The sequence below is a fragment of the Stenotrophomonas sp. YJH_SMC_120 genome (genome assembly GCF_059368675.1).
Genome location: NZ_JCAFRY010000011.1, coordinates 1 through 113693 on the forward strand (window position 1 = coordinate 1; position 113693 = coordinate 113693).

The 113693-nt window shown below is 66.5% G+C and carries 103 protein-coding genes, 1 tRNA gene and 1 riboswitch (1 of these 105 running past the window's edge); of the genes, 61 read left to right on the forward strand and 43 right to left on the reverse strand.

Annotated elements, in window-relative coordinates:
* On the forward strand, window positions 1–130 hold a 130-nt coding region (locus AC5P60_RS13630; RefSeq protein ID WP_197631242.1), incomplete at its 5' end, for an integrase core domain-containing protein.
* Between the two features lie 53 nt (window positions 131–183).
* Here the strand turns inward: AC5P60_RS13630 and AC5P60_RS13635 are convergent.
* Both AC5P60_RS13635 and AC5P60_RS13640 read right to left on the reverse strand, forming a co-directional pair.
* A complete protein-coding gene (locus tag AC5P60_RS13635; RefSeq protein ID WP_483693732.1) occupies window positions 184–1101 on the reverse strand; it encodes a LysR family transcriptional regulator in 918 nt (305 codons plus the stop codon).
* Between the two features lie 333 nt (window positions 1102–1434).
* Entirely contained in the window at window positions 1435–2403 is a 969-nt protein-coding gene (locus tag AC5P60_RS13640; protein ID WP_005407651.1) for a LysR family transcriptional regulator, read from the reverse strand.
* A 110-nt stretch (window positions 2404–2513) separates the two neighbouring features.
* Here AC5P60_RS13640 and aceB point away from each other — a divergent pair, with 110 nt between their 5' ends.
* The 4 genes from aceB to AC5P60_RS13660 all read left to right on the forward strand — a co-directional run bounded on the left by aceB (window position 2514) and on the right by AC5P60_RS13660 (window position 9482).
* Window positions 2514–4136: a malate synthase A gene (gene aceB, locus AC5P60_RS13645; RefSeq protein WP_033833256.1), complete on the forward strand. Its 1623-nt coding sequence runs from the start codon at window positions 2514–2516 to the stop codon at window positions 4134–4136.
* A gap of 64 nt (window positions 4137–4200) precedes the next feature.
* Window positions 4201–5502 carry an isocitrate lyase gene (gene aceA, locus AC5P60_RS13650; RefSeq protein ID WP_005407653.1) on the forward strand — a complete coding sequence of 434 codons (1302 nt, stop codon included), beginning with the start codon at window positions 4201–4203 and terminating at the stop codon, window positions 5500–5502.
* Window positions 5503–5919: 417 nt separating this feature from the next.
* Complete coding sequence (locus AC5P60_RS13655) at window positions 5920–6960, forward strand: GGDEF domain-containing protein (protein ID WP_024956231.1); 1041 nt, start codon at window positions 5920–5922, stop codon at window positions 6958–6960.
* A 17-nt stretch (window positions 6961–6977) separates the two neighbouring features.
* On the forward strand, window positions 6978–9482 hold the full coding sequence (locus AC5P60_RS13660) for a putative peptide modification system cyclase (protein WP_483693730.1): 2505 nt from the start codon (window positions 6978–6980) through the stop codon (window positions 9480–9482).
* 7 nt (window positions 9483–9489) lie between these two features.
* Here the strand turns inward: AC5P60_RS13660 and AC5P60_RS13665 are convergent, their stop codons facing one another.
* Window positions 9490–9801, reverse strand: coding sequence for an NHLP-related RiPP peptide (locus AC5P60_RS13665; protein ID WP_049452942.1), 312 nt, complete (start codon window positions 9799–9801; stop codon window positions 9490–9492).
* Between the two features lie 133 nt (window positions 9802–9934).
* On the opposite strand from AC5P60_RS13665, the gene AC5P60_RS13670 reads away from it, so the two are divergent.
* Window positions 9935–11110 (forward strand): putative peptide maturation dehydrogenase, encoded by a 1176-nt coding sequence (locus AC5P60_RS13670; protein WP_483693729.1) that lies wholly within the window; start codon window positions 9935–9937, stop codon window positions 11108–11110.
* 21 nt (window positions 11111–11131) lie between these two features.
* Here the strand turns inward: AC5P60_RS13670 and AC5P60_RS13675 are convergent, their stop codons facing one another.
* The 3 genes from AC5P60_RS13675 to AC5P60_RS13685 are packed head-to-tail and all read right to left on the reverse strand — an operon-like array spanning window position 11132 to window position 15940.
* Window positions 11132–13147 carry an acetyl-CoA carboxylase biotin carboxylase subunit gene (locus tag AC5P60_RS13675; protein WP_370487256.1) on the reverse strand — a complete coding sequence of 672 codons (2016 nt, stop codon included), beginning with the start codon at window positions 13145–13147 and terminating at the stop codon, window positions 11132–11134.
* An 8-nt stretch (window positions 13148–13155) separates the two neighbouring features.
* Window positions 13156–14766, reverse strand: a complete 1611-nt coding sequence (locus AC5P60_RS13680) for a carboxyl transferase domain-containing protein (protein ID WP_483693728.1) — start codon at window positions 14764–14766, stop codon at window positions 13156–13158.
* A gap of 10 nt (window positions 14767–14776) precedes the next feature.
* Window positions 14777–15940, reverse strand: a complete 1164-nt coding sequence (locus tag AC5P60_RS13685; protein WP_005407660.1) for an isovaleryl-CoA dehydrogenase — start codon at window positions 15938–15940, stop codon at window positions 14777–14779.
* Between the two features lie 161 nt (window positions 15941–16101).
* On the opposite strand from AC5P60_RS13685, the gene AC5P60_RS13690 reads away from it, so the two are divergent.
* From AC5P60_RS13690 to AC5P60_RS13700, 3 genes are all read left to right on the forward strand, one after another.
* Window positions 16102–16710 (forward strand): TetR/AcrR family transcriptional regulator, encoded by a 609-nt coding sequence (locus AC5P60_RS13690; protein ID WP_005407661.1) that lies wholly within the window; start codon window positions 16102–16104, stop codon window positions 16708–16710.
* 205 nt (window positions 16711–16915) lie between these two features.
* Window positions 16916–17434 (forward strand): c-type cytochrome, encoded by a 519-nt coding sequence (locus AC5P60_RS13695; protein WP_005407662.1) that lies wholly within the window; start codon window positions 16916–16918, stop codon window positions 17432–17434.
* A 319-nt stretch (window positions 17435–17753) separates the two neighbouring features.
* Complete coding sequence (locus tag AC5P60_RS13700) at window positions 17754–19199, forward strand: ExeM/NucH family extracellular endonuclease (protein WP_483693727.1); 1446 nt, start codon at window positions 17754–17756, stop codon at window positions 19197–19199.
* A 301-nt stretch (window positions 19200–19500) separates the two neighbouring features.
* Here AC5P60_RS13700 and AC5P60_RS13705 read toward each other — a convergent pair whose 3' ends face one another.
* Complete coding sequence (locus AC5P60_RS13705) at window positions 19501–20358, reverse strand: EamA family transporter (protein ID WP_049403806.1); 858 nt, start codon at window positions 20356–20358, stop codon at window positions 19501–19503.
* 43 nt (window positions 20359–20401) lie between these two features.
* Here AC5P60_RS13705 and AC5P60_RS13710 point away from each other — a divergent pair, with 43 nt between their 5' ends.
* The 5 genes from AC5P60_RS13710 (at window position 20402) to AC5P60_RS13730 (ending at window position 26996) form a co-directional block, all read left to right on the forward strand.
* On the forward strand, window positions 20402–21073 hold the full coding sequence (locus AC5P60_RS13710; RefSeq protein WP_483693726.1) for an alpha/beta hydrolase: 672 nt from the start codon (window positions 20402–20404) through the stop codon (window positions 21071–21073).
* The gene (zapE, locus tag AC5P60_RS13715; protein WP_044569373.1) at window positions 21070–22170 is read left to right on the forward strand and encodes a cell division protein ZapE; all 1101 of its coding nucleotides are present in this window, start codon (window positions 21070–21072) and stop codon (window positions 22168–22170) included. Before AC5P60_RS13710 ends, zapE begins: the two co-directional genes overlap by 4 nt.
* Window positions 22171–22806: 636 nt before the next feature.
* Entirely contained in the window at window positions 22807–25209 is a 2403-nt protein-coding gene (locus AC5P60_RS13720) for a ribonucleoside-diphosphate reductase subunit alpha (RefSeq protein ID WP_483693725.1), read from the forward strand.
* Between the two features lie 144 nt (window positions 25210–25353).
* On the forward strand, window positions 25354–26373 hold the full coding sequence (locus tag AC5P60_RS13725) for a ribonucleotide-diphosphate reductase subunit beta (RefSeq protein WP_005407669.1): 1020 nt from the start codon (window positions 25354–25356) through the stop codon (window positions 26371–26373).
* A gap of 365 nt (window positions 26374–26738) precedes the next feature.
* Complete coding sequence (locus tag AC5P60_RS13730) at window positions 26739–26996, forward strand: hypothetical protein (protein WP_005411932.1); 258 nt, start codon at window positions 26739–26741, stop codon at window positions 26994–26996.
* Window positions 26997–27035: 39 nt separating this feature from the next.
* On the opposite strand, the gene AC5P60_RS13735 is transcribed toward AC5P60_RS13730, so the two are convergent.
* Window positions 27036–27671, reverse strand: coding sequence for a LysE family translocator (locus tag AC5P60_RS13735; RefSeq protein ID WP_483693724.1), 636 nt, complete (start codon window positions 27669–27671; stop codon window positions 27036–27038).
* Window positions 27672–27823: 152 nt separating this feature from the next.
* Here AC5P60_RS13735 and AC5P60_RS13740 point away from each other — a divergent pair, with 152 nt between their 5' ends.
* From AC5P60_RS13740 to AC5P60_RS13750, 3 genes are all read left to right on the forward strand, one after another.
* Window positions 27824–28225 (forward strand): acyl-CoA thioesterase, encoded by a 402-nt coding sequence (locus AC5P60_RS13740; protein WP_005407672.1) that lies wholly within the window; start codon window positions 27824–27826, stop codon window positions 28223–28225.
* Between the two features lie 55 nt (window positions 28226–28280).
* A complete protein-coding gene (locus AC5P60_RS13745) occupies window positions 28281–29087 on the forward strand; it encodes an NAD-dependent protein deacetylase (RefSeq protein ID WP_483693723.1) in 807 nt (268 codons plus the stop codon).
* Between the two features lie 159 nt (window positions 29088–29246).
* On the forward strand, window positions 29247–30347 hold the full coding sequence (locus tag AC5P60_RS13750; RefSeq protein WP_483693722.1) for an NADH:flavin oxidoreductase/NADH oxidase: 1101 nt from the start codon (window positions 29247–29249) through the stop codon (window positions 30345–30347).
* Between the two features lie 3 nt (window positions 30348–30350).
* Here the strand turns inward: AC5P60_RS13750 and AC5P60_RS13755 are convergent, their stop codons facing one another.
* The gene (locus AC5P60_RS13755) at window positions 30351–31262 is read right to left on the reverse strand and encodes a LysR family transcriptional regulator (RefSeq protein ID WP_005407675.1); all 912 of its coding nucleotides are present in this window, start codon (window positions 31260–31262) and stop codon (window positions 30351–30353) included.
* Between the two features lie 114 nt (window positions 31263–31376).
* On the opposite strand from AC5P60_RS13755, the gene purU reads away from it, so the two are divergent.
* Window positions 31377–32228: a formyltetrahydrofolate deformylase gene (gene purU, locus AC5P60_RS13760; RefSeq protein ID WP_483693736.1), complete on the forward strand. Its 852-nt coding sequence runs from the start codon at window positions 31377–31379 to the stop codon at window positions 32226–32228.
* A gap of 286 nt (window positions 32229–32514) precedes the next feature.
* On the opposite strand, the gene pncA is transcribed toward purU, so the two are convergent.
* The 4 genes from pncA to AC5P60_RS13780 form a co-directional block, all read right to left on the reverse strand.
* Entirely contained in the window at window positions 32515–33141 is a 627-nt protein-coding gene (pncA, locus tag AC5P60_RS13765) for a bifunctional nicotinamidase/pyrazinamidase (protein ID WP_033833251.1), read from the reverse strand.
* Window positions 33142–33196: 55 nt separating this feature from the next.
* Complete coding sequence (locus tag AC5P60_RS13770; RefSeq protein WP_005407678.1) at window positions 33197–33883, reverse strand: epoxyqueuosine reductase QueH; 687 nt, start codon at window positions 33881–33883, stop codon at window positions 33197–33199.
* A gap of 161 nt (window positions 33884–34044) precedes the next feature.
* Window positions 34045–34274: riboswitch (cobalamin riboswitch) on the reverse strand.
* Between the two features lie 83 nt (window positions 34275–34357).
* Entirely contained in the window at window positions 34358–35767 is a 1410-nt protein-coding gene (locus AC5P60_RS13775) for a nicotinate phosphoribosyltransferase (protein WP_049403798.1), read from the reverse strand.
* A gap of 64 nt (window positions 35768–35831) precedes the next feature.
* Window positions 35832–36881 carry a bifunctional nicotinamide-nucleotide adenylyltransferase/Nudix hydroxylase gene (locus AC5P60_RS13780; RefSeq protein WP_049403797.1) on the reverse strand — a complete coding sequence of 350 codons (1050 nt, stop codon included), beginning with the start codon at window positions 36879–36881 and terminating at the stop codon, window positions 35832–35834.
* Window positions 36882–37074: 193 nt separating this feature from the next.
* Between AC5P60_RS13780 and AC5P60_RS13785 the strand changes: the two genes are divergently transcribed.
* The gene (locus tag AC5P60_RS13785; protein WP_483693721.1) at window positions 37075–38967 is read left to right on the forward strand and encodes a patatin-like phospholipase family protein; all 1893 of its coding nucleotides are present in this window, start codon (window positions 37075–37077) and stop codon (window positions 38965–38967) included.
* 323 nt (window positions 38968–39290) lie between these two features.
* Here AC5P60_RS13785 and AC5P60_RS13790 read toward each other — a convergent pair whose 3' ends face one another.
* A complete protein-coding gene (locus tag AC5P60_RS13790; RefSeq protein WP_483693720.1) occupies window positions 39291–40658 on the reverse strand; it encodes a helix-turn-helix domain-containing protein in 1368 nt (455 codons plus the stop codon).
* 115 nt (window positions 40659–40773) lie between these two features.
* Between AC5P60_RS13790 and AC5P60_RS13795 the strand changes: the two genes are divergently transcribed.
* From AC5P60_RS13795 to mmsB, 5 genes are read left to right on the forward strand one after another with little or no spacing between them, the layout of a single operon-like run.
* Complete coding sequence (locus tag AC5P60_RS13795) at window positions 40774–42279, forward strand: CoA-acylating methylmalonate-semialdehyde dehydrogenase (protein ID WP_012478809.1); 1506 nt, start codon at window positions 40774–40776, stop codon at window positions 42277–42279.
* A gap of 14 nt (window positions 42280–42293) precedes the next feature.
* Window positions 42294–43460 (forward strand): acyl-CoA dehydrogenase family protein, encoded by a 1167-nt coding sequence (locus AC5P60_RS13800; RefSeq protein ID WP_033833499.1) that lies wholly within the window; start codon window positions 42294–42296, stop codon window positions 43458–43460.
* Complete coding sequence (locus tag AC5P60_RS13805; protein ID WP_005411946.1) at window positions 43457–44254, forward strand: enoyl-CoA hydratase; 798 nt, start codon at window positions 43457–43459, stop codon at window positions 44252–44254. Before AC5P60_RS13800 ends, AC5P60_RS13805 begins: the two co-directional genes overlap by 4 nt.
* The gene (locus AC5P60_RS13810) at window positions 44251–45426 is read left to right on the forward strand and encodes an enoyl-CoA hydratase/isomerase family protein (RefSeq protein ID WP_483693719.1); all 1176 of its coding nucleotides are present in this window, start codon (window positions 44251–44253) and stop codon (window positions 45424–45426) included. Before AC5P60_RS13805 ends, AC5P60_RS13810 begins: the two co-directional genes overlap by 4 nt.
* Window positions 45423–46313, forward strand: a complete 891-nt coding sequence (gene mmsB / locus AC5P60_RS13815) for a 3-hydroxyisobutyrate dehydrogenase (RefSeq protein ID WP_005407687.1) — start codon at window positions 45423–45425, stop codon at window positions 46311–46313. Before AC5P60_RS13810 ends, mmsB begins: the two co-directional genes overlap by 4 nt.
* 146 nt (window positions 46314–46459) lie before the next feature.
* On the opposite strand, the gene AC5P60_RS13820 is transcribed toward mmsB, so the two are convergent.
* Both AC5P60_RS13820 and AC5P60_RS13825 read right to left on the reverse strand, forming a co-directional pair.
* Entirely contained in the window at window positions 46460–46885 is a 426-nt protein-coding gene (locus AC5P60_RS13820; protein WP_004153735.1) for an organic hydroperoxide resistance protein, read from the reverse strand.
* Between the two features lie 111 nt (window positions 46886–46996).
* Window positions 46997–47977, reverse strand: a complete 981-nt coding sequence (locus AC5P60_RS13825) for a cation diffusion facilitator family transporter (RefSeq protein ID WP_005407688.1) — start codon at window positions 47975–47977, stop codon at window positions 46997–46999.
* Between the two features lie 104 nt (window positions 47978–48081).
* Between AC5P60_RS13825 and AC5P60_RS13830 the strand changes: the two genes are divergently transcribed.
* Window positions 48082–48261, forward strand: a complete 180-nt coding sequence (locus AC5P60_RS13830; RefSeq protein WP_483693718.1) for a sulfate transporter — start codon at window positions 48082–48084, stop codon at window positions 48259–48261.
* 293 nt (window positions 48262–48554) lie between these two features.
* Here the strand turns inward: AC5P60_RS13830 and AC5P60_RS13835 are convergent, their stop codons facing one another.
* Both AC5P60_RS13835 and AC5P60_RS13840 read right to left on the reverse strand, forming a co-directional pair.
* Window positions 48555–50336, reverse strand: coding sequence for a peptidoglycan-binding domain-containing protein (locus AC5P60_RS13835; RefSeq protein ID WP_049452547.1), 1782 nt, complete (start codon window positions 50334–50336; stop codon window positions 48555–48557).
* 42 nt (window positions 50337–50378) lie between these two features.
* On the reverse strand, window positions 50379–50798 hold the full coding sequence (locus tag AC5P60_RS13840) for a lysozyme inhibitor LprI family protein (RefSeq protein WP_217279065.1): 420 nt from the start codon (window positions 50796–50798) through the stop codon (window positions 50379–50381).
* Window positions 50799–51018: 220 nt separating this feature from the next.
* Between AC5P60_RS13840 and dusA the strand changes: the two genes are divergently transcribed.
* The 4 genes from dusA (at window position 51019) to AC5P60_RS13860 (ending at window position 54845) form a co-directional block, all read left to right on the forward strand.
* Window positions 51019–52050, forward strand: a complete 1032-nt coding sequence (dusA, locus tag AC5P60_RS13845; protein ID WP_483693717.1) for a tRNA dihydrouridine(20/20a) synthase DusA — start codon at window positions 51019–51021, stop codon at window positions 52048–52050.
* 213 nt (window positions 52051–52263) lie between these two features.
* Window positions 52264–52638 carry a hypothetical protein gene (locus tag AC5P60_RS13850; RefSeq protein WP_005407693.1) on the forward strand — a complete coding sequence of 125 codons (375 nt, stop codon included), beginning with the start codon at window positions 52264–52266 and terminating at the stop codon, window positions 52636–52638.
* Between the two features lie 73 nt (window positions 52639–52711).
* Window positions 52712–53395 carry a response regulator transcription factor gene (locus AC5P60_RS13855; protein WP_004136763.1) on the forward strand — a complete coding sequence of 228 codons (684 nt, stop codon included), beginning with the start codon at window positions 52712–52714 and terminating at the stop codon, window positions 53393–53395.
* Between the two features lie 25 nt (window positions 53396–53420).
* Entirely contained in the window at window positions 53421–54845 is a 1425-nt protein-coding gene (locus AC5P60_RS13860; RefSeq protein ID WP_032953760.1) for an ATP-binding protein, read from the forward strand.
* Between the two features lie 598 nt (window positions 54846–55443).
* On the opposite strand, the gene AC5P60_RS13865 is transcribed toward AC5P60_RS13860, so the two are convergent.
* Window positions 55444–56235, reverse strand: a complete 792-nt coding sequence (locus AC5P60_RS13865; protein ID WP_483693716.1) for a M90 family metallopeptidase — start codon at window positions 56233–56235, stop codon at window positions 55444–55446.
* On the reverse strand, window positions 56202–56480 hold the full coding sequence (locus tag AC5P60_RS13870; RefSeq protein ID WP_005407696.1) for a hypothetical protein: 279 nt from the start codon (window positions 56478–56480) through the stop codon (window positions 56202–56204). The genes AC5P60_RS13865 and AC5P60_RS13870 overlap by 34 nt, the downstream gene beginning before the upstream one ends.
* 144 nt (window positions 56481–56624) lie before the next feature.
* On the opposite strand from AC5P60_RS13870, the gene birA reads away from it, so the two are divergent.
* The 12 genes from birA (at window position 56625) to AC5P60_RS13930 (ending at window position 69035) form a co-directional block, all read left to right on the forward strand.
* Entirely contained in the window at window positions 56625–57593 is a 969-nt protein-coding gene (birA, locus tag AC5P60_RS13875) for a bifunctional biotin--[acetyl-CoA-carboxylase] ligase/biotin operon repressor BirA (protein ID WP_483693715.1), read from the forward strand.
* On the forward strand, window positions 57590–58321 hold the full coding sequence (locus tag AC5P60_RS13880) for a type III pantothenate kinase (RefSeq protein WP_005407698.1): 732 nt from the start codon (window positions 57590–57592) through the stop codon (window positions 58319–58321). Before birA ends, AC5P60_RS13880 begins: the two co-directional genes overlap by 4 nt.
* Before the next feature lie 9 nt (window positions 58322–58330).
* Entirely contained in the window at window positions 58331–59164 is an 834-nt protein-coding gene (locus AC5P60_RS13885) for an SPOR domain-containing protein (RefSeq protein ID WP_483693714.1), read from the forward strand.
* Between the two features lie 41 nt (window positions 59165–59205).
* Window positions 59206–59281: transfer RNA gene (locus AC5P60_RS13890), tRNA-Thr, on the forward strand.
* Between the two features lie 192 nt (window positions 59282–59473).
* Complete coding sequence (locus AC5P60_RS13895; RefSeq protein ID WP_483693735.1) at window positions 59474–59917, forward strand: Arm DNA-binding domain-containing protein; 444 nt, start codon at window positions 59474–59476, stop codon at window positions 59915–59917.
* Complete coding sequence (locus tag AC5P60_RS13900) at window positions 59914–60159, forward strand: hypothetical protein (protein WP_483693713.1); 246 nt, start codon at window positions 59914–59916, stop codon at window positions 60157–60159. The genes AC5P60_RS13895 and AC5P60_RS13900 overlap by 4 nt, the downstream gene beginning before the upstream one ends.
* A 276-nt stretch (window positions 60160–60435) precedes the next feature.
* Window positions 60436–61041: a restriction endonuclease subunit S gene (locus AC5P60_RS13905; protein ID WP_164225313.1), complete on the forward strand. Its 606-nt coding sequence runs from the start codon at window positions 60436–60438 to the stop codon at window positions 61039–61041.
* 22 nt (window positions 61042–61063) lie between these two features.
* Window positions 61064–62590, forward strand: coding sequence for a type I restriction-modification system subunit M (locus AC5P60_RS13910; protein WP_164225314.1), 1527 nt, complete (start codon window positions 61064–61066; stop codon window positions 62588–62590).
* The gene (locus tag AC5P60_RS13915; RefSeq protein ID WP_239502334.1) at window positions 62583–63734 is read left to right on the forward strand and encodes a virulence RhuM family protein; all 1152 of its coding nucleotides are present in this window, start codon (window positions 62583–62585) and stop codon (window positions 63732–63734) included. The genes AC5P60_RS13910 and AC5P60_RS13915 overlap by 8 nt, the downstream gene beginning before the upstream one ends.
* Entirely contained in the window at window positions 63731–64975 is a 1245-nt protein-coding gene (locus tag AC5P60_RS13920; protein WP_483693712.1) for a restriction endonuclease subunit S, read from the forward strand. Before AC5P60_RS13915 ends, AC5P60_RS13920 begins: the two co-directional genes overlap by 4 nt.
* Entirely contained in the window at window positions 64972–68283 is a 3312-nt protein-coding gene (locus tag AC5P60_RS13925; protein ID WP_495201760.1) for a type I restriction endonuclease subunit R, read from the forward strand. Before AC5P60_RS13920 ends, AC5P60_RS13925 begins: the two co-directional genes overlap by 4 nt.
* Window positions 68284–68285: 2 nt before the next feature.
* The gene (locus AC5P60_RS13930) at window positions 68286–69035 is read left to right on the forward strand and encodes a M48 family metallopeptidase (RefSeq protein ID WP_164225316.1); all 750 of its coding nucleotides are present in this window, start codon (window positions 68286–68288) and stop codon (window positions 69033–69035) included.
* 951 nt (window positions 69036–69986) lie between these two features.
* Here AC5P60_RS13930 and AC5P60_RS13935 read toward each other — a convergent pair.
* On the reverse strand, window positions 69987–70394 hold the full coding sequence (locus AC5P60_RS13935; RefSeq protein ID WP_483693709.1) for a hypothetical protein: 408 nt from the start codon (window positions 70392–70394) through the stop codon (window positions 69987–69989).
* Window positions 70395–70990: 596 nt separating this feature from the next.
* Here AC5P60_RS13935 and AC5P60_RS13940 point away from each other — a divergent pair.
* Entirely contained in the window at window positions 70991–71761 is a 771-nt protein-coding gene (locus AC5P60_RS13940) for a DUF3011 domain-containing protein (RefSeq protein WP_483693707.1), read from the forward strand.
* A 24-nt stretch (window positions 71762–71785) separates the two neighbouring features.
* Here the strand turns inward: AC5P60_RS13940 and AC5P60_RS13945 are convergent, their stop codons facing one another.
* Window positions 71786–72145, reverse strand: a complete 360-nt coding sequence (locus AC5P60_RS13945; protein ID WP_231522698.1) for a hypothetical protein — start codon at window positions 72143–72145, stop codon at window positions 71786–71788.
* A gap of 117 nt (window positions 72146–72262) precedes the next feature.
* On the opposite strand from AC5P60_RS13945, the gene rocF reads away from it, so the two are divergent.
* The 3 genes from rocF to AC5P60_RS13960 all read left to right on the forward strand — a co-directional run bounded on the left by rocF (window position 72263) and on the right by AC5P60_RS13960 (window position 73909).
* Window positions 72263–73183 carry an arginase gene (gene rocF, locus AC5P60_RS13950; RefSeq protein ID WP_483693705.1) on the forward strand — a complete coding sequence of 307 codons (921 nt, stop codon included), beginning with the start codon at window positions 72263–72265 and terminating at the stop codon, window positions 73181–73183.
* A 160-nt stretch (window positions 73184–73343) separates the two neighbouring features.
* A complete protein-coding gene (locus AC5P60_RS13955; RefSeq protein WP_005407710.1) occupies window positions 73344–73481 on the forward strand; it encodes an entericidin A/B family lipoprotein in 138 nt (45 codons plus the stop codon).
* A gap of 206 nt (window positions 73482–73687) precedes the next feature.
* On the forward strand, window positions 73688–73909 hold the full coding sequence (locus AC5P60_RS13960; RefSeq protein WP_004153772.1) for a CsbD family protein: 222 nt from the start codon (window positions 73688–73690) through the stop codon (window positions 73907–73909).
* Window positions 73910–73976: 67 nt separating this feature from the next.
* Here the strand turns inward: AC5P60_RS13960 and AC5P60_RS13965 are convergent, their stop codons facing one another.
* Window positions 73977–74786, reverse strand: coding sequence for a hypothetical protein (locus AC5P60_RS13965; protein ID WP_111108760.1), 810 nt, complete (start codon window positions 74784–74786; stop codon window positions 73977–73979).
* Between the two features lie 108 nt (window positions 74787–74894).
* On the opposite strand from AC5P60_RS13965, the gene AC5P60_RS13970 reads away from it, so the two are divergent.
* The 4 genes from AC5P60_RS13970 (at window position 74895) to AC5P60_RS13985 (ending at window position 79590) form a co-directional block, all read left to right on the forward strand.
* Window positions 74895–76187 carry a tryptophan--tRNA ligase gene (locus tag AC5P60_RS13970; protein ID WP_483693703.1) on the forward strand — a complete coding sequence of 431 codons (1293 nt, stop codon included), beginning with the start codon at window positions 74895–74897 and terminating at the stop codon, window positions 76185–76187.
* Window positions 76188–76353: 166 nt separating this feature from the next.
* A complete protein-coding gene (locus AC5P60_RS13975; protein WP_024956159.1) occupies window positions 76354–76650 on the forward strand; it encodes a hypothetical protein in 297 nt (98 codons plus the stop codon).
* A 249-nt stretch (window positions 76651–76899) separates the two neighbouring features.
* Window positions 76900–77832 carry an MBL fold metallo-hydrolase gene (locus AC5P60_RS13980; RefSeq protein WP_483693702.1) on the forward strand — a complete coding sequence of 311 codons (933 nt, stop codon included), beginning with the start codon at window positions 76900–76902 and terminating at the stop codon, window positions 77830–77832.
* A gap of 105 nt (window positions 77833–77937) precedes the next feature.
* Window positions 77938–79590, forward strand: coding sequence for a M28 family metallopeptidase (locus AC5P60_RS13985; protein WP_483693734.1), 1653 nt, complete (start codon window positions 77938–77940; stop codon window positions 79588–79590).
* Between the two features lie 169 nt (window positions 79591–79759).
* On the opposite strand, the gene AC5P60_RS13990 is transcribed toward AC5P60_RS13985, so the two are convergent.
* Together AC5P60_RS13990 and AC5P60_RS13995 are read right to left on the reverse strand one after the other, a co-directional pair.
* Window positions 79760–80059: a hypothetical protein gene (locus AC5P60_RS13990; protein WP_483693733.1), complete on the reverse strand. Its 300-nt coding sequence runs from the start codon at window positions 80057–80059 to the stop codon at window positions 79760–79762.
* 67 nt (window positions 80060–80126) lie between these two features.
* Window positions 80127–81461 carry an MFS transporter gene (locus AC5P60_RS13995; protein ID WP_033833624.1) on the reverse strand — a complete coding sequence of 445 codons (1335 nt, stop codon included), beginning with the start codon at window positions 81459–81461 and terminating at the stop codon, window positions 80127–80129.
* Window positions 81462–81684: 223 nt separating this feature from the next.
* On the opposite strand from AC5P60_RS13995, the gene yedA reads away from it, so the two are divergent.
* Window positions 81685–82590, forward strand: a complete 906-nt coding sequence (yedA, locus tag AC5P60_RS14000; RefSeq protein ID WP_414497865.1) for a drug/metabolite exporter YedA — start codon at window positions 81685–81687, stop codon at window positions 82588–82590.
* The gene (rarD, locus tag AC5P60_RS14005) at window positions 82587–83483 is read left to right on the forward strand and encodes an EamA family transporter RarD (protein WP_483693701.1); all 897 of its coding nucleotides are present in this window, start codon (window positions 82587–82589) and stop codon (window positions 83481–83483) included. The genes yedA and rarD overlap by 4 nt, the downstream gene beginning before the upstream one ends.
* A gap of 207 nt (window positions 83484–83690) precedes the next feature.
* Here the strand turns inward: rarD and AC5P60_RS14010 are convergent, their stop codons facing one another.
* From AC5P60_RS14010 to AC5P60_RS14030, 5 genes are all read right to left on the reverse strand, one after another.
* Window positions 83691–86549, reverse strand: a complete 2859-nt coding sequence (locus AC5P60_RS14010) for a TonB-dependent receptor plug domain-containing protein (RefSeq protein WP_495201761.1) — start codon at window positions 86547–86549, stop codon at window positions 83691–83693.
* A 391-nt stretch (window positions 86550–86940) separates the two neighbouring features.
* Entirely contained in the window at window positions 86941–88263 is a 1323-nt protein-coding gene (locus AC5P60_RS14015; RefSeq protein WP_005407726.1) for an ABC transporter permease, read from the reverse strand.
* A 13-nt stretch (window positions 88264–88276) separates the two neighbouring features.
* Window positions 88277–89434 carry an ABC transporter permease gene (locus AC5P60_RS14020; RefSeq protein WP_495201762.1) on the reverse strand — a complete coding sequence of 386 codons (1158 nt, stop codon included), beginning with the start codon at window positions 89432–89434 and terminating at the stop codon, window positions 88277–88279.
* Between the two features lie 14 nt (window positions 89435–89448).
* The gene (locus AC5P60_RS14025) at window positions 89449–90138 is read right to left on the reverse strand and encodes an ABC transporter ATP-binding protein (protein ID WP_004137569.1); all 690 of its coding nucleotides are present in this window, start codon (window positions 90136–90138) and stop codon (window positions 89449–89451) included.
* 102 nt (window positions 90139–90240) lie between these two features.
* Window positions 90241–91494: an efflux RND transporter periplasmic adaptor subunit gene (locus tag AC5P60_RS14030; protein WP_483693698.1), complete on the reverse strand. Its 1254-nt coding sequence runs from the start codon at window positions 91492–91494 to the stop codon at window positions 90241–90243.
* A gap of 202 nt (window positions 91495–91696) precedes the next feature.
* Here AC5P60_RS14030 and AC5P60_RS14035 point away from each other — a divergent pair, with 202 nt between their 5' ends.
* The 4 genes from AC5P60_RS14035 to AC5P60_RS14050 are packed head-to-tail and all read left to right on the forward strand — an operon-like array spanning window position 91697 to window position 95192.
* Window positions 91697–92593, forward strand: a complete 897-nt coding sequence (locus tag AC5P60_RS14035; RefSeq protein WP_049403473.1) for an ABC transporter ATP-binding protein — start codon at window positions 91697–91699, stop codon at window positions 92591–92593.
* Complete coding sequence (locus AC5P60_RS14040) at window positions 92590–93372, forward strand: ABC transporter permease (RefSeq protein ID WP_483693697.1); 783 nt, start codon at window positions 92590–92592, stop codon at window positions 93370–93372. Before AC5P60_RS14035 ends, AC5P60_RS14040 begins: the two co-directional genes overlap by 4 nt.
* A 6-nt stretch (window positions 93373–93378) precedes the next feature.
* Window positions 93379–94593: a sensor histidine kinase gene (locus AC5P60_RS14045; protein WP_033833589.1), complete on the forward strand. Its 1215-nt coding sequence runs from the start codon at window positions 93379–93381 to the stop codon at window positions 94591–94593.
* Window positions 94590–95192, forward strand: coding sequence for a response regulator transcription factor (locus tag AC5P60_RS14050; RefSeq protein WP_005407733.1), 603 nt, complete (start codon window positions 94590–94592; stop codon window positions 95190–95192). The genes AC5P60_RS14045 and AC5P60_RS14050 overlap by 4 nt, the downstream gene beginning before the upstream one ends.
* A gap of 625 nt (window positions 95193–95817) precedes the next feature.
* Here the strand turns inward: AC5P60_RS14050 and AC5P60_RS14055 are convergent.
* From AC5P60_RS14055 to AC5P60_RS14095, 9 genes are all read right to left on the reverse strand, one after another.
* Complete coding sequence (locus AC5P60_RS14055) at window positions 95818–96354, reverse strand: cytochrome b (RefSeq protein ID WP_483693696.1); 537 nt, start codon at window positions 96352–96354, stop codon at window positions 95818–95820.
* On the reverse strand, window positions 96351–97454 hold the full coding sequence (locus AC5P60_RS14060; RefSeq protein WP_483693695.1) for a catalase family peroxidase: 1104 nt from the start codon (window positions 97452–97454) through the stop codon (window positions 96351–96353). Before AC5P60_RS14060 ends, AC5P60_RS14055 begins: the two co-directional genes overlap by 4 nt.
* A gap of 136 nt (window positions 97455–97590) precedes the next feature.
* Window positions 97591–98958 (reverse strand): leucyl aminopeptidase family protein, encoded by a 1368-nt coding sequence (locus tag AC5P60_RS14065; RefSeq protein ID WP_483693694.1) that lies wholly within the window; start codon window positions 98956–98958, stop codon window positions 97591–97593.
* Window positions 98959–98961: 3 nt separating this feature from the next.
* Window positions 98962–99681, reverse strand: coding sequence for an HAD family hydrolase (locus AC5P60_RS14070; protein WP_483693693.1), 720 nt, complete (start codon window positions 99679–99681; stop codon window positions 98962–98964).
* Window positions 99682–99712: 31 nt separating this feature from the next.
* On the reverse strand, window positions 99713–100822 hold the full coding sequence (locus AC5P60_RS14075; protein WP_483693692.1) for an AI-2E family transporter: 1110 nt from the start codon (window positions 100820–100822) through the stop codon (window positions 99713–99715).
* A 67-nt stretch (window positions 100823–100889) separates the two neighbouring features.
* A complete protein-coding gene (locus AC5P60_RS14080; protein ID WP_005411983.1) occupies window positions 100890–101351 on the reverse strand; it encodes a hypothetical protein in 462 nt (153 codons plus the stop codon).
* Window positions 101348–101818: a phage holin family protein gene (locus AC5P60_RS14085; RefSeq protein WP_033833594.1), complete on the reverse strand. Its 471-nt coding sequence runs from the start codon at window positions 101816–101818 to the stop codon at window positions 101348–101350. The genes AC5P60_RS14080 and AC5P60_RS14085 overlap by 4 nt, the downstream gene beginning before the upstream one ends.
* Window positions 101819–101826: 8 nt before the next feature.
* On the reverse strand, window positions 101827–102192 hold the full coding sequence (locus AC5P60_RS14090; protein WP_004153835.1) for a hypothetical protein: 366 nt from the start codon (window positions 102190–102192) through the stop codon (window positions 101827–101829).
* 101 nt (window positions 102193–102293) lie between these two features.
* Window positions 102294–103727, reverse strand: a complete 1434-nt coding sequence (locus AC5P60_RS14095; protein ID WP_012478904.1) for a Do family serine endopeptidase — start codon at window positions 103725–103727, stop codon at window positions 102294–102296.
* Window positions 103728–104218: 491 nt separating this feature from the next.
* Here AC5P60_RS14095 and AC5P60_RS14100 point away from each other — a divergent pair, with 491 nt between their 5' ends.
* On the forward strand, window positions 104219–105079 hold the full coding sequence (locus tag AC5P60_RS14100) for a histone (protein ID WP_111108764.1): 861 nt from the start codon (window positions 104219–104221) through the stop codon (window positions 105077–105079).
* 107 nt (window positions 105080–105186) lie between these two features.
* Entirely contained in the window at window positions 105187–105870 is a 684-nt protein-coding gene (locus tag AC5P60_RS14105) for a hypothetical protein (RefSeq protein ID WP_483693691.1), read from the forward strand.
* A gap of 15 nt (window positions 105871–105885) precedes the next feature.
* On the opposite strand, the gene AC5P60_RS14110 is transcribed toward AC5P60_RS14105, so the two are convergent.
* Together AC5P60_RS14110 and AC5P60_RS14115 are read right to left on the reverse strand one after the other, a co-directional pair.
* Window positions 105886–106245 (reverse strand): DUF1428 domain-containing protein, encoded by a 360-nt coding sequence (locus AC5P60_RS14110; protein ID WP_005407745.1) that lies wholly within the window; start codon window positions 106243–106245, stop codon window positions 105886–105888.
* A 91-nt stretch (window positions 106246–106336) separates the two neighbouring features.
* Window positions 106337–108739: a S9 family peptidase gene (locus AC5P60_RS14115; protein WP_483693690.1), complete on the reverse strand. Its 2403-nt coding sequence runs from the start codon at window positions 108737–108739 to the stop codon at window positions 106337–106339.
* Window positions 108740–108949: 210 nt separating this feature from the next.
* Here AC5P60_RS14115 and AC5P60_RS14120 point away from each other — a divergent pair, with 210 nt between their 5' ends.
* Window positions 108950–109522: an OmpO family porin gene (locus tag AC5P60_RS14120; RefSeq protein WP_005407747.1), complete on the forward strand. Its 573-nt coding sequence runs from the start codon at window positions 108950–108952 to the stop codon at window positions 109520–109522.
* Window positions 109523–109716: 194 nt separating this feature from the next.
* The gene (locus AC5P60_RS14125; RefSeq protein ID WP_483693689.1) at window positions 109717–110388 is read left to right on the forward strand and encodes a response regulator; all 672 of its coding nucleotides are present in this window, start codon (window positions 109717–109719) and stop codon (window positions 110386–110388) included.
* Between the two features lie 7 nt (window positions 110389–110395).
* On the opposite strand, the gene AC5P60_RS14130 is transcribed toward AC5P60_RS14125, so the two are convergent.
* Window positions 110396–110833 (reverse strand): DUF6165 family protein, encoded by a 438-nt coding sequence (locus tag AC5P60_RS14130; protein ID WP_043035177.1) that lies wholly within the window; start codon window positions 110831–110833, stop codon window positions 110396–110398.
* Window positions 110834–110962: 129 nt separating this feature from the next.
* Between AC5P60_RS14130 and AC5P60_RS14135 the strand changes: the two genes are divergently transcribed.
* Complete coding sequence (locus AC5P60_RS14135) at window positions 110963–111661, forward strand: TorF family putative porin (protein ID WP_329769041.1); 699 nt, start codon at window positions 110963–110965, stop codon at window positions 111659–111661.
* Here the strand turns inward: AC5P60_RS14135 and AC5P60_RS14140 are convergent.
* Window positions 111658–112806, reverse strand: coding sequence for an MFS transporter (locus AC5P60_RS14140; protein WP_329772748.1), 1149 nt, complete (start codon window positions 112804–112806; stop codon window positions 111658–111660). The genes AC5P60_RS14135 and AC5P60_RS14140 overlap by 4 nt on opposite strands.
* A gap of 143 nt (window positions 112807–112949) precedes the next feature.
* Here AC5P60_RS14140 and AC5P60_RS14145 point away from each other — a divergent pair, with 143 nt between their 5' ends.
* Window positions 112950–113693: the 5' portion of a LysR family transcriptional regulator gene (locus tag AC5P60_RS14145; RefSeq protein ID WP_495201763.1), read on the forward strand. The gene runs 144 nt beyond the window's last position; the window shows 744 of its 888 coding nt (coding positions 1–744); the start codon lies at window positions 112950–112952; the stop codon falls past the right edge of the window.

Below are 113693 nucleotides of genomic sequence, written 5' to 3' on the forward strand. Positions count from 1 at the left end.
AGAGCAACGTGATGCCGTGCTGCCTGAATGGCTGCATTACTACAACTGGCACCGACCCCACATGGGGATCGGCAGCCAACCGCCTATTTCCAGAATCCCGCTGAACAACGTGGTGGGTTTACACAGTTAGTCGACTGCTCTTCCATCAGATCGCGAAAACCCCGCGCTGCGCGCGATAGTCGACTAACAGTCGACTCTACCGGCGAATGCCCCGCGCAGCAGCGTGGCGAAATTGCGGATCAACGGGGTTACCCGTTCGCGATGCCACGCCAGCTGCACTTCCGAATGGGCACCGGTATCGGCCAGCGCCACGAAGCGCGATCCTTCCACCCGGATGTGATCGCACGAAGACGGCAGGATCGCGGCGCCCAGGCCTGCGGCGGCCAGGCTGATCAGCGTCGAGGCTTCACCCGCCTCCTGCACGATGCGCGGCGTGAATCCGGCAGCCGCGCACAACGCGATCATGTGGTCGTGGATGCCCGCGCCCGCGCTGCGCCGGAATGCCACGAACGGTTCCTGCGCGAAGTCGCGCAGCGACAGCGTGCCCTGCTTCGAAAGCCGGTGCAGGGCCGGGTGCCCGGCATGCACGATCAACGCCAGTGGATCGACGAACAGGCTGTGCGCCACCAGTTCCGGTGGCAACGCGCGCTTGCGGATGATGCCCACATCCAGTGACCCGTCGAGCAGCGCGTCGATCTGCTGCAGGGTGTTCATCTCGCTCAGCTGCAGCCGCACCTGCGGATACTGCTGGCGGTAATGCAGGATCGAACGCGGAATCTGCGGCGACAGCGGCGTGGCGCGGGTCAGGCCGATATGCAGTTCACCCTGCTCACCGCGCTGCGCGCGCTGTACCTCGTCCACCGCCGTCTCCACCTGCTGCACGATGGCGCGTGCACGTTCCTGCAGCAGCTCGCCCGCAGGCGTCAGCTGCACACGACGATGGCTGCGCACGAACAGGCGCGCACCGATCAGGTCCTCCAGCTGGCGGATCTGCTGGCTGAGCGGCGGCTGCGACATGCCCAGCCGCTCCGCCGCCTGGCCGAAGTGCAGCGTATCGGCAACAGCGAGGAAGTAACGCAGGTGGCGGAGTTCGATGGACATGCGGCCAGTCTATGCATCGCCAGCCACAAATGGAGCCAGATCATTCGTACGTCATCCACGCATGGCGTGGATCTACCGTGTCGACCAAGGTCGACACCCACCAACAGCAGTCCATGGCGTTCCGACAGACCACGGAGATCTGTCGAAGGCGGGGTGGGTCCGGTGGCGGGGGTGTCCGCGGCATGGATGCCGCGGCCAAGCCCCCAAGGACGGGTTTACGGCGTCCCCCGCCACCGGACCCACCCCGCCATCACACGGATAGCTCGCTGTCGCTGTTGCTTCGGCTGTTGCTCTGGCCTCTGCAGGTGCAGGGCGCAGCCCTGCCGAACACCCTCACCGCTCCGAATGCCCGCTCTGGTCGTAATCGCGTGGGCTGAACAACTCCGGCTGGATCAGCTCGATGAACGCCCGCGCCTGCGCCGACAGCGCCTTGCCCCGGCGCACGATCACCCCGTAACTGCGTTCCGGGAACCAGCGCTTCATCGACCGCGCCGCCAACCGCTCGCGGTCGGCCTCGTTCAGGCACAGCGCCGGCACGATCGAAATGCCCATGCCCATCGCCACGTACTGCTTGATCACCTCCCAGCCGCCGACCTCCAGTGCCACGGTGTAGGCGATGCGGTGGCGCTGGAACACCTGGTCCACCAGGCGATAGGTGATCTGCCGCTTCGGCGGCAGTACCAGCGGATAGCGCGCGATGTCGGCCAGCTCCAGCTCGCCGCCACTGGCCAGCGGATGATCGTGCGGTGCGATCAGCACCTGCTCGAAGCGATAGGCCGGGGCGTAGCTCAGGTCGGCCGGCACATCGGTCATCGAACCGATCGCCAGGTCGGCGGCATCCTCGCGCAGCAGGTCGGTGCCGTCGGCGCTGATCGCGTTGTGCAGGGTCAGGCGCACGTCCGGGTGATGCAGGCGGAAGCGTTCGACGATCTTCGGCAGCAGGTAGAGGATGGTGGAACTGTTGGCGGCGATGTTCAGTTCGCCCGCATCCAGTCCGCGCACCTTGTCGCGGAAGCGCGCCTCCAGCCCGTCCAGGTTTTCCACCAGTGGCTGCGCCATTTCATACAGCAGCTGGCCCTCGCGGCTGGGCACCAGGCGCCGCCCGCTGCGCTCGAACAGCGGCACCCCCAGCTCCCGTTCCAGCGCCTGCAACTGAAGGCTGATCGCCGGCTGGCTGACGAAAAGTGCCTCAGCCGCCCGTGAGACCGAACCCAGGCGCACGGTCTGGCAGAACGCGCGCAGCGGCTTCAGCCGGTCGGATTTGTAGGAAAAACGCGGACTTGGCGGGGTGCGTGTGCTCATCGTGTCACGAGTATTAGCATAACTTATGTAGAACATTGCAAAAACTGTTTTGCCAAATACTCGGGCCCAGCGGCACCGTGGAGTCGTTCCCCCACCGCTGGAGTCGCCCCATGTCCGCCGTCGCTTCCGCTGTTCCCACCCCTGCCAGCAAGGCCACCCCCGGTATCGCCCTGGCGACCCGCGTGGCCGGCCAGGACACCCTGCTGCCGGCGCCGTTGCTGGCCCTGCTGGTGTCGCTGCACCGCGCGGTGGAACCGGGCCGGCAGGCACGGCTGCAGGCCCGCCGCGAGCGCCAGGCGTTCTTCGACCAGGGCGGCCTGCCGGACTTCCGGGAAGACACCACCGCGATCCGCAACGGCGACTGGCGCGTTGCCCCGCTGCCGGCCGCGCTGCAGGACCGCCGCGTCGAGATCACCGGCCCGACCGACCCGAAGATGGTCATCAACGCGCTGAACTCCGGCGCCAAGGTGTTCATGGCCGACTTCGAGGATTCGACCTCGCCGACCTGGCGCAACCTGCTGGCCGGCCAGCAGTCGCTGGCGGCGGCGGTGCGCGGTGACCTGCAATTCACCGCTGCAAATGGCAAGCACTACAGCCTGCGCCCGTACGACGAGCAGGCGGTGCTGATCGTGCGCCCGCGCGGCTGGCACCTGGACGAAAAGCACGTGGCCATCGACGGCCAGCCGCTGGCCGGTGGCCTGTTCGACGCGGCGGTGTTCGCCTTCCACAACGCCCGCACCCTGCAGGCGAAGGACCGCGGCCCGTACTTCTACCTGCCCAAGCTGCAGAGCATGGAAGAGGCGGCGCTGTGGGAGACCGCGCTGTCGCACATCGAAGGCATGCTCGGCCTGCCGCATGGCCAGATCAAGGTGACGGTGCTGATCGAAACGCTGCCGGCGGTGTTCGAGATGGACGAGATCCTGCACGCGCTGCGTGACCGCATCGTCGGCCTGAACTGCGGGCGCTGGGACTACATCTTCTCGTACCTGAAGACCTTCCGCCGCCACGCCGACCGCGTGCTGCCCGAACGCGGCCAGGTGACCATGACCCAGCCGTTCCTGAAAGCGTATTCGGAGCTGCTGATCCAGACCTGCCACCGCCGCGGTGCGCATGCGATGGGCGGCATGGCCGCGCAGATTCCGATCAACAACGATGCCGCCGCCAACGAACAGGCGATGGCCCGTGTGCGCGCCGACAAGCTGCGCGAAGTCACCGCCGGCCATGACGGCACCTGGGTTGCACACCCGGCGCTGATTCCGGTGGCGATGGCGATCTTCGACGAACACATGCCCGGTGCGAACCAGCACAGCGTGCTGCGCCAAGACGTGCGCGTCGGCCGCGACGAACTGATCGCACGGCCGCCGGGCACCATCACCCGCGCCGGTTTCGAAGGCAACGTGGAAGTCTGCGTGCGCTACCTGGCCGCTTGGCTGGATGGCAACGGCTGCGTGCCGATCCACCACCTGATGGAGGATGCGGCCACCGCCGAGATCAGTCGCAGCCAGCTGTGGCAGTGGCTGCACACGCCGGGCCAGCAGCTGGACGACGGCACCGCGATCGACCTCGCGCTGCTGGATTCCACCCTCTCGCAGCTGCCGGCACGGCTGGGCGATACCGCCGCGCTGCCCGGTGGCGCACGCATCGGCGAGGCCATCGCCCTGCTCGGCGAACTGAGCCGCAGCGACGAACTGACCGATTTCCTGACCCTGCCGGCCTACGCGCGCATCGACTGACTGACTGCCCGCAAACCCGGCGTTTCCCTCCCCGTTGCACGCACGAACCGAACTGGAGAAAGACATGAGCAAGCTGCCCACTGCCGAACAGATCCAGCACGACTGGGATACCAACCCGCGTTGGGAAGGCATCCAGCGTAACTACAGCGCCGCCGACGTGGTCCGCCTGCGCGGCACCGTCCACATCGAGCATTCGCTGGCCCGCCTGGGTGCGGAGAAGCTGTGGGCATCGCTGCATGAGCGCGAGTTCGTCAACGCGTTGGGTGCACTGACCGGCAACCAGGCCATGCAGCAGGTCAAGGCCGGGCTGAAGGCGATCTACCTGTCCGGCTGGCAGGTGGCGGCCGACGCCAACCTGGCCGGCCAGATGTATCCGGACCAGTCGCTGTACCCGGCCGATTCGGTGCCGGCGGTGGTCAAGCGCATCAACAACACGCTGCTGCGTGCCGATCAGCTGCACCACGCCGAAGGCAAGGATGACATCGACTTCCTGCAGCCCATCGTGGCCGACGCAGAAGCCGGTTTCGGCGGCGTACTCAACGCCTTCGAACTGATGAAGGCGATGATCGAGGCCGGCGCCGCCGGCGTGCATTTCGAAGACCAGCTGGCGTCGGTGAAGAAGTGCGGCCACATGGGCGGCAAGGTGCTGGTGCCGACCCGCGAGGCCATCGAGAAGCTCAACGCCGCACGCCTGGCCGCCGACGTGCTGGGCGTGCCGACCCTGCTGGTCGCGCGCACCGATGCCGAGGCCGCGGATCTGCTGACCAGTGACATCGACGGCAACGACCGCCCGTTCACCACTGGCGAGCGCACCGTCGAGGGCTTCTACAAGACCCGCAATGGCCTGGACCAGGCGATCAGCCGTGGCCTGGCCTACGCGCCCTACGCCGACCTGGTGTGGTGCGAGACCGGCAAGCCGGACCTGGAATTCGCACGCAGGTTCGCCGAGGCGATCCATGCGAAGTTCCCGGGCAAGCTGCTGGCCTACAACTGCTCGCCCAGCTTCAACTGGAAGAAGAACCTGGACGACGCCACCATCGCCAAGTTCCAGCGTGAGCTGGGCAGCTATGGCTACAAGTTCCAGTTCATCACCCTGGCCGGCTTCCACGCGCTGAACTACGGCATGTTCAATCTGGCCCACGGCTACGCACGCCGCCAGATGAGCGCGTTCGTGGAACTGCAGGAAGCCGAGTTCGAAGCCGCCGAGCGTGGCTTCACCGCGGTCAAGCACCAGCGCGAGGTTGGCACCGGCTACTTCGATGCCGTGACCCAGGCGATCCAGCAGGGCCAGTCGTCGACCACCGCGTTGACCGGCTCGACCGAAGAAGAACAGTTCCACGGCGGGCGCAGCGAACGCGCTGCGTGATGCGGTAGTGCCGGCCGCTGGCCGGCACCCACGTGCTCCTTCGGGCACTACGGAGAAGCCGGCCAGCGGCCGGCTCTACCGGGGTCGCGAATCCGATCAGGGTGGCCAGGGAAGGGCCAGGCAACGCCGGCCGGTCGGGGGACTTGCCGGCGTTGTTGTATCGATGGAAACGCGATGAACGCATGCAGCGTCAATCCAGCGCACCCCACAGTCCGGCAACTTGGCCGAAACCCTGTGAAGGTGGCCATCAGATTGATCCGGAACGACTTTTCCCTGGACCGTGGCGGGCAGAACGGCCACCGTGCGCCTTCACATCGGGAAAGCGGACCACACGGCTCAAAATGAGATAGGGCGCACATTTAAAAGCGGTGCTATGCTCCGCGGCTCACCAGGGGACGCTGGCGGCGGGTGCAGGGAATGACCGGCAGGGGTGCGGCCGAGAACAGTGATGTGACGTCAGGTATCGCCCGGGTGGCGATGGCCGAGATCGTGCATGCGCTGCTGTCCGATGCCGAGGTCGCATTGTTCGCCAGATTTGCCCGTCCACGCAAGCTTCATGCCGGGCAGTGGCTGTTCCAGCGTGGCCACCGTGGCGAGCGCATGTACGTGATCCTGGAAGGCCAGATCGAACTGGACTTCGGCGAGGACCTGGTGATCAAGACCCTCGGGCAGCAGGAGTTCTTCGGTGAGCTGGGCCTGCTGGTGGGTGATCACCCGCGCAGCGCCAGTGCGCGCGCTCTGGTGGACTGCGAGGTGCTTGAGCTGGGGCCCGCCGACTTCCATCGTCTGGTGGAATCCGATCCGGGCCTGGTCGCCTACTTCCTGCGCCGCACGATCATGCGCGTGCTGACCAACGAACAGGCGCTGATCAGCCAGCTGCGCCGGCGCAACCATGATCTGGAAACCGCGCTGGACAATCTGTACATCACTACCCACCAGCTGACCCACACCCGTGAACTGGTGCGTACCGATGAACTGACCGGGCTGCACAACCGCCGTGGCCTCACCCTGTACCTGCAGGAATGCCGCGCCGATGGCAGTGGGCTGCCGCAGGCGCTGCTGCTCATCGACTGCGACCGCTTCAAGCAGATCAATGACCGCCATGGCCACCAGGCCGGCGATCGCGTGCTGCAGAGCATGGGCAACATCCTGCGCTCGATGGCCGGTGAGCAGGACCTGGCCTGCCGGCTCGGCGGTGACGAGTTCTGCCTGATCCTGCGTCGTGGCAACCACGAGATCGTGCAGCACGCGGCAGAGTTCATCCTCAGCGCGGTACACGGCCTGCTCGAGCGCAGCCACGGCACGCCGCACGTCAGCCTGGTCAGCATCGGCGCCAGCCTGCTGGACCCGGATGCGGGCTGGAGCGAGTGGTACGCCAGCGCGGATCGTGCGCTGTACCAGGCCAAGCGTGATGGTGGCAACTGCCTGCGTTGGGCAGACGCAGTGGACTCACCCTAGATCGGGAGACAGAGGCGATGAATGGCGACAACGGAACGTCGGCGCCGCACAACCAGCAACTGCGCGCCCTGCTGTTCACCGACCTGTGTGACTCGCTGCTGCTGGTCGAACGCATCGGCGATGTCGCTGCCGCCGAACTGTTCCAGGAACACGACCGGCTGGTGCTGGCGCTGCAGCAGCGCTGGAACGGCCAGCTGATCGATCGCTCCGACGGGCTGTTCATGCTGTTCGAGCGCCCGATCGACGCGCTTGGCTTCGCATTGGATTACCAGCGTGGGCTGCAACCGCTGGGGCAGAGACACGAGATCCATCTTCAGGCGCGGGCTGGTCTGCATGTGGGCGATGTGCTGACCTGGGAGAACAGCGCCGAGGCAGTGCGGGCTGGCGCCAAGGCGATTGAAGTCGAAGGCCTGGCCAAGCCGACGGCGGCGCGCCTGATGCAGTTGGCACGTCCGGGCCAGATCCTGCTTTCGGCGGTGGCCGAATCCATCGTGCGTCGCTCCAGTGGGTCGCTGGGCGCGATGGCTGAAGGCCTGCAATGGCGATCGTTCGGGCGATGGCGCTTCAAGGGCGTGAGCCAGCCAGCCGAAGTCTACGGCGTGCAGGCGGCGGGCATGCCCACCCCGGGGCGGCTGCGGCACACGGCCAAGGCCCGGCGTGATCTTCCGTTGTGGCGCCGTCCGCTGGCGATGGCGGCGCAGGCCGCCGTACTGCTGGCCGCAGTGCTTGGTGTCTGGTTGCTGACCCGGCCACAGCCGGCCATCGCGTTCGCCGAACGCGACTGGGTGGTGCTCGGCGGGCTGCATAACCTCACCGGCAATCGACTGCTCGATGACGCCCTGGACCAGGCGTTCCGGATCAGTCTCGAGCAGTCCCGCTACGTCAACGTCGTCAGTGACGACCGCGTCGGCCGCACCCTTGAGATGATGCGGAAACCGCCGGATCGCGGTGTCCGTGAACGTGGCGATGCCGCCGCTGTGGCGGTGCGCACGGGCGCCCGCCTGGTGTTCGTGCCATCGGCGACCGATGTCGGCGGCCGAACCCGCTTCAGCGTGGAGGTGGTCGAGCCGTCGACGCTGCGCACCCTGGCCGTGGTATCCGCCGATGCGAAGGCCGGTGCAGTACTGGCGGCGGTGGACGATGTTTCGCGCCAGCTGCGTGATCGCCTGGGCGAAGAGCCCGCATTGATCCAGCGCGACAGCCAATCCCTGCCGGAGGTGACCACGGGCAGCATGGATGCGTTGCGTGCGTTTGCCTTGGGCCAGAAGCGCTACGTGCGCGGTGACTACAAGGGAGCATTGGCGTTTTACCAGCAGGCCACGGAAATCGATCCAGAATTCGCACTGGCATGGCTGGGACAGACTCGCAGCCATTTCGCGGATGCGGATTTCTCCCGTGCCGCCAGCGTGTTGAAGAAGGCACAGCGATGGTCCCGACATCTGACCACACGTGAAGCGCTCTACGTGCGCAACTGGACCCTTCATCTGGGCGACCCCGACCGCGCAACCGATGGATGGATGCAGATGGCCGAGTTGTATCCGGACTATCTGCCGGCTGCGAACAATGCTGCGATCAGCCTCTATTGCGAGAACCGTTTCAGCGAAGCACTGCCGCTGGCGCAACGCGTTGCGATGAGCCAGGTCGATCTATTGGGCGTTGGCCAGGATCAGTACGGCCGCATCCTGCTGGCAATGGGGCGGTTCGATGAAGCAGACCGCGCGCTTTCCGTTGCAGCGGCCAGCGGCTGGCAGGGAGCACTGATGCGACAGGCGACCGTTGCAGCGGCGCGAGGCGACCTGGCACGGTCCCTGGGCTTGTTGCAGAAGATCGACGCCAGCGACTATCACGCCGACAACATCCGCATTTCCGTCCAGCTGGACAAGGGTGACATCCAGGCCGCGCTGTGGAATGCCGAGCGCGGCATGCAGCGGAGCTACGCCATGCCCGGTGTTGACCGCTTCAACTTCTATGTTCCCCTGGCCGTCGCGCGATTGCAGGCGGGCCAGCATTCAAGCGTCGGACCGCTGCTGGATGAGGCGATCCACCGGACATTCGAAGGCATCGAATCAGTTCCCGTGGTCGATGCCGTTGATCGTATCGTCACCGCCCAGGCCGCGGCACTTGTAGGGTTGCGCATGGGGGACGCCCGCTACGCCAGGCAGGTCGAGCGTCGCTGGGCTTCGTTGCAGAGAAAGCCGGAAAGCGCCGTCATCCGCGAATTCGATGCTGTGCTGGGCGCGGAGAGGCTGCGCGCATCAGGTAAACCGCTGCAGGCACTCCAGCTGCTCGAACCCTATCTGGGTGCTCGCTCGCGGGTGCAATCGCGGGTCGCGGCGATGAAGGCGGCCCGCGATGCGGGCTTGGATGCCCAGATGCTCGACCAGAAGCGTTGGCTGGCCACCAACCCCGGCCTTGCGTACGCAGAGATCGAATGCAGTTACTGCCTGCAGGCGATGAACGTGCTGGATGTGCGCGAGGCTGCCCGGCCTTTGCCCGCAGCGGAGACCAGGCCCGAAGGGTGAGCGGTTCTCAGCGGAGCGTACGCGGGGAATTACCTGTGTTGCCGTTCTCGAGCATTGGCACGGTGTAGGCCGTTCCACTGGACAGCATCGCGACGATCTGCGCGTGTGCCTGCTCGATGACGGCTTTGTCCGCCAGCTCGATGGAGGCACAGCACATGGCGACGAACTGGCTCAGCTCGGCCGGATCTGCAGGAACGTGGCCGGCTTCCAGCAACGCCGCCTCCGGCGACTGGGTGAAACGGCCGCGGAATGCGTCATCGGTGGCGAGCAGGTTCACAAGATTCTGCGCGACGGCAGGTTCCAGCTGCAGGGTGGGCATGGTGGGGTCCGGAAACGTCGATATGGAACCTTGATGTCGGCGCAGGGGAGCGCTTCTTGAGTGACCGCCGCGCTGCCATCAAGGAATCGCGGTATCGCTCGATAACGTGGCAGGAATATCCAAAGGAAAGAACATGCAGGTCAGGCGCTGTTCGGTACTGATGATGGAGCTGCGGGAAACGGTAACGTTCGACCTGCAGGGCCTGATGCAGGGCGGTGATGGGCTTCGTCGCAGGCAGGCCTGGCTTGCGCTCGCGCCGCACTTGCCCGAACCGGTCGAACTGGATGCCAGGCAGCAGGCCTGGCTGGGTCGGCTCAGCCCCAGCGCATGGCAGGAGGTCGCGGTGGAAAGCGAGGAGGCGGGCATGGTGTCGCCCCTGCAGCAGGCAGGGCTGGTGTTTGTCCAGGGCAGCGCGACGGATGCAGCGTCGATTGCCGACGAGGCATTGCGCTCGACCTACTGGCACCCGCTTGCTGCCGTGCTGCACGCATTCTCGCGCTGGGATGGGGTGGATGCCGTCGGCAACATGCGCGCGTCCAGGACCGAGACGGCCGTGCAGATGCGTGAAACACTGGGAGCGCCGCCTGCGACCACGGTGTCACGTTGCAGCGAAGGCGCCATTGCGCTGCCCAGGGCCGAGCCGGCAGCCTTCGACACGCTGCTGGCCCGTCGCGCAACCTGTCGCAACTTCGACTGGCAGCGACCGCTGCCGCTGCCGATGCTGGCGCGGATGTTGCAGCGGACCTTCGGCAGTACCGGAGAACACCGTGTCGGCGAGGACCTGGTGTTCATGAAGAAGAACGTGCCCTCCGGTGGCGGGCTGCATCCCATCGAGGCCTATCTGGTGGTGCAGCACGTCGAAGGGCTGCCGGCGGGCCTGTACCACTATCGCGGCGATACCCATGTGCTGGAGCCGGTGGCCTCGGACAGCGAGGTGGACCGTGACTTCGTGATGGATGTTGTGGGCCAGCAGCACTGGTTTGCCGATGCGCACGTGCTGGTGATCCTGGCGCCGCGCTTCGACCGTACATTCTGGAAGTATCGCCAGCACGCGAAAAGCTACCGCGTCATCGCCCTTGAGGCGGGCCATCTGTCCCAGACACTGTATCTGGCCGCGACCGACGATGGCCTGGGTGCGTTCATCACTGCGGCAATCAACGAGAAAGCAATCGAGCGTGCCCTTTCCTTGGATCCCGTCACCGATGGCGTGCTCGCTGTGTGCGGCTTCGGCTGGCGCGCCGCGACCATGACCACGACCGAGCTGGACCCTGCAGGCACGATCTGGAACCTTGAAGACCGCGCGGGCTGACCCCGCGCGGCCTCTGCTGCATCACGCCGCTTCGAAGTCCACCAGTACCGCGCCATCACCCACCTGGTCGCCGGCCTTGGCGCGATAGCCCTTCACCGTCCCATCCGCCGGTGCCTGCAGGGTGTGCTCCATCTTCATCGCTTCCAGCACCACCAGCGGCGTGCCGCGCTTGACCTCGGTACCGGCGGCGACCAGCGTGGCGACGATCCTGCCCGGCATCGGCGCCAGCAGGCTGCCGGCATCCGCCACGGCGTGGTCCGATTCGCCCACCGGATCGTGCAGGGTGAAGCGGTGCTGGCCGTCGGCGCCGAACAGGTACAGCTGGTCACCGTCGCGCAGCAGCTGCAGCGACCAGCGGCGTTCGCCCAGCTGCACGGTAAGATGCTGCGCATCGGCTGTGCCGATCACCTGAACCGGCGCGGCGTCATCGCGCTGCACGCGCCAGCCATCGGCCTGTGCCCACACTTTGAGCGTGTGCTTGCGTTCGCCCTGCTGCAGCGGCAGCACGCGCGGTGCCGATGCGCCGAGGCGCCAGCCATCCTGGGCCTGCCATGGCGAATGCGGGTCGCGCGCGTCGGTGCTGGCACCGGCAGTGCCAGCAACCGCGGCCACGGCGGCCAGCTGCCACAGGGCATCATCCGTTTCGCCCACTGCACTCAATGCCGCCTGTTCGCGTTCGATCAGCGCGGTATCCAGCCTGGCGTGCGCGAACGAATCGGTATTCACCAGCCGGCGCAGGAAGCCGGCATTGGTGGTCACGCCTACCACCTGGCAGTCGGCCAGCGCCTGGCTCATGCGGCGCAGCGCGGCATCGCGGTCCACGTCCCAGACGATCAGCTTGGCAATCATCGGGTCGTAGTACGGAGTGATGCTGTCGCCTTCCTCCACGCCGGTATCCACGCGCACATGGGCCGACGGGATTGGCAGGCGCAGGCGGCGCAGGGTGCCGGTGGAGGGCAGGAAGCCACGGTCGGCATCTTCGGCATACAGGCGCGCTTCGATCGCGTGGCCGTGGATGGCCAGCTGCTCCTGGCGCAGCGGCAGCGGCTGGCCCGAGGCCACGCGCAGCTGCCATTCCACCAGGTCGGTACCGGTGATGTACTCGGTGACCGGGTGCTCGACCTGCAGGCGGGTGTTCATTTCCATGAAGTAGAAATCGCCGTCCGGGCCGGCGATGAACTCCACCGTGCCCGCACCTTCATAGCCCACCGCGCGCGCGGCATCGACCGCCGCCTTGCCCATCGCCGCACGACGTTCCGCGCTCATGCCCGGGGCCGGCGCTTCTTCCAGCACCTTCTGGTGGCGGCGCTGCACCGAGCAGTCGCGCTCGAACAGGTACACCGCGTCACCGTGGCTGTCGCCGAATACCTGGATCTCGATATGACGCGGGCGCTCGACATACTTCTCGACCAGAACGTGGTCGTTGCCGAACGCCGAGGCCGCCTCGCGCTGGCAGCTGGCCAGCGCATCGACGAAGTCCTCGCTGCGCTCGACCTTGCGCATGCCCTTGCCACCGCCACCGGCGCTGGCCTTGATCAGTACCGGGTAGCCGATGGCGTCGGCCTGCGTGCGCAGGAAGTCCGGTGCCTGCTGATCGCCGTGGTAGCCCGGGGTCAGCGGTACGCCGGCCTTGGCCATCAGCGCCTTGGCCGCGCTCTTGTCGCCCATCGCGCGGATGGCGCTGGCCGGCGGCCCGATGAAGGTGATGCCGGCGGCGGTGCAGGCATCGGCGAAGTCGGCATTCTCGGACAGGAAGCCGTAGCCGGGGTGGATGGCCTGCGCGCCGGTCGCGCGTGCCGCGTCGAGCAGCGCATCGCCGCGCAGATAGCTCTCACGCGCGGCGGCCGGACCAATGCGGATGGCTTCGTCGGCCAGGCGCACGTGGCGCGCGTTGCGGTCGGCATCGGAATACACCGCCACGGTGGCGATGCCGAGGCGGCGGCAGGTGGCGATGACGCGACAGGCGATTTCGCCACGGTTGGCGATCAGGACTTTGGTGAACATGGCAACGGGCTTCATGGGAGCGTGCTCGGTCATGGCATGGATTACATGCGGAACACGCCGAAGCGCGTCTGCTGCGGGGCGGCGTTGAGGCTGGCCGATAGCGCCAGGGCCAGCACCCGGCGGGTGTCGGCCGGATCGATCACGCCGTCGTCCCACAGGCGCGCGCTGGCGTAGTACGGGTGGCCCTGCTGCTCGAACTGGTCGCGGATCGGCGCCTTGAACGCGTCTTCCTCCGCAGCCGGCCACTGGCCGCCCTTGGCCTCGATGCCATCGCGCTTGACCGTGGCCAGCACGCTGGCGGCCTGCTCGCCGCCCATCACGCCGATGCGTGCGTTCGGCCACATCCACAGGAAGTTCGGCGAGTACGCGCGGCCGCACATGCCGTAGTTGCCGGCGCCGAACGAACCGCCGATCACCACGGTGAACTTGGGAACCCTGGCGCAGGTCACCGCCATCACCAGCTTGGCGCCGTCCTTGGCGATGCCGCCCTGTTCGTACTTGCGGCCGACCATGAAGCCGGTGATGTTCTGCAGGAACACCAGCGGAATGTTGCGCTGGGTGCACAGCTCGATGAAGTGCGCGCCCTTCAGCGCCGACTCGGAGAACAGGATGCCGTTGTTGGCGATGATGCCGATCGGGTAGCCGTTCAGATGGGCGAAGCCGGTCACCAGCGTCGCGCCATAGCGCGGCTTGAATTCGTCGAAGCGCGAGCCATCGACCAGCCGCGCGATCACCTCGCGTACGTCGTAGGGCTTGCGCGTATCGGCCGGGATCACACCGTACAGTTCGTGTGCCGGCAGCAGCGGTTCTTCGCTGGCCTGCACCGCCATCGCCGGTTCCGGCTTGCGCCAGTTCAGCTGCGCGATGATCGCACGCACCCGTGCCAGTGCCTGCAGATCGTTGTCAGCCATGTGGTCGGCCACGCCGGATATGCGCGTGTGCACGTCGGCGCCGCCCAGTTCCTCGGCGGTCACTACTTCACCGGTGGCCGCCTTCACCAGCGGCGGGCCGCCGAGGAAGATCGTGCCCTGCTCGCGCACGATCACCGTCTCGTCGCTCATCGCCGGCACGTAGGCGCCACCAGCGGTGCAGCTGCCCATCACGCAGGCGATCTGCGGAATGCCCTGCGCCGACAGGTTGGCCTGGTTGTAGAAGATGCGGCCGAAATGGTCACGGTCGGGGAAGACTTCGTCCTGCAGCGGCAGGAACGCGCCGCCGGAATCGACCAGGTAGATGCACGGCAGGTGGTTCTGTTCGGCAATCTCCTGCGCGCGCAGGTGCTTCTTCACCGTCATCGGGTAGTAGGTGCCGCCCTTGACCGTGGCATCGTTGGCCACGATCACGCATTCCACGCCGCTCACCCGGCCGATGCCGGCCACCACGCCGGCGGCCGGCACGGCGTCTTCGTACATGCCATGCGCGGCCAGCGGCGCGATTTCGAGGAAGGCGCTGCCGGGGTCGAGCAGGGCGTCGATGCGGTCGCGCACCAGCAGCTTGCCGCGTGCGGTGTGCTTGGCGCGTGCGGCTTCGCTGCCACCCAGCGCGGTGCGCGCCAGGGTGGCGTGCAGATCGTCGACCACGGCCTGCATGGCCGCGCGGTTGCTTTCAAACGTTTCGCTGCCCGGTTGCAGCTGGCTGTTCAGGACGGTCATCGCGGTGGCCTTACAGGGTGCGCTGGAACAGTTCGCGGCCGATCAGCATGCGGCGGATCTCCGAGGTGCCGGCGCCGATTTCATACAGCTTGGCGTCGCGCCACAAGCGGCCGGTCGGGTATTCGTTGATGTAGCCATTGCCGCCCAGGATCTGGATCGCCTGGCCGGTCAGCCAGGTCGCCTTCTCGGCGGCGTACAGGATGGCACCGGCGGCGTCCTGGCGGGTGGTGCGGCCCTGGTCGCAGGCGCGCGCCACGGCATAGACATAGGCGCGGCAGGCGCCCAGGCCGACGTACATGTCGGCGATCTTGGCCTGGATCAGCTGGAAGCTGCCGATCGCCTCACCGAACTGGTGGCGCTCGTGCACGTACGGCATCACCACGTCCATCGCCGCGGCCATCAGGCCCAGCGGGCCGCCGGACAGCACCACGCGCTCGTAGTCCAGGCCGGACATCAGCACGCGCACGCCACCGCCAACCTGGCCCAGCACGTTTTCTTCCGGCACTTCGCAGTCCTGGAACACCAGCTCGCAGGTGGGCGAGGAACGCATGCCCAGCTTGTCCAGCTTCTGCGCGGTGGAGAAGCCCTTCATGCCCTTCTCGACCAGGAACGCGGTGATGCCCTTGGCGCCGGCGTCCATGTCGGTCTTGGCATAGACCACCAGCACGTCCGCATCCGGGCCGTTGGTGATCCACATCTTGTTGCCGTTGAGCACGTAGCGGTCGCCGCGCTTGTCGGCGCGCAGCTTCATCGACACCACGTCCGAACCGGCACCCGGCTCGCTCATTGCCAGCGCGCCGACCAGGCTGCCGTCGCACAGGCCGGGCAGGAAGCGTTGCTTCTGTTCTTCGTTGCCGTTCTTGCGCAGCTGGTTCACGCACAGGTTGGAGTGCGCGCCATAGGACAGGCCGATGCCGCCGGAGGCACGCGAGATTTCTTCCATCGCCACCACGTGGGCCAGGTAGCCCATGCCGGTGCCGCCGTATGCTTCTTCCACGGTGAGGCCGAGCAGGCCCTGTTCGCCCAGCTTCGGCCACAGGGCCAGCGGGAACTGGTTGCTGGCATCGGCCTCGGCGGCCAGCGGTGCGACCTCGGCGGCGGCAAAATGGGCCACGCTCTGGCGCAGCAGGTCGATGTCTTCGCCAAGGTCGAAGTTCAGGGATGGCACGTGCATTGTGGTGGCTCCACGACGGGATGGCAGGAAATGGACGCACCCGGCGGGAAAGCGGGCGGCGGTCTGCAGGACCGCTGCCCGCACGGGCGATTGGACCCCAGCGTAGCGGGGTTCGGATAAGAAGTGAATACAAATTCAAAAATTGAAACCAGAATCAAAACATGGCCTACAAACGCTCTGCACTGATGGAAGAACGCCTGGCCGGGGCCCGTGAACGGATCCTGCTGGCCACCCGTGAGCTGGTCGCCACCGGCGGCTGGCGCAACGCCCCGGTGACCGCCGTGGCGACCCAGGCGGGGGTATCCACCGGCCTGATCTATCGCCATTTCCCGTCCAAGGCCGAGCTGTTCGTGGAGGTGCTCAACGCCGCGGTGGCCCACGAGGTCGCGATCATGGAGCGCATCGCCAGTGGTCCGGAGGTGGCCAGCGAGCGCCTGCGGCTGGCGATCACCGCCTTCGTTCGCCGCGCCCTGGCCGGGCCGGGGCTGGCGCATGCCTTCATCGTCGAACCGGTCGATCCGGACGTGGAGGCTGAGCGCATGCGTGGTCGTCGCGCCTTCGGCGACGTGTTCCTGCGGCTGGTGGAGGAGGGCGTGGCCGCCGGTGAGCTGCCGGCGCAGGACGCGCATGTGGCCGCCGCCTGCCTGGTCGGCGCCTTCACCGAGGCGATGGTCGGCCCGACCGCACCCAGCCGCGAAGCGCACCGCGACGAAGACGCGCTGGTGGATGCGATCTGCAGCTTCTGCCTGCGCGCAATCGGCGCCCGGTAACGTGGTAGAGCCGGCCGCTGGCCGGCTTCTGCACGATCCATCCGGCGGGATGGCGATGCCGGCCAGCGGCCGGCACTACCGGGCCGGCATGTTGCGCCGCACCAGCAGTGACGCCTGTTGTCGCACGCAAAGCGCGTTCTATACTCGGTCCATCACGCAGTCGCTCAGCCGTGGTCCAACGACTATCAGCCAGGGGTAACGAAGAGTGCGGAATTACGATCTGGAGTTCCTGAAACGCTTCTCCATGGTGATCGCGCTGCTGGCGACCATCACCCTCGGCCTCATCCTCCTTGCCGCCTACATCCACACCCGGATTCCGCCCGAGGTGTCGCCGACGGCGGCCAAGCGCACCGAACAGCGCATTTCGCCCACCGGCGCGGTCTATGCCGGCAGCACCGGCGCCGCCGCGCAGGCAGCGGCCAAGGCCGCCGCGCTGGCCAAGGCCGCCTCGCAGGTGGCCTACGGTGGCACCAAGGACGGCAAGGTCATCTTCGACAACCTGTGCACGGCCTGCCACACCACCGGCGTGGGCATGGCGCCGACGCTGGACCATTCGCACTGGGACAAGCGCATCGCGCAGGGCAAGGACACCCTCTACAAGCACGCCATCGAGGGCTACACCGGCCCGGATGGCGGCATCATGCCGCCCAAGGGTGGCAACCCGGCGCTGACCGAGGAACAGATCCACGCCACCGTGGACTGGATGCTGGGCAACCTGAAGTAGGCGCCGGGACGGCCAAACCGCGAAACGGCGGAAACGTCGGAAACGTCGGAACATGGAACCGCCGAACGGGATGGCGGAACCGCGGAACGGGGGTAGAGTCGACTGTTGGTCGACTGCTCTTCCCAACGCCACCGAAAAAGCCCGCGCTGCGCGCGATAGTCGATTAACAGTCGACTCTACCCGCCGGTCGCCCCAATCGCCGCGGTCGTTCTCCGTCTGCCACCGGCGGCTTTGCCGGCCAAGGCCAAAACCGCGCGCGTCGCTGGGGTTTCGCATTTCAAGGTTAGTCTGTGCGCCTCTTCCATGGAGTCGCCCGCCGATGCGCCGCCGTTCCCTCGCCCTTGCCCTGTCCCTGCTGCTGCCGGCCGGCGCCTTTGCCCAGGCCCAGCCGCAGGCCGCACCGGCCGCGGCGCCCTCCGCTGCGCGCAGCAGCGCCACCGTGGTGCTGACCGCCGCGCCGGCCGACTGGCGTGCACTGGATGGCCAGCGCGTGCGCATCGCCGCACCGCTGACCCTGGCCGGTACCGACGGCCTGGAGCGCTTCGGCCAGCTCACCGTGGCCTTCGATGGCCGCCTCTGGCAGCCGACCGAAGTGGCCACGCCGGGCACTGCCGGCTATGAGCAGGTGATGGCCGACAACCAGCGCCGCCGCCTGGTGCTGGAAGATGGCAGCGATGCCCGCGACCCGGCCAGCGTGGCTTACCTGCCGGGCAACCCGGTGCTGCGCACCGGCATGCAGCTGCGCGATGTGCAGGGCATCGTGCGCATGGATGCGCATGGCCATCCGCGCCTGCAGGTCGAAGGCGCGCTGAAGCTGCCGGAGCTGAAGCGCCCGGCGGTGCCGACCGTGCCGGGCAACCTGCATGTGGCGGCCTTCAACCTGGAGAACTTCTTCAACGGCGACGGCCAGGGCGGTGGCTTCCCGACCCTGCGCGGCGCACGCACGCTGCAGGAACACAAGGCGCAGATGGCCAAGCTGGTCACCACGGTCAACGCGCTGGGCGCCGATGTCGCCGCGCTGATGGAGCTGGAGAACGACGGCTACGGCCCGCAGTCGGCCATCGCCGAACTGGTCGATGCGCTCAACCGCGACCGTGGCGCGCAGGGCGACTGGCGCTTTGTCGACGCGGGCAACGGCCCCGGTGACAACCCGATCCGGGTCGGCATCATCTACCGCAGCGCGCGCCTGCAGCCGGTGGGCAAGCCGGCCACGCTGACCGGTGGCCCCTTCGTCGAGCACAGCCGCGTGCCGCTGGCGCAGGCCTTCCAGGGCAAGCAGGGCGCGCCGTTCGTGGTGGTGGCCAACCACTTCAAGTCAAAGGGCTGCCGCGACGCCGCCGGTGCCGACGCCGACCAAAACGACAACCAGGGCTGCTGGAACGCCACCCGCGTGACCTCGGCGCAGCAGCTGCACGCCTGGCTGCAGACCGACCCGACCGGTACCGGTGCAAAGGACGCGGTGCTGCTCGGCGATTTCAATGCCTACGCGATGGAAGACCCGATCCGCACCCTGCATGACCTGGGCTGGCAGGACGCGTTCAAGGTCGCCAAGATCGAGCATCCCTACAGCTACGTCTACAACGGCTATACCGGCCGCCTCGACCACGCGCTGCTGAGCCCGGGCATGGCCAAGCGCCTGCGCGGTGCCGCCGAGTGGCACAGCAACGCCGACGAGCAGGATGCCAGCGGCTACCAGGGCCGCAACGTGCAGGGCCCGTGGCGCAGCTCCGACCACGACCCGCTGTTGTTGGGTTTCGACAGATAAGGTTCGGCGGGGACCTGCTCTGGGCGGGACCTTGATCGGCACGGATCCTGCCGTTGCTTTTGATCTTCCACTCCGTCTTCAAGCGAGCCGAGCATCGCAGGTGAATCAGGGGCGAAGAGGCGCCGATGTTTGAGCGCAGCGAGTTCGGCGCCGTCCCCTGATTCACCGAGAAGCGCAGGGAACCGGTGCACAGCACCGGCTCGCGGCTGGCGGCGCGTTTCTTTTGGTTACTTTTCTTTTCGCGCGAAAAGAAAAGTGACATCCCACCGCGGGCGCGGAAATGGCCCGCCGCAACCAACGCTCACCCCCAGGCGATCAACCCGATCGCCAGCACCGCCAGCGCCAGGCCGGCGCGGTTCCACCGGGTGGTCGCCTCGCCGAAGGCGAACACGCCCACCAGCGCGCCCAGCACCACCACGCCGATGTTCATGCCGGCGAACACGGTGGCCGGGCTGTCCGGCATCGACTGGTGCGCGTGCACATAGAAGAGAATGTTGCCGCCATTGAGCAGGCCCAGCAGCGCGCCCGCGCCCAGGTTGCGCCAGGCCAGCCGGCTGCGGCCACGCGCATGCCGCCACAGCTGCAGCGCCAGCATCAGCACGAAGGCCACGCTGAAGCTGGCCAGCACCGCCGCCATCGACGGCGTGCCGGACAGCGCCACCTGCTTGAGCAGCACGTCCACCACCGCAAACCCAGCCCATACCCCCAGCAGCCAGCCCCAGCCGCCGGGCGAGGACGCGACCACCGGCCCGCGTGGGCGCAGGCTGATCGCCACCATCGCCAGCAGGCCCAGGCCGAGCCCGGCCAGCTTCCACGGCGTGGCAGTCTGGCCGAAGAACAGGAAGGCGGCGGCCAATGACAGCAGCAGCGACAGCCGCTGCGCCACGTCGCTGCGGACGATGCCGGCCACCGCCACCGCGCGGCCCAGCACCAGGAAAATCGAGGGCAGCACCACCGCCAGCGCCAGCAATGACAGCCACGGCGCGTGCGGCGCGCGCAGCGAATCCAGCGGCGGCTGCAGCACCACGGCGGTGAGCGTTGCCGCCACCAGATAGTTCCAGGTGACCATCTGCGAAACATCCAGCTGGCGGCGTCCGGCCACCTTCAACAACACCGAAACCAGCACGCTGCAGATCACGGCCAAAGACAGGTAGAGCATGGGGCGGGCACAGGGCAGGGGCGGGGGACGGTATCATGGTGCCATGCACAAGCCCTTGTTCCCCGTTGCCCCCGGCGAAACCGCCTGCCTTGAACTGGACGGCCCGGCCGGCCCGCTGGAAGTGGTCGTCGACCTGCCCAAGGCCGATGCGCCGGTGCAGCCGATCGTGGCCATCATTTGCCACCCGTTGTCCACCGAAGGGGGCACCCTGCACAACAAAGTGGTCACCATGACCGCCACCACCCTGCGCGAGCTGGGCATCGCCACGGTGCGCTTCAACTTCCGCAGCGTGGGTGGTTCGGCCGGTGAGTTCGACCATGGCGTGGGCGAGCAGGACGACCTGAAGGCCGTCGCCGCCTGGGTGCGCAGCCAGCGTCCGGACGACCGCCTGTGGCTGGCCGGTTTCAGCTTCGGCGCGTTCGTTTCACTGAAGGCCGCGGCCGACTTGCAGCCGGAAGCGCTGATCTCGATCGCGCCGCCGGCCGGCCGCTGGGACTTCGACGGCATCGCACCGCCGGCCCGTTGGCTGGTGATCCAGGGCGAGCAGGACGAGATCGTCGACCCGCAGGCCGTCTACCAGTGGCTGGACTCGCTGGATTTCCCGCATGAGCTGGTGCGCATGCCCGAGACCAGCCATTTCTTCCACCGCAAGCTGATCGACCTGCGCGGCGCGCTGACCCACGGCGTCAAGCACTGGCTGGGCGCGGCGGCATGAGCGACGTGGAACTGACCCCGTCGCAGCGGTACGCGGAAGGGGTTGCCCGTGGCGACTGGCAGAACGACCCGGCCCAGCATGCGGCGCTGGCCGAGCTGGACCGCATCCACCTGGGCCTGCTGGACAGCGCCGAGGACGGCTGGCTGGACCGCCTGTCCTCGTTCTGGAAGAAGCCCGAGCCGGTGAAGGGCCTGTACTTCTGGGGCGGCGTCGGCCGCGGCAAGACCTTCCTGGTCGACCTGTTCTATGACGGACTGCCGATCAAGCAGAAGTACCGCACTCACTTCCATCGCTTCATGCGCAGCGTCCACGAGCGCCTGCGCGAGCACCAGGGCCAGAGCGACCCGCTGGCGAAGATCGCCCAGGAATGGCGCAGCAACCTGCGCGTGCTGGTGCTGGACGAGTTCTTCGTCACCGACATCGGCGATGCGATGCTGCTGGCGCGGCTGCTGGAGCGCCTGTTCGCCGAGGGCGTGACCCTGGTCACCACCTCCAACACCGCAGTGGAGAACCTGTACCTCAACGGCCTGCAGCGCGAGAGCTTCCTGCCGGCCATTGGCCTGCTGCAGCGCTTCTGCGTCGAGCTGTACGCCGAAGGTACCGAGGATTACCGCATGCGCGCGCTGACCCGCTCGCCGGTATACCGCGCACCGCTGGCGGCCGACAGCGATGAGTGGCTGGCCACGCGCTGGAACGAGCTGAGCGGCGGCCAGCCGGCCAAGCCCGGCAACATCGAGATCGAGGGCCGCAAGATTCCGGTGCGCGGCCGTGGCAAGAGCATCGCCTGGTTCGATTTCGCCGCGCTGTGCGAAGGCCCGCGCGGGCCCTCGGATTACATTGAGATCGCGCACGAGTTCAACACGGTGCTGCTGGGCGGCATTCCCGCCTTCGACCGCCTGAACGAAGATGCCGCGCGCCGCTTCGTCAACCTGATCGACGAGCTGTACGACCGCCACGTCAACCTGGTCTGCACCGCCAGCACCTCGCCGGTCGAGCTGTACACCGGCCAGCGCCTGCAAGGTGCCTTCGAACGCACCGCCTCGCGCCTGATCGAAATGCAGAGCGCCGAGTACCTGGGTACCCCACACCGGGCGTGAGGGGGCCTGAGGGCGTGCGTTGCCGGCCAGCGGCCGGCACGACCACCCTGGGATTCCGGTAGTCCCGGCCGCTGGCCGGCAATGATCGGGGGGAAGGGTGCAATGGCGTTTCCCTGCGGCCGCTCCTCCGGCCTGGCCGGCACATGCAGCCTCGCGTCGCTGCCCGGCGGGCGGTCCCGGCGTCCACCGGATTCCCACCGGCTGCCCACCACCTATCCACAGGGTTGTCCCTAGCCAGTTTCATCACTGTCATGTGAAGCTGTCATTGTTCCGTTTTCGCGGTGCGTTGTACCACCGCAATGACGCCTTTCGGGCTTGACTGCGCAGCCCGTTCCGGCAGGTCTGAAGCGTCTGATCCGGACGCCGGTGGCACGATCCTTGCGGCGCAAGGGATTGCCGAATTTCACTACATTTGGCGTTGACGGACCCCATTACCCCCACTATCTTGTGGCCGTCGGTCGCAGCAACCCCAAGTCTGGGGGTTGGCAGCAGCACCCATCCGCGATCGTCAACGGCAGTGGCAGGCGCAGGGTCTCATTCCCTGCGACGCCGTCCTGCCATCCTGGGCCGTCATGTCCCGGGCTGCGTCACCCCGATGCATCGAGCACCCCCAATCACGCCAAGAGGACATACGCCGTGAGCACCGAATCCAGCGCCACCATCGAGAAGGAAAGCGAGTTCCTGTTGACGTCGCCGCCGACGGCCAACGCGATGAGTGTGACCAAGCGCAACGGGACCACCGAACTGGTGGACCTGAACAAGATCGTGCGCGCGGTGCAGCGTTCCTCCGAAGGCCTGCACGCCGTCGATCCGATGCGCGTGGCCACCCGCACCATTTCCGGCCTGTACAACGGCGCCACCACCCGCGAGCTGGACGAACTGTCCATCCGCACCGCCGCCCTGCTGATCGGTGAAGAGCCCGAGTACGGCCGCCTTGCTGCGCGCCTGCTGGCTAACTACATTGCCAAGGAAGTCTCGGGCCAGGAAATCTACGCCTTCTCGCAGTCGGTCAGCCGTGGCCATGAAGTCGGCCTGATCAACGACCGCCTGCTGAACTTCGTGCAGACCAACGCGCGCAAGCTCAACGATGCCATCGACATCTCGCTGGACCTGAACTTCGATTACTTCGGCCTGCGTACCCTGTACGACCGTTACCTGCTGCGCCACCCGCACACCCGCAAGGTGATCGAGACCCCGCAGCAGTTCTTCCTGCGCATCGCCAGCGCGCTGAGCGAGGACGTGTCCGAGACCCTGGCGCTGTACAAGCGCATGGGCAACCTGGACTACCTGCCGTCCAGCCCGACCCTGTTCAATTCCGGCACCACCCACGAGCAGCTGTCCTCGTGCTTCCTGCTGGACTCGCCGCAGGACTCGCTGGAATCGATCTACTCCAAGTACGGCGACATCGCCCAGCTGTCGAAGTTCTCCGGCGGCATCGGCGTCAGCTACACCCGCGTGCGTTCGCGTGGTTCGCTCATCAAGTCGACCAACGGCCACTCCAACGGCATCGTGCCGTGGCTGAAGACCATGGATTCGTCCGTGGCCGCGGTGAACCAGGGTGGCAAGCGCAAGGGCGCGGCCTGCGTGTACCTGGAAACCTGGCACGCCGACATCGAGGACTTCCTCGAGCTGCGTGACAACACCGGTGACGAAGCCCGCCGCGCGCACAACCTGAACCTGGCCAACTGGGTGCCGGACCTGTTCATGAAGCGCGTCGAAGCCGACCAGGAATGGTCGCTGTTCGATCCGCGCGTCGTGCCGGAGTTCACCGACCTGTTCGGCGAAGCCTTCGAGGCCGCCTACCTGCAGGCCGAAGCCCAGGGCAAGGCCAACCGCACCATCTCTGCCCGCAAGCTGTACGCCCGCATGATGCGTACGCTGGCCGAGACCGGCAACGGCTGGATGACCTTCAAGGACAAGTGCAACCGCGCCAGCAACCAGACCTTGCGTCCGGGCAACGTGATCCACCTGTCCAACCTGTGCACGGAAATCCTGGAAGTCACCTCCAACGATGAAACCGCGGTGTGCAACCTGGGTTCGATCAACCTGGGCAACCACTTCGACGAGCACAACGAGTTCGATTTCGAGAAGCTGGCCGAGACCGTGCGCCTGGCCGTGCGCCAGCTCGACCGCGTCATCGACCTGAACTTCTACCCGATCGAAACCGCCCGCCGCGCCAACCTGCGCTGGCGTCCGGTCGGCCTGGGCTGCATGGGCCTGCAGGACGTGTTCTTCCGCAAGCGCCTGCCGTTCGACAGCGCCGAAGCCCGCGCCCTGTCGAAGAAGATTGCCGAAGCGATCTACTTCCACGCGCTGGAAACCTCCTGCGAGCTGGCCCAGGAACGTGGCAAGCACCCGTCGTTCAACGACACCCGCGCCGCCAGTGGCGAACTGCAGTTCGACGCCTGGAACGTGGTGCCGGAAGACACCGCACGCTGGGACGCCCTGCGCGCCCGCATCAAGGAACACGGCCTGCGCAATTCGCTGATGATCGCGATTGCGCCGACCGCGACCATCGCCTCGATCGCCGGCTGCTACGAGTGCGTCGAGCCGCAGGTGTCCAACCTGTTCAAGCGCGAAACCCTGTCCGGTGACTTCCTGCAGGTCAACCGTTACCTGGTGAACGAGCTGAAGAAGCTGGGCCTGTGGACGCCGGAAATGCGCGATGCCATCAAGCTGGCCGAAGGTTCCATCGCCGGCGTGGCGCAGATTCCGGAAACGCTGCGCGAGGTCTACCGCACCGCGTGGGAACTGCCGATGCGTTCGCTGATCGACATGGCCGCCGAGCGTGGCGCCTTCATCGACCAGTCGGCCTCGCTCAACCTGTTCATGGAAAGCCCGAACATCGGCGCGATGTCCTCCATGTACATGTACGCCTGGAAGCAGGGCATCAAGACCACCTACTACCTGCGTTCGCGCCCGGCCACCAAGATCGCCAAGACCACGGTGAGCGCTGCGGCCCCGGCCAAGGTATTCAGCCCGGACGAAGCCATCGCCTGCTCGCTGGAAAACCCGGAAGCCTGCGAGGCCTGCCAGTAACACACCGCGCGGTGGGTGCCGACCGTTGGTCGGCACTCGAACACCTCGCACCTGTAGAGCCGAGCCATGCTCGGCTGCGGAAAAACACCCACGGTAGCGCCGGGCCACGCCCGGCGGCTCACCCAGGAATTCAAGGAAACACCCATGGCCGACAAGCCCAAGCAGATGCTGCTCGATCCCGGTTTTGAACTGACCCTGCGCCCGATGCGCTACCCGCAGTTCTATGACATGTACCGGAACGCGATCAAGAACACCTGGACGGTGGAAGAGATCAACTTCCAGATCGACATCACCGACCTGCACAGCAAGATGTCGCCGGGCGAGCGCCACCTGATCCACCGCCTGGTCGCGTTCTTCGCCACCGGCGACTCGATCGTCTCCAACAACCTGGTGCTGAACCTGTACCAGCATCTCAATGCGCCGGAAGCGCGCATGTACCTGTCGCGCCAGCTGTATGAAGAAGCGCTGCACGTGCAGTTCTACCTGACCCTGCTCGACAACTACCTGCCGGATCCGGAAGAGCGCGCCAAGGCGTTCTCGGCGGTGGAGAACATCGACTCGATCAAGAAGAAGGCCGATTTCTGCTTCAAGTGGATCGACTCGATCCAGAGCCTGACCCGCATCGAGACCCGCGAACAGCGCCGCCAGTTCCTGCTCAACCAGATCTGCTTCGCCGCCTGCATCGAAGGCCTGTTCTTCTTCGCGGCCTTTGCCTACGTGTACTACTTCCGTTCGCGCGGCCTGCTGCCGGGCCTGGCCTCGGGCACCAACTGGGTGTTCCGCGACGAGAGCGCACATATGGAGTTCGCGTTCGAGTCGGTGCGCGTGGTGCGTGAGGAAGAACCGGACCTGTTCGACGAAGAGATGAAGCAGCAGGTCTACGACATGCTGGCCGAGGCCATCGAATGCGAAGTGCAGTTCGCCGAGGACGTGCTGTCCGGCGGCGTGGCCGGCATCTCCACCCGCGACATGCGCCAGTACCTGCAGCACTGTGCCGACCAGCACTTCGCCAAGCTGGGCATGGAAAAGAAGTACAACGTGCGCAACCCGCTGCCGTTCATGGAACTGCAGGACGTGCAGGAACTGACCAACTTCTTCGAACGCCGCGTCTCGGCCTACCAGGTCGGCGTGCAGGGCGAAGTCGCCTTCGACATGAACTTCTGATCGAACCGGCCCGGCCTGTCGCAACGAAGAACCCCGGCCAATGCCGGGGTTTTTCGTTGCGCATCAGAAGGATGAGCTATTCTCGCTGGACGCCAGTGGTGGCGGTGCTTCGCATCCATGCCGGGCCTGGGGAGGAAGAGGGGATGCCACTGCAGGAATGACGCGTGGACAATCCCAGCGCCGGGTTCCCGTGCGCGTGGTCCTGCCATGGTGGCGCAACTGAATGGACCCCGGAGGTCGCAATGGAGACTGCAGTGCCTGGAACAGCAACCCGCAGGACCGTGTTTCGTGGGTGGACGGGAGGACTGTTCGCCGTCCTGGTCGCCTGTCCGTCCCTCGCCCATGGCACGAACTGCGATTCCAAGGTGACCAACGTTTCCATCGACGCCAGCGGCAAGGTGTTCGTGGCGACCACCGTCTCGCCCATCCACGCGGTCTGCAACATCGTCAGCAAAGGCGACTTCAGCATGCCGCCGGAGGTCTGCAAGGCGACCTACGCGATGCTGATGAGTGCGAAGGTCTCTGCCATTCCTATCCGCCTGTACTACACCAGCGTGCCGCAATGTGGCGATATCAAGGCCTGGTCGGCACAACCGAGCTTCTACCACGCTGAACTGTTCTGATTACGGGGCCGGGCGTATCGCCTGGAGGGCACGCCGCGATCAGCGCCGCCCTTCCACCGCCATGCGCACCGCCAGTCCGGCCAGCACCGTGCCCATCAGCCAGCGCTGCACCATCTGCCAGGTCGGGCGTGCGGCCAGGAAGCCGGCGATGCTGCCGGCGGTCAGCGCGATCATGCCGTTCACGCTGACGCTGACCAGGATCTGGGTGGAGCCCAGCACGATCGACTGCATCAGCACGCTGCCTTCGCTGTCCGGGTGCAGGAACTGCGGCAGCAGCGACAGGTACATCACCGCCACTTTCGGGTTCAGCAGATTGGTCAGGAATCCCATCGTGAACAGCTTGCGCGGGCTGTCCTGCGGCAGTTCGCGCACCGCGAACGGCGAACGGCCACCGGGCTTGAGCGCCTGCCAGGCCAGGTACATCAGGTACAGCGCGCCACCGATGCGCAGCGCGTCGTAGGCGAACGGCACGGTCATCAGCAGGGCGGTGATGCCCAGTGCCGCGCACAGCATGTAGAACACGAAGCCCAGCGCCACCCCGCCCAGCGAGATCAGTCCCGCCATCGGCCCCTGGCAGATCGAGCGCGAGATGACGTAGATCATGTTCGGCCCGGGCGTGAGCACCATGGCCAGCGAAACCAGCGCAAAGGCCAGCAGGTCGGAAGTGGCGGGCATGGGGGATCCTGGCAGTGGGCGTGGCGCAGTGTAACGCCTGCTGCAGGCGCGGCCTGCGCAGGCACCGCTGCCGGGTGACCGTTGCACGTGCATTCCGATGGCCGTCACGCCGGTCGCTTAGAATCCGCAGCACCCCACACCGAAGCTCCCCCATGACCCCGATCCCCGAGACCGTGCCGCCCATCGAAGTGCGCATGGCCGAAATCGTCTTCCCCAACCACACCAACCACCTCGGCACCCTGTTCGGTGGCCAGGCACTGGCGTGGATGGACAAGGCCGCGTTCCTGGCCGCCGCCCGCTACTCGCGCCGTACCGTGGTGACCGCGCGCAGCGACCAGGTCGACTTCAAACTGCCGATCCGCATCGGCCAGATGGTGGAAACCATCGGCCGCATCGTCGAAGTCGGCCGCAGCTCGATGAAGGTGGAGGTGGAACTGGTCGCCGAAGACCTGCACAGCGGCGAGCGCAAGCTGTGCACCCGCGGCCACTTCGTGATGATCGCGCTGGACGAGGAAGGCCACCCGATCGCGGTGCCGCCGCTGCCGGCGGCCTGACCCGGACAACCGACCGGCGCTTGCGGGGGCGCTGCGGCGCCCCCATCTGGCAGCCATGACCCCGCCACTGACCGACTTCATCGACCGCGCCCAGCGCCTGTTCGTGCTGACCGGCGCCGGTTGCAGCACCGCCTCGGGCATCCCCGATTACCGCGATAGCGACGGCCAGTGGAAGCGCACGCCGCCGGTGACCTATCAGGCGTTCATGGGCGAAGCGGGTACCCGCCAGCGTTACTGGGCGCGCAGCCTGCTGGGCTGGCCGCGCTTCGGCCTGGCCCGGCCCAACGGCAGCCACCAGGCCCTGGCCGCCCTGGAAAACAACGGCAAGCTGCAGGTGCTGCTGACCCAGAACGTGGACGGCCTGCACCAGCGCGCCGGCAGCCACAAGGTGATCGACCTGCATGGCCGCCTGGACCGGGTGCGCTGCATGGGCTGTGAGCGCCGCAGTGGCCGCGAGGATTTCCAGCAGCGGCTGCTGGACGCCAATCCGGGCTGGGATGCGCTGGAGGCCGGTATCGCGCCCGATGGCGATGCCGATCTGGAGACCGATTTCTCCACGTTCGTGGTGCCCGATTGCCCTTACTGCGGCGGCCTGCTGAAGCCGGATGTGGTGTTCTTCGGCGAGAACGTGCCGCGTGAACGGGTGGCGGCGGTGCACGATCACCTGCAGCAGGCCGACGCCGTGCTGGTGGTGGGCTCGTCGCTGATGGTCTATTCCGGCTTCCGCTTCGTGCAGGCGGCCGCGAAGGCGGGGTTGCCGGTAGCGGCGCTGAACCGAGGCCGCACCCGAGCCGACGACCTGCTGTTGTTCAAGGATGAGCGGGACTGCGCTGAAGCGCTGGCCACGTGGGCTGCGCGCTGAGCCAAGCACGGGCTCGGCTCTACAAGGGGCGAGAGCTTCTGTAGAACCGGGCGCACGCTCGGCTGCTGCACGTCACACGAAACAGCGATCCATCCAGATGGTTGATCCGCGAGCCGTGCGGCGGTGCAATACGCATCCCCTACGTCGTCCATCACTGTCTTGAGCCAGCTGTTTTCGCCGATCTCGTTCGGCCCCCTGACCCTGTCCAACCGCATCGTCGTCGCGCCGATGTGCCAGTACTCCGCCGAAGACGGCCGCGCCAGCGACTGGCATGCCATGCACCTGGGCAACCTCGCGCAATCCGGCGCCGGCCTGCTGATCCTGGAAGCCACCGCGGTCGAGCCGCGCGGCCGCATCAGCTGGGCCGACCTGGGCCTTTGGGATGACGGCACCGAGGCCGCGTTGGCACAGGTACTGGCCAGCGTCCGCCGCTGGTCGCCGATGCCGCTGGGCATCCAGCTCGGCCATGCCGGTCGCAAGGCCTCGGTGAACCGCCCTTGGGACGGCGGTGGCCAACTGGCGGCCGATGATGCACGTGGCTGGGCCACCGTGGCGCCGTCGCCGCTGCCGTTCCACGCCGCCGACCCGGCGCCGCAGGAACTGGACGAGGCCGGCATCGCCGAGGTCGTCGCCGCCTTCGCCGCCAGTGCGGTGCGTGCCGAGCGCCTGGGCTTCGAGCTGATCGAGCTGCATGCCGCCCACGGCTACCTGCTGCACCAGTTCCTGTCGCCGCTGAGCAACCGCCGTACCGATGGCTACGGTGGCTCATTGCCGAACCGCCTGCGCCTGCTGGTGGAAGTGTTCGACGCCGTGCGTGCGGCGGTATCGGACAAGGTCGCCGTGGGCGTGCGCATCTCCGCCAGCGACTGGGTCGATGGCGGCTGGGATCTGGTGCAGAGCGAAGCGCTGGCCCAGGTGCTGGACGCGCGCGGCTGCAATTTCCTGCATGTCTCCAGCGGTGGCCTGGACGAACGCCAGAAGATCACCGTCGGTCCGGGCTACCAGGTGCCGTTCGCGGCAGCGATCAAGGCCAAGGTGCGCATGCCGGTCATCGCCGTGGGCATGATCACCGAGCCCGAGCAGGCCGAATCGATCCTGCGCCACCGCCACGCCGATGCCGTGGCCCTGGCGCGCGGCATCCTCTACGACCCGCGCTGGCCGTGGCATGCCGCTGCCGCATTGCGCGACAGCGTGGAACCGGCGCCACAGTACCTGCGCTGCGAGCCGCGCGATGCGCGCGGCGTGTTCAAGACGCGCTGAGGCTCACACCCGCCAGGCCGGCGCGATGCCGGCCTGAAGGTGTTCGAACAGCGCGCGGATCTTGGCGGTGAAATCGCGGCGGTCGCTGACGCAGAAGTAGACCTCCATCGGTTCCGGGCGCCACGCGGTGTCGGCGTCGAACACCGCCTGCAGGCGACCCTCGCGCAGGTACGGCTCGGCCACGAATGCGGCCAGCCGGGTGATGCCGGCACCGGCCGCCGCCAGCGTCGCCAGCGCATCGATGTCATCGCAGACCATGCTCGGTGGCAGCGCGGCGTCCACGCGCTGGCCGTCCTTCAGCAGGCCCCAGCGCAATGGCCGGCCATCGGTGGGGAAGCGGTGCAGCAACCCGCGATGACCGCCCAGATCGGAAGGCTGCTGCGGGGTGCCGTGCGCCTTCAGGTAGGCCGGCGAGGCGCAGAAGACGAACGGTACGCGTGCCAGTTGCCGCGCGACCACGCCATCTTCCAGCTGCGCCCCGATGCGGATGCTGGCATCCACCGCTTCCGGGCCATGTTGCACGGCGCGGTCGGTCAGGCGCAGCTCCAGCTGCAGTTGCGGGTAGCGCTGCTGCAGTGAAGGCAGCAACGGTGCCAGCACGTGGCGACCGAACGCGCTGCTGCTGGCGATGCGCAGTGGCCCGGCCGGTTCGATGTCGCCGGCGGTGACCATGGCCTGCGCACGCGCCAGGTCGGCTTCGATGTGGCGCACCTGCGCCAGGTACAGCGCGCCGGCCTCGCTGAGGGCCAGCTGCCGCGTACTCCGGTTCAGCAACCGTACGCCCAGATGGGCCTCCAGCCGGTTGATGTTCTGGCCGACCGCGGTGGCGCTGATGCCAAGGATGCGGGCCGCGGCGGCAATGCTGCCGGTCTCTGCGGTGCGGGTGAAGCTGCGGATCAGTTGCAACAGGTTCATGACCGACCAGCTTGCCACGGGAAGGTCCAAGTATCGCTTGGTACTGAACCAAGCAGGTCGGTTGCACCCGTGATCATCCGGCCGCTGGGCAGGGCGCTGCCCTACACTGTGGCGATGCGCCCCGATTCCATTCTTACCCTGTCCTGCCCCGACCGCACCGGCATCGTCTACCGCGTGTCCGGCCTGCTGTTCGACCACGGCTGCAACATCCTCGACGCCCAGCAGTTCGGTGATGAGGAGAGTGGCCGCTTCTTCCTGCGCGTGCACTTCGACCGCGATGCCGGCCTGCCGCTGGAGACCGTGCACGCCGCCATGGCCACGCTTGCCGAAGGCTTCGGCATGGACTGGCAGCTGCACGATGGCCGACGCCGCGCGCGGCTGCTGGTGCTGGTCAGCAAACAGGGGCATTGCCTCAACGACCTGCTGTTCCGCGCCCACAGCGGCCAGCTGAAGGTGGACATCGCAGCAGTGGCGTCCAACCACGCCGACTTTGCGCCGCTGGCGGCGTCCTACCAGGTGCCGTTCCACCACCTGCCGGTGACCGCCGTTACACGCGCGGTGCAGGAGCAGCAGATCATCGACCTGGTCGAGCGCGAGCGCATCGACCTGGTGGTGCTGGCGCGCTACATGCAGATCCTGTCACCCACGCTGTGCCGCGCGCTGGCCGGCCGTGCGATCAACATCCACCACAGCTTCCTGCCCAGCTTCAAGGGCGCGCAGCCGTACCACCAGGCACACGCGCGTGGGGTCAAGATCATCGGCGCCACCGCGCACTACGTCACCGAGGACCTGGACGAAGGCCCGATCATCGAACAGGACGTGGCCCGCGTGGACCACGCGATGGCACCGCGTGAACTGGTGCGGCTGGGCAGCGATACCGAATCGCTGGTGCTGGCGCGCGCGGTTCGCCGCCATGTGGAGCACCGCATCCTGCTCAACGGGCATCGCACGGTGGTATTCCGGTAATCGCCCATCCCGCGTCCGCCGGGCATGGCCCGGCGCTACCACGGGTGCTATCCGGTAGTGCCGGGCTTTGGCGGGCCACTGCAGAGGTCCCGGGGCTGCCGGCCAGCGGCCGGCACTACCGAATCCTGATTTCATCCAATGAAAAGCCCCCGGTTCGGCCGTCCCGCGATCTATAGGGGGGCGTAGTTAGGGGGCTGGATGAATCGATTGTGTTGTTGTGGGCAGGAGCGCGCAAGCGGCATAGCGACGTGCGCGGTAGCGCCGGGCCATGCCCGGCGGTCACGCCTCAGACGATCGCGATCCCCGCCTTGCCCAGCGCCTCGCGCACCATCACGTCGTTGGCTTCGGTCACCGGCTTGGTCAGCTCCCACAGGAACTTCACCCGGAAGCCGGACTTCACCGCGTCCTGCGCGCTCCACAGCACGCAGTAGTCACGGGCCAGGCCGCATACGTGCACTTCGCGGATGCGGCGTTCATGCAGCCAGCCGGCCAGGCCGGTGGCCGGGCGCTCGCCCTCGGGGCCGTGGTTCTCGCGGAAGGCGCTGTACGAATCCACCTGTTGGCGCGTGCCCTTGCGCAGGATCAGGTCGGCCACGGTCCAGTCCACGCCCGGGTGCAGGGCGGCACCGGCGCTGCCCTGCACGCAGTGGTCCGGCCACAGGGTCTGCGGCTGCGCGTGCAGCAGGATGGTCTCGAACGGGCGTTGGCCGGGGTGCTGGCTGGCGAACGAGGCATGGTCGGCCGGGTGCCAGTCCTGTGTTGCCACCACGGTGCGGTAGCGGCGCTGCACCAGCAGATCGGCAATGGGTGCCACCAGCGCATCGCCCTGGTCGCAGGCCAGGGCGCCACCGGGCATGAAGTCCGGCTGCAGGTCGATCACCAGCAGGGCGACATCGGCGGGCAGGGCGGTCATGGCAGTTCCGGTACAACAGAAGGGGCGACCAGCGTGGCCGCCCCATGCCTGCACGTCAATCGTCCTGCGGCGTCCCAGCGTCCTGCCCGTAGTACAACAGGCCGATCTTGATCCGCTCGCGGCCATTCTCGCGGCGATGGCGGTTGGCATCGCGCAGCGAGTACACGCAGCCGCAGTATTCCTGCTGGTAGAACTGCTCGCGCTTGCTGATCTCGATCATGCGGCTGGCACCGCCGCCCTTGCGCCAGTTGTAGTCCCAGTACTGCAGGCCTTCATAGCGCGAGGCGGCGCGGATGCCGCAGTCGTTGATCTGCGCCATGTTCTTCCAGCGCGAGATGCCCAGCGAAGAACTGATGGTGTCGTAGCCGTGCTCGTGCGCGTACAGCGCAGTGCGCTCGAAGCGCATGTCGAAGCACATCGTGCAGCGGATGCCGCGTTCAGGCTCGTTTTCCATGCCGCGTGCACGGCTGAACCAGTTGTCGGTGTCGTAGTCGCAGTCGATGAAAGGAATGCCGTGCTGCTCGGCGAAGCGGATGTTCTCCTGCTTGCGCAGCTCGTACTCCTTCACCGGGTGGATGTTGGGGTTGTAGAAGAAGATCGCGTAGTCGATCCCGGAGGCGGTGATCGCCTCCATCACTTCGCCGGAACAGGGCGCGCAGCACGAATGCAGCAGCAGGCGCTTGCCGTCGGCGGGCAGGGTCAGGGTGGGGCGTTGGAGCTCGGTCATCGTCAGGTACCGCATGGACCGCCGGCAACGGCGGTAGCCCATGCATCAGCGCGTGGGTGAACGGGTCTGGCCGGATACCGTGAACAGGACGCGCGCGGCCACACCGCCTGCACGCGCAGGACGACGACGGCCCCGGCAACCTCCCCGCGGAGATTCCAGGTCGAGTCAGGGGACGGTCGTGTCCCCCGGCCGGGGCCGGTATTCGGGCTGATGGACTCGGGCCGCAGCCCACCTACTACCTGCCGCTTCCCAGGCGCGAGCCCAGTGCTGTTGGCAGGATTCGTTTCCATTCACCGCTGCGGGGCAGCTCCGGAATGGACGCGCGAGGCGCCTTCACCGGATTCCCGTTTAAATCCCTCCCCGCGCCGCAGCGATGGGAGGGATACCTTCGGCGTGTGCAAGGTGGACCTGTTGGTGGCGCCGGTCAAGAGCGCAGGGGGCAGAGCCCGCTGCGCTGCAACGGGATCCAACCCCGGTCGGGATGCACCTTCAATGCCCCACGGCCGCCCGCGTGCGGATGTCGTCCAGCCGCTGGTCGTGCAGCAGGCGGCCGTTCTCCCACACGGTCACCATTGCGTCCTCGAAGCCGTCCGGCAGGGTGTCGTCGCCATTGGCCGGCAGTGGCACCGTATGCAGGCTGCCATCGTCCAGGCGGCGCAGCAGGCGCATGCGGCCACGCTTGCTGGCCTTGCCGGCGTCGGTGACCGGATCCTTGTAGACGTCGATCCACTCACCCTCGACCCGTGCGGCCGAGCACTTCAGCGCGAACTTCTGCGTATCGCGGTCCAGCCGCTGCAGCAGTGCACCGCCCATGCCGAAGGCCACGTTGTCGACGGCGTAGCCGTCGTCGGTGATGCGCTGCAGGATCGCGCGGATGGTGTCCGGATTGATGCCATCGCCCTGGATCACCCGCACGTGGTTGAGCACGCGATAGCCCTTGCCGTTGAGGCTGTGGCCGAAGGCTTCATCCAGCCGGCGCAGGCTTTCGGCCACCACCTCCACCGGGTCACCCGAGTCGGGACGGATGACCAGGGTGGCGCCCGACGCGATCACGTCATCGCGCAGGGTGGTGCCCCAGTGTTCGCTGATCGCGCGGTAGATGTCATAGCTGTCCGACACCACCGCCACGATCGAACCGGGCTTGCCGAACTGGCGCAGCATGTTGCGATAGGCGTCCACCTCGCGTTCGCGGCCCCAACTGGTGATGGTGCTGTGCTCGGCGGCCGGAATCGAATAGCCGGCCATCGGCGCGTGGTAGTGCGCGCGTGCCAGGCACAGCGCCGACACGGTATCGGTGCCGAGGAAGTTGACCAGGTGCGCGGCACCGCCCAACGCGGCCGATTCCAGGCTCGATACACCGCGCGCGCCGAAGTCGTGCAGCTTGAACGGCAGCTGCCCTTGCGGGTCGTCGCTGGTCTGCTGCAGGAACGCGGCGATGGTCTGCCGTGCGTGCCAGCTGATGGTGGCCACGGTGACCGGATACCACACGCGCAGCAGCAGCGTTTCCAGATACGACGGCACCCAGAACGCAGCCGGATCGGTCGACTCGATGGTCATCAGTGCCTGGTGGGTGGGCACCACGCTGCCCTCGGGAACGGCGCGGATGCGCACCGGCAGGTGGCCGCCAAGCCGGTCGACGATATCGCGCCAGCCGGCCTCGTTGAACGGTTCGCCATGGGCGGCGAATACCGCAGCAGCGTCGTCGATGTCGGCGTGGGTGACCGGTCGTGCCAGCGCGTCCTTGAGGATCGCCTGCAGGCCGAAGAACACCGTGCGATCGTGCAGGCCGCCACGTGATTCGACGTAGAAGAACGTGGCATCGGTACCCGGCGGGTACTGCAGCCAATGGCTGGCCTTGTAGCTGTCGGTGTTGAGGAGAAGATTATCGAGGTAGTGCATGACGGAAGCTCCTTCGCGTCGAGTGACACCAGCGGTCTGTCCGCCAGTGGGGGGGCCGGGCCTGTCAGCCGCGGCCGAGGAAATACTCCAGGATGTGCAGGTGGTCTTCGAACAGCTGCGGGCCCATGTCCAGGGCTTCACTCACCGGTATCCAGCGCGCCTTGTCTGCGTCGTCGCCGCCGCGCACCGGCGGCAGTTCACCGGCCGGGAATTCGAAGTGGAAACCGTGGGTGATGGTGCGGCCGCGCTGGCTGCGGTCGGGGTGGTCGAAGACCTGCTGGCCCTTCAGCGAACCCTTCAGCACCGGCAGCGGAATCTTCAGCCGGGTTTCCTCGCGCAGTTCGCGCAGGCAGCTGTCGAGCAGGCTCTGTTCCTGGCCGACGAAGCCGCCGGGCAGCGCCCACAGCCCCTTGCCGGGTTCCGAGCGGCGACGCACCAGCAGCACGTGGCCTGAATGCACCACCACCGCATCGGTGGTGACGAAGGTGGGCGCGTAGGGCGCATCCTTCCAGGCGGCCTTGTACTGTTCGATGAAGCGGTACTCGGCGACCAGCTGGCCATAGGCAGGCGCGCTTTTGCGGAACGCTTCAAGCATGTCGTACACCGGCGCCGGCACATTGCCACGCAGCATCAGCAGCGCGCCGTGGAAGTCGACGTCGCCGGCTTCGAACAGGTAGCGCCGCAGCTCGGTGGCCGACAGGGTGGCGGTATGCTGCACGTCCACCAGCGGCCACTGCGGGAACTCGCGCAGGTAGTAGCTGGACGCGTCCTTGTCCATGCCGATCAGGCCCACCTTCGCATCGGCGGCGGCGCCGTCGTTGCGCAGGGCTTCAGCCACCTGGCGCTGCACGTTGGCGATCCACTGCGCTTCGTTGTACAGGTGGTCACGCAGCGGGCGGATCAGCAGACGGTCGGTGTGGCCATCGAGGGCGGCCTGGATCATCACGGCGCGTTCGGCCACGGTCCAGGGATTGCGCAGGCTGCGGGGGGTATCGGCAGAGCCGACCAGGAAGATCAGCTTGCGGGCCCGGCTCAGGGCCAGGCGGGCAACGGCGGCGTGGCCGTTGTGGAAGGGCTCGAATCGCCCGATGAAGACGAGATAGTCGAATTCCATGAGAATCCCTCATGTCGTTGTGGCAGCCGCGGGTCTGTCCCTTGGCTTGCTGCAGATGCTACGCCGATGGCGGGGCGGGTCAAGCCTGCAGCCGTGCTTTCTGCTGAACGGCGCATTGCGTGCGCGGACTGCGCCGTTGTTCTCAGGCCCTGAGAAGCCCCTGCGCCATACTGGCACCCACGCGGCGGACGGCATGCTCGGGGGCAAGACAGTGGCGGACAAGTACTGCGATCTGGTCATGAAAGGCGGCATCACCAGCGGCATCGTGTACCCCAATGCGGTACTGGCGCTGGCGCGCGAGTATCGCTTCAAGAGCATCGGCGGCACTTCGGCCGGCGCCATCGCCGCCGCCGTGGCGGCTGCGGCGGCCTGCGGTGATCGTCGCCAGCAGGCCGGCGAGCACCTGCCCGGCGATGCAGGCTATGGCGGGTTGTCGGCGGTGTCGGCGCAGCTGTCGCGGCGCGGCTTCATCTACAGCCTGTTCCAGCCCGCACGCGGCGCACGCGCGGCCTATCGCCTGCTGGTGGTGCTGACCGGCAATGCCAGCCTGCCGCACAAGCTGCTGTGCCTGGCCGTTGCCGTGTTCGAGATCGCGCCGCTGGAAGTGCTGGTGTCGCTGGCGCTGCTGCTCGGCCTGGGCTGGTGGGGCGGTGGTTGGAGCGGGGTGGCGGCCACGCTGCTGCCGTCGCTGCTGTGCGCGTACGGTGCGGGTGTGGCCGGTGCCGCGCTTCGTGTGGCACGCGTGGCGCGACGCAATCTGCTGGGCCTGTGCAGCGGCCTCGGCCGCGATGCACGCACGCCGGCACTGACCGAGTGGCTGCACGAATGCCTGCAGCAGTTGTCCGGCAAGCCGCTGGATGCACCGCTCACCTTCGCCGACCTGCACGATGCGCCGCGCTATGCCGGCGAGCCGGACAGCCCGCATGCGATCAGCCTGCAGATGATCACCACCTGCGTGTCGCACAACGAGCCGCGCACGCTGCCGCTGGGCGGCGCGCAGTTCTGGTTCCTGCGCGAGGAATTCGAGCAGCTGTTCCCGGCCAGCGTGGTGCAGTGGCTGGTGACGCAGGCCGGCCCGCCGCTGGAGGTGGAAGGGCGGCAGTACTACCACCTGCCGCCGGGCCCGAAGCTGCCGGTGCTGGTGGCCACGCGCATGAGCCTGAGCTTCCCGCTGCTGATCAGCGCGGTGCCGCTGCATGAACCCTCACGCCGCGAACGACGCTGCGAGCCGACCGCGCCGGCGGCCGACCCCGAGCACAACGTGGCCGACAGCATGGAAGGGCTGACCAGCGCCGGGCAGGCTTGCGGCCCGGTGATCACCGCCTTCCGCATCTGCTGGTTCTCCGATGGTGGCATCAGCAGCAATTTCCCGATCCATCTGTTCGATGCCGCGTTGCCGCGCTGGCCGACCTTCGCCATCAATCTGGTCTACCCGCAGCACGCCGAAGAGGTGAACCACGGCAGCAGTGGCCGTCAGTCGCTGGAGCACGCGGTGTTCCTGCCCACCGAGAACCGACACGGCTGGCAGCGCACCTACCAGTCGATCGCCACACCGCTGGCGGCCGCCGAGCTGGGCCGCTTCCTGTTCGCGGTGGTGGCGACCATGCAGAACTGGCGCGATCTGCTGCAGGCGCGCGCGCCGGGCTACCGCGACCGCATCGTGCACGTCAGCCTGCAGGGCGACGAAGGCGGCATGAACCTGGACATGCCGCAGGAGGTGCTGACCCGCATCGCCGACAAGGGCAGCCTGGCCGGTGCGCGCTTCTGTTCGTTCTCGTTCGAGAACCACTACTGGATCCGCTGGCGCAACCTGGCCTCGGCCTACCAGCGCTACACGGTGGAAGTGGCACGCACCGATGATCCGGCGCAGCAGGTACTGGCCTACCGCGCGGCGTACGCGATGCTTGCCCGCGGGGAACCGGCACCGCCGTCGTACAAGCTGGGCTCGGAAGACAAGCGGCTGGCCTCGCAGCAGCTGTGGGGGTTGATGGTCGAGCAGGGACGTACCTGGGAAGACCTCGGCCCGGACCTTACCGACGGCGCACCGCGTCCGCTGCCGCAGATGAAGGTGACGCCGATCTACTGAGCCGGTAGTAGATCCACGCCATGCGTGGATGCATTTCGCGCAGGGCCAGAGCGTGCCGACCAACGGTCGGCACCCACCATCAGCATCAGCATCACCATCAGCATCAGGTTCCAGCACCAGGAGGAAACTGTCGAAGGCGGGCTGGTGTCGGATTGCGGGGTGTCCGCGGCATGGATGCCGGGGGGCACTTCAGGGACGGGTTCACGGCGTCCCCGCAATCCGACACCGCCCCGCCATCCCACGGAAAGCCCGCTGTTGCTTTTGAGGTTGCCGGCCAGCGGCCGGCACTACCGCAGGTGCAGGGCGCAGCCCTGCAGAACCCCCTACCGCCCCGGCAACTGCGCGAACGCGCGCTGCATGCAGTCCTCGCGCGGGCACACCCGGCAACCCGGCCCGATCGACACCGAGTTCCCCGGGCTCTGTACATCCAGCCCCAGCGAATACACCAGGCGTTCGGCATGCTGCAGGTCGCAGCCCAACGCCACCGCGAACGTCTTGCGTGGCTGGCCATGGCCCACCGGCCCGCTGCTGACCTGCCGCGCCAGCCAGAAGTGGCGCCGCCCATCGGGCATGCGCGCGGTCTGGGTGAGGATGCGGCCGGGCTGGTTGAACGCCTCGTAGACGATCCACAGCGGGCACGACCCTCCCACCTGCGAGAAGTGGAAATCGGTGGCCGAATGGCGTTTGGACACGTTGCCGGCACGGTCCACGCGGATGAAGAAGAACGGCAGCCCGGGCGCACTGCGCCGTGCCAGCGTGCTCAGCCGATGACAGACCGCTTCAAAGCCGACGCCGAACTGGTGCGCCAGCAGCTCGATGTCGTAACTGCTGGCCTCGGCCGCACGCAGGAAACGCATGTACGGCATCACCAACGCACCGGCGAAGTAATTCGACAAGCCAATCCGCGCCTGCGCGATGCGTGCCTCATCGGTAAAGCCAGCGCGCGCCACTACCGCATCGATCTGCGGCAGGTAGCCGTGAAGGGCCAGCTCGGCCGCCATCTGGAACGCCTGCTGGCCGGGCTCCAGGTAATCGGGCAGCCACAGCCGCCGCGCATCGGCATCGTATTGCCGTTTCTCGCGCCCGGCCTGCAGTGCGGCCACTTCCACCAGCACGCCATGGCGGTCGGCCAGCAGCTGGCGCAGCCGCGGTGCCACATGCCCGGGCGACAGCCCCCATTCGGCGAACAGCTGCTCGGCCAGCTCGTCCAGTTCGGGGATGTGGTTGTGCATGCGGTTGAAGAACTCGCGCACCTGGTCACCGGCGGGCAGGGTGCTGCCGGCACCGGGCTCGCCCAGCTGGAACTCCAGCGCGGCGGCATGCTCGCGCAGCGCCAGGTGGCGGCGGTGCAGGTCCAGCAGTGCGCGGCTGACCTGCGGCAGGTTGCCGGCCAGGGCGCGCAGCTCGGTCGCGCTCACTTCGGCCAAGCCGAGGTCGCGCAGGGTCTCGCCCAGGGCTTCCTGCAGGGCAGCGGGCTCATCTTCGTCGAACAGTGAGGAAACATCGCCCAATACCTCGCCCAGCTTCTTCTGCACGGCCGGGGTGAGTGGGCGTTTGTTGCGCTCGATCTGGTTCAGGTAACTGGCCGACAGGCCCAAGGCGCGGGCCAGGTCCACTTGGCTGTAGCCGCGTTGCTCGCGCAGCCGTAGCAAGCGCAGGCCAAGCTGCCGCTGGGTGGCTGAATAATTCACAGAATTAACATGAATCGTCTGGCGTGTTGGCCAGATTAAGCGGATTCAGCCCGGAAATCGAGACGGGTGATGTGAATAATGCCAAGCATCTTTCGCACCCCGTGGGATTGTCGTCATGACTGTTGCAGCGCCCCGTATCCGCATGCTGATCGATGGCCAGTTCGTTGAATCGGCCACCTCCCACTGGCAGGACGTGATCAATCCGGCCACCCAGGACGTGCTGGCCAAAGTGCCGTTCGCCACCACCGGCGAAGTGGACGCCGCCGTCGCCGCCGCCAAGGAAGCCTTCAAGACCTGGCGCAAGACCCCGATCGGCACCCGCGCGCGCATCTTCCTGAAGTACCAGCAGCTGATCCGCGAGAACATGAGCGAGCTGGCCCACATCCTCACCGCCGAACAGGGCAAGACCCTGCCAGACGCCGAAGGCGATGTGTTCCGTGGCCTGGAAGTGGTCGAGCACGCCGCCGCCATCGGCAACCTGCAGCTGGGCGAGCTGGCCAACAACGTGGCCAATGGCGTGGACACCTACACGATCATGCAGCCACTGGGCGTGTGCGCTGGCATCACCCCGTTCAACTTCCCGGCGATGATCCCGCTGTGGATGTTCCCGATGGCGATTGCAACGGGCAACACCTTCATCCTCAAGCCGTCCGAGCAGGACCCGATGGTCACCATGCGCCTGGTCGAGCTTGCCCTGGAAGCCGGCATTCCGAAGGGCGTGCTGAACGTCGTCCACGGCGGCGAGGAAGTGGTCAACGCGATCTGCGACCACCCGGACATCAAGGCCGTGTCGTTCGTCGGCTCCACCCGCGTCGGTACCCACGTCTACAACCGCGCCTCGCTGGCCGGCAAGCGCGTGCAGTGCATGATGGGCGCCAAGAACCACGCCGTGGTGCTGCCGGACGCCAACAAGGAACAGACCCTCAACGCGATGGTCGGTGCCGCCTTCGGTGCCGCGGGCCAGCGCTGCATGGCCGCCTCCACCCTGGTGCTGGTCGGTGAGGCGCGCAACTGGGTGCAGGACCTGGTCGAAAAGGCCAAGACGTTGAAGGTCAGCGCCGGCACCGTGTCCGGCACCGACGTCGGCCCGGTCATTTCCTGCAGCGCCCGTGAGCGCGTGGAAGGCCTGATCGCCTCGGGCGTGGAGCAGGGCGCCAAGCTGGTACTCGACGGCCGCAAGCCGCAGGTCGATGGTTTCGAGAAGGGCAACTTCGTCGGCCCGACCATCTTTGCCGGTGTCACCACCGACATGCGCATCTACCAGGAAGAAATCTTCGGGCCGGTGCTGGTCATCCTCGAAGCGGAAACGCTGGAAGACGCCATCGCGATGGTCAACAGCAACCCGAATGGCAACGGCACCGCACTGTTCACCCAGTCCGGCGCGGCCGCGCGCAAGTTCCAGGAAGACATCGACGTCGGCCAGGTCGGCATCAACGTGCCGATCCCGGTGCCGGTGCCGCTGTTCTCGTTCACCGGTTCGCGCGCCTCCAAGCTGGGTGACCTGGGCCCGTATGGCAAGCAGGTGGTGCTGTTCTACACCCAGACCAAGACGGTCACCGCGCGCTGGTTCGATGACGAGACGCTGAGCCACGGCGTCAACACCACGATCAGCCTGAAGTAACGGCAGGAGCAGCCATGAGCCACTCGATGACGACGGAACTGGAAGAAGCGCAGCAGGCGTACCGCGAGGCGGCGCGCGACTTCGCACAGGCCGAACTGGCGCCGCACGCCGCGCGATGGGATGCGGAGGGCATCTTTCCGCGCGAGGCGATCGCCAAGGCCGGTGAACTGGGCTTCTGCGGCCTGTACATGGACCCGGAAGTGGGCGGCAGCGGCCTGAGCCGACTGGACGCCGCCGTCGTCATCGAGGAGCTCGCCAACGTCGATCCGTCGACCGCGGCGTACATCAGCATCCACAACATGGCCTCGTGGATGGTGTCCAAGTGGGGCCAGCCGGCCCTGCGCGATGCGTGGGGCGCCGATCTGTCCTCGGGCAGCAAGCTGGCCTCGTACTGCCTGACCGAACCGGGTGCGGGTTCCGATGCGGCGTCGCTGAAGACCACCGCCGTGCGCGATGGCGACTTCTATGTGCTGAATGGCTCCAAGGCCTTCATTTCCGGCGCCGGTGCCACCGAGCTGCTGGTGGTGATGGCGCGCACCGGTGGCCCCGGTGCCGGGGGTGTCAGCGCGATTGCGGTGCCGTCGGACCTGCCGGGCATCAGCTTCGGCCGCAAGGAAGAGAAGATGGGCTGGAACAGCCAGCCCACCCGTGGCATCACCTTCGAAAACGTCCGCGTGCCGGTCAGCCACCTTCTGGGAGAGGAAGGCGGCGGATTCAAGCTGGCGATGAAGGGTCTGGACGGCGGCCGCATCAACATCGCCGCCTGCTCGCTGGGTGCCGCGCAGGGTGCGCTGGATGCCGCACGCCGCTACATGGGCGAGCGCCGCCAGTTCGGCAAGGCGCTGGCCGAGTTCCAGGCGCTGCAGTTCAAGCTGGCCGACATGGTCACCCAGCTGGTCGCCGCCCGGCAGATGGTGCACACCGCCGCGCGCAAGCTCGATGCCGGTGCCAGCGACGCCAACGTGTGGTGCGCGATGGCCAAGCGCTTCGCCACCGATGCCGGCTTCAACGTCTGCAACGAAGCGCTGCAGATCCACGGTGGCTACGGCTACATCCGCGAATACCCGATCGAGCGCCTGCTGCGTGACTGCCGCGTGCACCAGATCCTGGAAGGCACCAACGAGATCATGCGGGTGATCGTTGCCCGTCACCTGCTCAACACCGAAGAGGAACTGCGATGAAGGATTGGCGTACCCAGGAGCACGTGGGCCTGAAGGTGGAGGTGGATGGCCACACCGCCGTGGTCACCCTGAACAACCCGCCGGCGCACACCTGGACCGTGCACAGCCTGTCGGCGCTGCGCGACCTGGTGGGCGCGCTCAACGCAGACCGCGACATCTACGCGCTGGTGATCACCGGTGACGGCGAGAAGTTCTTCTCCGCCGGTGCGGACCTCAACCAGTTCGCCTCCGGCGACAAGGCCGCTGCACGCGAGGCCGCGCGCCGCTTCGGTGAAGCCTTCGAAGCGCTGTCCGGTTTCCGTGGCGTGTCGATCGCCGCGATCAACGGCTACGCCATGGGCGGTGGCCTGGAATGCGCGCTGGCCTGCGACCTGCGCATCATCGAAGACCACGCCCAGGTCGCGCTGCCGGAGGCCACCGTCGGCCTGCTGCCGTGTGCTGGCGGCACCCAGAACCTGCCGCGCCTGGTCGGCGAGGGCTGGGCCAAGCGCATGATCCTGCTGGGCGAGCGCATCAATGCCGAGACCGCACTGCGCATTGGCCTGGCCGAAGAAAAGGTCGGCAAGGGCGAAGCCAAGGCACTGGCCCTGGAATGGGCGAAGAAGGCCGGCAAGCAGAGCCCGACCAGCATCGCCGCCTGCAAGACCCTGGTGCAGTCCACCCGCACCGGCACCCACGCCTCGGCGCTGGTGGCCGAGCGTGAAGCCTTCGTCGACCTGTTCGACACCGCCGACCAGGTCGAGGGCGTGACCGCCTTCCTGGAAAAGCGCACCGCGCAGTGGAAGAACGCATGAGCACCGACACCGTTGCCGACGACGCACCGGTGCTGTTCGAGGAGCGCGTGGCCGGCAACGGCGCGCGCATCGGCATCGCCACGCTCAACGCGCCGCGCACGCTCAATGGTTTCTCGCTGCCGATGGCGCACCTGCTGCTGAAGCAGCTGAAGGCCTGGGCCGATGACGACGGCATCGCCATGGTGGTGCTGCGGGGCGCCGGTGAGAAGGCGTTCTGCGCCGGCGGCGACCTGCACAGCCTGTACAAGAGCATGGTCGCCTTCCGCGAGGCCGGCTGCAGCGACATCCGCGAGAACGACTACGCCGCCGAGTTCTTCGACGTCGAATACCGCGTCGATCATCTCATCCACACCTACGCCAAGCCGATCCTGTGCTGGGGCCATGGCATCGTGATGGGCGGCGGCATCGGCCTGATGTCCGGCGCCAGCCACCGCGTGGTCAGCGAGCGCTCCAAGCTGGCCTTCCCGGAAATCACCGTCGGCCTGTTCCCCGATGTCGGTGGCAGCTGGCTGCTGCCGCGCGTACCGGGCAAGGGCGGCTTGTTCCTGGCGCTGACCGGCGCACTGCTCAACCCGGGCGATGCCATCTACGCCGGCCTGGCCGACGTGCACGTGGCCGAAGAGCGCCGCAGTGCAGTGTTCGATGCGCTGCTGCAGGTGGCCTGGTCCAGTGATTCCGCACACAACCACGAACGCCTGACCCATCTGCTGCAGTCGCATGCCAGCGATGCCGCCACCGGCCCGCTGCTGGCCAATGCCGCGCAGGTCGAGGCGCTGTGCGAGGGCGATGACCTGCCCGCGATCATCGAGCGCATCAGCAAGCTGCAGACCGACGATGCCTGGCTGCAGGCGGCACAGAAGACCCTGGCTGCCGGCGCACCGGGTTCGGCACGCTTGGCGTACGAACTGCAGCGCCGCAGTACCGGCCAGGACCTGGCCGCGGTCTATCGCCTGGAGTACATCGTCGCCCTGCACTGCGCCGCCCACGGTGATTTCGCCGAAGGCATCCGCGCGCTGCTGATCGACAAGGACCGCAATCCGCAGTGGAACCCGGCCACCCTGGCCGAGGCCACCGGCGCGTGGGCCGACACCTTCTTCGCTTCCCCCTGGGCCGCTGCCGCGCATCCGCTGGCCGACCTGGGCACTCCCCTTGTTGAAAGGAGCCTTGCATGAGCCGCATTGCATTCATCGGGTTGGGCAACATGGGTGGCCCGATGGCCGCCAATCTGGTCAAGAACGGCCACAGCGTGCGCGTGTTCGATCTGGTCCCGGCCGCGGTGCAGGCCGCCGTTGACGCCGGTGCCAGTGCTGCGTCGTCGGCGCGCGACACCCTGGCCGATGCCGAGGTGGTGATCTCGATGCTGCCGGCCAGCCGCCACGTCGAAGGCGTGTATCTGGGCGACGACGGCATTCTCGCCGCGATTCCGGCCGGCGCACTGGTCATCGACTGCAGCACGATCGCCCCGGCCAGCGCGCGCAAGGTTTCGGAAGCGGCCGCCGCACGTGGCCTGCAGATGATCGACGCGCCGGTGTCCGGCGGTACGGCCGGTGCCCAGGCCGGCACCCTGACCTTCATCGTCGGTGGCGAGGAGGACGCGCTGGAACGCGCGCGCCCGGTGCTGCAGGCGATGGGCAAGAACATCTTCCATGTCGGCGCCAGCGGCGCCGGCCAGGTCGCCAAGCTGTGCAACAACATGGCGCTGGGCGTGATCATGGCGGTGACCGGTGAAGCCATCGCGCTGGGCGTGGCGCACGGCCTGGACCCGAAGGTGCTGTCGCAGATGATGGCGGTCAGCACCGGCCGCAGCTGGGCCACCGAAGTGTGCAACCCGTGGCCGGGCGTGCTGGAAAACGCGCCTGCGTCGCGCGGCTACAGCGGCGGTTTCGGCAGCGATCTGATGCTGAAGGACATGGGCCTGGCGGTGGAAGCGGCGATGAGTGTCGGTGCCTCGATTCCGCTGGGCGAAGTGGCCCGCAACCTGTACTCGATGAACCACCAGGCCGGCCGCGGCAAGCTGGATTTCTCCAGCGTCGTGCAGCTCATCACCAGCGAGAAATGACCTGGTAGTGCCGGCCGCTGGCCGGCAACCTCATGCCCCTGTGGGACAACGAAGGTGGGATGGGCGGATGTTCGGTTTCGACCGGCATCCGCCCATTTTTTTGCTCTTTACGTTGGTAGTGCCGGCCGCTGGCCGGCAGCACCCCATCAGGCCACGATCAGCGTCACGTCGATGTTGCCGCGGGTGGCATTCGAGTACGGGCACACGATGTGCGCCTTCTGCACCAGCTCTTCGACCTGCTCGCGCGGCACGCCCGGCACGTTGATGGTCAGCTCGGCTTCGATGCCGAAGCCGGTCGGGATCTGGCCGATGCCGACCTTGCCAGTGACGGTGGTGTCGGCCGGCAGCGCGACCTTGGCCTGGCCGGCCACGAACTTCAGCGCGCCCAGGAAGCAGGCCGAGTAGCCGGCGGCGAACAGCTGTTCCGGGTTGGTGCCCGGGCCGCCGGCGCCGCCCAGTTCGCGCGGGGTCGACAGCTGGATGTCCAGCACGTTGTCGGAGGAGACGGAACGGCCTTCACGGCCGCCGGTGGAGGTGGCCTGGGCGGTGTACAGAACCTTTTCGATGGACATCGGGATGCTCCTGGTCGGTGGGTGGATGTTGCGTTGGAGCCTACTTTGCCCGGTTTCCGCGTACGTTGGGTTGCAGGGCGTACGAAAAACTTGATCGATCGTCCTGTCGGCCTAGATCGTCCACTCGCGGTCGGTGGTGAACATGATGGTCAGCCAGCGGTCCGGCGAGGCCTCGCCCAGCGCGTCGCCGATCTCGTCGCGCAGCTGGTCCCATTCCACCAGCGGCCGCGGCGGGTCGTTTTCCGGCACCACGAAGAACAGCTCGATCTGCTCGCCTCGCCCCACCTGCGCCACGTAGCTGCGGTGCTCGACGAAGCCATGCTTGGCCACGATCGCGCGTGCCACGGCATCCACGTGCGCCTGCAGCTCCGGCGGGGTGACCAGCAGGATGCCGGCCAGCGCCCGGCGCACGGTGCCGAGCGGGGCGATCATCACCAGCACGCAGACGAAGGCGAGGATGGCCGGGTCGATGTACGGCCCGACCCAGGCCCACGAGGTGCCCTGCACCAGCACGCCGCCGAGGAAGGCCAGCAGGTAGCAGGCTGACATGCTGGCCGCGATCACCCAGTTTTTCGCATCCAGTGCGATGAACTCCGAGCCGATGCGGCGGTTGGCGCGCAGGATGAACCAGGCCAGCGCGCCTTCGCCGACGATGGACAGCCCGGCGAAGGCGATGGCCGGGCCCAGTGCGATGTGGCGGCCACCGGACATCAGTGCATCCACCGCATTGACCAGGGCATACAGTGCCGCACCGATCATCAGCGTGCCGCTGACCCCCAGCACGATCGGTTCCAGGTGCCAGAAGCCCATGGTGAAGCGTTGGTTGAGCCTCGACTGCAACGCGTCGGTCTGGGTGGACAGCGCGATCAGGCGTGCCACCAGCAGCGACAGCCAGGTCATGACCACGTCGATCAGGCCGTAGATGCCGTCGAAGATGATCAGCGAGGAATTGGCCAGCAGGCCGAATACCACTGCGGCGGCGGCCAGCAGCAGCGAGGCGGCGATCGACAGGCGCAGCACGCCCTGTTCGGTGGCGGGGTCGAAGAACTGCGGGCGGTGGGTGGCCATGGCCCGATTGTAGAGCGGCGGCATGCTTCGCTGCCTTCCGCTGTCCGGCATCGTCGCAGAACGTCGAGGACATCGCCAAGACGCCCAGCGAGCGTGACCGCGGATTCGTCGCCCAGGGCATGGCCAACATGGTCATCGAACTCCTCGGCCGCATGCTGGATATGCAGCGCTACGATGCCGGTGACACGCAGGTCTACCGCGTGCGTGGGCAGGTGTTCTTTGCCTCGGCCGGCCCTCTGGGTGCGGTGTTCGATTACCAGCACGTGACGCCGAAGGTACAGATTGATCTGCGCGACGCCCACCTGTGAGACCTGACCGCCTGAGGCGGCAGTGTTTCAAGAAGCAGACCGCCTATGGATGGCGGGTACTGACCACTTAGGGAAAGCTCCGGACGGACTTATCTGTCGTCAAAGCGTCGACGCGATCAAACCGGATCGACTACACCTCGAGGCCGACTACCTCGAAACGTGGGCACGCTCCGGGGCGCAAGACCTCGCATTTGCGACAATCCTCGACGCACCTCAACCAATGCCCCCGTCGGCCTCAAGCCGACGAGGGGTGAGCAAGGTAATGGCACTCGCAGGCCCGTGGGCCCGCTCTCTTACGCCATCATGGCCCGCGGGCCGTGCTGCTGGGTCTGCTGGTCGATCTTCTGCTGCTCGCGCTGCTGATCGCTCACCTGCAACGCCCGCTCGCTGTTCTCCTGCACGCTCTGGCGCATCGCGTCAGCGGTCGATACCGGCGCGGTATTGCGGTTCAACGCGCTTTCGTCATGCAGCGCATTGGCCTGCACCGCGCGCGCCATCGAGCCATCCTGGTTCAGCTCAACGCGATCAACCCGGTACAGGCCGGCACGTGCAGCTTCCACGGTAAGCGCAGCGGCCAGCTTCTCGCTGTGCTCGCCGGAGGGCAGGCCACGCGCTTCCTCGGCGAACTTCACCTGCACCAGGGTCTCGGTGTACAGCCAGTTCTGCGGGCTGCGCGGGTCGGACATCGGGTACACCGTCTCGCGCGCAGGCTCGGCCGCGGCCTGCTGCTCCTGGGTGTTGCCCTGTGCCTGCGCACGCTGCTGCACTTCATTGGCCAGCGCCTGGCGGGTTTCCGCATCGGCAATGCCGGTCGCAGGCAGGCCATGCTGCTGCTGGAACGCGTTGATCGCATGGCGGCTGCCACCGCCCAGATAGCCGTCGCTGCCGATGGCCTGACCCTTGGCGTCGGTCAGCCCCAGCGCGGCCAGGTTGCCCTGGAGTTCGCGCGCGTCGCGGTCGATCGCGGCCAGCGTGGCTGGCCCGGCCTTGCCGTCCACCGGGTCCAGATTGTGTGCGCGCTGGAAGTCTTCCACCGCCTTGCGGGTGGTGGCATCGAAGCGCCGGTCCGGATTCAGCGTCTGCTGGCCGCCATCACTGGCATAGCCCAGCGTGACCAGATTGCTCTCCAGCTTCAGCACGTCACGGCCGCTGGACCCTTCCTTCAACGTCTGCGAACCGGCCTGCTGGCGCGGTGCGCCGATCTGGTCCAGCGCCACCATGATGTCCGCATCGTTGTGCTCACCGGCGGGCGAGTAGTCGCGGCTGCTGACCTTGGCATGGGCGCGGTCCATTGCGTCCTTGTTGTTGGCGTAGGCATTTTCGTAGCGCACGGCGATGTCGCCGGCCTTGGGCGCGTCGAAGTACTGGTAGGTCTCGCGGATCTGCCCGGCCTTCGCGCGCAGCGCCTCGTAGTCACCGCCTTCTTCCAGCACCTTCTGCAGCTTGGGCAGCTGGCTGGGCAACTGGTTGGCGGTCTTGGCGATCAGGCTGATCGCTTCGAAGCGGTTTTCCTCGGCGATGCCGCTGCCGTGTGCGTCCACCATCGCCATGCCGATCCGGGTGGCGTTGCGCACCTGCGGGTAGTCGATGTTCGCGTGGATCCACTGCTTGCCCTCGGCCGAACCGGCCCAGGCGTTGATGCTGTCGCGCGTGTTGGTATCGATGAACTGGATCGAGCTGCGCCCGCTCAGGCCATTGCCGTGGCTGAGCAGGTCGCGGCGCAGGTCGGCGTGGTCCTGGGTGAACGGCAGGTTGTGCGCCTTGGCATAGCTGCTGGCCTGATCGATCACGGCGTCGACATAGGTCGTCTCGCCCGCCTTCAGTGCGTGGCCGTCGATGGCGCCCAGCGCCCACTCGCCGCGCTGGCCGAAGTCGACCTGGATCGCGCCCAGGCTGTAACCGCTGTTCTGCGCGACTTTGTTCACTGTGCCCCAGTGCGGTTCGGTCACGCCCTGGGTGATGCCGGCGATGGCCAGATGGTAGGAGGCGGGACCCCCTTCGGTACCACGGCCGACGGCGAAATACACGGCGCCGGAGGTGGCATCGAGATCATGGGTATCGATGTTGGTTGGCATGTCTTACATCCTTGTGCAGTCAGAGGGTTTGCCCCTCAAGGGTCAGTCCAGCAGCTGCAGATACTTCTGCAGCTGGTCGGCACGCGCGCTCAGGCGCATCACATCGTTCAGCTCGCCCTGCAGGTTGCCGGGCTGCGAATCGTCGTACAGCGCGGTATCCAGTTCGCCATCGCGGCTGCGCGACTGCAGCCACGCGCGCTGGGCATTCACCAGCTTGGTCTTCTTTGCGCCACTCAGCTTTGCCTGCAGCTGGCGGTAGGCCTGGTTCAGGCGCTGGTCCTGGCGTGCGCTTTCCGAGGTCAGGCAGGCGGCCTGCTCGATCGCACCCTGTGCCTTGTCACGGCAGGTGGTGAAGGCCGGGCTCAGCCCGGTGGCCGCCGGTGCTGCGGTTGCCGTGCCGATGGCCAGTACGGCGACCGCCAGCGCGGTGGCGAGGGTCCTGCTCAAACGCTTGTGCTGCATCATCTGCTCCACACGTCCAATCCATTGCGAGCGACGGACTATAGCGGCGTCAATATTTCGTCGTCGTCAACGAATCGCGACAACTGTGACCGGTTGCCCGTCATTGTGGGGTGGCGCCGCCCGGCCTGCGGACGGCCCTCGGGCCCGGGCGCCCCAGCGCTATCCGGGCGCCAGCCGCCGCCATTCAGCCGAGCGGTGTAAACTATTGATCTCACTGGCAATGCCAGTCTCCACGATCAACACCCCGATGACGTCCGCCACCGCCCGTTACGCTGATTCCCTGCGCCTGTCCGTTGCCCCGATGATGGACTGGACCGACCGCCATTGCCGCGTGTTCCATCGCGTGCTGGCGCCGGGTGCACGCCTGTACACGGAGATGGTGCACGCCAACGCGGTCATCCACGGTGACCGCGAGCGCCTGCTCGGCTTCGACCGCAGCGAACAGCCGCTGGCGCTGCAGCTGGGCGGCAGCGATCCGGCCCTGCTGGCGCAGGCTGCGCGCATTGCCGCCGAGTGGGGATACGACGAGGTCAACCTCAACTGCGGCTGCCCGTCCGACCGCGTGCAGGCAGGGCGTTTCGGCGCCTGCCTGATGCGCGAGCCGGTACTGGTGGCCGAGTGCGTGGCGGCCATGGTCGATGCGGCCGACATCCCGGTAACGGTGAAGTGCCGCCTGGGCGTGGACGAGGACAACGACTACGACGTGTTTGCCAGCTTCGTCGACCGCCAGGTCGCCGCTGGTGCGGCGATGGTGGTGGTGCATGCGCGCAACGCGTGGCTGAAGGGCCTGTCACCGAAGGAGAACCGCGAGGTTCCGCCGCTGAAGTACGACTGGGCCTACCGCCTGAAGCAGGAGCGCCCGGCACTGCCGGTGGTGATCAACGGTGGCCTGGCCAGCATCGAGGCGGTACAGGCGCAGGCCGCGCACGTCGATGGCGTGATGCTGGGCCGGGCGGCCTATCACGACCCCTATCTGTTGCATCAGCTGGAGGCGCTGCACACCGGCGCCCCGCTACAGGCACGTGGTGACCTGCTGCGCGCGATGCGGCCCTACATCGAGGCGCGGCTGGGCGAAGGCCTGGCGCTGAAGCACATCACCCGCCACCTGCTCGGCCTGTTCCATGGCCAGCCCGGTGGTCGCGCCTTCCGCCAGGTGCTGAGCGAGGGCGCACACCGCCCGGGCGCCGGCTGGAGCCTGATCGAACAGGCCTTGGCGGTCACCGAACGCGAAGCTGATCGCGTCGCAGCGTGACGTCGGTCACGGTCCTGACTTGACAAGGGGCGGCGATTCGTCCCGAATGTTCACCTAGATGAACGACGCGAGCGCAGGGCCGGAAAAGTTCAGACCGGATTCACTGCCCCAAACCAAGAATTTGCAAAGGATTTGTAAAGCGCCGGGTCCCGAACCCGGCTCCCGGATTTACGACTTTTGAACGAATCGCCGTGCTCGGCTAGGATCGCATCGATGTCTTCCGCTCCCTTCCATCGCCGCATTGCCCTGGCCACCTGCGTGGTGCTGGCGGCTGCGCCGCTGTCTTCGGCGCTGGCGCAACAGCCGCCGCGCGGCGATCAGGGGCGCGCGGAGATGATGGAGCGGGGCGAGCGCGGTGGCCGTGGCGACGAGCGCTCGCTGTCCGATGCCGTGCGCCGCGTGCAGCGCACCACCGGCGGCCACATCCTCGGCGCCGAGCGCGTGCCGTTCGATGGGCGTGACATCAACCGGGTGAAGTACATGGACGACCGGGGCCGGGTCCGCTACATGGACGACCCCGCACCGTCGCGTTCACAGCCGCGCACGCCGCGGTCGGATATGTCATCACTACGCGGCGATAACCCCTGAACAGGGATAGTTGTCGCTATCAACCCGTACCCCACAGGCCTCCGGGCCACACCCAGGACACTAGGGAGAGTTCATGCGTATCCTTCTGGTCGAAGACGAAGCCCCGCTGCGTGAGACCCTGGCAGCCCGGCTCAAGCGCGAAGGCTTTGCCGTCGATGCTGCGCAGGACGGCGAGGAAGGCCTCTACATGGGGCGCGAAGTTCCGTTCGATGTCGGCATCATCGACCTCGGCCTGCCCAAGATGTCGGGCATGGAGCTGATCAAGGCCCTGCGTGACGAAGGCAAGAAGTTCCCGGTGCTGATCCTGACCGCGCGTTCGAGCTGGCAGGACAAGGTCGAAGGCCTGAAGCAGGGCGCCGACGACTACCTGGTCAAGCCGTTCCACGTCGAAGAGCTGCTGGCCCGCGTCAACGCGCTGCTGCGCCGCGCCGCCGGCTGGAGCAAGCCGACCCTGGAATGCGGCCCGGTCGCCCTGGACCTGGCTGCGCAGACCGTCAGCGTGGCCGGCAGCAATGTCGACCTGACCAGCTACGAATACAAGGTGCTGGAGTACCTGATGATGCACGCCGGTGAACTGGTCTCCAAGGCCGACCTCACCGAGCACATCTACCAGCAGGACTTCGACCGCGACTCGAACGTGCTGGAAGTGTTCATCGGCCGCCTGCGCAAGAAGCTGGACCCGGATGGCGAACTGAAGCCGATCGAGACCGTGCGCGGCCGCGGCTACCGTTTCGCGATTCCGCGCAACGAGGGCTGAGCCGGCTCAGCCTGGCGAGACCATGATGTCCGGCCGTCTGTGGTTCTTCCGACGCTGGCGGCCGCGCTCCCTGCAGGCGCGCCAGATGCTTGCCGCGTCCGTGGGCCTGGTCGCGTTCCTGGCCCTGGCCGGTTACGCACTCGACGCCGCCTTCGCCGATACGGCGAAGGCGAACCTGCGTGAGCGCCTGAAGAACTACGCCACCGCGTACGCGGCCGGCATCGACTTCACCCGCGACCGCTCGCTGTACATCCGCGAGCAGCCGCCGGATTCGCGCTTCGACGTGCCGGGCAGTGGCCTGTACCTGCAGGTGGTGATGCCGCACGGCAAGGGCAATTCGATGTCCGCCGAAGGCCCGATGCTGCCCACCGTCGGCGGCGGCCTGCTGGCGCCACGCCAGGAAGTGTTCGAAGGCCCGCTGCCGATGATCCAGATCGACGGCAGCCAGGGCTCGGTGTACCGCTATGGCCTGGGCCTGGTGTGGGACGCCGACGCCGACCCGGCCACCGAATTCCCGTACACCATCTATGTGATGGAAGACTCGCGCGCGTTGGGCGCGCAGCTGCGCGTGTTCCGTGGCCGTGTCTGGTTCTACCTGGGCGGCATCGGCCTGATCCTGCTGCTGCTGCAGACCGTCATCCTGCAGTGGAGCCTGCGTCCGCTGCGTCGGGTGATCACCGAGCTGACCAAGGTGCAGCGCGGCGAGACCGAGCGCATGAGCGAGCGCCACCCGCGCGAGCTGGAACCGCTGACCGACAGCATCAACGCCTTCATCGAAAGCGAGCGCGAGAACCTCGAGCGCCAGCGCAACACCCTGGCCGACCTGGCACACAGCCTGAAGACGCCCATTGCGGTGCTGCGCACGCAGATGGACAGCGGCGCGGGCGATGGCGCGCTGCGAGAAGAGCTGGACGTGCAGCTGCAGCGCATGAACAACTTGGTTTCGTACCAGCTGGCACGTGCTGCGTCGTCGGGCCACAAGCTGTTCTCCGCGCCGCTTCCGATCGAGTCCAACGCCGAGGAAATCGTGCGTGGCCTGGAGAAGGTCTACGCCTCCAAGGGCGTGCTGTGCGAGTTCGACATCGATCCGGCCGCGCGCTTCCACGGCGAACCGGGCGACCTGCAGGAACTGCTCGGCAACCTGCTGGAAAACGCCTTCAAGTGGGCCAACCGCCGCGTGCTGCTGACCGCGCAGCCGCTGCCGGCACCGAACGCGCGCCGCGCAGGCCTGCTGCTGGCGGTGGACGACGATGGCCCGGGTATCGCCCCGGACGACATCGGCAAGGTGCTGCAGCGTGGCGTGCGTGGCGACGAGCGCGTGCAGGGCCACGGCATCGGTCTGTCGATCGTGCAGGACCTGATCAAGGATTACCGCGGCGAACTGGCCGTCGGCCGTTCCAGCGAACTGGGCGGCGCCCGTTTCGAAGTGCGTTTGCCGCCAGGGCCGTAAACCTTCGCAATCGGTAGTGCCGGCCGCTGGCCGGCACCCTCATGATCTTCGGTGGCATTGCCAAGTTGCCGGCCAGCGGCCGGCACTACCGTGTTTCGATCTTTGGCGGCTCGCCATAGAACCGCCGCAGCCGCGCGTTCCCGTCCGCCGGGCGTCGCCTGACGCAACAGCGTGTGGTATTCCGGTAGTGCCGGCCGCTGGCCCGCATCCTCATGATCTTCGGTGGCATTGCCAGGTTGCCGGCCAGCGGCCGGCACTACCGTGTTTCGATCTTCGGCGGCTCGCCATAGAACCGCCGCAGCCACGCGTTCCCGTCCGCCGGGCGTCGCCTGACGCAACAGCGCGTGGTATTCCGGTAGTGCCGGCCGCTGGCCGGCATCCTCATGATCTTCGGTGGCATTGCCAGGTTGCCGGCCAGCGGCCGGCACTACCGTGTTTCGATCTTCGGCGGCGCGCCGTAGCACCGCCGCAGCCGCGCGTTCCCGTCCGCCGGGCATCGCCTGACGCAACAGCGCGTGGTATTCCGGTAGTGCCGGCCGCTGGCCGGCACCCTCATGATCTTCGGTGGCATTGCCAGGTTGCCGCCCAGCGGCCGGCACTACCGTGTTTCGATCCTTGGCGGCTCGCCGTAGAACCGCTGCAGCTGCGCGGCGACCTCCGGCAACGCCTGCTGCAGCAGATCCGGTGCCGAGAAGTGATACTCGCTGGCCACCGCGAAGAACTCTTCCGGCGCCTCGGCCGCGTACGGGTCGATCAACGTCTCCTCGCCGGCATCCACCTGCGCGCAGAAGGCATCGTAGGAACGCTGGAAGGTGGCTGCCCACTCGCGCTGCCACTCGCGCGGCAGTGGCGGCGTGCCGTCCATCGCACCATCCAGCGCATCCAGCTTGTGCACCATCTCGTGCACCGCCACGCAGTAGCCCTCGTGCGGCGTCGCCAGGTCGGCCTGCACATCGGCCCACGACAGGATCAACGGACCGCTGTCCCACGACTCGCCAATCAGTTCGTCATCCCACTCATGCAGTACGCCGGCCGCATCCATGTGGCTGCGATGTACGCGGAATGCATCGGGGTAGACGATCAGCTGCGACCAGCCTTCCAGACCCACCTCGCCGAACTCCAGCAGCGGCAGGCAGCATAGTGCCGCCAGCAGCACGCCATCGCCGGCTTCCAGCTGCAGCTCGCCGATCGGGGTAATGGTCTTCTCGTGCAGGAAGCGCGTGGCCAGCAGGCGCAATCGCGCGCGGCGATCATCGTCCAGACCGTGCAGCAAGGCCGCACGGCGGCAGGCCTCATCCCAAAGTGCATCGTCGATCGGCCGCGGCGCAGGCCGCAGCCACTGCAGCAACGACTTGATCAGCGGAACATTCCCGGCAGGTAGCTGTGCCACTTCGGTGCGCGGATGCGCTGCAGCACGTCGTCATCGCTGCCACCGCCGCCCGTGCTGGTGCTGGCTGCCGGGCGGACCGGTGCCGGCTTGGTGGTGGCGGCCGAAGCGGTCGCGGTCGGTGCACGCTGCGAAGCGGCATCGCCGTTGGAGGACACGCAGGCGCCGCGGCTGTCGTCCAGCGCTGCCGTCGCAGACGCCGCGAAGGGCATCGTCAGCAGGATCAGGCAATGGGCATAACGGCGCATTGACGACATCCACGTTAAGGGAAGGTGAGTTCCCGATTCTAGCCCGAACCCGGCGCCCCGTTGGAAGCCCCCGCGGAACCCAGCGTGGCGGGCGCCGCTGGCGGCTTTCCCGCATAATTCCTTCCTGACTTCGTGGAAGCTGCCGTGGACGACCGCCAATTGCTGGCCAAACTCGCTGCCGGTCGCCTCTCCGGCGACGCCCTGGCCCGTGAGCTGGGCCAGACCCGGGCGGCCATTTGGAAGCGTATTCAAGGACTTAGAGCCGCCGGTGTAGACATCGAGGGGCGTGCAGGTGAGGGCTATGGCCTGACCCGCCCGGTCGACCTGCTGGACCCGGCCGCGATCCGCGCCGGCCTGCCCGGCGACGCCCAGGCGCTGCTGCACGACCTGCAGGTCGCTTGGACAGTGGACTCGACCAATGCCGAATTGCTGCGGTGCAGCGCGCCCCAGCGCGGGGTGAGCGTCCTGCTGGCCGAGCGCCAGACCGGCGGCCGCGGCCGTCGCGGCCGTACGTGGGCGTCGCCGCTGGCCGCGCATATCTACCTGTCGGTGCTGCGGCTGTTCTCCGGTGGCCTCGGTCGCCTGGCCGGGCTGAGCCTGGTGGCCGGCATCGCCGTGGCCGAAGCGCTGCACGACCTGGGCTACACCCAGGCGCAGCTGAAGTGGCCGAATGACCTGATCGTCGATGGCAAGCGCAAGCTGGTCGGCCTGCTCGCAGAAGGCGGTGGCGAATACGCCGGCCCGGCGCGCGCGGTGATCGGCATCGGCATCAACACGCACATGCCGCCGTCCTTCGCCGAGCAGATCACCCAGCCGTGGGTGGACCTGGACACGCTGGCCGGCAAGCCGGTGGACCGCAACGTGGTGGTTGCTGCCGTGCTGGCGCGCCTGCTGCCGGCACTGGAAGAATTCGATCGCGAAGGCCTCGCTCCGTTCCTGCCGCGCTACGCCGCCTTCGACATGCTGGCCGGCCGCGAGGTGCGGGTGGAACTGGATGGGCAGTGGCAGCATGGCACCGCACTCGGCCTGGCCGATGACGGCGCGTTGCGCGTGCGCATCGATGGCCGCGAGCGCCTGCTGCACGCCGGCGAAGTCAGCGTGAGGGCGGCATGAGCGATTGGTTGTTCGACCTCGGCAACTCGCGCTTCAAGTTCGCGCCGTTGCAGGGCGACCGTGCCGGTGACGTGCAGGCCTGGGCGCATGGCGCCGAAGGCATGGCCGGACAGCCGCCGCACAGCCTGCCCAGCGGCACCACCGCGTTCGTGGCCAGCGTGGCCGCACCGTCGCTGACCAGCGCGATGCTGGACCAGCTGCAACGTCGCTTCGAGCACGTGCACGTGGTGCGTACCAGCGCCGAATGCGCCGGTGTGCGCATTGCCTATGCCAAGCCCGAAAAATTCGGTGTGGACCGCTTCCTGGCCCTGCTGGCCGCGGCCAAGGCGCAGCGCCCGGTGCTGGTGGTCGGGGTGGGCACCGCACTGACGATTGATCTGCTTGACGCCGACGGCCAACACCACGGTGGCCGCATTTCCGCATCGCCCACCACCATGCGCGAAGCACTGCATGCCCGCGCGGTGCAGCTGCCGGCTACCGGCGGTGACTACAGCGAATTCGCCAACGACACCGCCGACGCGCTGGCCTCCGGCTGCGATGGTGCGGCCGTGGCACTGATCGAACGCAGCGCACAGCAGGCGCACACGCTGCTGGGCGTGGCACCGTCGCTGCTGGTGCACGGTGGCGGCGCACCGGCGCTGATGCCGTTGCTGCCCGGCGCGGATTACCATCCCTCGCTGGTGCTGGATGGCCTCGCCCGCTGGGCGGTGCACCAGCCCGCAGGCTAGTATCCGCGCATGCTGACCCGTGCCCTGATCGTCGTACTGGCCATCCTCAATCTTGGCGTCGCCTGCTGGTGGCTGCTGCGCGATGCGCCGCAGAAGCCTGCGCCGCCGCCGCAACCGGCCGGCGTGGCCGAGCTGCGCTGGGTGCCCGGTGGCGTGGATGCGAATGCCGCCGCCGAAGCCACCGCTGCTGCCCCGACCGTACCGCTGATGGAGCGCGAACCGGCTGCGAAGACGGCGGTGGCTGCGACGCCTGCGCCTGCTGCTACGCCCGCCAAGCCCGAGGCCACGTCGGTTGCCGCAGCTGCCAAGCCAGTGACGCCGCCCGCGCCGCCCCCGACTCCGGCGCCGGAGAAGCCCGCGACGCCGCCAGCCGCCCCGGAGCCACCGCGCTGCATCGCGCTGGGCCCGTTTGCCGACCGCGCCGCCGCTACCGCCGCACAAGGCAAGACCGGCACGGTGTTGAGCCAGGTGCGCCTGCGCGAACAGCCCGCTGCCAGCGGCAGCGCCCGTTACCGGGTGATGCTGCCGGCCGCCGCCAACCGCGAAGAGGCCCAGGCCACGGTCAAGCGCATCGTCGCTGCCGGCCTGAGCGACTACTACATCATCAGCCAGGGCGAGGAAGCCAACGCGGTGGCACTGGGCCAGTACCGCAACCGCGAAGGCGCCGAGCGCCGCATGGCCGCCGTGCAGGCCGCCGGCTTCCAGCCGCGTCTGGTGGCCAGCGGCGGCGCCGGCCAGTGGTGGCTGGAAGGGCAGCTGGCGGCGGGCACGCAGCCGGCGCAGGCCCAGCAGCGCAGTGGCGCGGCACAGAGCCGGTCGCTGGAATGCACGCGGTTGCGCTAGAATCCCCCGGACCGCGGCACTGCCGCCGGTGCACCACCCATGCCGCTTTAGCTCAGTTGGTAGAGCAACTGTCTTGTAAACAGTAGGTCATCCGTTCGATTCGGATAAGCGGCACCATCACTTGCTCCGCTAGTGTCCACAAGCGTCCTGAAGGCACAATCAACTCGCTGATATAGCGGGTTTTTTTGTGCCTGTACGTCCTTGCGGGCCCATCACCATCCACGTCGGATCGGGGTAGCACCGGGGGACAAGAGGCAACAGGAAAAGCCCTACAAGTTGTCTACGGGGTCTGATCTCTATCTGCTCGTGATGCCCAATGGCTCCAGGTACTGGAGGATGAAGTACAGCTTCGCCGGTAAGGAGAAGCTGCTGAGCATCGGTGTCTATCCTGAGATCACCCTCAAGGAGGCGGTTGAGCAGCACGACGCGGCGCGGGTGCAGCTGAGGGCAGGGCAGGACCCTTCCGAAGAGAAGCAGCTGCAGAAGCTCAAAGCGGAGCTCTCCGTTGATGATCGTTTCGAGGCCATCGTGCTGGAGTGGCTGGAGACTCGCGGTGACTTGGCAGCCAGTACCTGGCAAAGGCCAAGTGGATGGTGGAGACCTACGCTTTCCCCTGCTTGGGCCGTCGCCCGATTAATGGCATCAGTACCGCTGAGGTGCTGGCAGTGCTTCGGCGCTTGGAGGCCCAGGAAAAGATCGAGTCAACTTAGCGCCTTCGCCACATCTGCGGACAGGTCTTCAGGTACGCAGTGACAACTGGTCGGCTCGACAGGGCTCCGACCCATGCTCTTCGTGGTGCTCTGAAGAAGGCCAAGAACCGGCACTATGCGTCCATCGCAGATCCGGCCAAGGCGGGTGAATTGTTGCGGGCCATTGATGGCTACACCGGCCAGTTCACGACGCTGTGTGCGCTGAGGCTCGCGCCGCTGGTCTTTACGCGCCCGGGCGAGCTACGGCATGAGATGGGCTGGATCTCCGATGCCATCGAGCGGTAGTTGGCACACTCCGAGAGGAATCCCATCAAGGCGGCATACAACCGTGCAGGGCACCTGCCAGAGCGTCGGAAGATGATGCAGGCGTGGGCTGATTACCTGGGCCCTTGCGTGAAAAACAGCCCAGAGCTACCCAGCTCTGCGCTAAGCGCGCTTGCCCCCACTTGCAGCTACTCCCAACGAAGTAGCTGCAGGAGGGAGGTTAGGGGGCTTGCATCAATTGAGATGATGCAAAAAAAAGAATTGCATTGGCGTTGATGCCGTGCGAAAGTTTGCATCATGGATATTGATGCAGAAAATTTCATGGTTGGAGAGTTGGTCTCCATTCAAGCGGGCTATCCTTTTCGTGGCTCCATTGAGGAGTCGGCCGATGGTGAAGTCCTAGCGGTGCAGATGAGGGATGTTGACCTTGACCATGGGGTCAAATGGCCTGACGTCACGCGCACCACGCTTGCAGGCCGCAAACCACCTGACTGGCTCAAGGCTGGGGACATATTGTTCGTCGCTAAAGGTGCTCGGTTCTATGCCGTATGCATTGATGAGCCGCCGAGCCCTGCCGTGTGCAGCCCTCACTTCTTTCTGCTCCGAGTGGCCTCCCAAGGTCTACTGCTGCCTGCTTTCCTCGCCTGGCAAATAAACCAACCGCCCTTTCAGCGTCAGCTTCAGCAAGCCGCTGAAGGCAGCAGCCAGCTGAGTATCCGTCGCCCCGTACTGGAATCGCTCACGCTGTGCGTGCCGCCGCTGGTGGATCAGCAACGCATCGTTGCCCTGGCTGACCTTACCCGTCAGGAGCGCCACGTGCTCAATCAACTCATTCACAACCGCGAGCAGCAACTTCAAGCGCTCGCAGAGAGTCTTGTGCATGCCGCACAGACCAGTCATTGAACAACGCAGGAACTCAAACATCATGAACAGCACAACCGCCGAAATCGCCTCCGTCAGCCAGGAAGACATCAACGCCGCTGTCTGGGCCGCCTGCGACACCTTCCGCGGCACCGTGGACCCGAGCATCTACAAGGACTTCGTCCTGACCATGCTGTTCCTCAAGTACGTGTCGGATGTCTGGCAAGACCACTATCACGCCTACAAGAAGCAGTACGGTGACCACCCCGAGTTGATCGAGGAAATGCTCAAGAACGAGCGTTTCGTGCTGCCCGCCAGTGCCAGCTTCTATGCCCTGCACACCCTGCGGCATAGCCCTGGCAATGGTGAGCGCATCGACAAGGCGCTGCACGCCATCGAAGAAGCCAATATCACCAAGCTGCGCGATGTGTTCCAGGACATCAGCTTCAATTCAAACAAGCTGGGCGACGAGCAGCAGAAGAACGACATCCTGCGCCACCTGCTGGAAGACTTTGCCAAGCCCGAGCTGGATCTGCGCCCCAGCCGTGTCGGCCAGCTCGATGTGATCGGCAACGCCTACGAATTCCTCATCAAGAACTTTGCCTCCACCAGCGGTAAAAAGGCGGGCGAGTTCTATACCCCGCCCGAAGTCTCTGCACTGATGGCGCGCCTGATGGCGCCGCAAGAGGGTGACGAAATCTGTGACCCCACCTGCGGCTCCGGGTCGCTGTTGATGAAGTGCGGTCGCCTGATCCGTGAGAACACTGGTTCACGCAAGTACGCGCTCTATGGGCAGGAAGCCATCGGCAGCACCTGGGCGCTGGCGAAGATGAACATGTTTCTGCATGGCGAGGACAACCACCGCATCGAATGGGGCGACACCATCCGCAACCCCAAGCTGCTGGATGGCGCGGCCAGCCTCAAACACTTCGACATCGTGGTGGCCAATCCGCCGTTCAGCCTCGAAAAGTGGGGCTTTGAAGGGGCCGACGCAGACAAGTTCAGCCGCTTCCGGCGGGGCGTGCCGCCACGTACCAAGGGCGACTACGCCTTCATCCTGCACATGATCGAGACCATGAAGCCTGGCACCGGGCGGATGGCGGTAGTCGTACCCCATGGCGTGCTGTTCCGAGGCGCTGCTGAGGGCCGCATTCGCCAGAAGATGATCGAAGAAAACCTGCTCGACGTGGTGATCGGCCTGCCGGAAAAACTGTTCTATGGCACCGGTATCCCCGCCGCTGTGCTGGTGTTCCGCAAGAACAAGGCCGACGACAAGGTGCTGTTCATCGACGCCAGCCGCGACTTCGAGGCCGGCAAGAACCAGAACCTGCTGCGCGAAGCTGACCTGCAGCGCATCCTGGATACCGCCGCCACACGGCAAAGCGTGGACAAGTACGCCTACCTCGCCTCGCCAGCCGAAATTGCTGAGAACGACTTCAACCTCAACATCCCGCGCTATGTGGACACCTTTGAGGAAGAAGCCGAGATCGACCTGATGGCCGTGCGCAAGGAGCGCGAGCAGCTCAAGGCCGAGCTGGCCAGCCTGGAAGCCCAGATGGCCGTCTACCTGAAGGAGCTGGGCTATGAGTAAAGCCCCAAAATCGAGCAAGCCGACCAAAGCTATGACTGCACCGGTGGAGTTGACGGCATCGACCAGCGTCGAGAGCCAAGGCGAATTTGTTCTCTACACCACAGACGACGGCCTCACCCGCGTGGAAATGCGGGCCGAGGGCGATTCGCTGTGGCTCAGCCAGGCCGAAATCGCCACGCTGTTCCAGACCACGCCGCAAAACGTTACCCAGCATGTGAAAGCCATCTACGCCGAGGGTGAGGTCGACTCCGAGGCAACTTGTAAGTCCAGCTTACAAGTTCGCCAGGAGGGTGAGCGGCTCGTCCGCCGCAATGTGCGCTTCTATAGCCTGGAGGTCATCCTGGCCGTGGGCTACCGGGCGCGCTCGGCACGCGGCACCCAGTTCCGCCAGTGGGCCACGGCCAATCTGAGCGAGTACCTCCTCAAGGGCTTCGTGCTCGACGACGTGCGCCTGAAGAACCCGCCAGTGGGCGATTCGGTGCTGCCCGACCGCTTTGGCGAGCTGCTGGAGCGCATCCGCGACATCCGCGCCAGCGAGCGCCGCATGTACCTGCGGGTGCGCGAAATCTTTGCCCTGGCGGCTGATTACGCCCCCACGCTGCCCGAGACCACCGCCTTTTTCCGCATCATCCAGAACAAACTGCACTACGCAGTGTCGGGCCAGACCGCCGCCGAGATCATCCGCACCCGCGCCGACCACACCCAGCCGAACATGGGCCTGACTACCACCCGCAAGGGCCAGGTGCAGAAGGCCGACGTGGGCGTAGCCAAGAACTACCTGACCGAGCAGGAGATCACCGAGCTGAACCGCATCGTGACCATGTGGCTGGACTTTGCCGAAGACCAGGCCACACGCCGCAAGGAAGTCTTCCTGAAGGACTGGACCGAGAAGCTCGACGCTTTCCTCAGCTTCAATGATCGCCAGGTGCTGATTGGTGCTGGCAAGGTGTCGCACAAACAAGCTGTGGCCCATGCACAGAGCGAGTATGAGCAGTTTGCGGTGCAGCGCCGAGCGGCATTGGAAGCAGAGGGGAAAAACTATGCAGTCCGGGTGCTGGATCCCCGGTCATCTGACGAAAACTCCTTGGCCGCCTTGAACAAGGTGGCTGAGCGTTTGGCGAAAAAGAAGCGGGGCTACAAGTGAAGAGCATTCCTAACACTTGGCGCTCTATGACAGTTGCCGATGTCTGCGACCTGCGCAATGGGCACGCCTTCGGTCCAGAGGACTGGGGCACCGTCGGGCTACCAATCATCCGAATTCAGAACTTGAATGGCGGGAAGAAATTCGACCACTTCTCCGGCGTACCGGAAGAGCGATGGTTAGTCGAGCCTGGACAAATGCTCTTCTCTTGGGCCGGAACCAAAGGGGTCTCGTTTGGGCCAGCGATCTGGCGAGGTGCTCTTGGGGTACTTAATCAACACATATTTAAAGTCCAGTCAAAGAGCGGAATTGATATCGAATGGCTGTACTGGGCCCTTAAACATGTGACCAACCGCATTGAGGCGCAGTCACATGGATTCAAGGCAACGCTAGTTCACGTCAAAAAATCAGACATTGACCGCCAACCACTCGCAGTTCCTCCTATAGGCGAGCAGCGTCGAATCGCCCAAGTTCTCTCCACCTGGGATCAAGCCATCGCCACCACGGAGCGGCTCCTGCTCAACAGTCAGGAGAAGAAAGTATTGCTGTCTCAGCAAATGTTGACTGGCAAAGTGCGCCTCAAGCATTTTGCGTCCAGTGACGTCAAGCAAAGAACACCCTACGGATCATTACCCATCGAGTGGGGTTATCGTCGAATCGGTGAACTGGCGGTAGAGGTGAGGCAGAAACTGGGGGATGAAGAGCCCTATCCGGTACTGTCCTGCACGAAACACAAGGGTTTAGTTGACTCCTTGGCTTACTTCAATAAGCAGGTTTTCAGCGCAGATACGTCTACCTACAAGGTGGTCCCCCGAGGCAGCTTTGTGTACGCGACAAATCACATCGACGAGGGCTCTATCGGCTACCAGGACTTGTATGACTTTGGACTGGTCAGTCCGATGTACACCGTTTTCAAAGCCAACGACGAAGTTGATGACGCTTACCTGTTTGCGCTGCTGAAGACAGAGCACTACCGGCAGATTTTCGCGTCAGCAACCAACGCTTCTGTTGACCGCAGAGGAAGCCTGCGTTGGAAAGACTTTCGCAATCTTCGCATTCCACTTCCATCAATCGAAGAACAGAGGGCCATCGCAAAGGTGTTGGACAGTTCAGGGCGTGAGACTGAGTTGATTCAAGCTCAGCTGGAGCTTTTGCGTGATGAGAAAGCTGCCCTAATGTCCCAACTCCTGACCGGAAAGCGCCGATTCAAGTTGCCGAACGACGAAACGGAGGTGAAGGCATGAATACCACGCCCAACTCCCGCGAGCAGTACAGTTCACATCTGCCCGCGCTGCACCTGCTGTGCAGCCTGGGCTGGAACTTTCTGACCACAGCCCAAGCGCTGACCCTGCGCGGCAGCACGCGCGAGGTGCTGCTCAAGCCTCGTCTGATCGAGGTGCTGCAGACCCGGCGCTACGAATACAAGGGCCAGTGGTACCCGCTATCGCCCAGTGGCATCGACCAGATCGTGCGGGAGTTGTCGGCGCTCAGTCTGGCCGAGGGGCTGATGCCCGCCAACGAGCGGCTGTATGGCAAGCTGGCGCTGGGCATCACGGTGACGGAATTCATGCCTGATGGCAAGAAGCACCAGCCCACTATCGCATTGATCGACTGGGCTGACGCAAATGCCAACCGCTGGGATGTGACCGAAGAGCTGGAGGTACTGGCAGCACAAGGGACACACCACCGTACGCCCGATGTGGTGGCGTATGTGAACGGAATCCCGCTGGTGGTGATTGAGGCCAAGCGGCCGGAGTCGGGCGGTGGCAGCCATCCCGCCAAGGCGATGGTGACGGAGGGCATCAGCCAACATCTTCGCAATCAGCGGCCAGACGAAATTCCCAACCTGTTTGCTTATGCGCAGCTGCTGCTGTCCATCAGCCAGACCGAGGGGCGCTACGGCACCACCCACACGGCGGCCAAGTTCTGGGCCAAGTGGCGGGAAGAGGAGTTTGACCAGGCCCACGTGCAGGCGCTCAAGAACAAGGAAATCAAGCCGGAAGTGCGCGCTGCGCTGTTCGGCGGCAAGTCTGCCGCGCTGGCCGCGTACTTCGACACGCTGTGGAGCGCCCCCATGCAGGCTACCGAGCAGGACCGCTTGCTGGTGAGCCTGTTGACCCCGGCACGGCTGCTCGAATTCCTGCGTGGCTATGTGCTGTTCGACCGCAAGGTGGGCAAGATCGTGGCTCGCTACCAGCAGTTTTTCGGCATCCGTGCGCTGCTGGCGCGTATCAGCCAGACGAAGCCCGAGTCGCTAGGTGGGGGCCGCGAGGGCGGCGTGGTGTGGCACACCACGGGCTCGGGCAAGAGCTTCACTATGGTGTTCCTGACCAAGGCGCTGCTGTTGGTGGATGCCTTGAAGGAATGCCGTGTGGTGGTGGTGACCGACCGCATTGACCTGGAAACCCAGCTCGCCCGCAACTTCATCACCGGTGGCGCCTTTGGCTCCAGCATCGCCACGCAGAAGGATGGCGAGAAGAGCCGCACGCTGTCTGGTCGTGACCTGGCCCAGCGCATCGGCAAAGGTACCGAGCGCATCACCTTCACGCTGGTGCACAAGTTCAACACGGCATCCAAGCTGCCGGAGTGCCGCAACGACTCGGCCGACATGATTGTGCTGGTGGATGAAGGTCACCGCAGCCATGGCGGTGAAACGCATGAGCGCATGAAAAAGGCACTGCCCAAGGCCGCCTACATCGCCTTCACCGGAACCCCGTTGCTCAAGGACGAAAAGACGGCCAACAAGTTCGGCCCCATCGTGCATGCCTACACCATGCAGCGTGCGGTGGAGGACGAAACCGTGGCCCCGCTGCTGTATGAAGAGCGTGTCCCCGAGTTGGACATCAACGAAGAGGCGGTGAACCGCTGGTTCGAGAAGATCACCAACAACCTCAGCGATGCCCAGCGCACCGACCTGAAAAAGAAGTTCGCCAAGAAGGGCGCCATCTACGGTGCAGCCAACCGCATTGAGTTGATTGCCTGGGACATCGCCACCCACTTCAACGAGAACATCAAGAAACTGGGTCTCGGCCTGAAGGGACAGGTTGCCACCGACAGCAAGCTCGACGACATTCGCTACAAGAAGGCGCTGGACGACACCGGCTTGGTGACCAGTGCGGTGGTGATCTCGGCCCCGGACACGCGTGAAGGCAATTCCGATGTGGACGAGGACACGCTACCCGAGGTGCAAAAGTGGTGGAAGCAAGCCATGGCCACCTGCGGCAATGATGCCGAGATCTATGAGAAGCAGGTGGTCAGTGACTTTGGTGCGGACGGTGCCCCAGACTTGCTGATCGTTGTAGACAAGCTGCTGACGGGCTTTGATGAGCCCCGCAACACGGTGCTGTACATCGATAAGCCCCTGAAAGGACACAACCTGATTCAGGCCGTGGCCCGGGTCAACCGCCTGCATGACGCCAAGCGTTACGGCGTACTGGTGGACTATCGAGGGATCTTGAAGGAACTCGACACTGCCATCCGCTCCTACCAGGACTTGGAAGCTCGCACGCAAGGCGGCTTTGATGTCAGCGATCTGGAGGGCTTGTACCGACAGTTCAGCACTGAGTACAAACGTCTGCCTGCTTTGCACGATGCGCTCTGGTCGTTCTTCAATTCAGTAACCAACAAGCTCGACAGCGAGCAGTACCGGCAGGTGCTGGCACCGAAATCTTTGATGGGTAGCGACGGCGAGGAGTATGACGAGCGGCAGAAGCTGCGAGACGACTTCTACGAGGCACTGACAGCGTTTGGCCTGTGCTTGCAGACGGCGCTTTCATCCCGCAGCTTCTTCGAGGACAAGAGCTTTTCTGAAGCGCAGATCGCCCGGTACAAGGCTGATCTCCGCTTCTTCACCGAGCTGCGCCAGACCGCCCGTCGTGATGCGATGGAGACGGTGGATTACAGCGTCTATGAAGAGCAGATTCGTAAGCTGGTGGACAAACAGGTCATCGGAACAGAAGTGCGAGACCCTGATGGCGTCTATCTAGTGCACGAATTGGGTCAGGCGGAAGACCCGAAGGACTGGTCGGAAGAGAAAACGCGCAACGAGACGGACATGATCCGTACCCGGCTGCGCAAAACCATCGAGCAGGAGCTGGCGGCCGACCCCTATGCACAGAAAGTGTTTGGCGAGCTTCTGCGTCAGGCCATCGCTGAAGCGGAGGCGATGTTCGATCATCCGCTGAAGCAATACGCACTGTTTAGATCCTTTGAACAACAGCTTGAATCTCGCGCAACACCGGGCTTGCCCGACGTACTTTCGGAAAATCCAAATGCCAAGGCCTACTTTGGCGCAATGCGTCTCGTGCTGGGGGACGAGACCTTTGCAGGGGTGAGTGGCGATTTGAAGGAAAAGCTGGTGCAGCAAGCGATTGCCATGGACGCCGTGGTGCGCGACGCAGTGGCAGAGAACTCACTCAACCCACAGAACATTGAGGCTGCCATTCGCAAGGGTCTGCTGCCCCTGTTGTTTGGCACGGTGGGCTTGGACAACGCCAAGCTGGTGGTCGAGCAAGTGATCCAGATCACGCGTATCGGTTTGATCAGGTCTTGAGCATGCCGATGTGTGAACAACTATCCCAGCACCGCATCGCTTATGGCGATGAAGTCATTGCGTTTCATCTGCGCCGTCAGCCATCAAGGTCAGTGACGCGCGTCGCCATTCATGTGGAGCCGGACGCACGCGTGCTGGTGGATGCCCCCGATACGGCACCATTGGCAGAGGTTCTGGTTGCGGTAAAAAAACGTGCGCGTTGGATCAGCCAGCATGTCAGTGCTGCTAAGGTGCGATTGGCCCATGTGCTGCCTAGAGAGTACGTGAGTGGTGAATCACTGCACTACCTGGGCCGGCGTTATCGCCTGAAGGTTGTTATCGACGCAGGCTCAAAGACCCACGCCAGAATGCGGGGTGCTTTCATCGCCGTGACAGTACCAGAGCAAGCACCAGCCACGATCAAAAAAGCGTTGGATGCCTGGTATCGCCAGCGAGCGCGGGAGGTGTTTGCTGACCGGCTTGCGGTAGTTTCAGCTCCCCTCCGGTGGGTCAAGCAGCTTCCATCCACACGCCTGCAGTTCATGAATGTGCAATGGGGTAGTTGCTCCCCCTTGGGCCGTATCACACTGAACCCGTTGCTGGTGAAGGCTCCACGTGAGTGCATCGACTACGTGCTGCTTCACGAGTTGTGTCACCTCCTTCACCACAATCACAGCCCAAAGTTCTACCGGACACTTGATCGGCACATGCTGAACTGGAGAGCTGTCAAGGCGAAGCTCGACGACATGGCTGAGGAAGTATTTCGAATCTAGTGTGATGGTAGCTGGGGTTCAGTTATTTAGAATAGATTCAAACACATATCACCCAGTTGATGCCGGTGGTTACTGGCTTCGCGTGTAGATGCTCCGCAATGAAGCATCTTCCTTGTGTAGGGCTGTATGAAAGAAAGATCCGATTGCCTCTACTGTGTTTTGGTTGTCGCAGCATCCATCATTGCTGCGGTTGCTCGGTGCGCACTGTCTTCGGGCAGTGAAGACATCGAACCCCTTAATTGATACTGCATTGGCATACGCACAAGGCCCGGCATCGTCCGGGCCTTGTGCGTTTATGCGCTAAGAAGCGAAGAGAATACGACGCATCTGATTGAAACAATGGCCTATGCGGGCGCTAAGCCCTGGCATGGTCTGGGCAGTAGTCTTGAACAACATCAGCGGGTGGTGTGCAACAACACCCTGCAGATCGCTCTGGGAGGCAGCAGCGGAGCCATCTCGAAGCAGCTTGTGTGCCACACGACGCATCGACGCATCGATGCATCAGGCGCCAGCAATCGCCAGATCAGGGCATTTGCCGCGAACAGGTTCAATCAAACCGGATGATGCGGATCAACCCCTTTGTTGATGATCCGTCTCCGAAGGCCGCCAATGTGCCTCAGGGGAACGCCTCCTTCGCACCATCGTGGTTGATGAATGAGATAGTGCAGTGTGTCCGCGTTCCAGGACGTATCCGGGTGACGTCTCTGTCATTCAGGACGAAGCCATACCACATGCGCTCAGGACAGATGGAAAGCGCCATCACGGGTGCCGTGGACGCGATCATCTCGGCAACAACTCCGCCGCGCGAATCAAGTTCGTCCAGCTGCATTTCGATGAGAACAGGCCTCGGGTTTGGAATGGGTGTGCTCATTCCGGCAGCGAGCCTGGTTGACCTGAGAGCGGGGCGCGCGAGGTTGTGGAGGTGCGTGCTGAGGGGCTCAATAGTCCGCACTACCGAGCCGCACCCACCTGCAACGCCACATACTCCGCCAGCCCCCGGCAGGCCAGCATCAACCCTTCGCGCGCACCGTCGCCGATATCGTCCTTCTCTTCCCCATCCACGCGAACGCGCTCATTGGCGTGGTACAGCTCCAGCAGCGACACCAAACCCACCGCGGCGCGATCCCTGCGCGCGGCGGCTACCGCTTGGCCGGGCGTGCTTGACGACCCCTGCCACGGCTGTCCGTCGGCGGCATCGCCAGCCTGGATGCGGCGCAGGCAGGCGGGGAGGTTGATGGGCGCGGGCGCATCGTTGGCCGCGGCGAAGGCGGCTTCCAGGGGCTGCGCCAGTTCGAGCGGCAGATGCAGCGCGGCGTCGCCCAGCGTGGCAGTCAGGTACGGGTAGAGGGTCTTGGACATGCGGGCATCCTCGGCGGGAACAGAGGTGCCACCCGAAAAGGGTGGCGGACGATGCGTGGCTTCCAAGACCGGGTCAACGAATCGGCGGGCACGAGGCCCCCACGCACCGCCCGCCGTCGATCGGCGAACGGATTGCCAGCCGACGCCGCTCTTGGGAGGACGGCGCCGGCTGGCAAGCGTACACATCGTTGACAACACGGGCTTGGAAGTCCCGGCCACCTTTGCAGGGGGCGATTCATCATGCACACGGCAAATCACCGCCTACCAGTCGTTTGTTCCGATGGCATCGGGTGATCTGAAAGGGAAAATGAATTATCGCGTTTGGCCTGTTTCGAGCATCGCAATGCCAGAAACGACATATCGCGCGGCGCCGCCGTCATCGGCAATCCGGGCCGTGCCCCCGTTGTCGCACGGCTTGACGTGGCGTGCGATGTAAAGCTGGCTTAACAGCGGTGGCAAGACACCTAGGCCACGATATCAGACCCGAATGCCATAGCGCGCGCCTTACGGATCTTGATATTCCTCACGGACAGTAAGCAACGCCCCACCGCATACTGCTGCCACACGCCCATCCTGGGCCCCTTCGGGATCCGCACATGCGTCGCCATGCCCTGTCGCTCACCGTCGCACTGCTGTCCACTGCCTTCGTGGCCCCGGCCATGGCTGCTGTGCCGTTCTTCAACGCCAGCTGCCCGGGCGGCATCGATGTTCACGCCGACGATGGTGGACCCGTCTACGTGCAGGGCCGCGAGGCCACGCTGAAACGTTTCAACGACCGCTATTTCGAAGCACGCGATGCCAACAGTGGCATCACGCTGTCGATCAGCCGCAACGATGACGGCGCGCCGCAGGTCAGCTACACCGGCCGTGGCGGCGCCAATGGCATCTGCCAGGTCAGCGCCAGGGGCACGTCCGCGCTTACCGCAAACAGCGCACGCGCTCGCGACGCTGCCTCCGGAGATGCCGCACTACCGCGCGAAGTCACCTGCGAATCCACCGGCCAGCAGCAGGTCTCTTGCGATCTGAACACCCGTGGCAACGTGGAAATCGTGCGCCAGCTCAGCCGTACCCGCTGCGAGGAGGGCAAGAACTGGGGCCTGTCGCGGCACTCGGTATGGGTCAATGGCGGCTGCCGCGCGGTGTTCCGCAATGTGTCCTCGGTGACTACCCCCGCGCCGGCAGGCGATACCGCGTTGGGCGCCTGCAACATGCGCAAGGGCGCGCAGGGCGCGCTGGTGACCCAGATGCCGGTGGGCAGCGATTACCAGGAACTGATCATCGATTATCCCGATGGCCGCTTCCTGTGCATGATGCGCAACAACGGCCAGGTGCAGAGCGTGACGCCGGTGCGCCGCAGCGGACGCTGAGCGCGCAGCGGGTTGGGGCAGGCTTCAGCCGCAGGACCTATACAGCAACACCCACGCCAGTATCAGGGTGAACATACCAACGAAGGTCAGGCCGAACCATAGCGCCGCCAGCTTCACGTTGCCAATCAATGCCGTCGCCACACGGGGCAGCTCGCTTTTCAGAATCGGGTGTTCGGCGTGTGCTTTGCGCAGACGCTGCCAACCCAACCCGAGGAATACCAGGGTCGAGAACGGCACCAGCAGCAGCGTCGCCTGCATCAACCAGCCGTTCTGCGACGCATCGATCGAGCTGCTGAAAAAACCGCAAGAGCGGCGATGGGTAGCGCCCCGATGAAAAAGCGCGGCCAGGCCGTATTGATGAAGGGCGACATCGCAATCTTCCATGAAGCGGGGGCAGGTCCGCGCGGCATCATGCCATGTGATTGCCCTGCTGCACCGCCGCGAGTGGTGTCACACAGCTCTGGCTAGACTGTGCTTCTTTTTCCCCCGCAGGAGGCACCCATGGCCCATCCCATTTCCGTATCGTTGATTGGCGTTCCCACCGACGTGGGTGCCGGCCATCGCGGTGCACGGCTTGGCCCGGAAGCGCTGCGCGTGGCCGGCCTGCCGGAGGCGCTGGAAGCGCGCGGCGTGGACGTGCGCGACGTGGGCAACCTGGATGGCCCGCGCAACCCGTGGACTGCGCCGGTGGAAGGCTACCGCCACTTGGACGAAGTGGTGGCGTGGAACCATGCACTGATGGAAGCCAGCTATGCCGAACTTCAGGCCGGGCGCATGCCGATCATGCTCGGCGGCGACCATTGCCTGGGCATCGGTTCGATCACCGCCGTCACGCGCTGGTGCCGCGAGCAGGGCAAGACCCTGCGCGTGCTGTGGCTGGATGCGCATTCGGACTTCAACACCAGCGATGTCACTCCGTCGGGCAACATCCACGGCATGCCGGTGGCCTGCCTGTGCGGCCTGGGCCCGGATGCACTGACCCAGCTCGGTGGTACCGCACCGGCGATCACCCCGGCGCAGGTGCACCAGATCGGCATCCGTTCGGTGGACCCGGAAGAGAAGCGCCTGATCAAGACCCACAAGGTGGATGTCTATGACATGCGCTACATCGACGAGAACGGCATGAAGCGCGCGGTCGAGGCAGCACTGGCGGGCATCGACGAGAACACCCACCTGCATGTCAGCTTCGATGTGGATTTCCTCGACCCGAGCATCGCACCGGGCGTCGGCACCACCGTGCCGGGCGGGGTGAACTACCGCGAGGCGCAGCTGGTGATGGAGATGATTGCCGACACCGGGCGCATGGGTTCGCTGGACATCGTCGAGCTCAACCCCTTGCTGGACAAGCAGAATGCCACCGCCGAACTGGCCGTGGACCTGGTCGAAAGCCTGTTCGGCAAGTCCACCCTGATGCGCGACTGAGCTCTTCGCCTGAACGGATCGATGATCCGTTCACACGCGCTCCACGCCCCTGCCGCCAGATTGCACATCACGCGGCGGCAGTGGCATTGGCTCCTTCCGCCGAGCGACCGAACCCCATCCGCGAATGAAGCGGTATAGCGGCGAACCCAAGGAGAAGCCCATGAAGCGCGTAGTTGCCCTGATGCTGTTGTCGATGTTCTCGGTGGCCCTGCTGGCCGGTTGCAACACCGTTGCCGGTGCCGGCAAGGACGTGCAGAAGGCTGGCGAAAAGGTTGAGGATGCCGCCAAGGGCCGTTGAGCCTGAAGTGGACGGAAAGCAAAAAGGCCGGGGGGACCTCCCCGGCCTTTTTTCTTGCGCGTTTTTCTGCAGCGTACGTGTCGAAGCGTAGTGAACCATTCAAGCAGGTGAGCAGTGCTTTCATGGTCGGTTGACCGGCACTCAACAGCCGCTGCGCGAAGCTGTAGCCACGGTAAGAACGCCGTTGCAACCAAGGACTCCCAGCAATGAACAAAGACATCATTTCCGGCAAGTGGTCGCAGCTGAAGGGCAAGGCCCAGGCCAAGTGGGGCGATCTGACCAACGACGATTTCGATGTGGCCGAGGGCAATGCCGAGTATCTGGCCGGCCGCCTGCAGGAACGTTATGGCTGGGCCAAGGACCGCGCTGAGAAGGAAGTCCGTGAGTTCCAGGATGCCGTGAGCAAGGACTACCCGGACTACAAGTAAGCGCTACGGTTTTCCCCCACAGCACGACGCCCGCAACCTTACGGTGCGGGCGTCGTGCTGTCTGCGCTCAGCGCGCCGGCGGGTCCGGCACGTAGCGGTTCGGGAACGCTTGCGGTTCGCGCGGCAGGCGCGACGGCGGCGTATCGACCAGGATGCCGCGCGCGCGCAGATTGCGGGCGCTGTCGTAGCGCAGCTGCAGAACCTGTGCCGGGCTGCGGCTGGCACGTTCGAAGTCGGTATCGCGTACCGACGACTGCTCGCGTGCGCCGTGGCCGGTGCCCAGCGCAGGGGCCTGTGACTTGCTGGCATAGCCCTCGATGCGGCTGTTGCTGGCGCTGGCATCGGCCGCCGCTTCGGCCGTCGGGGCCGGTGCCGGCAGCGGCAGGCTGCGGCGCAGGATCGGATCCGGACGCCAGCGGCGCGCTTCCTCGAACACCGCCACGCCGACCACGCCGATGTTGTCCGGGCGACCGGTGCGGCTGGCATAGCTGCCGCTGGGGCTGCTGAACACGAACTGCGCCACTTCATCCTGGCTCTTGCGCCAGCCGGTGATGTCGGCGCGCTGGCCGGGGTTGAGCACGTAGCCGGTCTGCGACGGATCGGCATCCTCGCCGGAGATGACGTTGACGCCGTCCACCGACAGCACCACCAGCACCCGGCGCGGGCTGTCGTTGTACAGGCGCACGGCGTAGCGGTGGCCGCGCTCGCCGGCCACCCAGCGCTGGCCCTCGGCAGGGTAGCTGCGCAATTCGGTGCCGCGGTCGCGGTCGACCAGAGACATGCGCACGGGGCCGCCCTCGTAGGCCGGCGGCGGCATCGGGGCGGGGCGGAAGCCGGCCAGGGGCAGGATCAGCAGCAGGGGCAGCAGGCGTTTCATCGGGCGTCTCCAGCGGGGTTGCGTGAATGAACGCGCCGCAGGCCCTGACGGGGTTGGTGGCGTGCAAGGTAAACTGGCCCCGTTCATCGAAGGTTACCCCACGCAGTCATGACCACCCGAGTCCTTACCGGCATCACCCCCTCCGGCACGCCCCACCTGGGCAACTACGTTGGCGCCATCCGTCCGGCCATCGCGGCCAGCCGCGCGCCGGGGATCGAGAGCTTCTTCTTCCTGGCCGACCTGCACAGCCTGATCAAGTCCCAGGACCCGCAGCGCACCCAGCGCGCGACCCTGGAGATCGCGGCCAGCTGGCTGGCCTGTGGCCTGGACCCGGAACACGTGTGGTTCTACCGCCAGAGCGACATCCGCGAGACCACCGAGCTGATGTGGTTCCTGACCGCCATCGCCAGCAAGGGCATCCTCAACCGCGCGCACGCCTACAAGGCGGCGGTGGACAAGAACCGCGAGGAAGGCGTGGACGAGGACGCAGGCGTCAGCGCCGGCCTGTTCATGTATCCGGTGCTGATGGCCGCCGATATCCTGATCTTCAAGGCCAACCACGTACCGGTGGGCCGTGACCAGATCCAGCACATCGAGATGGCGCGCGACTTCGCCCAGCGCTTCAACCACGTGTATGGCAAGGAGTACTTCCCGCTGCCGGACGTGGTGATCGACGAGCAGGTGGCGACGCTGGCGGGCCTGGATGGCCGCAAGATGAGCAAGAGCTACCACAACACCATTCCGCTGTTCGTGCCGCGCGAGGAGCTGAAGAAGCTGGTGTTCTCGATCCTGACCGACTCGCGCGCACCTGGCGAGCCGAAGGACACCGAGGGCTCGGCGCTGTTCCAGATGTACCAGGCCTTCGCCACCCCGGAACAGACCGCCGAATTCGCCAGGGCGTTCGCCGCCGGCATCAGCTGGGGTGACGCCAAGCAGCAGCTGTTCGAGCGCATCGACAGCGAACTGTCGCCGCTGCGCGAGCGCTACAACGCGCTGATGGCCGAGCCGGAGAAGATCGAAGCGCTGCTCAAGCGCCGTGGCCAGCAGCTGCGCGAGCAGCTGGCGGCACCGCTGCTGGACGAACTGCGCCATGCGGTGGGCCTGCGTGACCTGTCCACCGCAGGCGATATCGCCAGCGAGGACGCCGGCGTGGCCCGCGTGGCACCGCCGCAGTTCAAGCAGTACCGCGACAAGGACGGCCGCTTCTACTTCAAGCTGACCGCCGGTGACGGCACGCTGCTGATCCAGAGCGAAGGCTTCGATTCGCCGCGCGATGCGGGGCAGTTGATTGCCGTGATCAAGCAGGCGGAGCAGGGTGACCAGCTGCAGAGCGAACTGTTCAAGCTGGACGCCGAAGTGGACGCCGTGCTGGCGGCCCTGGCCATGCTGCGCGAAGCGTAAGGGTAGTGCCGGCCGCTGGCCGGCAACTGCATAGGAAACGCCGGCCAGCGGCCGGCACTACCACGGCAACTGCATAGGAAATGCCGGCCAGCGGCCGGCACTACCCGCGAACGAAGGTCATGGCATGATGTCCGCGCGCCTCCGGCGCGATGACATGGAGTCTGCGATGGCCTGGTTGTCGCTGCTGCTGTTCCTGCCCTGGTTCCTGCTGCTGGGCAGCCTGTACTGGCTGTTCCCGCGCCAGCCGCGCACCCCGCGGCGGCGCCTGTTCGATGGCTCCACCCTGCTGCTGGCCTTCGCCCTGAGCATCGCCTCGATGCTGTGGGGGTATCGACTTGGCATGGCACAGCCCGGCGCCGGCCCGATCTGGCCGCAGGTACTGGCGGTGCTGTACGCCTACGGCGCATTCCTGGCGGTGCTGGTGCTGGCCCTGCTGCTGCGGCCGCGGTTCGCATTGCGCTGAACCTGGCCCTTGCGCACCCGATGGACCTGCGGTTGGTTGGCCTGCGCTTGCCCTTGCCTGCGCTTGCCCTTGCTAGAGTCGACTGTGAGTCGACTGCTCTTCTGGAAGCCCGCGCTGCGCGCGACAGTCGACTGACAGTCGACTCTACCCGCCCACAACCCGGCACTACCCGACCAAAGCCGCATCGAACCCGGACCGCCCGCGCGCCTACCATGGGCGTCTGTTCCCGATCCTGCCAGGTGCGTGCCGATGATCGCCGACCCCAGCATCCACACCATCGATACCGGCTTCCAGCGTCCCGACTTCGACGCGGCCTATCTGATCGTTGAAAGCGACCGCGCCGCGTTCGTCGACTGTGGCACCGGCCTGTCGGTGCCGGCGATGCTGCAGGCGCTGGCCAACGTGGGTCTGGCCGTTGACGCGGTGGACTGGCTGCTGCTCACGCACGTGCACCTGGACCACGCCGGCGGCGCCGGCCTGCTGATGCAGCAGCTGCCCAACGCAAAGGCAGTGCTGCACCCGCGCGGTGCGCCGCACATGATCGACCCGACCCGGCTGATTGCCGGTGCCACGGCGGTGTACGGTGCCGAGGAAATCGCGCGCAGCTATGGTCGTATCGAGGCCATTCCCGAACATCGTGTGGTGGTGGCCGAGGACGGCCACCGTATCGACCTGGCCGGCCGCGAGCTGGTGCTGCTGCACACCCCGGGCCACGCACTGCACCATTACTGCGTGTGGGATGCACGCAGCCGCAGCTGGTTCACCGGCGATACCTTCGGCATTTCCTACCGCGAGCTGGACAGTGCGCAGGGGGCCTTCATCTTCCCGACCTCGTCGCCGGTGCAGTTCGACCCGGAAGCGATGAAGGCCTCGATCCAGCGCATGCTGGGCTATGGCCCGCAGGCGATGTACCTGACCCACTACGGCCGCGTGGAGCAGGTGCAGAAACTGGCCAACGACCTGTTCGAACAGATCGATGCGATGGCCACCATCGGCCGCCAGTGCGATGGCCGGCCGGACCGCCACCGCTGCCTGCTGGCCGCGCTGCAGGCGCTGTACCTGGAACGTGCACAGCTGCATGGCTGTGCGCTGGACGATGCGGCGGTGATCGCTGTTCTGGCGATGGACATCGAACTCAACGCGCAGGGCCTGGCCTGCTGGCTGGACCGCATCAGCAGGTAGACCCATGCCATGCGTGGATGACGCGAGCCCAGGCTGCGCCGTGATGTCACGACCACGTTACACTCTGGTGACTTCCAAGCTAGCCGTGGTACTGCCGTGAATCCGATGCGCGTGTTGCTGCTGTCGTCCTGCCTGTTTGTCGGTGGCCTGGCCCATGCGGCCAACGACCTCCCGGGTGGCGGCATCGATCCGCAGGCTCTGTCGCGGCACGTGCGTGTGCTGGCATCGGATGAATTCGAGGGTCGCGCGCCGGCCACCGAGGGCGAAGAGCGCACGGTGCAGTACCTGATCGAGCAGTTCCGCAGCTACGGCCTGCAGCCGGGTGGCGTGGATGGCAGCTGGGTGCAGCCGGTGCCGCTGGTGCGCGCGCAGCTGGACGGGCCGGCCAAGGCCAGCCTGTCGCTGAAGCAGGGCAAGCGCGCGCTGGCCAACGGCGTGGACGTGACCCTGCAGAGCCTGCAGCCGCGCAAGCGCGTGCAGATCAAGGACGCGCCAATGGTGTTCGTCGGCTATGGCATCGACGCACCGGAACGCCACTGGAACGATTACAAGGACGTGGACCTGCACGGCAAGATCGCCGTGGTGCTGATCAACGACGCCGATTTCGAGGCCGATGCGCCGGGCGCGTTCGATGGCAAGGCGGTGACCTACTACGGCCGCTGGACCTACAAGTTCGAGGAAGCCGCGCGCCGTGGTGCCGAGGGTGTGCTGATCGTGCACGAGACCGCGCCGGCCGCCTATGGCTGGGCCACGGTGAAGAGCTCGGGCACCTCGCCGCTGTTCGACATCGAACGCGGCCAGGCCGAGGCGATGGCGCAGCACACGCCGCTGCGTGGCTGGATGCAGCGCGAACTTGCCGAGGCGATCTTCGCTGACGCCGGCTTGGACTTCGATGCCGAGAAGCGCAAGGCGATGCGTGCCGACTTCCGCCCGGTGGCACTGGACAACGCGAAGCTGAGCGTGGATTTCGCGCTCAAGCGCGAGCAGGTGGTGACCCGCAACGTGGTGGCCAAGCTGCCCGGTGGTGAACACGCCGACGAGGCGGTGATCTTCTCCGCGCACTGGGATGCCTTCGGAATCGGCCAGGCCGACGCCAAGGGCGACCGCATCCGCCGTGGTGCGATCGACAACGCCACCGGCGTGGCCACAGTGCTGGAACTGGGCCGCGTGTTCGCCGCCGGCCCGCAGCCGCAGCGCACGCTGTACTTCGTGGCCCTCACCGCCGAAGAGAAGGGCCTGCTGGGCGCCAGCTACTACGCCGCGCATCCGCTGGCGCCGCTGGACAAGACCGCTGCAGTGCTGAACATCGAGATGTTCAGCCCGGATGGCGCGACCCGCGACATCGCTTCGTGGGGCAAGGGCCGGGTGTCGCTGGAAGGCGACCTGGAACGCGTGGCCAAGGCCCGCGGTCGCAGCTACAGCCCGGACCCGAACCTGGAGGCCGGCTTCTTCTACCGCGCCGACCACTTCGCCTTTGCCCGCCTGGGCGTGCCGGCGATCACCATCGGCCCGGGCCTGGACAAGCTGGACGGCGGTGTTGAAGCCGGCCGCGCGCTGCGCGAGAAGTACTTCGCCGACTGCTACCACCAGGCCTGCGATGCCTGGACCCCGAACTGGGATCCGAGCGGCCACGCGGCTGACACTCTGCTGGTCTACGACCTGGGTGCCGAGCTGGCCAACAGCCGCCGCTGGCCGACGTGGGAGAAGGAATCGGAGTTCCGCGGCGCGCGCGACAAGAGCGAAGCGGCCCGCCGCTGAGGCTCGGGACCGGCGAGGTGTCATGTCATTCCGCCGGGGGTAGAGTCGACAGCCAGTCGACTATCGCGCGCAGCGCGGGTTTTCCGGTGCCGACAGAGAGAGCAGTCGACCAACAGTCGACTCTACCGATTGCGGATTGCGGATTGCCATTGCCGGCCAGCGGCCGGCACTACCTGCGCCGGCGCAGCAGCGTCCATGCACCCCAGCCGGCGGCAGCGAGCGCTGCCAGATAGCACGCCACCATCGTACGCAGGCCAACCGGCGACCCTGCATTGATGCCGCGATGCAGGCGCAGTTGCAGCGAGCTGTGGCCGCTGCCCAGGTCCACCGCCAGCTGCAGCGCCAGCGCGGCGCAGAACACCAGCAGGGCGACCCCGAACCCGGTGCGTGGCCACGCGGCCTGTGCGTTGGGGCGGCGCAGCAGCCAGGCCAGTACCGTGGCTGCGGCCAGCGCCGCCGCGATCCACATCAGTGGCGTGGCGGGAGACGCAGCGGCCACCGGCAGTGCACCGGTGGCCGCGATCAGGGCAACGCGCTTACTTGCGGGTGCCGTCGAGCCAGTTGGGGCCCTTGTTGGTGAGGAAGAACACATAGACCACCAACGATACCGCGATCGTTGCGGTCACGTAGATGGCGAACCAGTCGACGTGGCCTGTCTTCAGCGCGCCCTGGTACAGCAACGGGGCGGTGCCGCCGAACAGCGAGTTGGCCAGCGCGTAACCCAGGCCTACGCCCAGCGCACGCACGTGGGTGGGGAACAGCTCGGCCTTCACCACGGCATTGATCGAGGTGTAGCCGGTGAGGATGACGAAGGCCAGTGCCAGGGTCAGGAACGCCAGCGTGGCGTCGTGCTGGTGCGGCAGCTGGGTGATCAGGTACCAGCTGTACAGCACGCCGCCGACACCGAAGAACACCAGCAGGGTCTTGCGGCCGATGATGTCCGACAGCCAGCCGCCGATCGGCTGCAGCACCATCAGGAACGCCAGCACGCCCAGGTTGATCAGGGTGCCGGTCATCGGGTCGTTGCCCGCGAATGCGCTCTGGATCATTTTCGGGCCGTTCACCGAGTAGGTGTAGAAGGCCACGGTGCCACCGGCGGTGATCAGGAAGCACAGCAGCAGCGGCCGCCACTGGTGCACGAACAGCTCGTACATCGAGCCGGACTTCTGCGCCTTGCCCTCGCGCGCAGCTTCGATCGACGACTCCGACAGCGATTCGTCCATGCCGCGGCGCAGCCAGAACACCACCACCGCGGCGATGCCACCGATGCCGAAGGCGATGCGCCAGCCCCACTCGGAGATCTCCGGCTTGCCCCAGAAGGTCAGCATCAGCAGCAGGGTCAGCTGGGCCAGCACATGGCCGCCAACCAGGGTGACGTAGTGGAAGGAGGACAGGAAGCCGCGACGGCCGGGAATGGCGGCCTCGGACATGTAGGTGGCGCTGGCGCCGTACTCGCCGCCGGTGGCGAAGCCCTGCAGCAGGCGCGCGAACAGCAGGATGACTGCGGCCCAGATGCCGATGCTGGCGGCGGTGGGGGTGATGGCGATCAGGAACGAGCACAGCGCCATCAGCGTGACCGAGACAGTCAGCGCCAACCGACGGCCGTGGCGGTCGGCGAAGCGGCCGAAGAACCAGGCACCGATCGGGCGCATCAGGAACGTGGCGGCGAAGATCGCCCACACGTACATCGTGGAGTTCTTGTCGTCCGGCGAGAAGAACTGCGATTCGAAGTACACGGCGAACACCGAGTACACGTAGACGTCATACCACTCCACCAGGTTGCCGGCGGAGCCTTTGAGGGTGTTGGAGATCGACCTGCGCAGGGCGGCGCGGTCGTTCGCGGGTACGGCAGGTTGGGACGTGGTGCTCATCTGGGTGGGAATCCTCGATGCGGCGCGTCCGTGCGCAGGGAAAACGGCGCACGGCCTTGGGGCGGCGCGGCCGGGCAGCCCTCTTGGTACTGCATCGGCCGTCAACACGGGGTAGCAGACCAGAGCAGGGTGCATGGATGGATGACAGCGTGCCACCGTCCGGGGTGCCGGACCATACTCAAAACGTCCTAGAATCCGCCTTCCCCCGGCTCCCTGGTGTGTCATGTCGGTTCCCCCCTCTTCGTCTGTGGCTGCCCCCCGGGGTGGCCTTGTCGCGCTGGCATTGCTGCTGGTCTACGTGGTCTGGGGCTCGACCTACCTGGGCATCGCCAAGGCCCTGCACGGCGGCGCGCTGCCGCTGACGATGGTTTCCGGCAGCCGGTTCATCATTGCGGGTGGCCTGATGTTCCTGGCCTTGCGCCTGTTCTGGAAGATGCCGAACCCGACCCTGCGGCAGTGGCGCAACCTGGTGGTGATGGGCGTGACCATGCTGGTGCTGGGCAACGGCATGGTGGTGCTGGCCGAGCGTGAGGTGTCCTCGGGCCTGGCCGCGACAGCGGTGGCCTCGGTGCCGCTGTGGATGGCGCTGTTCTCGGCGCTGCGCGGGCAGCATGCCAGCCGCGGTGAGTGGCTGGGCATCGCCATCGGCTTCCTCGGCGTAGTCTGGCTCAACGCCGGCAGCAGCCTGACGGCCTCGCCGACCGGGCTGGTGCTGCTGCTGATCGCGCCGATCGGCTGGGCCTTCGGTTCGGTGTGGGCGCGCGGCCTGGACCTGCCGGGCCCGTTCATGACCGCCGCCGGGCAGATGATCTGCGGTGGCGTGCTGCTGGTGCTGATCGGCCTGGCGGTCGGCGAGCGCCCGACCACGCTGCCCGATACCGGTGGCCTGCTGGCGATGGCCTACCTGTGCGTGTTCGGTTCCATCGTTGCCTTCACCGCCTACGTCTGGCTGCTGCAGAACGTGCGGCCGGCGCTGGCCGGCAGCTATGCGTACGTCAATCCGGTGATCGCGGTGCTGCTGGGCGCGCTGCTCAACGGCGAGCGCTTCGGCTGGCGCGACCTGCTGGCGATGGCGGTGATTCTCCTGGGTGTGGTGGTGCTGACAATGGCAAGGACGAGAAAGAAGTGAGCATGGACGAGAAAGAACAACGCCGGGGCCTGCTGGTCACCGCATCCACCTTCGTGATCTGGGGCCTGGTGCCGGTCTATTGGCACCTGCTCAACGAGGTACCCTCGTTCCAGATCATCGCCCACCGCATCATCTGGAGCACCGTGATGGTGCTGGGCTGGCTCTTGATCAGCTCGGGCCTGGGCTGGTGGCAGAAGATCGCCGCGCAGCCGCGCGCGCTGCCGATCCTGCTGGTGTCGAGCCTGACCATCGCCTTCAACTGGGGCCTGTACATCTGGGCAGTCAACGCCGGCCATGTGATCGAGACCAGCCTGGGCTACTTCATCAACCCGCTGGTGAACGTTCTGCTGGGCGTGCTGGTGCTGAAGGAGCGGCTGCGGCGCCTGCAGTGGATGGCCGTGGCGATGGCGGCGGTGGGCGTGGCCTGGCTGACCATCGACGCGGGTACGCCACCATGGATCGCGCTGGGCCTGGCCTGTTCGTTCGGCCTGTATGGCCTGCTGCGCAAGCTGGTCTCGGTCGATCCGGTGGCCGGCCTGGGCGTGGAGAGCATGTACCTGTTCCTGCCGGCGCTGGCCTTCGCGATCTGGGCGGAAAACGGCCATGGCGGCGCGTTCTTCCATGGCTGGGGCTGGCGCAATGACCTGCTGCTGGTCTTCGGTGGCGCAGTGACCGCAGTGCCGCTGATCGGTTTCGCCTACGGCGTGAAGCGCATCCCGCTGTCGCTGGTCGGCATCCTGCAGTACATCGCGCCGAGCCTGCAGCTGCTGCTGGGCGTGTTCTTCTTCCACGAAGCGTTCGATACTGCCAAGGCGATCGGCTTCGCCGCGATCTGGGCCGGCCTGATCCTGTTCGTCGGTGACAACATCCGCACGATGCGCGCCAAGCGCTAGCGCCGGCGGGGCTGCGGGGTCGGATCCCTCCGCAACGCGGAGGGCTCTGACCCTGTTCTATCCGTCGCGTGGGGTCAGAGCCCTTCGCAGGGTGAAGGGATCCGACCCGCTTCCACCCAAAAAAGAACGGCGCCCCGAAGGGCGCCGTTCTGCTTCCATCCACCGCCAGGAGAGAGAGATGGCGGTGGCGGGAACGCGGTTGCAGGCTTAGAAGCGCTGCTGGTACTTCATGTACATGAAACGACCGATGTCGAAGCCACCGTAGTAGGTGAAGCTGCTGTTCGGCTGGCTGTACATGATCGGACCCTGGTGGTCGAAGACGTTGTTCACGCCCAGCGACACGGTGCCGTCCCACGGCAGGCTGTAACGCACCTGCAGGTCGTGGAAGGTGTTGGAGCCCACCTTGCGGCTCGGCTGCGCATCGGTGTACGGCGAGACGAAGCCGGCCATGTTGCAGTCCGGGCCACCGGCCAGGTCATACGAGCAGGCTTCCTTCATGCCCGAGTAGTAGCGGGCGGTCCAGCCGATGCCCAGGTCGCCGTACTGCCAATCCAGGTTGAAGGTCGAACGCACGCGGAAGTTGCCCTGCCAGCCGGTCTTCTGCTCCACCGGCGTGGTGGCGGCGCTGTCGTTGCGCTGCTCCAGGTAGTCGGTGTAGGTGGTGTTCCAGGTGGCGGTAAAGCGGCCGAACGCGGTTTCCGGCAGGCGGTAACGCAGGCTGAAGTCGTACCCGGCGGTTTCGCGGTAGCCCGCATTGACCAGCGAGCGGTCCAGCGACGTCACCTGACCCAGCGTCTTGGCGCTGGTGGAGCGGGTGAAGCGGCCGCACGCCGAATCCACGCCCTGCACGTAGCACTGGTTGAGGATGTCGGTGGCCGACTCACCCACGATCGCGTTGTCGATGCGGATCTTCCACCAGTCCAGGCTGACGTCCAGGCCCGGCACGAACTCGGGGCTGTACACCAGGCCCACGGTCCAGGTCTTGGCGGTTTCCGGCTTCAGGTTCGCATTGGAACCGGAGTCGAAATCGGCGATGCCCTGCTGGCCCGGACGGTTGGCGACGTTGCCTTCCGACGCGGTCTGCTGGCGGAAGTCCGCCGGCACCTTCAGCGCCTGGCAGCGTGCGGCCACGGTCGCACTGCTGGCAGCGATGCCGAACGAGGTATCGCACGGATCGGTGAACGAATCACGGCTCTTCACCGCACCGCCGTACAGGTCGTCCACGGTCGGCGCACGGAAGCCGGTGCCATAGGTCGCGCGTACCAGCAGGCTGTCGATCGGCTTCCACTTCAGGCCGAACTTGCTGTTGGTGGTCGAACCGAAGGTGTTGTAGTCGGTGTAGCGGCCGGCCAGGTCCAGCGACAGTTCACGCGCGAACGGCATGTCGGCCAGCAGCGGTACCTGCAGCTCCAGGTAGACCTCGTTGAGCGAGTAGTCGCCACGGGTCGGCTGGCCGGTGGTGCCGGCAATCTGGCCCTTCTGCACCATCAGGTCCGGGGTGTAGCTGGCTTCTTCGTTGCGGTGCTCGAAGCCCATCGCGGCCATCACGTCGCCGGCCGGCAGGGTGAACACCGAACCGGAGATGTTGGCGCTGGCGACCTTCGTGGTGCTCTTCATCTTGTCGACGAAGCGGGTGAACAGGTAGTCCTGCACGTCCTGGTTGCTCAGCGAGCCCGGGCCCGCATAGCCCATCGGCGCGGCCGGGTTCCACGGCACGCAGCCGGCGATCACTGCACCCGGGCTGCCGCAGCGTGCCACGGTGCCATCCATGAAGGATGGGCCGACCGCCAGGTCGACGTGCGGCTGGTACATGCTGCCGGTACCGATGCGCTCGCCTTCATTGCGGTTGTACATGTAGCTGACGTTCCAGTCCCAGTAACGCGAACCGGTTTCGAAGCTGCCTTCCAGGCCGATGCTGGCGCGCTTGGTGTCCAGGTTGTTCTCGGTCGCACGCGGCATTTCTTCGGTGCGGTGCGAGAACAGCACGTCCTGGCCCCAGTGGTTGAACGCACTGTCCTTGGACAGGGCAGCACGGGAACCGTTGCGCGCCTGTGCGGTGGACACCGAGTAGGGGTAGCCGGCCAGGTGCTTGGTCGACTCGCGCTTGCTGTACAGCGCGTCGGCCACGATGCGCAGGTCATCGGTGATCGAGAAGCCACCGTTGGCGAACACCGAAGTGCGCTCCAGGCCGCTCAGCAGGCTCATGTTGGTCTTGGTGTTGGCACCATCGGCCGGATTGGGCGTGTGGAAATTGCCCTTCTGGCTCGGGTCGCCGCCCGGGCCCACGGTCAGCGACTTGCCGTCGACAGTGACGCTGCCCCACTGCGTGGTCTGGTTCAGTGCCTTGACGTCGTCGGGATGGCGCGGGCCACCCGGGTAACGGCTGAACTCGCGCTCGCTGCCGAGGATCTCGTCTTCCTTGGTGCGCTCGGCGCCGACGCTGAACCAGCCGCGGTCGAAGGTCTTGCCGAAGGTAACGCTGTAGGAGCGCTTCTGGCCGTCACCTTCACCGTACTGGCCGACGTAGACGCTGGCTTCGCCACCGTCGAAGTTCTTGCGGGTGATGATGTTGACCACACCGGCGATGGCGTCCGAGCCGTACAGCGCGGACGCGCCATCGGTGAGCACTTCCACGCGCTCGACAATCGCCGAGGGAATCGAAGCCAGGTCGGAGTAGCCACCGGCGCTGACGCCCATGCGGCGGCCGTCGATCAGCACCAGGCTGCGCTCCGGGCCGAGGTTGCGCAGGCTGACGTACGTGCCGCCGAAGTCGCGCGAAGAACTCAGCGACGACGAGCGGCTCAGGCTCGGTGCGCCGGCGGCGGTGACGTCCTGCAGGATGTCGGCGACGTTGATGTAACCCTTCTTCTCGATCTCGGCGCGGCTGAGCGCGACGACCGGCTGTGCGGTCTCGACACTGGCCTGGCGGATGCGCGAGCCGGTGATCTCGATGCGATCGAGGTTGGTCGGGGTATCGCCGGCGCTCTGTGCGAAGGCGGGGGTGGTGCAGCTGGCGGCCAGCGCGATGACGATCGCGTTGCGCAGCGGATTGGTTTTCAGGGACATCCGTGAAATCTCGTGTTTCAGGAAAACAAGCGCCCGTTCTATGGACGCGTGGGGTGCTGCAAACCAACGTGGGGGGGCGATTCTAGAATGTTTCCATTCGTAACTGTTTGCCTCTGCGCCGCGGATGTGCGCGAAAATGAATCGCAACCAACAATCCACAGATGGGATGTGCGCGACGTCACGCGCGTTGCGCTCTCGATGGGCAGAGGCATCGATAGCGGCGTATTTCCCGCAATCTGTAGCCGTGTGCGTGCGCCGGCATCCATCCACGCATGGCGTGGATCTACTGGACGTCCTGGCTCACCAGCAAGCGTGGATGACGCGCAAAATAAAAGGGACGGAGCCTTCGCTCCATCCCCTGCGTGATGCGCAGTCCACCGCTGCGTGATGCTCAGGTTTCTCGCAACGCCGTGGTGATCGGCAAACGGGCCGCGCGCAGCGCCGGGAACAGGCCGCCGACCAGGCCGATGCCCAGCGCCCATTTCAGTCCGGTCCACAGCAGTTCCGGCGACACATGGAACTTGAACACCACCGCGCTGAAGTTGCTGCCGATGGTGGACACGCTGTAGCCATTGAACAGCAGCCACGCCACCGCACACCCCAGAAGGCCACCCAGCAACGCCAGCAGCATGGTCTCCAGCATCACCGCCGTCACCACCGGCAGGCCGCGGAAGCCGATCGCGCGCATGGTGGCGATCTCGCGCGCACGGGTGGCCACGGCCGCATACATGGTGTTGAGTGCGCCGAACACTGCACCCACCGCCATGATCGTGCCGATCACCTTGCCGAGGATGTCGATCAGCTTGGTCAGCCCGCCGCCCTGCTTGCTGTAGTAGACACGGGTGGTTTCCACGTCCAGTTTCAGGCGCGGGTCGGCGGCGACCGCTGCCTTGAACTGCTCGAAGCCGGCCTTGCCATCGGTACGCACGCTGATCGACTGCCAGGCGCTGCGCTGGTAGGTGGTGGCCAGCGTATCGGCGTCGGTCCACAGCTCCGAATCGTGCGCATCGCCGGTGGCGAACACGCCGACCACGGTCCAGGTCTGGTTGCCCAGGGTCAGCGTCCTGCCCACGTCCATGTCGCGGAACTGGCCCTTGGCACCCTGGCCGACCACGATCTCGCGCAGGCCGGCTGCGAACTTGCGGCCTTCGATGATCTTGACCTTGTCATGCACGGCCCAGGCCTGCGGACCAACGCCGCGGAACTGCGCGTTGACGTCGGTGCCGTCGGACTTCGATACCAGGTTGACCACCTGCGACAGCTCCGGCGACAGCAGCGGCCGGCCTTCGCCATCGCGGCTGATGCCGGGCAGGGTGGACAACGTCGGCACCTGCTCGCGGGTGATCACCGAGTTGGTCTCGGCCTGCGAGCCGCCGCGCAGCACGATGGCGGTGGTGTCGTCGCCGGTGTTGTTGAGCGTGGCCTGGAAGCCTTCGCCCATCGCCAGCATCGCCACCAGCACGCCGACCACGCCGGCGATGCCGACCACGATCACCGAGGACGCGCCCCAGCGCTGCGGCAGGCTGGCCACGCCGATGCGGGTGGCGGCCAGCGCCAACCGTCCGCCACGGGTCAGCAGCAGCCACAGTGCCACCAGCACGGCCACGGCCAGCACGCCGAACCACGGCAGGCTGATCCACAGCACCAGGCCGATCACCAGCAGCAGCACCGTCAGGCCGTTGCCCAGCCATTTCTTGAGTTTGCTCTTGAACATGTCGGTGTCCTCCTCAGCGGCCGGCCAGTGCGTCGACGATCTTCAGGCGCTTGGCACGCAGCGCCGGCAACAACCCGACGATGATGCCGATCACCACGATCAGGCCCAGCCCCATCAGCCAGGTCGGCCTCGGTACGTGTGGCGGCAGCATGCCCATGCTCTTCGGGCCGATCGCCGGCAGGATCAGTGCGGCCAGGCCCATGCCGATCAGGCCGCCCAGGCCGATCAGCAGCACCGACTCCACCATCACCAGGGTCAGCACGGTGCTGTCCTTGAAGCCCAGCGTCTTCAGCGTGGTCAGCTCCGGCACACGTTCGCGCACCGCCTGCGCCATGGTGTTGCCGGTCAACAGCAGCAGGGTGAAGAACACCGCGCCCATGATTGAAGTGACGATCATGCCGATGTCGGCGAACTGCTTGACGAAGGCCTGCTGGAACGCCGACTCGGTCTGGGTCTTGGTCTCGTGGGCGGAGTTGGCCGAGATTGCATCAATGGCCTGCGCTACCCGCGAGGAATGATCCGGGTTGTCCAGCGTCACCGTGTACCAGCTCACCTGGTTCTTGATGTAGTCGTTGGATTCATCGAAGTACTTCCAGTTCATCATCAACTGGCGTTCTTCGTTGGCCGCCAGCGCTCGGTCCTTGGAACGGTAGATGCCCTTCAGTTCCAGCGGCCAGTCGTTGCTGCCGCCGCGCGGGAAGATCGTGGCCTGCAACGGGATGGTGTCGCCGATCTTCCAGCCGAACTGCTTGGCCAGCGATTCGCCGACGATGGCGCCGGTGCGGGTCTGCTTCCAGTCCTCCAGCTGGGCCGGATCGATCTGCAGCTCGCGGTAGACATCGAAGTAGTTGGGCGACACCGAGAAGTTCGGGAAGAAGTTCTTTGGATCCTGGTAGATGCCGCCGAACCACATGCCGTAGGCCACGTCGCGCACGCCGGCCACCTGGCGGATCTGGGTTTCCAGGCGGATCGGCAGCGACTGGGTGATCGACAGCCGCGAGGCCACCACCAGGCGGTTGGCGCCTTCCACGCTGCCGCCGGACGAGAACGCCACGCGCACCGAGTCGAGCATGCCGAACAGCAGGAACGCGGCCACCACCGACAGCAGGGTCAACAGGGTGCGCGTGCGGCTGCGGAACAGCTGCGCCCACACCAACGAGATGTATTTCATCGCCGTGGCCTCCGTCAGTGGGCCAGCGGCGCGTCGGCCAGCTCGCCCTTGTCCAGGTGCACCGTGTGCGTGGCGTACTCGGCGGCCTTCGGGTCATGGGTGACCATGATGATGGTCTTGCCGTGTTCGCGGTTGAGCTGCTGCAGCAGGCCGAGGATCTCCTCGGCGGACTGGCGGTCGAGGTCGCCGGTGGGTTCGTCGCAGATCAGGAAGGTCGGGTCGGAGACGATCGCCCGCGCGATCGCCACGCGCTGCTGCTGGCCGCCGGACAGTTCATTGGGGCGATGGCTGCGGCGGTCGGCCAGGCCGACCAGGGTCAGCGCGATCTCGGCATTGCGGCGGCGCTGCGCGGCATTGAGATGGGTCAGCAGCAGCGGCAGCTCCACGTTCTTCTGCGCGGTCAGCATCGGCATCAGGTTGTAGAACTGGAACACGAAGCCGACGTGGTGGCTGCGCCAGGTCGACAGCTGGCCGCCGCTCATCTGGTCGATGCGCTCGCCTTCGATGCTGATCTCGCCGCCGCTGGGGTTGTCCAGGCCGCCGATCAGGTTGAGCAGGGTGGTCTTGCCCGAGCCGGACGGGCCCATCAGCGCGACGAAGTCGCCGCTGGCGATGTCCAGGTCGATGCCGTGCAGCACCTGCACTTTCTCGGGGCCACGCTGGTAGGTCTTGGTGATGTTGCGCAGTGAAACCAGGGTCGACATGGGTGGTTCTCCACGGAAGGCGGGAAACGGGGAAGCGCACCTGCGGTGGCCGCAGGCGTGCGTCGAGCGGTGCTGCCGGCGGCGCCCATGGGCGCCAGGCCGTTACTGCGCTTGTTTCTGTTGCACCTTGGCGCCATCGCTCAGGGTGTCCGGCGGGTTCACCACCACCGACTCACCCGCGCTGACGCCCTTGAGGATCTGGCGGTCCTTGCCCATCGCCTGGCCGGCCTCGACCGTGCGCTGCTGCACGCGGCTCTGGTCGCCCAGTACGAAGGTCACCGAGGCGCCCTCGCGCTGGACCACCGCGCCAGCCGGCACGCGCACGCCTTGCGGTTTGGCGTCCGCCTGCGGCTGCGCCTGCTCCAGGAAGCTGACCCGCACGCCCATCTCCGGCACGATGCGCGGGTCCTTCACCTTCAGCGCCACGCGCACCTTCACCGTGGCCTTGCCGCGGTCGGCAGTGGGGATGATGGCGATGACCTCGCCCGGAATCTTCCACTCCGGATAAGCGTTGAGCGTGGCTTCCACCGGCATCTTCGGTTGCACGCGGCCGATGAATGCCTCACCGACCTCGACTTCGATCTCCAGCGAGTCCATGTCGACGATGGTGCCGATGCCGGTACGGGTGAAACCACCGCCCGCCGACAGCGGCGAAACGATTTCGCCCGGCTGCGCGGCCTTGGCGGTGACCACGCCGGAGAACGGCGCGCGCACGATGTTGTTGTCCACGCCCAGATCGGCAATGGCCAGCTGGTCGTTGGCGACCTTGACGTTGCGCTGGGCCGTTTCCAGCTGCGCACGCAGGCTGTCACGCTGGGCCACGGCCTGGTCGTACTGCGAACGTGACACCAGTTGCTGGCCGACCAGCGCCTGCAGGCGGCTGGCTTCTGCGGCGGCCTGCTTCTGCTGTGCCTCCAGCCCGGCCACCTGGCTGCGCGCGGCCTGCAACTGCGAGGCATACAGGCTGCGCTGCGCATCGGCATCGATCGGATCCAGGGTGGCCATCACCTGGCCGGCTTCGACCCGCATGCCTTCCTCGATCATCACCTCGCGCACCTTGCCGGTGATCTTGGCCGAGACCGTGGCCATGCGCCGGGCGACCACGTAGCCACTGGCATCGAGCACCGAACTGCTGGCGCTGCCCTGCTGGATGGCCACTGCGGGCGCGGTTTCCACTTCCACGGCCGGCGCGCGGCCGAACAGGAAGGCCACGGCAGCGGCGATCAGCAGCACGACCACGATGATCGCGATCCACAGCCAACGACGGCCACCGCCATTGCTGCCACCACCGGAGGCGGGCGGCGGCGACTTGCGGTCGATACGGAGTTCCTTCAACAGCTCGGCAGAAGCGTTCATTCGTTCCATCACAGGCGTTCGGGCGGGTGTGGCCGGAAGCGCGGACGGCGGCGGCTCCGGCGGTGGAGCGTGCGGCACAGCATGAAGGCAGGCACAGCGATGACGGCAGTGACAGCTGTCATCCGATGACACTGACGGCGGCAACTGCGAAATGTGACCACAGCGGCACAGGATGGCAACGTCCCCGCTACCGGTACCGCCCATGGATCCGATCGCCCCGTCGCTGGCCCGCCTGCAGCAGGTGCAGGTGCGCTACCGCGACCATACCGCCCTGCAGGGCATCGACCTGCAGGTCCGCGCTGGCCAGGTGCTGGCATTGCTGGGCCGCAACGGTGCCGGCAAGAGTACCGCGATCAGCGTGCTGTTGGGCCTGCGCCGCGCCGATGCCGGCCAGGTCGAGCTGCTCGGTGGCGACCCGCAGCAGCGCAGCAGCCGCCTCGGCCTGGGCGTGATGCTGCAGAGCACCAGCCTGCCGCCGATGCTGCAGGTGGACGAACTGGTGGCGCAGGCCAGCGCCTGCTATCCGGACCCGATGCCGCTGCAGGAGGTGCTGCAGCGCGCAGGCCTGCAGGCACTGGCAGGCCGTCGCTACGGTCAGCTGTCCGGTGGCCAGCAGCGCGCGGTGCAGTTCGCCATCGCGCTGTGTGGTCGCCCGCGCGTGCTGTTCCTGGACGAGCCCACCACCGGTCTGGACATCCAGGCGCGGCAGGCGATGTGGCAGGCGATCCGGCAGCTGGTGGCCGAAGGCTGCGGCGTGCTGCTGACCACCCACTATCTGGAAGAGGCCGAAGCGCTGGCGCAGCAGGTGGTGGTGCTGGAGCAGGGCCGGGTGCTGGCCGACGCACCGTTGAGCGAGCTGCGCCTGGCCGATCGGCCGCGCCGCATCCGCTGCCGCAGCGTGTTGACTGTTGAAGACGTACAGCAGTGGCCGGGCGTGCAGCAGGTGCAGCGTGATGGCGAGCACCTGCAGTTGATGGCAAGCCCGGCCGAGCCGGTGGTGGCGCGCCTGCTGGCCGCCGATGCACAGCTGCGTGAGCTGGAAGTACAGGGCGCGGCACTGGCCGACGCTTTCCTCGACATGACCCGGGAGGCCGCATGAACACGATGACCCGTACCGGCACTACACCCGCGCCGGTATCGGCGTGGCGCCAGGCCTTGCGCCCGTACGGCGCTGAACTGGTGGCCGAGCTGCGCCGCGCCTGGCGTACACCCGCCTTCGCGGTGCCTTCGCTGCTGTTCCCGGTGCTGTTCTACCTGTTGTTCGGCGTGCTGTTGGGCCGCGGCCATGCACCGCTCTACCTGCTGGCCACCTACTGCGTGTTCGGTGCGATGGCCCCGGCCCTGTTCGGCTTCGGCGTGCAGCTGGCGCTGGACCGTGAAGGCGGCCTGCTGACCCTCAAGCGAGCGCTGCCGATGCCGGCGGCGGCACCGTTGCTGGCGCGACTGGCGATGGCCGTGATGTTCGCGTTGCTGGTAGCCGCCCTGTTGATCGGGGTGGCGCGCGCGCTGGGTGGCGTGCAGCTGCAGGCAGTGCAGATGCTGCAGCTGCTGGCGGTGGCGGGCCTGGCAGCGCTGCCGCTGGGGGCGATCGGCCTGCTGATCGGCGGTCATGTCAGTGCCAGCGCGGCGCCGGCGATGGTCAACCTGGTCTACCTGCCGCTGGCCCTGCTGTCGGGCCTGTGGCTGCCGTTGTCGGCGCTGCCCAAGGTGTTCTCGATGATGGCACCGCTGTGGCCAACCTGGCATCTGGCGCAGCTGGCGCTGCCGGTGATCGGGCTGCCGTCGGTGGGCAGCATGGCTGGCCACCTGCTGGTGCTGCTGGCGGTCACGGTGGTGGCGCTGCTGCTGGCGCGCCGCCGCCTGCGCCGGATCGGCTGAACTGGCATGATCGGCAGCGATCATTCCCGCCTGGATTCTTCCGTGTCGTCGAGCTGGCTTGCGTCCCTGCTGCGCCCCGCGCCGGACTCGGCGGTGGCCGACCTGCTGCGGCGTGGCAAGTCGCCCTGGAGCGGTGCGATCCACCTGCTGTGGTCGGTCTGGATCTTCCTCACCCCGGTGCTCGGCAATGGCTTCACGGTGCGCTGGCTGCTGCTGACCGTGGCCAGCTATCCGCTGTTCCTGCTGCTCTATGCGAAGGTGATGCTGGCGCCACGGCACCACGCATGGCGCTATGCGCTGGGCATGATCCTGATGGCCCTGGTGCTGCTGCCGTGGTATCCGTCGGGACTGAGCTACTTCGTGTTCGGTTGCGTGATGATCCGCATGAGCAGCCGTGGCGGCTGGTGGGTGTACCTGTTGCAGCTCACCGGCCTGAACCTGTTGTTCTGCGGCGCTGCGCTCTACGTGGGTTATCCGTGGCAAGCCATGGTGTGGATGCCGGCCGTGTCGTTCATCGTCGGCCTGGTGGTGAACGTGGAGGCCTTGAGCCATCAACGGGACGTTGCCCTGCAGCTGTCCCAGGACGAGGTGCGGCGGCTGGCCACTACCGCCGAGCGCGAGCGCATCGGCCGCGATCTGCATGACCTGCTGGGCCACACGCTGTCGCTGATCACGCTGAAGCTGGAACTGGCGCGCAAGCTGTACGACCGTGATGACGCGCGCGCGCGGCAGGAGATCGGCGAAGCCGAGGCGATCGCCCGCGAGGCGCTGGCCCAGGTGCGCAGTGCGGTGACCGGCATCCGCGCCAGCGACCTGGCCGGCGAGCTGGCCTCGGCGCGCCTGCTGCTGGAATGCCAGCAGGTACACCTGCAGTACACACCGCCGCCGCCGATGCCGGTCGACGTGGAACGTGGGCTGGCGCTGGTGCTGCGCGAGGCTGCGACCAACATCGTGCGCCACGCACAGGCGACCCGGGTGCAGGTGGATTTCATGCTTGAGGAACGACAGTTGGCGATGCAGATACGCGATGACGGCCGCGGTGGCGTACAGGCCGAGGGCAACGGATTGTGTGGCATGCGCGAACGGGCGATGGCGCTGGGCGGCCAGTTGTCACTGCAGTCGCCGCGCGGAGAAGGCACGGTAGTGACCGTGCGCGTGCCACTGGTGGCCGCGACCACGCCGCTGTCGCCAGCGTCATTGGCACGGGATGGTGCCGCATGATCCGCATCCTGCTGGCCGAAGACCAGGCGATGGTGCGCGGTGCATTGTCGGCGCTGCTGGGCCTGGAGCCGGACATCGAGGTGCTGGGCAGCGCTGCTGACGGCGAGGCGGCGTGGCGCATGCTGCAGCAGCTGCAGCCGGACATCCTGGTCACTGACATCGAAATGCCTGGCCTGTCCGGGCTGGAACTGGCCCAGCGCATCGCCCGCCACGAGTTGCCGATCAAGGTCGTGATCGTGACTACCTTCGCCCGTGCCGGCTTCCTGCGCCGCGCGCTGGAAGCGGGCGTGCTGGGCTACCTGCTGAAGGACGCACCGGCCGAGAACCTGGCCGATGCCCTGCGCAAGGTGAAACAGGGCATCCGCGCGATCGACCCACAGCTGGCACTGGATGCGTGGTCGCAGGCCGACCCGCTGACCGACCGCGAACGCCGCGTGCTGCGGCTGGCGGGCGAGGGCCGTACCGCCAGCGAGATTGCCGAGCAGCTGGGGTTGTCGCATGGCACGGTGCGCAATTACCTGTCCGAGTGCATCGGCAAGCTGGGCGTGGCCAACCGGATCGAGGCGTACCGGCTGGCGCGGCAGAAGGGATGGTTGTAGCGGCGCCCAGCTGTTCCCAATGATGTCGTTTCCGCGACCGCGGGTGGGTGTCACTTTCTTTGCGCGCAAAGAAAGTAACCAAAGAAACGCTCCGCCGGCCGCGAGCCGGCGTGCTTCGCACGCCGGTGCCCTGCGCTCCTCGGTCCGTCGAGGGACGGCGCGGGAACTCGCTGCGCTCAGACACCCGCACCTCTTCGCCCTCGCCGGACCTGCGGTGCTCGGCTCGCTCAAGGCGGACTTGAAGGGCAAGATCAACAACAAGAGCATTCACGCGCGGCGTGGATCTACGGGGTGCAGCTTTTGCCTTTGACGTCGGGTCCGCCTTTTAGCGAGCCGAGCATCGCAGGGGAATCAGGGGCGTAGAGGCGCCGATGTCTGAGCGCAGCGAGTTCGGCGCCGTCCCCTGATTCACCGAGAAGCGCAGGGCACCGGTGCGCAGCACCGGCTCGCGATCTGGCGGCGTGTTTCTTTGGTTACTTTCTTGATGGCGCACATCCATGTGCGCCACCCTACGGGCCGGCTACGCCGTTCCACGCTGCTCCTGCAGCGTGGTGCACGAGCAAAGAAAGTGACACCCACCCGCGGTCGCGGAAATGACATCACCGGGAACACCCGGCGAACCCGATCAATCCTTCCCGCGCGCCATCGCCTGGAACACGCCATCCCGCCGCACCCACCAATGGAACAGCGCCGCCCCCACATGCATCAGCACCGTGGCGAACAATACATACGCCAACAAGCTGTGCGCATTGCGCAGCGCGGCATACAACGCCGGGGTGTGCGGCACGATCGGCGGCAGGTGCAGGCCGCCCCACAGCACGATCGGGTAACCGCCGGCCGACAGCATCGCCCAGCCGATCAATGGCATCGCCAGCATCAGCGCATACAACATCCAGTGCGAGGCCTTCGCTGCCAGCACCTGCCAGGCGGGCAGGTCGGAAGGCAGCGGCGGCGGGCGATGGCGCAGCCGGTTGTACAGGCGCAGCAGCACCAGCAGCAGGATCGCGATGCCCAGTGGTCGGTGCAGGTCGATCAGCATCGGCCGCAGGTGCAGCGAGGCGACCATGGTCACGCCGATGAACAGCATGGCGATGATCATCAGCGCCATGGTCCAGTGCAGCACCCGCGCCAGCAGGTTGAAGTGGCCGTTATAGGTGTTCATCGCGCGGCCTCCTTCGGTTGCTCGACGTTGCCGCTGGCGCGCTCGCGCTCGCGGCGGTTGAATGACTGCGAGTACACCGCAGAGCGTGCGGCCAGGATCGGATCGTCACTGCCGCGCACGCCGCTGGGCAGGATCAGCGGATCGAAGTTGATCTGGCCGCACGCGCCTTGTTCCTGCGACTGCATGCGGTCCAGGCTGAGTACGCCGGCCACCACCTGATCACGCGACTCTGGCCACGGCACCGATGGATCATCGATGGCATCGCCGGGCGCGGCGGTAGTGACGACCAGGTTCCAGCGCACCGGGCCGCTGGCCAGGCGCTGCTGCAGTTCCTGGCTGAGGAAATCGACACTGGCCTGCTTGCGCGTTTCCGCATCCATCTCCACCACCGGCGCCTGCGGCTGCCAGCGCCAGCGCACCGCACGCTTCTGGCCCTGCGCGTTGGTGAACCAGAAGCTGTTGACGCTGTTGAAGGTGGTGTCGGCCCAGCTGCTGGTCCACGGCGCCGTCCTGGCCCACTGCTGGAACGCCTGTGCACTGGGGTATTTCGCCAGCACCGCGGCCATCTTCTGCGGGTCGGGCTTGCCGGTGGCCGGGTCGGGAATGGAGGCGCGCGTCTGCTCGTAGAACGCCTCGGCATCGGGCACCGCGAAGAACGGGAAGCTGTTCATCGCCATGCGCCATTCCTGGCCGTCATCGCTGACCATCTGCACCGCCAGGCTGCGTACGCGCGCGGTGTTGTCGGCGCCGTAGGGATCACCGCCGCCGATCGACAGGCGGCCCATCACCGGCACGCGGCGCTGCGAGAAAACCCGTGCACTGGACAGGGTAGGGGCCTGTGCACTGGGTTCGAACCAACCGCTCACGCAGATGCCCTTGCTGTGCGCCCGGCGGAACCCGGGATGTGCCGGGCCGGTGGCTTCGATGGTGTCGGTGAAGCGCTGCGCGGTCAGGCGGCCGCCAATCCAGCCGGCCAGCCAAGCGAAGGCCAGCGCGACCGCACCCAGGATGAGTGCGATCAGTGCGATCCAGAGCAGGGGTGAATGCTTGCGTGGCGCGCCCGGCGTCTGGCCAGCGCGGGTGTAGCGAAAGAGCGACATGGTCGGAGTCCTGCCTTCACGGAGCGTGTGGGTGGTCGACCCACACATCCTCGCAGAACCCGGCCGGGGCCGAAATTCAATTTTTCGTCAGATTTTCCGGGGACGGCGTGCCGACCAACGGTCGGCACCCACCCGATCAGCTGTAGCGCTGCTTCAGCATCGCCCACGCCGAGCGCAGCGCCAGCGCTTCGCCACCGGCCGGACGACCCGGGCGCTCGCCGTCGTTCCAGGCATACACGTCCAGGTGCGCCCAGCGCTGGCCGTCTTCCAGGAAGCGTTCCAGGTACAGCGCGGCGGTCACCGAGCCGGCCATGCGCGAACCGGCGTTGGCCAGGTCGGCGATGCCGCTGCTCAGGTAGCGCAGGTAGGGGCGCCACAGCGGCATGCGCCAGACCGGGTCGCGGGTCGCGTCACCGGCCTGCAGCCACTGCTGGGCCACCGTGTCGTCGTTGCTGAACAGTGCCGGCAGGTCCGGGCCCAGGGCGATGCGCGCGGCACCGGTGAGGGTGGCGAAGTCCAGCACCAGGTCCGGTTTCTGCTCACCGGCGAAGGTCAATGCGTCGCACAGGATCACGCGGCCCTCGGCGTCGGTGTTGTCGATCTCCACGCTCAGGCCCTTGCGGGTGGCGATGACCTCGCCCGGACGGAACGCATCGGGGCCGATCGCGTTTTCCACTGCCGGCACCAGCAGGGTCAGGCGCACCGGCAGCCCGCGCGCCATCACCAGGCCGGCCAGGGCCAGTGCGTGCGCGGCGCCGCCCATGTCCTTCTTCATGTTGCGCATGCCGTCGGCCGGCTTGATGTCCAGCCCGCCGGTATCGAAGCACACGCCCTTGCCCACCAGCACCAGTGCCGGGTCGGTTTCCCTGCCCCAGCGCAGCACGACCAGGCGCGGCGCACGATGCGAAGCGCGGCCCACGGCGTGGATGGCCGGGAAATTCTGCTTCAGCAGTTCGTCGCCGGTAATCGCCTCGACCTGCGCACCATGTGCGTCGGCCAGCGCACGCGCGGCGTCTTCCAGCTGCTGCGGGCCCATGTCTTCGGTCGGGGTGTTGACCCAGTCGCGCACGCGCAGGCTGGCGGCGATCAGGTCGGCCACTTCGCCGGTCGGCGAGGCCACCAGCTGCGCCGGTGCGCGGTTGCGCTTGCGGTAGCGGTCAAAGCGGTAGCTGCCCAGGCCCCAGCCCAGCTGCAGCAGCGCCAGTTCGGCGGCCGGCAGTTCATTGGCCAGCTGCCAGACACTGCCTTCCGGCAGCGCGTGCGGCGCATGCGCATAGCTGTAGGCATCGGCGCGATCACCGACACCGATCACCGCGCCGGCCAGGCCCTCACTGCCGGGCAGCAGGGCCACGCTGTGCGCACCGGCAGTGAAACCCTGCGAGGCCAGCCAGGCCTGGGTGGCAGCCGGCTGGCTGTCCTTCCAGGCGGCGAACTGCTCGCGGTCCAGCACGTACAGCGGCAGCGCCGCGGTGGTGTCGGCGGTGAAACCAGTGATCTCGCTCATGCGTCAGGTACTCCGGGATGCGGCGGCGTCGAGGTTGGCGTCCAACCAGTCGGCCAGGCCGGTAAGGGTGTCGAACTGCAGGTCCGGCTGCAGCTGCGGATGGGTCCAGGTGGCTGCGTCGCGGTTGATCCAGCACCCGCGCAGGCCGGCGGAGATCGCCCCGGCCACGTCCATTTCGGCGTGGTCGCCGACATGCAGCACCTGTGCCGGTGCCACACCCAGGCGGGTGCACGCGGCATGGAAGATGCTGGCTTCAGGCTTGGCCGCGCCGTGTTCGCGCGAACCCAGCTGGAAGGCGAAATGATGGGCCAGGCCGATCCGCTCCAGATCGGCGTTGCCGTTGCTCAGCGCTGCCACCGGTACCCGTGCGGCAATGCGCGCCAGCGCGTCGATCGCATCGGGATAGCACTCCACCTGGTTGCGCGCGGCGTAGAACGCTTCGTACGCTGGCTCCAGCAGATCGAGGCTGGCGCCACTGGCGCGCAGCGCTTCGTGAAGGGTCAGCCGACGCAGCGCGCTCAGGTCGTGGTGGAGGTGCGGATGGGCGTGGTACAGGCGCTCGCGCAGTTCGCGCATCGCCGCCACCGGATACATCGCGGCGGTGGCGGGGCTGTGTTCACGCATCCACTCGTGCAGGACCAGGTCGATGCGGGCGCCGATCGGAGCGAACGGCCACAGCGTGTCGTCAAGGTCGAGAGTGATGGCTTGGACGGGAAAATTCACCCGGCCATTCTACGCCTGCCCGCGCGGGCTTTCATTCCAGCAGCCGTGCCCAGCCCTGCATGCCGTCCAGCCGTGCCAGCACCAGCTTGATGCAGACCAGCAGCGGCACCGCCAGCAGCAGGCCGATCATGCCCCAGGCCCAGCCGAACACCATCAGCGCCAGGATCAGCACCAGCGGCGACAGCTTCATGCGCCGGCCCAGCACGATCGGGGTCACCATCTGCCCTTCCAGAGTGTGCAGGGCCAGGTACGCGGCCGCCGGCAGCAGCGCCTGCAGCGGGTCGCGGAATTCCACGAAGCCCATCAGCAGCATCAGTGCCACGCCGATCAGCGGGCCGACGTACGGGGCAAAATTCAGCAGCGCGGCCACCGTGCCCCACAGCAGCGCCTCCTGCAGGCCGATGCCGAGCAGCATCAGCACGCCTGCGAACACCAGCCCGACCAGGGTGTTGATCACGCTGATGGTCAGCACGTAGCGCGAGACCTCGCGCTCGATCGACCGCAGGATGTCGGCGGTGAAGCGCTGCTGCTGGCGGTTCGGGAACAGCGCGATTGCCGCGCGCTGCAGGCTCTGCCCATAGATCATGAAGAACAGGGTCAGCAGCACCACGGCCAGCACCGAGGCGGCAAGCCGTGGCGCGCGGGTCAGCATGCGGTACGGGTCGTCGAGCTGGGTGCGGATCACCTGCACCTTGTGGTTGCTGTCGCCGCCGGCGACGCGCGCGAAGTTCTCCGCCGCCTGGTTGGCCTGCTGCACCGGCTTGGTCAGGTCCTGCACCTGGCGGGCGACCTTGCGCAGCTGCTGCGGGGCTTCCTGCGCCCATTCCATCGCCGGGCCGATCAATTGCACCGCCAGCGAACCGGTCACGCCCAGGCCCGCACCGAGGATCAACAGTGCGCCCAGCGCGCGCGGAATCCACAGCTTCTGCAGCAGGCGCAGGATCGGGTTGCCGACCAGGGCGAAGAACATCGCCAGCAGCACCGGCAGGATGATGTCCTGCGCGGCCCACAGCGTGTAGCCCACCGCCAGGGTCGCCAGCACCACCAGCGACATCGGCCCGCGCGGGCGCGACGGTGGTGGCAGCGCTGCCTCTGGCTCGTCGGGGCCGGCCGGTGGCGGGGACAGGAGGGACTCGCTCATCGACGCATCAACCGGAAAGGGGAGCGCATTATCCGCCGGCCGCGATCGGCGCGGCGGATTCCATGGATCAACGTTCGGACAGCTCGGTGGCCGCTTCGGCCGGACGTGGTCCGCGCAGGTCCGGTTCTGGCTCCGGCACGGAGCGTGGTGCCGGTGCCGGCCGTGCTCCGGCAGCGGAGGCCGCTGCCTGTGCCTGCTCGCTGGCATCGTCGGCTTCTTCGGCCGCATCGTCGGCGGTGGCCGCAGCCTGCGCCGCCATCGCCGTGGCGAACGCCGCCTGCGCACTGGCGAACAGGTTCGAGACCGAACCGACCATCTGCAGCCAGCGGGCACCGTTGACCTTGCCCGGTACCTCCAGCTTGCCGGCGATGAAGCCACCGGCAAGGCCGACCACTACGATGCGCAACGGCGACCAGCCCTGTCGCCACACCTGGCCGAGGGTGGACCAGTGGTCCTGTGTCTCGCCCAGACGCACGGTCACCACCTGTTCGCAGCGCTTTACCCGCCGCTGCAGCGCGCCGAACTTCATGGCTTGCCCTCGGGCAGCTGCACGCCGGCATCAGGGTCGTTTTCGCTGGGTTCGTCAAACAGGCCCAGGCGTGACAGCTGACGCCGGGTGGCGTGCATGCCGGTGTGGTGGAAGAAGTAGGACACCCGCCAGATCGCATAGCCGGTGACGGCCAGGCTCAGCAGCGAGGTGATCAGCAGGGCCTGCAGCCAACTCAGGCCCCAGCTCTGTAGCAGCGCGATGAGGGTGGCGGCCATCAGCAGCCACGCCGATGCACCAAACACGATCGCCACGCCGGCCCAGGCCAGCGCACGACCGAATGCGCTGCGCGCCAGTGCGAAGTCGGCCGAGGCCAGCCGGCGCAGTGAACGCAGCGTGTGCTTGGCCGAATCGGCAGCGGCACGACCGGCCGCGCCGACCTGGCGGATGCTCTCATCCAGCGGCGGGGTGGCCGCCGGATCAGGCGCTTGCGTGTTGTCTTCGCTCACGCTGCGGCTTACTTGTCGCTGCTGCCGCGGGCCAGCTTGGCGATGATCCAGCCGGCTGCGAAAGCGACGCCGAACGAGGCCAGCGGACGTTCGCGGATCAGTTCGGCGGCGCTGTCGATCAGGTCCTTGCCCTTGTCCATCAGCGCATCGACCTGTTCCTTGGCGGCGGCACCGCCGAACTCGGCGGCGGCCAGGCCGGACAGTGCACTGTCGGACAATTCAGCCTTGACGTTGGCCTTGCCGATGCGAAGCTCGTCGGTCGCTGCACCGGTTGCACCCTTGATCGCACCGCCGGCGGCCGTAGCGGCCTGCTTCAGGTGGGAACCGGCTTCACCCAGGTGTTCCTTCAGGTTCTCGGTATTGGTGGGGCTCATCGAATCACTCCTGTTGCGATGGGGGAACGGGAGTCGGCGGTGCCGACCTGGACTGACAGCAATAACATTGCCGGGGTATAGGGGGTGTTACGGCAGGGCGATCAGCGCATCACGAGCTGGCCCTGCTGCTGGCCATTGTTGCGCAGCACGCGCAGCACCAGCGTCGGCGGGCGCTGCTGGAAGTTGGCGCGCCAGCTGGCCAGGTCGGCGAATTCACCGACGGTGGCATCGGTGATGATGTCGCCCTGCTGCAGGCCGTTGCTGGCGGCGCGGCTGCCGCGCTTGACCTCGCTGACCAGCACGCCGCTGGCGCCCGACTGGCGCAGCGACTCGGGCAGGTCGACGAAGGTGGCCCCGCCCAAGCGCGGGTCCAGGCTGTCGCCGGTGACCGCGCGTGCCTGTTCCTTCAGCGTCGCCTTGATCTGCAGCGGCTTGCCTTCGCGGCGTACGTCCAGCGTCATCGGGCTGCCGACCGCCGCCAGGCCTTCCACGTTGTGCAGGGCTTCGGCGCTGTCCACGCGCTGGCCATTGGCCGACACCACCACGTCGCCCGGCTTCAGGCCGGCGGCGGCGGCCGCCGAACCGGCCAGCACGCGGGTGATCAGCGCACCGCGGGTTTCGCCCAAGCCCAGGCCCTGCGCGATCTGCGCGGTCAGGTTCTGGCTTTCCACGCCCAGCGTGCCGCGCACCACCACGCCGTGCTTGACCAGCTGGTCGACCACGCTGCGCGCCAGGTTCGAGGGAATCGCCAGGCCCAGGCCGATGTTGCCGGCCATGCTGCCCTGCGGGTTGAAGCTGGCAGTGTTGATGCCGACCAGCTGGCCCTGCAGGTCGACCAGCGCGCCACCCGAGTTGCCCGGGTTGATCGACGCGTCGGTCTGGATGAAGTTCTGGTAGCCCAGCCCGCGGATGCCGCTGCGGCCCACCGCCGAGACGATGCCCGAAGTGACCGTCTGGCTGAAGCCGAACGGATTGCCGATGGCCACCACGAAGTCGCCCACCCGCAGCTGGTCGCTGTTGCCGAGCTTGATGTCGGTCAGGTTCTGCGCCGGAATGCGGATCAGCGCGATGTCGGTATCGCGGTCCGAGCCGAGGAATTCGGCCTTGACCGTGCGCCCGTCGGCCAATGTCACCTGTACGTCATCGGCGTTGTCGATGACATGGTGGTTGGTCAGCACCAGGCCCTCCCTGGCGTCGATGATCACGCCCGAGCCCAGCGATTCGTTGATGCGTTCCTGCGGGATGTCCGGGAACAGGCGGCGGAAGAACGGGTCGTTGAAGAAGGGATTGCGTACGCGCACCACCTGCTTGGTGTTGACGCTGACCACGGCCGGCATCGCCTTCTCCAGCATCGGTGCCAGTGACGGAACCTGCTGCCCGGCCACTGCGGCTGGCAGTGCCGCCATGGTCGGCACCACCGCTGGAAGCGGAGCGGCATCGGCACGGTTGTCCAGGTGGGCATTGATGCCGGTGGCAACGAAGCCACCGAAGGCGGCGGCGATTGCGAGCGTGAGCAGGGTAGGTAGCGGTCGCATGGGAGTCGGTTCGCTGGCGGGAATGGGGGCGGTTCGGCTCTACGGTAAAACAAGCTGAATGAGTGTGTCGCGATCTGGATAAATGCGCCATGAAAACCGCGCGTCGGGAGCGCGGATCGCGACGACCAGCGCTGGGCCGGTGACGACAGCGGAGGCGGCGCCTGGCAGTGTGCGGACGTCAGCCGCAGGTCGCGCGGATACAGGACGATACTTGCGCAGTTCTGCGCATCCCGGTGCCGCGACGCGCCATATTGCATGCCTTCCGCGGCATCCGGGCGGGTGCACACAACCAAGGCCTGTCACGACGCGGATCATGCGGCGCAGCACTGAAAAAAAGGGGTTTCCTGTAAACACGGTGTGCCTGCAGGGATGGTCGACTACACCATCGCCGTCGCAGCAGATGCGATTGGTGGCGCATGCCCCGTTCCACGATCGTCAATGTCGGTATAGCATCGCCCCGTTTTGATACTTAAGGCCCCCAGGAGGGCAACATGAGCAACGGTAATGGTGTGTCGGTCGTGACCGACGCTGTCGAGAACGTCAAAGAAACCGCCACCAACGTTGGCGAGACCATCGCCCACGCTGCCGAAGACGCAGTGAAGTCGGTCAAGAAGACCGTCAAGCGCGCCACCAAGGCTGCCGGTACCCGCGTTGCCAAGGCCAAGAAGGCCGTGGCCAAGGTCGAGAAGACCGTTGCCAAGAAGGCCGAAAAGGCTGCCAAGTCGGTCGGCAAGACTGTTGCCAACGCCAAGAAGAAGCTGGAAGCGGCCAAGAAGAACGCCAAGGCCGAAGCCGCTGCCCTGAAGAAGGAAGTGGCCAAGAAGAAGGCCGCTGCAGGCAAGGCTGTGACCAAGAAGGCCGCCGCTGCCAAGAAGACCACCAAGGCCGCCACCAAGGCTGCCGGCAAGAAGGTCGCCACCGTGAAGAAGGCTGCCACCAAGAAGGCCGCCGTCGCCAAGAAGACCGTTGCCAAGAAGACCGCGGCCGCCAAGAAGGTGGTCGGCAAGAAGGTCGCCACCGCCAAGAAGGCTGTGGCCAAGAAGACCGTCGCCACCAAGAAGGTCGCTGGCAAGAAGGCCGTGGCTGCGAAGAAGGTTGTCGGCAAGAAGGTTGCCGCCACCAGGAAGGTCGCCACCAAGAAGACCGCCGCCGCCAAGAAGGTTGTCGGCAAGAAGGCTGCTGTGGCCAAGAAGGCCGTCGGCAAGAAGACCGCCGTTGCCAAGAAGGCAGCTGGCAAGAAGGTTGCCGCCACCCGCAAGACGGTTGCCAAGAAGGCTGCCCCGCTGAAGAAGGTCGCTGCCAAGAAGGCTCCGGCCAAGAAGGCCGTGCGCAAGGCCGCCAAGCGCAAGTAATCGCGCCGTGACCGAAGGCCCTGCCACCCACCGGGTGGTGGGGCCTTTCGCGTTTCCGGGACACTGTCCGGGGCAAGATGCGGGTTCTTTCCGCTGGAGCCCCGGGCATGCGCGGTATCGACTTCAGTTCCTGGCAGGGCGTGCTGTCCACCTTGGCCGGCCTGGTCCTGATCACCCTGCTGGGCGTGGGCATCCGCCTGCTGGTGATGCAGACCCTGCAACAGCGCCGCGAGCGCGAGAACCGGCAGATCAACGAACGGCTGCGCACGCTGATGGCGGCCTACAAGACCCTGGGCGGTTCGTTCACCGGCGAACTGGGCGTGGATCCCAGCCATCGCCGCGACCTGCGCCAGCGCGAAGATGCCGAAGGCATCGCCGAACCCCGCTCGGATCGCGCGCGCCGCATCCGCGATGCCGTTGAAGCGGCGCTGTCGGACATCCTGCTGCTGGGCACCGACGAACAGGTGCGGTTGGCTGCGCGCGCTGCCAACGATCTTGCACAGGGGCGACCGGTGCATACCCACGAACTTGTGGTCTCGCTGCGCGACTTCGTGCGCGAAGCGCTGGACCTGGCGCCGATTCCGGCCGACCTGCAGATACCGCCGCAGGGGCCGACCCGGCCGTGCGGTGCCAGTGGCAAGGGCCGCAACGACGGCGATGCCAAGGGCGGTCGTGCGGGTGGAAGCGGCAGTGGCGGAATGGGGGCCGGCATGGGCGGTGTGGGCCTCGGCGCCGGCGCCGCACTGGGCGCCGGCCATGCCTCCGGCAGCGATGGAACGGACGCGCGCTGAGCACGTCCGCCCGGTTCAGCGGGTCAGTTCGTAGATCGGCACGAAGCCACCGTAGATCATCCGCGCGCCGTCGAACGGCATCGGATTCGTCGCCGGATCAAACCTTGGGTCTTCCATCATCTTCTTCATGCCGGCGTCGCGGGTCGGCTTGTCCGGCCATTCGATCCAGGAAAACACCACCGTCTCGTCCGGCGTGGCTTTCACCGCGCCGAAAAAGTCGGTGGTCTTGCCGTGCGGTACGTCGTCACCCCAGCACTCGACCACGCGCAGCGCGCCGTACTCGATGAAAACGGGATCCCCTGTGCGTGCATGGGCGAGGAACTTCTCTTTGTTGGCGGTGGGCACCGCCAGGACGAAACCATCGATGTAGCTCATTGCCTGCCTCCGGATGGACCGTGCCGCATGCACGGCCTTCAAGTACACGACGTACCAGGGCGTCGGGGATCGACATCCTCTGGGCGCCCGTTCAGCCCGGGCCACCGGGCAGCGGTGCCAGCACCGTATCCGGTGGCTGCTGGCCGGCCAGGTGGCGCACGAAGTAGTCCCACATGCGGTGCGTGTAGGTGGCGTCGTTGCGGAACAGCTCGTGGTCCTGCCGGGCCAGGTACAGCAGGTCGTAGCTGCGCTGGGCCTTGTTCAAGGCGGCGGCCAGCTGCAGGGTCAGCGCCGGCGGTGCGTTTTCGTCCAGTTCGCCATAGACCAGCATCAGATGCCCGCGCAGGTTGCCGGCCAGCGCTGCGTTGTCGAGCCAGGCAAAGGGCGCCGGCACGCCATCGGTCATGGCCGTGGCTGGCAGCACGCCACCGAACAGCCGGTCCATGCCGTGCAGGGCGCCGCCGTACATGCCCTGGAAATTGTGACTGCCGGCCGAGGCCACGCCCACCTTGTAGAACGCCGGGTAGCGCAGCAATGCCCGCGCCGCGCTGTAACCGCCGAACGAATGCCCGTAGATGCCGACCCGCTGCAGGTCGATGCCCGGGTAGCGTTCGCCCAGCTGGCGCAGCGCGGCCACATGGTCATCCAGCTGCACATCGGCGCCGTGCAGGAAGCTGCTGTCATGGAAGGCCTTGTCGCGGCCGCCGGTGCCGCGCGCATCGATGCTGACCACCACGAAGCCAAGCTCGGCCAGGCTGGCGCGTGACACCGGATTCAGCGCGGACACCGCCTCGGCGTAGGTCACCGGGGCATTGCTGATGAAGGCGCCGCCGTACATCGCATCGATCACCGGGACGCTGCCGTCATCGCGATAGTCGCGGGGCAGGTAGACGGTGGCGAAGATCGGCGTGCGCCCGTCGGCGGCCAGCAGACGTTCGCGCTGCGGTGGGCGCCACCCCGCAGCAAGCACTGCCCGGTTGTCCGCCGCTTCCAGCAACAGCAGCTCGCGACCGTCATCGCTGGCCCGCAGCACGGTGCGTGGTGGCTGGTCGAGACGGGAAACGGTATCCACCAGATAGCCACCACTGGGCGACAGCGCCTGGGGTGCGCGCCCGCCGAACAGCGCGCCGGTACCGGCATCGGCCATGTGGTCGTAGCCATCGGCGGCCAGGCGCTGGACCGGCCCTCCCTGCAGCGATACCCGGTACAGGCCGCGCACGTAAGGATCGCCCGCGTCGACGCCACCGGCGCTGAAGTACGCCCAGCCACCGGCAGCGTCCACACCCAGCAGGTCGCGCACCGCCCAGTGGCCGCGGGTGAGCTGGCGCAGCACTTTGCCGTCGGACAGGCGCACCCGGTACAGATGGCCCCAACCATCGCGCTGCGAGAACCACACGGCGGTGTCCTGCCCGGGCAGGATGGCCACCGCTGGCCGGTTGTAGGAATACACGTTGAGCTGCAGGCGAGTGTCGCTGGCTTCTTCCAGAACCGTGCGTAATGCACCGCTGCTGGCATCGATCTCCACCAGGCGCAGCCTGCGCGGCGTGCCGAAGTGCGCGATCACGGCATACAACCGATCGCCGTCCCAACCCAGGATGCCGGCCTCACTGAGCGTGTTCCAGCCCTCGGGCAGCGCGATGTCATGCTGCCTGCCGCTGCGGGTATCCACCACAAACAGGGTGTCGCGCACCTGCTGTGCATCGCCCAGCACCCCCAGCTTCACGGTATGCACGCGCGGCCGCGCGCTGTGGGTCGGGCTGCTTTCCAGATAGGGGTAGTCCTGCAGCGCGCGTTCGTCGTAGCGGATGCCGGCCACGTAGCGCCCGTCCGCAGACCAGCCAACCGCGAACGGCTGCACCGGCATTCGGCCCTGACGGCGTGGAATACCGCGCAGGGCGAAGTCCGGCAGCACGCCATAGCCATTACCGGTTTCTCCGCCGTGGGTCAGTGCCCGTGGCGCCGTGCCAGGCGACTGCAGCCACAGGTTGTTGTCGCGCACCTGCAGCCACGCATCGCCTACGGGCGAAGGCAGTGCATCGGCCGGCGGCCGCGCATCCGGCGAACGTGCGCATTGCCAGCGCGGCCATTGGCAATCGACGGGCACTTCTCCGCTGAACCGCAGGCGCAGGCCATCGTCCGCCTGCTGCACGCTGGCCAGGCGCAGGCGTGGCCCGCTGGCACCGAGCGGTGCAACCGCAGCGTCCAGCGCAGTGGGTTCGAACAGGGTCTGGCGTGTCGCCTGGACGGGATCGACCAGTACCGCCTGGCGCCGGCCCTGAGTGTCTTCGCGCTCATACCAGAATCGTCCATCGGCCAACCAGTGGGGCAGGACCGAAGCATTGCGCAGCGCGCCGCGCAGATGACTGTCATGCACGCGTTCGGCGCGCTGGTAGTCGGCCGCCTGCAGCGCATGCGTGGTGTGTGGCGACAAGAGGGCAACGCATGCAAAGACAGCGGCGCGGACACACGTCCGCAGCGGATCGGAAACGAGCAAGGCAACCTCCTGTTGCAATCGTCGAAGGATTACAGATGCACGCGCGCCGCGCGCGTATGCCAGACGGAGCCTGAATCAAGCCCAAAAATTCAGCAATGCGAAGACCACTGTTTTCAGGGAGCGTTGTGGCGAATAACGGAGAATTTACATTCCCGATGCGATGGCGCCCTGGCGCTGCTGCACACCATAAGAAAGTAAAGGTGTACCCCCATGAAGAATTCGCTGATTGCTCTGGCCCTGGCCGCTGCCCTGCCGTTCACCGCTTCGGCTGCTGAGAACCTGTCGTACAACTACGCTGAAGCCGACTACGCCAAGACCGACGTCGATGGCATCAAGGCTGACGGCTGGGGCGTCAAGGGTTCCTACGGCTTCCTGCCGAACTTCCACGCGTTCGGTGAATACAGCCGTCAGGAAGTCGACCACACCAACATCAAGGTTGACCAGTGGAAGGTCGGTGCCGGCTACAACGTCGAAATCGCTCCGTCGACCGACTTCGTTGCCCGCGTTGCCTACCAGAAGTTCGATCGCAAGCACGGCCTGGACTTCAACGGCTACAGCGCTGAAGCCGGTATCCGCACCGCCTTCGGTGCCCACGCCGAGGTCTACGGCATGGTCGGCTACGAAGACTACGCCAAGAAGCACGGCGTCGACATCGACGGCCAGTGGTATGGCCGCCTGGGTGGTCAGGTCAAGCTGAACCAGAACTGGGGCCTGAACGGCGAGCTGAAGATGAACCGCCACGGCGACAAGGAATACACCGTCGGCCCGCGCTTCAGCTGGTAATTGTTTCCTCGGCGCGCCTGCGCGCTGAAGATGCCTCGACAGGCCCGGCCCATGCCGGGCCTGTTGCGTTTCCGGCTGGGCAAACGCTCGCTACCTGACCGTGTCGCGGTGGAAGGGCGGCATTGCAACGAATTGGATTCCGCAGGCGTCGGCTGCGCCCTAGGGTGAGTGGCCTGTCCTGCAGGAATGCAACGATGCCCCCGTTTCCCTCGCCCCGCGATTCTCCCTGCCGCTTGTTGCTGCTGGATCCGCATCCACTGTTGCGGCATGGCGTGCAGGAACTGCTGGCCCGGCAGACGGGCCTGCAGGTCGATGGAAGCTATGGCCGCAGCGGTGACCTGCTGCAGCGCCTGCAGCAGCAGGCAGCTGCGATCGATCTGCTGCTGGTTGACGCCTTGCCGATCGGTGACAGCGGGGAAGGCCTGGAACTGCTGCGGCACGTATCACGACATTGGCCGGCAGTGCCGATCCTGGTGCTGTCCGCACACTGCAACGCGGGTGTCGTGTCCTTGGCCCTGCAGGCCGGTGCGCGCGGATTCCTGTCCAAGGCCTGCGCGCCGCAGATGCTGCTGCGCGCGGTGAGCGTGGTTGCCCGCGGCGGGCGCTTCGTGCCGCCGGAGCTGCGTGCACAGTTGAACCAGTCCCGCCGGCAGCGCCCGCAGTCCATGCGTTCACCACGGTTGAGTACGCGCGAGCGCGCTGTCCTGCAGTGGGTGCTGCGTGGCTGCAGCACCGGCGAGATGGCACGCCGCAGCGGGCGTGCGGCCAGCACCATCAGCACGCAGAAACGAGCGGCCTACCGCAAGCTGGGCATCCGCAACGATGGCGAGCTGTTCCGCTTCCGCCATCTGATCGACGCTGATTGAGGCGGGGTTACTCGCCCTGGTACTGCTTTTCTTCGACCAAGGCCGAACCGGCCACGCGGTTGATCTCGTTCTTCACCTGCACGCGCTCGCCATTGGTGCCATAGACACCGCGTGCCAGCTGGATGAAGGCATCGTCGAACACCTGGGCCGCTTCCTTGTCGCGCAGCTGGTCCTGGATGTCCCACATGCGCTCGTTGATCACCTTCAGCTGCTGCTTCAGCGCGGCCAGTGCCGGTTGTGCGTGCAGCAGCTGCTGCAGCAACGGCAGCAGGCCGTCCAGCTCGGTGCGGACGTTGGCCAGCTTGGCGGCATCGTCGATGCGCTCGGCCTTGATCTCGAGAATGGTGATCTTGTCGATCAGCTCGCCGATCGATACCGGAGTCAGGATGGCGTCCACGCGGTTGGTTCCTGGAAACAGGGCGCCATGATACCGCGCTGCTGGCATTGGCCGCAGTCCACGGGATTTACGCCGAATTTGCGCCACGGGCCCGGCAGCACCCTCGATCCGTTACGGCCCCCGCCTCGACACTGCGTTCCCGGCGGCGTGACCGCCTTCGACGAGGAACACAGTGCAGTGAACAGCAAGGGGATGATGGCGGCGCTGGTGGCCGCCCTGGCAGGGCTGCTCGGGATCGGCAGCGCGCAGGCGCAGGTGCAGGTCAGTGGCAGTGCGGCGTTGACCAGTGACTACGTATGGCGCGGCAGCTCGCAGAGCGACGGCGACCCGGCGGTGCAGGCCGGCGCGAAGGTCTCGATCCCAGCGGGCTGGTACGCCAGCGTGTGGGGGGCCAACGTTTCGTTCAAGCCGGACAATGGCGCGCGCAGCGAGTTCGACCTGGTGGCGGGCTGGTCCGGCGCACTGGCACCGGACTGGAGCCTGGATGCCAACCTGACCCGTTACGTGTACCCGGGCACCGGCCGCGCGCTGGACTGGACCGAGCTCAACACCACGGTGACCTGGAAGCAGCGCGCCTGGCTGCAGGTCGCCCATTCCAACGATGCGTTGGCCGGTGGCCATCGCGGTACCTATGCCCAGCTGGGTGTGCGTGTGCCGTTGCACGAACGCCTCCGCCTGGAAGCAGCGGTGGGCCAGTACTGGCTGGCCACCGCGCAGGGCCCGGACTACCTGCATGGGCAGCTCAGTGCCATCGCCTCGCTGACCCCGGCATGGGAACTGCGCGCCACCGTGCATGACACGGACAGCGCAGCCAAGCGCCTGTTCCCCGGCAACGCCGGTGGGCGATGGGAGCTGGCGCTGCAGGGCAGCTTCTAGTCGGCCAGCGACGCCTGGCGCGCGCGCAGCGCGCCGGGCAGCCACAGCAGCAGGGCCAGCGCAGCCACGGCAGCGCCGGCCACGCAGACGCCCGTCCAGCCGAAGCGCTGGTAGACCTGCGCAGACAGCAGCGAACCCAGCGAACCGCCGATGAAATAGCCGGTCATGTAGCCGGCATTGAGGCGGTTGCGTGCCGCCGGTTGCAGTGCGTAGATCAGGTTCTGGTTGCTGACGTGCAACAGCTGCGCGGCCAGGTCCAGCACCACCACGCCCACCAGCAGCGCCAGCAGCGAGTGTGCCGACAGCCCCAATGGCAACCACGACAGCAGCAACAGCAGCAGTGCAATGGCGGTGGCACGCCCGGTCTGGCCACGGTCGGACATGCGGCCAGCCAGGGCGGCCGCCAGCGTGCCGGCCGCGCCGACCAGCCCGAACAGCCCGATGGTGGCGTCGCTGTAGGCATACGGCGGCTGTGCCAGCAGGAACGCGAGCGGGGTCCAGAAGATCGCGAACATGGCGAAGCTGCAGGCGCCCAGCAGCGTGCGCTGGCGCAGCACCGGTTCCTGCACGAACAGCACGCCGATCGAGCGCAGCAATGCGAAATAGCCCAAGCCGGCGCTGTGGTGGAATCGCGGCAGACCGCGCTGCAATGCCAGTGCGGTCAGCACCAGGGTGGCAGCGGCGATCGCATACACCAGGCGCCAGTCGCCCAGGCTGGAAAGCAGGCCGGCCACGGTGCGCGCCAGCAGGATGCCCAGCAGCAGGCCACTCATCAGCGTGCCGACCACGCGACCGCGATGTTCCGGCGCGGCCAGCGTAGCGGCGAACGGCACCAGCACCTGGGCGACCACCGAGAACAGGCCGGTGATGGCGGTGCCCACCAGCAGCCAGGTCAGTGACGGTGCGCAGGCACTGATCACCAGTCCGCCGGCCGACAGCAGGCTCATCACCACGATCAGGCGGCGGCGTTCGAACAGGTCTCCCAGCGGCACCAGCAGGATCAGTCCGGCGGCATAGCTCAGCTGCGCGGCGGTAACGACCATGCCGACCTGGCCGAACGGCACACCGAAGGCGTCGGCGATGGTGTGCAGCAGTGGCTGCGCATAGTAGTTGCTGGCCACGGCCACGCCGGTAGCCACGGACATCAGCAGCACCTGCCAGCGGTGCAGAGGGGGGAGGGACGGGCTCACGCGGTGTTCCAGGAAGCGGGGGGCACAGTGTCCACCTGCTGCGGCCATGATGGAAATGAATCATCATCATCCATGCCATCTGGAAACGAGATAGTTGGATGAATCTCAAGCAGCTCGAGTTTGCCGTTGCCCTTGCCGAGGAGGGCAATTTCACCCGCGCCGCCGAACGCTGCCATGTGGTGCAGTCCGCGTTGAGCCACCAGATTGCCTACCTGGAGCAGGAACTGGGCACGCCGCTGTTCGAGCGCCTGCCGCGGCAGGTGCGGGCGACGGCAGCGGGTGAGGCGCTGCTGGTGCACGCACGCCAGGTGCTGGTCAGCCTGCGCCACCTGCGCGCCGATGTGGCGGCGGTGAGTGGCGAGGTGCGCGGGCTGCTGGCGATCGGGCAGATCTCCTCGCTGACCGATATCGATGTGGTGGCGATGCTGGCCGCGTTCCAGCAGGCGCAACCGCAGGTGGAATTCCAGTTGCGGGTGGACAAGAGCGAGGACCTGATCGCGCAGGTGCAGTCGCGTGACCTGGATGTTGCACTGGTGGGGTTGGCGCCTTCGGCCGGCCTGGACGGGGTCTGCCACCAGATGCTGCAGGAAGAAGACCTGGTGGCGGTGCTGGCCCCCTCGCATCGGCTGGCTAGGCGCAAGCGGCTGCCATTGACCGAATTGCAGGACGAGGCGCTGGTCGACTTCCCGCGCGGCACCGGTGCGCGGCGGCAGACCGACGATGCTTTCGTCGCCGCTGGCCTGCCGCACACGGTGCGTTTCGAGGTCAACCTGATGGAACTGGTGGAGCGCTTCGTCCGCCATGGTCTGGCGGTTGGCATCGTGCCGGCGCTGATCGCCGAA

Coding starts and splice junctions, on each gene's coding strand:
- AC5P60_RS13635 (WP_483693732.1), bottom strand. CDS start 1,101: ATGTCCATCGAACTCCGCCACCTGCGTTACTTCCTCGCTGTTGCCGAT.
- AC5P60_RS13640 (WP_005407651.1), bottom strand. CDS start 2,403: ATGAGCACACGCACCCCGCCAAGTCCGCGTTTTTCCTACAAATCCGAC.
- aceB (WP_033833256.1), top strand. CDS start 2,514: ATGTCCGCCGTCGCTTCCGCTGTTCCCACCCCTGCCAGCAAGGCCACC.
- aceA (WP_005407653.1), top strand. CDS start 4,201: ATGAGCAAGCTGCCCACTGCCGAACAGATCCAGCACGACTGGGATACC.
- AC5P60_RS13655 (WP_024956231.1), top strand. CDS start 5,920: ATGACCGGCAGGGGTGCGGCCGAGAACAGTGATGTGACGTCAGGTATC.
- AC5P60_RS13660 (WP_483693730.1), top strand. CDS start 6,978: ATGAATGGCGACAACGGAACGTCGGCGCCGCACAACCAGCAACTGCGC.
- AC5P60_RS13665 (WP_049452942.1), bottom strand. CDS start 9,801: ATGCCCACCCTGCAGCTGGAACCTGCCGTCGCGCAGAATCTTGTGAAC.
- AC5P60_RS13670 (WP_483693729.1), top strand. CDS start 9,935: ATGCAGGTCAGGCGCTGTTCGGTACTGATGATGGAGCTGCGGGAAACG.
- AC5P60_RS13675 (WP_370487256.1), bottom strand. CDS start 13,147: ATGACCGAGCACGCTCCCATGAAGCCCGTTGCCATGTTCACCAAAGTC.
- AC5P60_RS13680 (WP_483693728.1), bottom strand. CDS start 14,766: ATGACCGTCCTGAACAGCCAGCTGCAACCGGGCAGCGAAACGTTTGAA.
- AC5P60_RS13685 (WP_005407660.1), bottom strand. CDS start 15,940: ATGCACGTGCCATCCCTGAACTTCGACCTTGGCGAAGACATCGACCTG.
- AC5P60_RS13690 (WP_005407661.1), top strand. CDS start 16,102: ATGGCCTACAAACGCTCTGCACTGATGGAAGAACGCCTGGCCGGGGCC.
- AC5P60_RS13700 (WP_483693727.1), top strand. CDS start 17,754: ATGCGCCGCCGTTCCCTCGCCCTTGCCCTGTCCCTGCTGCTGCCGGCC.
- AC5P60_RS13705 (WP_049403806.1), bottom strand. CDS start 20,358: ATGCTCTACCTGTCTTTGGCCGTGATCTGCAGCGTGCTGGTTTCGGTG.
- AC5P60_RS13710 (WP_483693726.1), top strand. CDS start 20,402: ATGCACAAGCCCTTGTTCCCCGTTGCCCCCGGCGAAACCGCCTGCCTT.
- zapE (WP_044569373.1), top strand. CDS start 21,070: ATGAGCGACGTGGAACTGACCCCGTCGCAGCGGTACGCGGAAGGGGTT.
- AC5P60_RS13725 (WP_005407669.1), top strand. CDS start 25,354: ATGGCCGACAAGCCCAAGCAGATGCTGCTCGATCCCGGTTTTGAACTG.
- AC5P60_RS13735 (WP_483693724.1), bottom strand. CDS start 27,671: ATGCCCGCCACTTCCGACCTGCTGGCCTTTGCGCTGGTTTCGCTGGCC.
- AC5P60_RS13740 (WP_005407672.1), top strand. CDS start 27,824: ATGACCCCGATCCCCGAGACCGTGCCGCCCATCGAAGTGCGCATGGCC.
- AC5P60_RS13745 (WP_483693723.1), top strand. CDS start 28,281: ATGACCCCGCCACTGACCGACTTCATCGACCGCGCCCAGCGCCTGTTC.
- AC5P60_RS13755 (WP_005407675.1), bottom strand. CDS start 31,262: ATGAACCTGTTGCAACTGATCCGCAGCTTCACCCGCACCGCAGAGACC.
- purU (WP_483693736.1), top strand. CDS start 31,377: ATGCGCCCCGATTCCATTCTTACCCTGTCCTGCCCCGACCGCACCGGC.
- pncA (WP_033833251.1), bottom strand. CDS start 33,141: ATGACCGCCCTGCCCGCCGATGTCGCCCTGCTGGTGATCGACCTGCAG.
- AC5P60_RS13770 (WP_005407678.1), bottom strand. CDS start 33,883: ATGCGGTACCTGACGATGACCGAGCTCCAACGCCCCACCCTGACCCTG.
- AC5P60_RS13775 (WP_049403798.1), bottom strand. CDS start 35,767: ATGCACTACCTCGATAATCTTCTCCTCAACACCGACAGCTACAAGGCC.
- AC5P60_RS13780 (WP_049403797.1), bottom strand. CDS start 36,881: ATGGAATTCGACTATCTCGTCTTCATCGGGCGATTCGAGCCCTTCCAC.
- AC5P60_RS13785 (WP_483693721.1), top strand. CDS start 37,075: ATGCTCGGGGGCAAGACAGTGGCGGACAAGTACTGCGATCTGGTCATG.
- AC5P60_RS13795 (WP_012478809.1), top strand. CDS start 40,774: ATGACTGTTGCAGCGCCCCGTATCCGCATGCTGATCGATGGCCAGTTC.
- AC5P60_RS13800 (WP_033833499.1), top strand. CDS start 42,294: ATGAGCCACTCGATGACGACGGAACTGGAAGAAGCGCAGCAGGCGTAC.
- AC5P60_RS13805 (WP_005411946.1), top strand. CDS start 43,457: ATGAAGGATTGGCGTACCCAGGAGCACGTGGGCCTGAAGGTGGAGGTG.
- AC5P60_RS13810 (WP_483693719.1), top strand. CDS start 44,251: ATGAGCACCGACACCGTTGCCGACGACGCACCGGTGCTGTTCGAGGAG.
- mmsB (WP_005407687.1), top strand. CDS start 45,423: ATGAGCCGCATTGCATTCATCGGGTTGGGCAACATGGGTGGCCCGATG.
- AC5P60_RS13820 (WP_004153735.1), bottom strand. CDS start 46,885: ATGTCCATCGAAAAGGTTCTGTACACCGCCCAGGCCACCTCCACCGGC.
- AC5P60_RS13825 (WP_005407688.1), bottom strand. CDS start 47,977: ATGCCGCCGCTCTACAATCGGGCCATGGCCACCCACCGCCCGCAGTTC.
- AC5P60_RS13830 (WP_483693718.1), top strand. CDS start 48,082: ATGGTCATCGAACTCCTCGGCCGCATGCTGGATATGCAGCGCTACGAT.
- AC5P60_RS13835 (WP_049452547.1), bottom strand. CDS start 50,336: ATGCCAACCAACATCGATACCCATGATCTCGATGCCACCTCCGGCGCC.
- AC5P60_RS13840 (WP_217279065.1), bottom strand. CDS start 50,798: ATGCAGCACAAGCGTTTGAGCAGGACCCTCGCCACCGCGCTGGCGGTC.
- dusA (WP_483693717.1), top strand. CDS start 51,019: ATGCCAGTCTCCACGATCAACACCCCGATGACGTCCGCCACCGCCCGT.
- AC5P60_RS13850 (WP_005407693.1), top strand. CDS start 52,264: ATGTCTTCCGCTCCCTTCCATCGCCGCATTGCCCTGGCCACCTGCGTG.
- AC5P60_RS13855 (WP_004136763.1), top strand. CDS start 52,712: ATGCGTATCCTTCTGGTCGAAGACGAAGCCCCGCTGCGTGAGACCCTG.
- AC5P60_RS13860 (WP_032953760.1), top strand. CDS start 53,421: ATGTCCGGCCGTCTGTGGTTCTTCCGACGCTGGCGGCCGCGCTCCCTG.
- AC5P60_RS13870 (WP_005407696.1), bottom strand. CDS start 56,480: ATGCGCCGTTATGCCCATTGCCTGATCCTGCTGACGATGCCCTTCGCG.
- AC5P60_RS13880 (WP_005407698.1), top strand. CDS start 57,590: ATGAGCGATTGGTTGTTCGACCTCGGCAACTCGCGCTTCAAGTTCGCG.
- AC5P60_RS13885 (WP_483693714.1), top strand. CDS start 58,331: ATGCTGACCCGTGCCCTGATCGTCGTACTGGCCATCCTCAATCTTGGC.
- AC5P60_RS13895 (WP_483693735.1), top strand. CDS start 59,474: ATGCCCAATGGCTCCAGGTACTGGAGGATGAAGTACAGCTTCGCCGGT.
- AC5P60_RS13905 (WP_164225313.1), top strand. CDS start 60,436: ATGGATATTGATGCAGAAAATTTCATGGTTGGAGAGTTGGTCTCCATT.
- AC5P60_RS13910 (WP_164225314.1), top strand. CDS start 61,064: ATGAACAGCACAACCGCCGAAATCGCCTCCGTCAGCCAGGAAGACATC.
- AC5P60_RS13915 (WP_239502334.1), top strand. CDS start 62,583: ATGAGTAAAGCCCCAAAATCGAGCAAGCCGACCAAAGCTATGACTGCA.
- AC5P60_RS13925 (WP_495201760.1), top strand. CDS start 64,972: ATGAATACCACGCCCAACTCCCGCGAGCAGTACAGTTCACATCTGCCC.
- AC5P60_RS13930 (WP_164225316.1), top strand. CDS start 68,286: ATGCCGATGTGTGAACAACTATCCCAGCACCGCATCGCTTATGGCGAT.
- AC5P60_RS13935 (WP_483693709.1), bottom strand. CDS start 70,394: ATGTCCAAGACCCTCTACCCGTACCTGACTGCCACGCTGGGCGACGCC.
- AC5P60_RS13940 (WP_483693707.1), top strand. CDS start 70,991: ATGCGTCGCCATGCCCTGTCGCTCACCGTCGCACTGCTGTCCACTGCC.
- AC5P60_RS13945 (WP_231522698.1), bottom strand. CDS start 72,145: ATGGAAGATTGCGATGTCGCCCTTCATCAATACGGCCTGGCCGCGCTT.
- rocF (WP_483693705.1), top strand. CDS start 72,263: ATGGCCCATCCCATTTCCGTATCGTTGATTGGCGTTCCCACCGACGTG.
- AC5P60_RS13955 (WP_005407710.1), top strand. CDS start 73,344: ATGAAGCGCGTAGTTGCCCTGATGCTGTTGTCGATGTTCTCGGTGGCC.
- AC5P60_RS13960 (WP_004153772.1), top strand. CDS start 73,688: ATGAACAAAGACATCATTTCCGGCAAGTGGTCGCAGCTGAAGGGCAAG.
- AC5P60_RS13965 (WP_111108760.1), bottom strand. CDS start 74,786: ATGAAACGCCTGCTGCCCCTGCTGCTGATCCTGCCCCTGGCCGGCTTC.
- AC5P60_RS13970 (WP_483693703.1), top strand. CDS start 74,895: ATGACCACCCGAGTCCTTACCGGCATCACCCCCTCCGGCACGCCCCAC.
- AC5P60_RS13975 (WP_024956159.1), top strand. CDS start 76,354: ATGGCCTGGTTGTCGCTGCTGCTGTTCCTGCCCTGGTTCCTGCTGCTG.
- AC5P60_RS13980 (WP_483693702.1), top strand. CDS start 76,900: ATGATCGCCGACCCCAGCATCCACACCATCGATACCGGCTTCCAGCGT.
- AC5P60_RS13985 (WP_483693734.1), top strand. CDS start 77,938: ATGCGCGTGTTGCTGCTGTCGTCCTGCCTGTTTGTCGGTGGCCTGGCC.
- AC5P60_RS13990 (WP_483693733.1), bottom strand. CDS start 80,059: ATGTGGATCGCGGCGGCGCTGGCCGCAGCCACGGTACTGGCCTGGCTG.
- AC5P60_RS13995 (WP_033833624.1), bottom strand. CDS start 81,461: ATGAGCACCACGTCCCAACCTGCCGTACCCGCGAACGACCGCGCCGCC.
- yedA (WP_414497865.1), top strand. CDS start 81,685: ATGTCGGTTCCCCCCTCTTCGTCTGTGGCTGCCCCCCGGGGTGGCCTT.
- AC5P60_RS14010 (WP_495201761.1), bottom strand. CDS start 86,549: ATGTCCCTGAAAACCAATCCGCTGCGCAACGCGATCGTCATCGCGCTG.
- AC5P60_RS14015 (WP_005407726.1), bottom strand. CDS start 88,263: ATGTTCAAGAGCAAACTCAAGAAATGGCTGGGCAACGGCCTGACGGTG.
- AC5P60_RS14020 (WP_495201762.1), bottom strand. CDS start 89,434: ATGAAATACATCTCGTTGGTGTGGGCGCAGCTGTTCCGCAGCCGCACG.
- AC5P60_RS14025 (WP_004137569.1), bottom strand. CDS start 90,138: ATGTCGACCCTGGTTTCACTGCGCAACATCACCAAGACCTACCAGCGT.
- AC5P60_RS14030 (WP_483693698.1), bottom strand. CDS start 91,494: ATGAACGCTTCTGCCGAGCTGTTGAAGGAACTCCGTATCGACCGCAAG.
- AC5P60_RS14035 (WP_049403473.1), top strand. CDS start 91,697: ATGGATCCGATCGCCCCGTCGCTGGCCCGCCTGCAGCAGGTGCAGGTG.
- AC5P60_RS14040 (WP_483693697.1), top strand. CDS start 92,590: ATGAACACGATGACCCGTACCGGCACTACACCCGCGCCGGTATCGGCG.
- AC5P60_RS14045 (WP_033833589.1), top strand. CDS start 93,379: ATGATCGGCAGCGATCATTCCCGCCTGGATTCTTCCGTGTCGTCGAGC.
- AC5P60_RS14050 (WP_005407733.1), top strand. CDS start 94,590: ATGATCCGCATCCTGCTGGCCGAAGACCAGGCGATGGTGCGCGGTGCA.
- AC5P60_RS14055 (WP_483693696.1), bottom strand. CDS start 96,354: ATGAACACCTATAACGGCCACTTCAACCTGCTGGCGCGGGTGCTGCAC.
- AC5P60_RS14060 (WP_483693695.1), bottom strand. CDS start 97,454: ATGTCGCTCTTTCGCTACACCCGCGCTGGCCAGACGCCGGGCGCGCCA.
- AC5P60_RS14065 (WP_483693694.1), bottom strand. CDS start 98,958: ATGAGCGAGATCACTGGTTTCACCGCCGACACCACCGCGGCGCTGCCG.
- AC5P60_RS14075 (WP_483693692.1), bottom strand. CDS start 100,822: ATGAGCGAGTCCCTCCTGTCCCCGCCACCGGCCGGCCCCGACGAGCCA.
- AC5P60_RS14080 (WP_005411983.1), bottom strand. CDS start 101,351: ATGAAGTTCGGCGCGCTGCAGCGGCGGGTAAAGCGCTGCGAACAGGTG.
- AC5P60_RS14090 (WP_004153835.1), bottom strand. CDS start 102,192: ATGAGCCCCACCAATACCGAGAACCTGAAGGAACACCTGGGTGAAGCC.
- AC5P60_RS14095 (WP_012478904.1), bottom strand. CDS start 103,727: ATGCGACCGCTACCTACCCTGCTCACGCTCGCAATCGCCGCCGCCTTC.
- AC5P60_RS14100 (WP_111108764.1), top strand. CDS start 104,219: ATGAGCAACGGTAATGGTGTGTCGGTCGTGACCGACGCTGTCGAGAAC.
- AC5P60_RS14105 (WP_483693691.1), top strand. CDS start 105,187: ATGCGCGGTATCGACTTCAGTTCCTGGCAGGGCGTGCTGTCCACCTTG.
- AC5P60_RS14110 (WP_005407745.1), bottom strand. CDS start 106,245: ATGAGCTACATCGATGGTTTCGTCCTGGCGGTGCCCACCGCCAACAAA.
- AC5P60_RS14120 (WP_005407747.1), top strand. CDS start 108,950: ATGAAGAATTCGCTGATTGCTCTGGCCCTGGCCGCTGCCCTGCCGTTC.
- AC5P60_RS14125 (WP_483693689.1), top strand. CDS start 109,717: ATGCCCCCGTTTCCCTCGCCCCGCGATTCTCCCTGCCGCTTGTTGCTG.
- AC5P60_RS14130 (WP_043035177.1), bottom strand. CDS start 110,833: ATGCCAGCAGCGCGGTATCATGGCGCCCTGTTTCCAGGAACCAACCGC.
- AC5P60_RS14140 (WP_329772748.1), bottom strand. CDS start 112,806: ATGTCCGTGGCTACCGGCGTGGCCGTGGCCAGCAACTACTATGCGCAG.